The organism is Arthrobacter sp. 05T47 (assembly GCF_056395825.1).
This window is the reverse complement of the sequence record NZ_JBFTKG010000002.1, coordinates 171,062-285,645: the sequence shown is the minus strand read 5'-3', so window position 1 is coordinate 285,645 and position 114,584 is coordinate 171,062. Positions and strand designations below refer to the sequence as shown.

Sequence of the window (114,584 nt, the reverse complement as noted above, 5' to 3'; positions counted from 1 at the left end):
GATCAGCGTGGTCGTCGCGACTCCGGTGGGGCTCCTGCTGGCGCAGGTGGCCCCGCTCCGGCGCGCCTTCGGTCCGCTGATCTCCGGGCTGCAGGTCCTGCCGTCCGTGGCCTGGGTGCCCGCGGCCATTCTCTGGTTCGGCCTGACCGACGCCACAGTGTATTTCGTGGTGTTCATGGGCGCCATCCCCTCCATCATCAACGGGCTCATCTCCGGCGTGGACCAGATCCCGCCGCAGTACCGCAGCGTCGGCAAGGTCCTCGGGGCGTCCCGGCTGCAGCTGGCCCTGCAGATCATCCTCCCGGCGGCCCTGCCCGGATACCTCAGCGGCCTCAAGCAGGGCTGGGCGTTCTCCTGGCGCTCGCTCATGGCAGCGGAGATCATCGCCGTCGGCGGCACCATCGGCTTTGGCCTGGGCTCCATGCTGGACCRGGGCCGTGCCCTGTCCGACATGACCGTCGTGATGTCCGCGATCCTGCTGATCCTCGGCGTCGGCATCCTGATCGAACTGCTCGTGTTCGCCCCGATCGAAAAGCGGCTCCTCCGCCGCCGGGGCCTCCTGGCGGGCAGCACCCGCTAAGGCACACCACACCACCAGCAGGGCCCGACGGCGACCACCGCCGTCGGGCCCTGCTGCGTTCCCGGGAGGCATCCGGGACCTCCCTGTCGGGACCTCCTTGTCGGGGTTCCGGCAGGGGCCTACACTCACGCCTATGGGCCGGGTTGTGCCCATTCCACGACTGACTCCAAGGAGGTCGCTGTGGCAGCAAAATTTGGCGTGCTGGCCCTGCTCGAAGCCAAGGCGGGGAAGGAACAGGACGTCTGGGACTTCCTCAACGGGGGCCGCGAGATCGTGCTCAACGAGCCGGGAACCCGTACCTGGTACGCCTTCCGGGTCAATGAGAACACCTTCGGCATCTTCGACACCTTCGATACCGAGGAGGACCGTCAGGCCCACCTCACCGGCGCCATCCCCGCCGCCCTCGGCGAGCACGGTCCTGCCCTGCTCGCCAAGGACCCGGACATCAAACTGATCGAACTCATCGCAGTGAAATAATCGCAGTGAAATAATCCCAGTGAAATAGCAGTGACATCACCGTGAAATAGCGGCGCAGGGTCCSGGAATGGCCCGGTCCCCAATGTGACGTGGCGTTACCTTGCGTGAACTGGTGTTTCCGCACCGTTGTTCCGCAATGTGACGCCGCCCTATCGTCGATGCATGGCAATTCAGGACATTTACCCCACGGCGCTGCGCCTCCTCGGCCGTCCCGTGCTGGTGGTCGGGGCAGGACCGGTGGCCGCCCGGCGCACCAAGGGGCTGCTCGACGCCGGAGCCCGCGTCACCGTTGTGGCCCCGGTTGCCTGCCCGGCCCTGGCTGAACTTGCCGACGCCGGCCTCGTGAACTGGGAGCCCCGCCACTACCGCCCCTCCGACGTCGACGGCGTCTGGTTCGTCCAGACCGCCACCGGCGACGCCGCCGTGGATGCGCAGGTTTCGGCCGACGCCGAGGCGCAGCGCATCTGGTGCGTCAACGCCTCCGACCACGAAGCGTCCGCGGCCTGGACGCCCGCCGTCGCCGTGGTGGACGACGTGAAGATCGCCGTCAACGCCGGCGGGGACCCGCGCCGCGCCATGGCCCTGCGCGACGCCGTCGCCACCGCACTGGACACCGGGGACCTGCCGCTGCGCAGGCGCCGTGTCTCCGGCGCAGGCGCCACCGGATCTGTTGCCCTCGTGGGCGGCGGTCCCGGCGACACCGGACTGATCACCGTGCGCGGCCGCCGGCTCCTGGGCCAGGCCGACGTCGTGGTTGCGGACCGGCTCGGCCCCCGCGAACTGCTCAACGAACTCGCCCCCGACGTCCGCGTGATCGAGGTCGGCAAGAATCCGGGCCACCATCCCGTCCCGCAGGCGGAAATCAACCGGATCCTGGTCGATGAGGCCCTGCAGGGCCACCGCGTGGTCCGGCTCAAGGGCGGCGACCCGTACGTTTTGGGCCGCGGCGGCGAGGAAGCCGAATTCTGCCGGCAGCACGGCGTCGAGGTGGAAGTGGTTTCCGGCGTCACGTCGGCCATCTCCGTCCCGGCCGCCGCGGGCATCCCCGTCACGCACCGCGGGCTCGCCAAGGGCTTCAGCGTGGTCACCGGCCACGAGGAACTCTCCGAGGTCCCGGCCCGCGCCGACCACACTGTGATCCTGCTCATGGGCGTGGGCCAGTTGCGCGATTCCGCAGCCTCCTTGGCCCGCGCCGGTTTGCCTCCGGAGACGCCTGTTGGCATCGTAGAGAATGGATACCTGCCCAACCAGCGGGTGACCATTGGAACTCTCGGGACCATCGCGGATCAGGCGGAGGCCGCCGGCGTCGCGAACCCCGCCGTGATCGTGATCGGCGACGTGGTCCGCGTCAGCCCGTTCGCGCCGTCGCACTTCAGGACCGCGGACTACAGCACCACCTCCCCGAACGCTCCCCGCACCACCAAGACCCGCGTACTGACCCCGTAAAGTCCGTCGATTGCTCCATAACTGCCGTTATCAAGCCTCAAAAGGGCGTTTGTGGAGCAACGGATGCAGAAGAAAAAGGAACACAGCCGTGTCAACGAACACCCCTGTAGGAACTGCCGCCCGCCCGCTGCGCGTCGCCGTCGTCGGCTCCGGTCCCGCCGGCGTCTACGCCGCGGACATCCTGACCAAGAGCGAGGCCGTCAAGAGCGGCGAGCTCACCGTCAGCATCGACCTCTTCGACCGCTACCCGGCACCCTACGGCCTGATCCGCTACGGCGTTGCCCCGGACCACCCCCGCATCAAGGGCATCGTCAACGCGCTGCACAAGGTCCTGGACCGCGGCGACATCCGCTTCTTCGGCAACGTGGACTACGGCACCGACCTGTCCATCGATGACCTCCGCACCCACTACGACGCCGTCATCTTCGCCACCGGCGCCATCAAGGACGCGGACCTGAACATCCCCGGCATCGAACTCGAGGGCTCCTACGGCGGCGCAGACTTCGTCTCCTGGTACGACGGCCACCCCGATGTGTCCCGCGAATGGCCGCTGGACGCCAAGGAAATCGCCGTGATCGGCAACGGCAACGTGGCCCTGGACGTGGCCCGCATGCTCTCCAAGCACGCCGACGACCTCCTGGTCTCCGAAATCCCGGACAACGTCTACGCCGGCCTGAAGTCCTCGCCCGTCACGGACGTGCACGTCTTCGGCCGCCGCGGCCCGGCCCAGGTCAAGTTCACGCCCCTGGAACTGCGCGAACTCTCGCACTCCAAGGACGTCGACATCATTCTCTACGCCGAGGACTTCGAGTTCGACGCCGAGTCCGACCGGCAGATCCAGAGCAACAACCAGACCAAGACCATGGTGGGCACCCTCACCAACTGGATCGCCGAGCAGCCCGAGGACCTCTCCGAGCTCAAGGCCTCCCGCCGGCTGCACCTGCACTTCCTGCACAGCCCGGTGGAGGTGTACGACGGCGCCGAGACTCCCGGCCGCGTCGCAGGCATCAAGTTCGAGCGCACCGAACTGGACGGCACCGGCAACGCCCGCGGCACCGGCGAGTTTGTCGACTACCCGGTCCAGGCCGTGTACCGCGCCATCGGCTACTTTGGCTCCGCACTGCCCGAGGTCGAGTTCGACCACAGCAAGGGCGTTGTCCCGAACGACGGCGGCCGCGTCCTGGATGCCGCCGGCACCCACGTCCCGGGGATCTACGCGACCGGCTGGATCAAGCGCGGGCCGGTGGGACTGATCGGCCACACCAAGGGCGACGCCCTCGAAACCGTGACCTACCTGCTCGAGGACCGCGCCAACCTGCCGCTGGCCGCGGCGCCCGCCCCGGAGAAGATTGTCGAACTCCTGGAGGGCCGCGGCATCCAGTACACCAGCTGGGAAGGCTGGCTGGCGCTCGACGCCCACGAGCGCGGCCTCGGCGAGACGGCGACGGCGGCCGGCCCGTCCTTCGGGGTCGAGGTCACCCGTGAGCGCATCAAGGTGGTCCCGCGCGAGGAAATGGTGGCGATCTCCCGCGGCGGAGTGGCCGCGGAGGTCTAGCCTCAACAGCACAGCGCCCGAAGCGCACCAGCACAGAGCAACGCGGGGTCACTCCGCGCCCTTCCCGGACGGGATTATGGGCGCGGAATGACCCCGCGTTGTTTGTTGTGCGTGGAAACCCGGGTGATAGTCAGTAGGCTTACCGTCATGAGGCTCCGTCACAGCAACGCGTCCGGCCGCGGGTACCGCCGGGTACCCGCCGGGACCGGCTTCAGCTACAAGGATTTGGACGGGTCCACCCTGCCGCCGGGTCCCGTGCGGGACCGGCTTGAGGGCATCGGGATCCCGCCGGCCTGGACCGACGTCTGGATTGCCCCGTACGACAACGGGCACATCCAGGCCACGGGACTCGACGCGGTGGGCCGGCGGCAGTACATCTACCATCCGGGCTGGCGGGAGCGGAAGGACCGGCTGAAGTTCGACCGTTCGCTCCAGCTGGCCGAGACCCTGCCGGCCGCACGCCGCCTGGTGACCATGGACCTGCGCTCCGAGGGGCTGACCCGGGAACGCGTGCTGGCCGCCGCCTTTCGGATGCTCGACAGCGGGTCGCTTCGGGTCGGCTCCGAGCGCTACACCAACGAAAACGGCAGCCGTGGCCTCGCCACCCTGCTCTGCGCCCACGTCACGGTCCACAAGGACGAACTCCGGCTCAGTTTCCCGGCCAAGAGCGGCAAGACCTGGGAGTCGCGGATCGACGACGCCGACCTCGCCGCCGTCGTGCGCCAGCTCAAGCGGCGCGGCGGCAAGGCACGGCTGCTCGCCTACAAGGCCGGCCGCCGCTGGCATCCGGTGTCCAGCGCGGACATCAACGAGTACGTCAAGGAGCGCACGGGGGAGGACTTCACGGCCAAGGACTTCCGCACCCTGCGCGGGACGGCGACGGCGGCCGTCAGCCTGGCGCGCAGCGGCCCGCAGGCGAAGAAATCGACCCGGAAGAGGGCGGTCAGCCGCGCCATGGTTGACGCGTCCGCGGTCCTTGGCAACACACCGTCGATCGCCCGGAAAAGCTACGTGGATCCGCGGCTGCTGGACCACTTCGCCGCAGGGGAGACGATCGATGCCAGGCGGCTGGATTCCGCCGAATCCGAAATCCGGGCCCTGCTCTACCAGGAAGGCGACGTGGTTCCGCTGCGGAAGGCCGCAGGCTAGCCGCACCTGAAGAGGCTACATCCGGCCGAAGCGCGCCCGCACCAGGGCGAACGCGCCGTAGGCAATGAAGCCCGTGCCGATCGCCAGGAGCAGGTACGGGCCGAACGGGTGGTCCCGCAGTGCCTTGAGGCTGCCGTCCAGGCCGGTGGACGAACCGGGGTTGTTGGTGGCCGCGGCGATCACGAACAGCAGCCCGGTCAGGATCAGCGCCAGCCCTTTCGCGACGTGCCCGGCGACGCCGAGCATACTGATCAGCCTGCCGCGGCGGGTGCCCTCGAAATGGTGCAGCTCCTCCTTGAACTTCTTCCCGAGGCCCTTGGCGATGAAGTACACGCCGATCCCGATGATGACCAGGCCCAGGCCGACCAGGGCCGGAACCCCGAACGGGGACCGGACCAGCGCCGTGCTGAAGTCCCGCGTGGAGTCGCCGGAATCGCCGCGCTGGCCGAGCGCGAAGCCGGCGAAGCTCAACCCAACGCTGCCGTACGCGACGGCCAGGAAACCGGAGGAAATGAGCTTGCCCAGCCGCTCGCCGCGCGGCAGGTGCCGGGCCCGCAGGGTGGCCTCGCTCAGCTGCCAGAGCGAAAGCCCGGCGCAGGCCGCGCAGGAAGCCCACATGACGGCAGGACCCCAGGGGTTGGCCGCGAGTTGTTCGATAGCGCCGGTGGGGTCGGCCTGTCCGGGGACCCCCAACACCAGGGCGATGGCGATGGCCCCGATCACGATGTGAAGCAGCGCCATCACTGCGAAACCCGACCGTGCGGCGACGTCGAGCCAGATGCTGTTCGACGCCGCCTCGGCGGCGTCCGCGGCGCCGTCGATGACGGAATCGCTTCCTGACTTTTCCTCTGCCGTAGCGATGCCGCTTAACCTCATCCGGTCCGGTGAAACTCTCTTGTGCCCACGGCGCTGCCCACGGCGTTGCCTGTGGCCCTGATTCTACGCGCGGAGGCTCACAGCGTCAGGCAGGAACGGCCGGCGCCAGGACCTTGGCCCTGTCAGCACTATGCCGGGCCCGCAGGATCACCTTGAACAGTTCGCCCAGGAGCAGCAGCACCACGGCCGGCACCAGACAGATCAGCCACTGCGCCCCGTTGAGCTGCACGGTGGCGAACAGGTCCTGCAGCACGCGCATCTGGGTGATCAGCATCGAGCCGACCACTGCCCAGCCGAACGCCCAAAGCAGCTTCGGGTTGGACACGGTGGACGGGCCGAACGCGCTCTCCTCGGGGAATCGCAGGTTGAGGGCCACGGTAATGTTCATCAGCCCTAGGCCAACTATGGCCATGGTCTGCCCTACCTCCAGCGAACCGTAGCTGGCCTTGCCGATCTGCACGAGGACCAGGGTGGCGGCCGCCATGAACAGCCCGACGACGAACAGGCGCACCATCATCGACCGGACGATGATCGGCTGATTGAACGGACGGGGCTTCCGGTCCATGATGCCCGGCGTCGCGAGGTCCAGGCCCATCACGGCGCCGATGGGGGCGACGATCGCCATGTGGATCCACAGCACCTGGGCCGGGCTGAGCAGCGCGGTGCCGGCGATCGCGAACGCCGACGAGCCGATGAAGGCCAGGATGAACATGAACAGGTTGGCGACCTGGATACGGATGAACTTCTGCAGGTTGTCGTACACGAGCCGGCCCTGCTCGACCGCGGTCACGATCGTGGCGAAGTTGTCGTCGGCGAGGATCATTTTGGCCGCACCCTTGGCGACGTCGGTGCCGGTGATGCCCATCGCGATCCCGATGTCGGCCGCCGCGATGGCCGGCGCGTCGTTGACGCCGTCGCCGGTCATGGCGACGACGTTGCCCTTGCGCTTGAGCACTTCGACCAGCCGGACCTTGTGCTCGGGCGCCACCCGGGCGATCACGCCGATCCCATCCACCTGGCTGTCGGCCTCGGAATCGCTCATGGCCGCGAACTCGGCGCCGGTGACCGCGCGCCCCCGGATGCCGAGCTCGTCGGCGATCGCGGCCGCGGTGATGGCGTGGTCGCCGGTAATCATCCGGACCCGGATGCCGGCGTGTTTGGCCTTGGCGATGGCGGCCACGGCTTCGGCGCGCGGCGGGTCCACCTCGCCGATCAGCGCCGAAATCTCCAGGTCCTGCATCAGCGCCATGAGGTCGCCCGAGGGCTGGAACGTGGCCGGGTCGAATTCGCGCTGGGCCAGGGCGAGCACCCGCCGGCCCTGGCTGGCGATCCGTTCATTGGCGGCCAGCACCTTCCCGCGCATTTCCTCGGTGAGGGTCTCCGCCCGTCCGCCCGGCATCCGCCCGGACGAGGACCTGTTGAGGACGACGTCGGGTGCCCCCTTCACGTACGCCCGGATCACGGGCTTGCCGTCGGCGCCCGGCATCAGGTGGAACGTGGCCATGAACTTGTAGTCGGAGTCAAAGGGCACGGACGCCACCCGCGGGTTGTTCCTGCGGAACTCCCGGACGTCCACGCCGCCCTTCTGCGCGAGCACGTACAGCGCCGCCTCGGTGGGATCGCCGATGACCTCGCCGTTTTCGATATCGGAGTCGTTGCACAGCGCACACGGGAACATCACGTAATCCAGGTCGCGTTCGGCGTCGCCGGTGGTCCGCTGGATCTGGCCCTCGAAGCTGTAGCCCTCGCCGCTGACCGTGTAATGGTGCTGGACGGTCACGACTTCCCGCACCGTCATCTGGTTCAGGGTCAGGGTGCCGGTCTTATCGGAGTTGATGGCCGACGTGGAGCCGAGGGTCTCCACCGCGGGCAGGACCTTCATGATGGCGTTCTTCTTGGCCATGTTGACCGAGCCCACGGACAGGATTGTGGTGACGACGGCGGGAAGCGCATCCGGGATCGAGCCGACCGCCAGGGCCACGCCGATCCCGAACAGCACCGCGAAGCTTTCGCCCTGGGCCAGGCCCATCACCACGATCGCGACGAAGGCGAAGAGGGCCGCGATGATGATGAAGATCGTGAGCCGGTCCACCTGCTTGGTGAGCGGGGTCTTCTCCTCCTTCTGGCCAGAGAGCATGTGGGCGATGTGGCCGACTTCCGAGCCCATGCCCGTGGTGGTCACGAGGATCTCGCCGTGGCCCCGGGTGACGTTGGTGTTCATGAATGCCATGTTCACCCGGTCGCCGATGCCGACGTCGTGCCGGCTGATGGCCCCGACTTCCTTCTCGACGGCGACGCTTTCGCCCGTCAGCGCGCCCTCTTCGATCTGGAGGGTCGCGGCCAGAATCACCCTGCCGTCGGCGGGGACGCGGTCACCGGCGTCGACCACCACGATGTCGCCGGGCACAATCTGCTCGGAGGGGATCTCCGCCATGTCACCGTCGCGGCGCACCTTGGCCATGGACTTCATCATCTGCCCCAGGGAAGCGGCGGCCGCCTCGGCCTTGCCTTCCTGGTGGTAGCCCAGCCACGCGTTGAACAGCGTCAGCAGGGCAAGCCCGATCGCGGTCCCGTACTCCTCGATCAGCAGGCTCACCAGGGCGGCGACGACGAGCACGATCTGCATGTAGTCCCGGTAGTGCTTGAAGAACCGCTTCCAGACCGGCTCCTGCTTCGCGGCGGCCAGGGCGTTGGGGCCGTACTCCTGCAGCCGCTGCTCGGCCTCTGCCGCGCTCAGCCCGCTGGCCGGGTCCACCCTCAGCTCGGACGCCACGTCCGCTGGTGCCATGGAGTACCAGGTTGCGTCCGCTTCGGCCGCGGCCAAGTCTGCTGCTGCTCCGGGATTGTCGGTCATGACTTTCCTCCTCGTGGCCGGGACGGTGCTCAGAAAGGTGTCGGGATGTGCCGGACGGCCAGCGTGGGTTCGCGGTAGTCGCCGGCCTTCTGGCGCTTGGGGAGCTCGACGTCGAGGCCCGGGAACGGCTCATAGGGCACCTGGCTGAGCAAGTGGCTGATGATGTTGAGCCGGCCCCGCTTCTTGACGTCGTTGTGCACGACGTACCACGGCGCCCAGGCGGTGTCGGTCGCTTCGAACATGGCGTCCCTGGCCCGGGAGTAGTCGTACCAACGTTTGTACGACTTCAGATCCATGGGGGAGAGTTTCCAGGTCTTGCGGGGATCATCTATCCGGCTCTCCAGGCGCCGGGTCTGCTCGTCGGCGCTGACCTCGAGCCAGTACTTGATCAGGATGATTCCAGCATCGACCATCGCCTTCTCGAAGATCGGCGTCATGTTCAGGAACCTTTCGGTCTCCTCCGGGGTGCAGAAGTTCATCACGCGCTCCACACCGGCACGGTTGTACCAGCTGCGATCAAAGATGACCACCTCGCCGCCCGCCGGAAAGTGGGACATGTAGCGCTGGAGGTACATCTGGGATTTCTCCCGCTCCGTCGGGGTGGGGAGCGCCACCACCCGGAACACCCGGGGGCTCACCCGCTCGACGATGCGCTTGATCGTGCCGCCCTTGCCGGCCGTGTCGCGGCCTTCGAAGACGATGCAGACCTTGGCTCCCGTGGACTTCACCCACTCCTGCATGGCGACCAGCTCGCCTTGCAGGACGGCCATCTCCGCCTCGTACTCCTTGCGGGGCATTTTCTTCCGGGCCCGCTCGTCCTGTCCTTCGGCGCGCCTGGCCTTTTTCTTCTTCTTGCCCACCTTCGACCTCCTCGCGGCGTACTTGCTGAGGCAAAGCACAGCAGGCACCGCCGCACGCGGCGAGGCTGTCATCCGGCCGGACTGTCATCCGGCGAGACTGGCACCTTTGTCCGGGGACTGGGGTGCAAGCAGGTGACCCTTTTTCGGGCACCCTCGTGCAGCGTCCTACCACTCTTAGTGTTGACCGTGGCCGGGGCCCGGTCTACGGCACTAAGACCCTATTGACGGGCCGCTGAGCCCCCGCCGAAGTCGAGCCGGCCCCTGCTGCTGGGCGCAGGGACCGGCCGTCCGGACTCGGCGTTGAGGCCGACGGTGACGCGAATCCGCGTGCCCGCGGGCCAGGCTGTGAGGCCGGTGCGCGAGTGGCGGGCGCCACTGAGACAGAGCATCTTCCGGCCACCTTGGGAAAACCCTCGGCAACTACTCCTGCAGCCATTCGGCGCAGGAATTCAGGTTCCGCGTGACGCTCTCGACGGCGGCCGCCTCGTCGCCGGCGGCAATCGCGGCCACGAGTTCGTCGTGGCCCTCAAGCGGGAGGCCGTTGAATCCTGCTCGCCGCTGCTGGCGGAGCAGGTCATTGTGGAAAACTCCGCCGAAGCTGACATACAGCTCATGGAGCAGCGGGTTGGCGGACGCCTGCGCCACCCGCGCATGGAAGTCCCAGTCGGCGCGGGCCCAGGCTGCGTAGTCTCCGGCCAGCCAGGCGTCCCGGCGTGCCGTGAGCAAATCGCGCAGGGCACTGACGTCCTCGGCCGTCGCGTGGCGGGCGGCAAGGCGGGCGGCCTGGGTGTCCAGTCCGACCCGGACCTCGAGGATGTGCTCCTGGGAGTGGTCCTGGTACATCCGCTGCGTGGCGCCGGCGATCTCGCTGGTGGCGCGGACGTACGTGCCGTCCCCGCGCCGGACCTCAAGCATGCCGCTGTGCGCGAGCGCCTTGATGGCCTCGCGCAGGGTGCCGCGGGAAACCCCGAACGCGGCCATCAATTCCGGTTCGGCCGGAATGCGCTGCTGCAGTGGCCACTCGCCCGAGTGGATCAGTTCCCGGAGCTTGGCGGTGATTTCCTCCGCCAGCGGGGGCCGGTGCGAGGCGGTAAGAGTCATGGCCGGGTCCTTGCCTCGGAGCGCAGTTCGGCGGAGCGCCGTTCGGCGGCCCGCCGTTCCTTCTCGCGCATCTCTTTCGGCCCGGCCGACAGGAGATGGCCCACCACGATCTGGCCGAGGGCCACGGCCAGCAGCAGCGCCAGGGGCAGGGTCCAGGAGTTGGTGGCGCTGTGCAGCAGGCCCATGCCGAACGGCCCCAGCGTCGCCAGCAGATAGCCGGCGGACTGGGCCACGGTGGACAGCGCGGTGGTCTCGGCCGTGGTGCGGCCGCTGCGGCTGATCATCACCATGACCAGCGGGAAGATGCCGAGCCCGAAGCCCAGCAGCACCGCGGTCAGCGGAGCCCAGGTAGCCGGCAGGACCAGCATGGCCAGGACGCCGAGGGCCATGGTGACGGTGGCCAGGTAGAACGCTGTGCGAAGCATCCGGGGGCGCGAGCCGATGGCCACCAGCACCATGCCGGCGGGGACGGAGACGAGCTGCATGAGTCCGAACATGAGCCCGCTGTCAGAGGCGGTGAGGCCCATCGTGGCCAGCATGTAGGGGAACCAGCTGAGCACGGCGTAGGCCAGGAGCGCCTGCACGGTGAATCCGAGGGTAATCAGCGCGCCGGTGCGGGTCCGCAGCAGGGGCCACGGGGAAACCCTGGCGGCCTTGCCGGCGGTTGCGTTGCGGTGGGCGTGGACCGCGATCGGCACGAAGCCGAGGCAGGCGCCCAGGGCAAGGAGGCCGATTGCGCCGACGCCCGCCGATGGAGAGCCCAGGGCGGTGGCCATCGGAACGATYAGCACGGCGGTGACCGTGGCACCGGTGGTCATGGTCAACGTGTAGACGGCGGTCATGAGGGAGGTGCGGTCCGCGAAGTGCACCCTGATGAAGGACGGCATGGCCACGTTGCAGATAGCGAGCCCGGACATCCCCGCCACGGTCCCGGCCAGGAGCATTCCGGTGGACGGAACGCCGCGGAGCAGCAGACCCGCGGCCAGCATCACGAGGGAGAGCAGGATGGCTTTTTCCAGCCCCAGCTGCCGGGTGAGCCAGGACGTGGCAGCCCCGGCCACCGCGAAGCACAGCGTGGGGATCGAGGGGAGCAGGGCCGCGATGAAAGGCCCGTAGCCCAGGACGGCCTGCAGGTCGTGGAAGAGGGCGGCTGCGCCGGTGATCCCTGCGCGCAGGTTGAGCCCGATGAGCACGAGCGCCACGACGCCGGCCACGATCACCCCGCGCGGACGGCCGGCACCGGGTGGAGCTGTCTGGGAAAGTGCGGAAACCGCCGTGCTGCTAGCCATATCTAAAGGTTAGACGTTTGATGTTTGAGCGTCAGCCTTTAGTGGCGAATATCTCTGCGAGTGACAGCGGCTTGGGGGCCGGGGTCGAGCGGGGCGGTGTGCGTCAGCGCGGCTGCCGGGCGCTGAGCCGCTGCACCGCCAGCGCGAGCCAGAGCTGCACCCGGTCCGGTGTCTGGGCCGGGTCGTAGCCGGTGAGTTCGGTGATCTGCGCCAGCCGGTAGCGGACCGTATTACGGTGCAGGGTGAGTTCCTCGGCGACAGCCGCCACCGAGCCGTTGTTGACGAGGTAGCTCTCCAGCGTGGCCATGAGTTCGGCGCCGTGGGCTGCGTCAAAGGCCCGCAGCGGGTTCAGCGATTCGTTGGCCATGTCCGCCAGCGGGACGTCTTCACTGGCCAGCAGCAGCGAAGTCAGGCTCAGCCGCTCCGGCTCGTTGACCGGCAGGCCGTGGCTGGACGCGTCGCGGGCCTCGAAATAGCTCCAGCGCAGGCCGTTGGGTTTCGTGTAGGCCCCGCCAATGCCGATCGTGGCGTGGATCCCGGCTTCGGCCAGATGGTCGCTGAGGCTGCGGGCCAGGGCGCTGGCGCCGCTGCCGTCGTCGGGGATCACCACCACGAGGTCCTTCCCGACGGCGGCGCTGACCGCCGCCTCGAGCGGCTGGGGCAGGGAGGAACTCCCCAGCTGTTTCTGGTGGGCGGCCGACTCGGCGAGCAGGACCACGTTCTTGCGGGTGCTGTTGATCCCGACGCCGGCGAGGCGCCGGGTGGCTTCGCTGGACTCCAGCGTGCCGTGGATGACGTCGTCGAGGACCTGTCCGGCCAGGGCCCGCTGCGCCTGCCGCTGCTTGACCATGTTGTTCAGTTCAACGCTGATCAGGTTTTGGGCGTAGCCCACGATGCCCGAGTCCTCAAAGGGCTGCTTTACCCACAGCGTGCAGGCGTCGCGGCGGCCCGTGGGGATGGGGTAGGATGCCCAGCCCTCGGCCTTGGGCGCCGGGTGGCCGGGCACGCTGTTGTACAGCTGGGCGGTGAACTGGGTCAGGACGATCTCGGTCCGCAGCATCGAGCCCAGGTGCTTCAGGAGTTCGGCGAGGCCGCCACCGGTCAGCAGGGCCCGGGCCAGGATCTGGTGCCCGGCGATGAGCCGCTCAAGCTTCACCAGGTGGTCCGCGGACTGGGCGTCGGCCACGAGCTTACCGATCGCGATGAACGGCGTCTCGTAGGGCACTTCCACCACCGGCAGCCCCCACCGGTTGGCCTCGGCGATAAGGGCCGGAGGTACGGCGTCGTGCGTCAGTCCTACCCCGAACCCGATTCCCACGGCCCCGGCCCGCTGGACCTGCCGCACGAAGCGGCGCTGTTCGGCGGCGCTCTTGAGCCGCATTCCGGTGGTCAGGATCAGTTCGCCGCCGTTGAGGAACCGCTGCGGGTCCTCCTGTTCGGTGACGGCCACCCAGAGGATGTCCTGGTGCCAGGTGGTTTCGGCGAGGCCGGCCTTGGTGAGATTCAGGGAGGGAACTCCCAGCAGGGCAGCGAGTGAAATGGCCATGGATTCAGGATAGCCGGGTGCTGGTCAAGCGCACTAAACTCTTGCTGGCAAGGTGTGCAGGTGCCTATTCCCTGGCTTGCCCGGCTGGCATAGGCTCGTGACCAGTCACACACATCCGTCATTGGCAGTAAGAAAGAGGTTGTACACCGTGGTCCAAACCTTGCAGAACTTCATCAACGGCGAGTTCGTCACCCCCGCCGGCACAGGGATGCTGCCCATCGTCAACCCCACCAACGGCGACGTGGTGGCACAGTCGCCGATCTCGGTGCAGGCCGACGTCGACGCCGCCATGACGGCAGCCAGGAACGCCTTCAAGACCTGGAAGCACACCACGCCGGGGCAGCGGCAGCTCATGCTGCTCAAGCTCGCGGATGCCGTCGAGGCCAACAGCGACGAGCTCGTGGACGCCCAGCACCGCAACACCGGCCAGGTCCGCTCCCTGATCGCCTCCGAGGAAGTCGCCGCGGGCGCCGACCAGCTGCGCTTCTTCGCCGGCGCGGCCCGCATCATGGAAGGCAAATCCGCCGGCGAGTACTTCGAAGGCCACACCTCCTACGTGCGCCGCGAGCCGATCGGCGTCGTGGCCCAGGTGGCCCCGTGGAACTACCCGTTCCTCATGGCCATCTGGAAGATCGGGCCCGCCCTGGCCGCCGGCAACACCGTGGTCCTCAAGCCCTCGGACACCACCCCGGAGTCCACCCTGGTGCTGGCCCGGCTCGCCGGCGAGATCTTCCCGGCCGGCGTCCTGAACGTTGTCCTGGGCACCGGCGAGACCGGCGCCATGATGGTCGAGCACAAGGTCCCCGGCCTGGTCTCCATCACCGGTTCCGTCCGCGCCGGCATCGCCGTCGCCTCGGGCGCCGCCAAGGGACTCAAGCGCGCCCACCTGGAACTCGGCGGCAAGGCCCCGGCCATTGTGTTCGCCGACGCCGACATCAAGAAGAGCGCCGCGGCGATCGCCGAGTTCGCCTTCTTCAACGCCGGCCAGGACTGCACGGCGATTACCCGCGTCCTGGTCCAGGATTCGGTGCACGACGACGTCGTCGCCGCCATGGTCGAGCACACCAGGACCCTGCACACGGGCTCGCAGAACGATGAAGACAACTACTTCGGTCCGCTGAACAACGTCAACCACTTCAACGCGGTCACCTCCGTCGTGGAGCACCTGCCGGCGAACTGCAAGATCGAGACCGGCGGCCACCGCGCGGGCGAGAAGGGCTTCTTCTTCGAACCCACCATCGTCACGGGCGCCAAGCAGACCGATGACATCGTCCAGAAGGAAACGTTCGGCCCCGTCATCACGGTGCAGAAGTTCAGCACCGAGGACGAGGCAGTGGAACTGGCCAACGACGTCGAGTACGCCCTGGCGTCCAGCGTCTGGACGACCAACCACGGCACCGCCATGCGCCTGAGCCGTGACCTCGACTTCGGCGCCGTCTGGATCAACACCCACATTCTCCTCACCGCCGAAATGCCGCACGGTGGCTTCAAGCAGTCCGGCTACGGCAAGGACCTGTCCATGTACGGCGTGGAGGACTACACCCGCATCAAGCACGTCATGAGTGCGCTCGACGCATAACGCCGTCGCATAAACGCGGATGCAGAACACAGCAGCCGCATAACTCAACCTGACGCATAACTCGCGCGCCTCAACCGCACGCTTAGGAAGGCCTTCCCATGACCACCACCGCACATGACATCACCTACCGGCTCGAGCAGAAGCGCCGCGTCCAGGCCGACTTCCCGGGCCCCAAGTCCGTTGCCCTGACCGAGCGCCGCAAGGCGGTCGTCGCGGCTGGTGTCGCGTCCAGCGTCCCGGTCTTCGTGGCCGACGCCGACGGCGGCATCATCCACGACGTCGACGGCAACTCCTTCATCGACCTCGGCTCCGGCATCGCGGTGACCAGCGTCGGCGCCTCGGACCCCGCCGTCGTCGGTGCCGTGAAGGAAGCCGTGGAGCACTTCACCCACACCTGCTTCATGGTCACGCCCTACGAAGGCTATGTCGCCGTCGCCGAGCAGCTGAACCGCCTCACCCCGGGTGACCACGAAAAGCGCACGGTGCTGTTCAACTCCGGCGCCGAGGCTGTCGAAAACGCCGTCAAGGTTGCCCGCCTGGCCACGGGTCGGGACGCCGTCGTCGCGTTCGACCACGCCTACCACGGCCGTACCAACCTGACCATGGCGCTGACCGCCAAGGCCATGCCGTACAAGACCAACTTCGGCCCGTTCGCGCCCGAGGTCTACCGCATGCCGATGAGCTACCCGTTCCGCGAGGAAAACCCGGAGATCACCGGTGCCGAGGCCGCCAAGCGCGCCATCACCATGATCGAGAAGCAGATCGGCGGCGAGCAGGTTGCCGCGATCATCATCGAGCCCATCCAGGGTGAGGGCGGCTTCATTGTCCCCGCCGATGGCTTCCTGCCCGCCCTGGCTGCCTGGGCCAAGGACAAGGGCATCGTTTTCATCGCCGACGAGGTCCAGTCCGGCTTCTGCCGCACCGGCGAATGGTTCGCCGTGAACCACGAGGGTGTTGTCCCGGACATCATCACCATGGCCAAGGGCATCGCCGGCGGCATGCCGCTCTCCGCCATCACCGGCCGCGCCGACCTCCTCGACGCCGTCCACCCGGGCGGCCTCGGCGGCACCTACGGCGGCAACCCGGTAGCCTGTGCAGCCGCGCTGGCCTCGATCGGCTCGATGGAGCAGTACGACCTCAACGCCCGTGCCAAGCACATCGAGGAGATCGCCCTCGGCAAGCTCCGCGAACTTGCCAACGAGCAGTCCGTGATCGGTGACGTCCGCGGCCGCGGCGCCATGCTGGCCATTGAACTCGTCCAGGCCGGTTCCAAAGAGCCGAACCCGGAGCTGACCAAGGCCGTCGCCGCAGCCTGCCTCAAGGAGGGTGTCATCATCCTCACCTGCGGCACCTACGGCAACGTCATCCGGCTGCTGCCGCCGCTGGTGATCAGCGACGAGCTGCTGCTGGACGGCCTTGCGGTCCTGGCCGCGGCCATCAAGGCCAACGCCTGATCCACCCCTGAAACAAGCCGCCGGGAGGGCGATCCCTTCCCGGAGGCCGGCCTTCCGGTAGACAACGCAGGAGCCGCGGACACACCGTCCGCGGCTCCTGCGTTGTCTTATTTGGTCCCGCGTCTTCCGGCCCTGGCCCCGGGCTGGAATCTGCGGCGCTATTTCCAGGCCGACGAGTCCAGCTGGATCGCCACCACGTACAGGTGCTGGCCCTGCTCGATCTTTTCCACCTCAGAGACGCGAACCTTCGTCTCCGGGACCGTGTTCATCTGACGGCCGACGCCGATTCCGTAGCTCAGCACGCCCTCGAAGTCCCCGGCCGGCGCGTAGCTGGTGAGCGCCTGGTATCCGATTGCCGGTGGCGGCGCGCTGGTCACGGTGCTGGCCGTGCCGTCCGCAGTGTGCGACTGGGCGCCCCGGAACGTTACCTCCAGGATGGTGCCCGTACCGGGCATCGGAATGGGCAGGCCGCTGCCGTCGGCGACGAGTTCGGGGACCACTTCGAGGTCGTAGCTGGGGAATCCGCCGGAGAACCGGAAGCTCAGCTGGTCATACGGCGGGGTGTCGGAGGGGTGCTGGCCCGCGCCGATCGCGTAGAGGGCTGGCAACGGGGACGCCGGCGGAGGCGCGATAGGCACCGGGTTCTGGTGGTCCGTGTGGATCGGTGTGGTCGGCCCGGGCACCGACCAGTCGTGGGCGACCGTCGAGGAAATCACCTTGTCGCCAGGTTGCGGCGGTGCCGTTTCGTCAGCGTCGCCGGTCGGCAACGGCCTCGCGGTGGCCGTGGTTGTCGGGGACTGCGACGGCGGCGGGCTGCCGGCCGCGGGCTGCGGGGCCGGCGTCGTGCAGGCGGTCAGGACCACCAGGAGCGCCAGGGTTCCCAGCCCCGCTGTCCGCGACCCGGTCCTGCGGTTGCGGATGGCGTTCATGGTCCTCTCCCCTCGACCATCCCAGCGTAGGCGCGGAAGATTGTGCTGCTCAGGGCCATTGGTCACCACCTTTCGGGGGGCTGCTGGACTAGAGTCATCCATATCCACTGCAGGAACGCAGACCGGCCGACGTCGCCCGGAACCCCCGGGGCGCAGCTGGCATCTGCCACAGACCCATAAGGGGTTCATACATGCGATACGTAGTCGGCTATACCCCCACCGAACGCGGCGCGGACGCCGTTGCCCTGGCGTCGGCCATGGCCCGGGCGCAGGGAGCGCATCTTGACCTGGTCTATGTGGTGGACCGGCACACGCCCTATGTGGCGATGAATCCGGAAGGCAGCCGGGTCAGCACCGCCGAGCAGCAGGTTATCTCCGCGGAACGCCAGGGAATGGAACTGGTCCCCGAGGGACTGGAGGCACACTTCCACGTCCGCCAGGCGGAATCCTTCGCCGCAGGCCTTATCGACGCCGCCCTCGAATACCGGGCCGGCCTGATCGTGGTGGGGGCAGCAAGCAACGGGCTCTTCAAGCGGCACACCGTGGGCAGCGTGGCCAGCGCCCTCCTGCACGCCGCCCCGGTCCCGGTGGCACTGGCGCCGCGCGGTTACCGCCGGACCGAGGCCGTCACGCGGCTGACCCTCGCCGTGGGCCAACGCGTCGGAGCGGAGGCAGCGATCGACGTCGCGATTGAATCCGCCCAACGCCGCGGAGTGCCGCTTCGGCTGGTTTCCCTGGTGGAACTCGACGTGGAGGGCGACGGCGGGGAAAACGTCAACGCCGCCCACATCCACGCCAACACCGTCCTGGCAGCGGCCGCTCAGCGTCTGCCCGAAGGCCACCACGCCAGCGTGGAGGTGGCCCACGGCCGCTCGATCGAGGAAGCAATCGACGACCTGGAATGGGACGACGGCGAGGTCATGATCGTGGGGTCCTCCCGCCTGGCGGAGAAGTACAAGCTGTTCATCGGCAGCACTGCCAACAAGGTGCTGCGGGCACTCCCCGTCCCGATGGTCGTGGTTCCGCGCGACTACCAGCGGGTGGACACCTTCCCGGAGGTCTAGGTCCCGGAGGCCTGGGGCCGCGGCGCAAGGACCGCCCAGTACGCCGGAATGCTGCCGGGCGGTCCGCCGGGTTCCATCGGCACTGTCCTCAGGACGGTGGAGCCCTCAGCGATGAGGCTCCACCGGTCAGCGGGGAACACCCGCGCGCGCTGCCCGGCGCCGAAATGGCCCGGTTTTGGCAGGGCGGAAATGGCTTGGCGGAGAGGTCCCGGGATCTGCCCGCCCGTGGCGCCGAGGCCCCTGAGGTAACTTAGCGCGCCGCCCGGGACGTTCGTCTCGACGAGGTAGACCCGTCCCCGGGCGCCGAGGAGGGCTTCGATGGAGCCCGCCAGGCGGGCCTGCCGTCGCCGGCCCAGGACGTGGAACACACCGCGCACAAAGACGTTGGCGTCGCCGAGTTCGCGGGCCAGCGCCGCCGCTGCGGCCGGCCGCGTGGCATCCAGGCTCCGAAAACTGAGGCCGGGGATGTCCGGGTGCGCGGATTGTGCTGCCGCCACGGCCCCGGGGGAGACGTCCACGCCCAGGACCGCGGGGAAGATTTCGGTGAGCCGCCGGGTGATGGCGCCGTTCCCGCAGCCGAGATCGATCACCGGAAGGCCGGTGTCCATTGTGCCGGCCATCGTCTGCAGATGGTGCCGGACCTCCTCGTTGCCGTCGCCGGGGGCCGCATCCCAGATGATCGCTTCCGTGAGGGATCCCTGAGACACGCCGTGCCAGAAGGCGTCCCAGCGCCGGTCCGGGCGCCGCGGACTGTGCAGGGACAGGGCGGCGACCCTGGCCGCGAGCCGGATTGTGTCCGCAGCCCTGCCTATGGCGTTCCCGGTTATGCCCGTCCCGTGCGCGCCCGACCCGTGCGCGCCTGACTTCTCGGTGCCTGACTTCTGGACGCCCGTCTTCTCGGTTCCGCTCACGCGACGGCGCCGTCCCGGTGCGCCAGCAGATCCGTCATACCCTCGACGGGCAGCGGACGGCTGAAGAAGTATCCCTGGCCGAATTCGCAGTTCAGCTGCCGGAGCCTGTTCGCCTGCTCACTGTCCTCGATGCCCTCGGCGACGGCACCGAGGCCGGCCGAATGGATCAGTTGCAGGATGGCCGCGACGAAGGTCTCCTGTTGCCGGTCGGTGGTCAGCCCGTCGAGCAGGGACTTGTCGATTTTGGCCTGCGTGACAGGCAGCGTGCGCAGGTAGCTGATGGACGAATAGCCTGTGCCGAAGTCGTCAATCTCGATCCGGACGCCGAGGTCATTGAGCGATTTCATCGTGGCTGCCACTTCCGGACCGCCGCGCATGATCGCGGTTTCGGTGATTTCGATGGAGACATTGCGGGGTTCGACGCCGTGCCGGGCCAACAGGGTTTCGACGTAGGGGGCCAGGTCGACGTGGTGCAGGTCCGCCGGTGAGAGGTTGATGTGCGTGCTGAAGCCCGCCGGAAGCCCGGGTTCGGACTTCCATCTGCCGGTTTGGGCGATGGCGTTCCGGAGCACCCAGTGCCCGATTTCCACCGTGAGCCCAGCCTCGTCGGCGGCGTCGAGGAAGGTATCGGGCGCCAGCAGGCCCAGGGCGGGGTGCCGCCAGCGGATCAGGGCCTCGGCGCCGGCGATGGTGCCGGTGCGCAGATCCATGATGGGCTGGTATTCCAGTTCGAGCTGGTCCGTAGCGAGCGCTGTCCGCAGTTCCGCCACCTGGTGGACCCGCTGCTTGGCGGCCTCGTGCATCGCCGCGGAAAACACCAGAAGGGTGTCGCGGCCACGTTTCTTGGCCTCGTGCATGGCGATGTCGGCATCCCGGATAAACTCCTCGCTGCGCAGGCCAGGTTCCCCCAGCCGGACCCCGGTGCCGGCCGTGAGGGCGATCGCGACGCCGCCGGCGACGATTCTGGCCTTCAGCGATTCGCCGAGCCGGGCCGCGATCTGCAGCACGGCCTCCGGATCCTGGTCCGCCACGAGCACGGCGAACTCATCGCCGCTCAGGCGTGCGATCAGGTGGCCGGGCCCGGCCGCAGCGCTCAACCGCAGCGCCGCCTCCCGCAGCACGGCGTCCCCCGCGCCGTGGCCGAGGCTGTCGTTGATGAGCCGGAAGGAGTCGAGGTCCAGCAGGATGAGGGCCGGCTGGTGTCCGGCGCCGGTCTGGGCTCCGGCTACGGCCTCGGCCGCTTTTTCCTGCAGCAGCGAGCGGCTGGCCAGTCCGGTCAGCTCATCGGTATTGATGACGCGCCGGAGTTCGGCCTTGGCCGCTTCCAGCAGCGCGGTCCGTTCGGCGACCCGGACCTCCAGGTCTTCGTACATGCTTTGGAGTTCTTCGGCCAGCAGGTTGATGCCGGTCGTTACGGCGTCAATGCCGTCCCGTGCCGGGGACACCGGCAGGCGGTTCGACAGATCGCCCGAGGACAGTACGACGATGCCGTCCACGAGTTCCTCGAGGCGGCGGTCATCATCATTCCCCGTCATGGCCCTGCGAGGTCAGCCAGCGGACCGCCTCATCGCCGTTGGTGAAAAAGCGTGTCGGAACCGGCGCGGAATTGACGCCCAGGAAGAAGTTGGCCAGCACCCGGTCCACGGCGGAGGAGCCAAGGAGCGCGATGGCCGAGGCGTCGCAGCGCTTGGCGAACACGGCCCGGGCGGCCCGGCTGACGGACTGCGTGGTGGCCATGTCGATCAGCAGCGGCGTGGGCCGGCCGCCGCACAGTTCATTGACCCGGTCCATGGCCAGCTGTGCGTTGGGCGCATCAATCACGACGTCCCGGGCCCACTCCAGGCGCAAGATGCCGCTGTTGTCGAAGTCCAGGGACGAGATATCCCGTCCGCCTGGAGTTCCACGATCCTCTACTGGCACCAGCAATCCTCAATTCCGCCCCAAAGTGTCCATTCATGATGACACTAGTGCACGGCGGGCGTGGTGTGCAGGACGCCGGCCGGCGGAGTTGGGTACCGCCTACGCGGCGGCGCGGGCCCGTTTCCGGGTCACGGAGTTCTTCCGGGCAGTGAGCAGCATGTCCACGGTCAAGATCAGCAGGGCCAGCCAGACCACGCCGAAGCCGATCCAGCGGTCAAGTGTCATAGCTTCCTTGAACACGACGAGCGCCACGATGAACTGCAGGACGGGTGCGAAGTACTGCAGCAGGCCAATCGTGGTCATCGGCAGCCGGCGGGCGGAGGCGCCGAAGAACAGCAGCGGCACTGCGGTGATGACGCCCGATGCCACCAAGAGCCAAAAATGCCCGGCACCGTTGGAGGCCAGGCTTGCCGCCCCGCTGACCGCGAGGACGATCATGGTGGCCGCAGCCACCGGGGCCAGCACGATCGTCTCCACCGTGAGGCTGGTGATGGCGTCCGCTCGCGGGCCAACGCGTTTCTTGACGAATCCGTACAGGCCGAAGCTGAACGCCAGCGTCAGGGCGATCCAGGGGAGCTTGCCGTAGGAGACTGTCAGCACTCCCACGGCGATGAAGCCGATTGCGACGGCGGCCCACTGCAGCGGCCGCAGCTTCTCCTTCAGGACAAAGACCCCCAGCAGGACCGAGACCAGCGGGTTGATGAAGTAGCCCAGGGAAGCCTCGACGGCCTGGCCGGTGGTCACGCCGTAGGTATACGTCAGCCAGTTCACCGCGATCAGCGCCGCGGCGATGGCCAGCGGGCCGATCACCGTCCGGTTCCGGAACGCGGCGCCGAGCACCCGCCAGGACCGGGTGACGGTGATCAGCAGGATGCAGAAAATCAGCGACCAGACCACCCGGTTCGCCACGATTTCGACCGCGCCGGCCGGATGCAGGACGTAGAAGTACAGGGGCAGCAGCCCCCAGAGCCCGTAGGCGCCGATGCCGAACAGGATCCCCGCCGTCGTGTCCTTGTCTACCGGTGCCGGTCCCGCCGGCCGGACGGGGCCGGGGCCTGCGGCAGCGGCGGGGACGGGCGGCGCCGTCAGCGGGGCGGGGGAGAAGGATCCTTCGGGATTAGGCACAAGACCAATAACACCATCTGCGCTGCGCCTATTCCTGCCAATTGGGCGCAGGCGAGCCGGCGACATTTAGAATAGGGGCCTGTGCGCTGTATCTACTGGCGCTGTCCCTAAGGATCAGAAGGGCTCCCGGTGTCCAACTCGGCCGAATCCACATCCACCCGTCCCCTCCGCGTCGCGATTGTTGGCGCCGGTCCGGCCGGCGTCTACGCCGCGGACATCCTGACGAAGTCCAATGAGGTCAAGGACGGCGACTTCCAGGTCAGCATCGATCTCTTCGAGGCCTACCCGGCCCCGTACGGCCTGATCCGCTACGGCGTGGCCCCCGACCATCCGCGGATCAAGGGAATCGTCAACGCGCTGCACAAGGTCCTGGACCGCGGCGACATCCGGTTCCTCGGCAACGTCACGTACGGCCGGGACCTGACGCTCCATGACTTCCGCGCCTTCTACGACGCCGTCATCTTCTCCACCGGAGCCATCAAGGACGCGGACCTGGACATTCCCGGGATCGGCCTGGAGGGTTCCTTCGGCGGGGCAGACTTCGTCTCCTGGTACGACGGCCACCCGGACGTGCCGCGGGAGTGGCCGCTGGAGGCCAAGGAGATTGCCGTGATCGGCAACGGCAACGTGGCCCTGGATGTGGCCCGCATGCTGGTCAAGCACGCCGATGAACTCCTGGTCACCGAAATCCCGGACAACGTCTACCGGGCGCTGAAGGATTCCCCGGTCACCGACGTCCACGTCTTTGGCCGCCGCGGTCCGGCCCAGGTGAAGTTCACGCCGCTGGAGCTGCGCGAACTCAGCCACGCCAAGGACGTGGACATCGTCCTGTATCCGGAGGACTTCGAGTTCGACGAGGCCTCGGACGAGGCGATCCGCAGCAACAACCAGATCCGGACCATGGTCAACACCCTGACCAACTGGCTCGTCGAGGAGCACGCCGAGGCGGAGGAACCGTCCTCGCGCCGGCTGCACCTGCATTTCCTGCACAGCCCGGTGGAGGTATACGACGACGCCGCGAACCCCGGCAAGGTCGCGGGCGTCAAGTTCGAACGCATGCAGCTGGATGGCACCGGAAACGTCAAGGGCAGCGGAGAGTTCCTGGACTACCCCGTCCAGGCCGTCTACCGTGCGATCGGCTACCACGGCTCGCCGCTGGATGAGCTGGAATACGATGCCCGCCGCGGCGTTGTCCCCAACGAAGGCGGCCGCGTGCTCGACGCCGAGGGAAACGCCGTCCCCGGGATCTACGCGACCGGCTGGATCAAGCGCGGGCCCGTCGGGCTGATCGGCCACACCAAGGGCGACGCCCTGGAGACCATCGGCTTCCTGCTGGAGGACCGGCTGACGCTGCCCCCGGCGCAGAACCCGGACCCGCAGGCCATCATCGACCTGCTTCAGGAGCGCGGCATCGAGTACACCACGTGGGAAGGGTGGATCAAGCTCGATGCCCACGAGCTCGCCCTCGGCGCAGAGTGGTCCGCGGCGGAGTCCGCGAAGGGGATCGAACGGGAGCGCATCAAGGTGGTGCCGCGCGAGGACATGATCGAGATTTCCCGAGGCTAGGCATGCCGCCACCTTCCGCCGTGTGATGGCTGGAAAAAAGTGTCGGCACACAGACGCCTGCGTGCCAGAATCCTCACATGACCAAGGAACGCAGTGAACTGAAGAGCACCGGATACGAGATCTTCATCGGTATCCTCTCGATCCTGTCGATCGTCAACCTCGTGCTCCTGTATGTCGTGCAGGACGCGTCGCTCGATACCGTGCTCACCGTGATGAACGCCATCTTCAGCGTGATCTTCCTCGCCGACTTCCTCTACCGGATCTTCACAGCGCCCTCGGCGGGTGCCTATTTCTTCAAGCACTTCGGCTGGGCCGACCTGTTGGCCAGCGTGCCGGTTGCCCAATTCAAGATCCTGCGGATCTTCCGGCTGATCCGGGTGTACCGCCTGCTCCGCGAGGTCGGCGTCGGGACGATCCGCCGCGCGCTGATGAAAGACCGGGCCGGCAGCTCCCTGTACGTCCTGCTGCTCATGGGCATTTTGGTCCTGGAATTCGGAAGCTTTACGATGCTCCGCGTCGAGCAATACGCCCCAGGGGCCAACATCACCAGCGCCTCGGACGCCATCTGGTACACGATCGTCACGATCTCGACAGTTGGCTACGGCGACCAGTACCCGGTCACCGATCTGGGCCGTGCCATCGGGTCGGGCATCATCGTCCTCGGCGTCGGTATCTTCGGCACGTTCACTGGTTACCTGGCCAACTTCTTCCTGGCGCCCAAGGCTCCCGCGCCGCCCGTCGATGCGGCCGACACAGGTACGGCGACGGTGGAGGGACTCCGCCTGCGCCTGGATGCATCCGAAGCCAAGCTCACCGAAATCAGAAAGCTGCTCGTCGAGCCGATGTAGTGGCCGAACCAACCCAGTGAACGCCTGGTCCCTCCGGGATCCTGCCGCGGGCTCGATCCCTTCGAGGCACCTGAGGGGTCCCGAAGGGACCCGGCAAGGCCTGTCCCCGCCAGGGGTCCGGACGTAGAATCTTCACGGACACCGACGCTCGCGGCGGGCACCGGGCCGCCGCGATTCCCGCGCATAGTCCCGCGCCGTTCATGCCGTGCCGTTGGTCCCGCCCAGTTAGTCGCTTCGGGAGGTTGCCGTGGACGAACAACTCCGCTGGATGGATGCCACCGAACAGGCGAACCTGGTCCGCTCCGGCCAGGTCAGCGCCGCCGAACTCCTCGCTGAGGCGCGGGAGCGCGTCAGGGAAATCAACCCCGCCGTGAACGCGGTGATTGCCGAGCTGGACGGCAACTCCCCGGTTACCGGCAGTCCGGACGACGGCGCAGCGGCCGTGGCGGCCGATGACCTCCCTTTTCCCGGCGTGCCGTTCCTCGTCAAGGACCTTGCCCTGGAAATCGCCGGGACACCGTTCTCCGAAGGCTCCCGCTGGCTCGCCGGCAACGTCTCACAGCGCGAYCAGGAGCTCGCGAGCCGCTTCCGCCGGGCCGGGCTGGCCATCATCGGCAAGACCAATACGTGCGAGTTCGGCCTCAGCCCCCACTGCGAACCGCTGCTGTACGGAGCCACGCGCAACCCCTGGGACCTGTCCCGGTCCACGAGCGGATCGAGCGGCGGGTCGGCCGCCGCCGTGGCAGCCGGGATCGTCCCGATGGCCCATGGCAACGACTTCGGCGGGTCGCTGCGCTATCCGGCGGCATGGTGCGGGCTTTTCGCCCTCAAACCGACCCGGGGACGGGTGCCAATGGGTCCGGAATACGGTGATGTGGTCGGCGGCCTCGCGGCCGAATTTGCCCTGACCCGGACAGTGCGCGACGCCGCGGCGCTGCTGGACGCCGTCGCCGGCCCGGCTCGCGGGGACCCCTACTGGGCACCGCCGCAGCAGCGCCCGTACGTGGCCGAAACCGCGACGCCGCCGGGACGGCTGCGGATCGCCGCCACGGCCACGCCCAACAGCGGCCAGAGCGTCCATCCCGACTACCTTCGGACCTTCGACGCCACCGTGGAGTTGCTGGGCAGCTTGGGCCACGACGTCGAAGAGGCGCACCCCGAGCCCCTTGACCAGGCCGGGCACCGGGCCATCCGTGCGGTCTACGCCGCCGCAGCCGCCTGGATCGAGGGGTACTGGACACGGCGGTTGGGCCGCGGGCCGGATCCTGGCGAGCTGGAACCGCACACGGAGGTCCTGTTCGGGCGCGGCCGGAAGGTCAGTGCCGGAGACTACCTTCAGGGCGTGGARGAACTGCAGCGGTTCAGCCGCCGGGTAGCCGGCTTTTTTCGGGTCTACGATCTCTGGCTGACGCCGACGGTGGGTTGGCCGCCGGTGCCGCTGGGCACCCTGACGCCGACGGCGGAGGACCCCGTCCGCGGGGAACGGGAGGCCGGCCGCTTCCTGATGTTCGACGGCGAGTACGCCAACATCACGGGCGGCCCGGCCATGTCCGTCCCCCTGGGCGCCGATTCGGCGGGACTTCCCGTGGGCATGTCCTTCCTCGCCGGCTTCGGCGCCGAAGCGACCCTCTTCCGGCTCGCCGCCCAGCTGGAACAGGCCAGGCCGTGGGCCGGACGGCATCCCGTGGTGCCTGTATAGCGATATCGCGCAGCGTAGTCGATGTGAAGGAGAGCGATGATGTATTTGGGAATGTACAGCTTCCGCGGTGACCCGGCAGAGCTTCTGGCCGGCCACGACCGCATGCTGGCCCTCTTGCCGGCCGGCCAGTTGGACGTACACCTGTGCGTGCAAACGGAGGCGGGCATCGCCGTCCTGGACACTTGCCCTAACCGGGAGATCTTTGACCGGTTCAGCAGCGGCCGGGAATTCCAGGAGCTGCTCACGGCCGCCGGCCTGCCGCATCCCGATATCCGGCACCTGGGCGAGGTCAAGAGCTACGTCCTGCCGCCGGGAGCCGGCGCCTGAGCCGCCCGCAGGCTTGTACAGGCCGGTGCGTTTCCAAACTCCCCGGGCGGAACTAGACTGGGCCGGACGAGGCGGCCTTCGGCACGCCGTCGAGCCCGTCCGGTGGGAGTTCAATGAGGAATCTGGTCCATCCGGCAGCGCTGTTCCCGCCAGCTGGCGGGGTCACAGCAGCGCTGCGGCAGCAGCATGCCAGCGCCGGGCACGAGGAACTGGACTCGCGTGGACTCGTTTCCCCGGAGGCGCTCCAACTGCCCGGACTCAGCAGCCTGATCCAGGAGTCGTGGCGGCGGTCAGCCCAACTGCACGCCAACCCTGACAACCCCGAGGCGCCGCTGGCCCTGGACCGCGAAGAACTCGAAGAATACCGCCGGCAGCACCCGCTGGCCGCCATCATGCCCGTGATCCATAAGCTCCTGGTCCTGCCCAGCCATGACAGCGGCATGCTGGTAGCCGTGGGGGACGAGGTCGGCAGGCTGCTCTGGGTGGAAGGCGACGCCGAACTGCAGCGCCGGGCGGAAGGCATGATGTTCGTCCCCGGCGCCGACTGGTCCGAGGCGACAGTCGGCACAAGCGCCCCCGGCACCGCCCTGGCCCTAGGCCGGGGAATCCAGATCTCCGGCGCCGAGCACTACAAGCGCTCGGTGCATCCGTGGAGCTGCACGGCTGTGCCCTTCCACGATCCCGATTCCGGCGCGCTGCTGGGGGTCGTGGACATCACCGGCACCGAGTCGGCCGTGGCCCCGCACACGCTGTCGCTCGTTGAGGCCACAGTCGCCGCGGCCCAGGCCCACCTGCGGGTGGAACGGCTGCAGCTGGCCGCCGCCCGCGAGTCCTCGCCGTCCCGGCGGCGCAGCTCGGCGCCCAGACCGTCCGGGGCGCCGGCCGCCAACAGCCTCTACCGCGACAGCCTCCAGCTGCTCGGCCGCGACCAGGCCCTGCTCAGCATCGACGGCCGCACCGTTGCACTGTCCGCCCGGCACAGCGAGATCCTGGCGCTGCTCAGCACGCACCCCGCAGGGCTGAACGCAGAGGAACTCTGCGCCCTCCTGTACCCGGGGGACGCCTCCACCATGACGCTGCGCGCGGAGATGGTGCGGCTGCGCAAGGTACTCCACCAGCTCAACCCCGGCGCCGTCCCGGAGTCACGCCCCTACCGCCTGCCGCTGGACCTCGTTCCCGACGCCGGACAGGTGCTGGACTGCCTGCAGCGCGGCGCCCACCGGATAGCGCTGGAACTCTACCGCGGCGCCGTGCTGCCACGCTCCGAAGCGCCCGGCATCGTGGAGTTGCGGGGCAGGGTCTCCGCGCTGATGCGCGAGGCCCTGCTGACGGACGGCAGCGCCGAATCGCTCCTGAAGTACGCTGCGCTGCCCGAGGCAAAGGACGACGTCGAGGTCCGGATCGCCGCGCTGAAGCTGCTGGCGCCCCGCTCGCCCAAGCGCGCCGCCGTCGTCGCCGATCTGGAACGGCTGGACAAGGAACTGAGCGCCTGACCCCGGCGCGGGAAGCCAGGACGCCCGACAGGTGACCTGGCTCACTTAGGTTGCAACCTGATTGCAACCTATGCGCGCCTACGCTGGGTGCAACGGGGGCCGGAAGCGCCTTGCTGCCCCCCTCTTGCACAGCAAAGGAGCTAGCAATGACTGTTTACGCCCAGCCCGGTACCGAGGGCTCGAAGGTCACCTTCAAGGACCGCTACGAAAACTGGATCGGCGGCGAATGGGTTGCCCCGGTCAAGGGACAGTACTTCGAGAACATCACCCCGGTGACCGGCAAGGCGTTCTGCGAGGTGGCCCGCGGCACCGCCGAGGACATCGAGCTGGCACTGGACGCCGCCCACAAGATCGCACCGTCCTGGGGCAAGACCTCCGTGGCCGAGCGCGCCGCGATCCTGAACAAAATCGCCGACCGGATCGATGAGAACACCGAGATGCTAGCCGTCGCCGAGTCCTGGGACAACGGCAAGCCGATCCGCGAAACCCTCAACGCCGATATTCCGCTCGCCGCCGACCACTTCCGCTACTTCGCCTCCGCAGTGCGCGCCCAGGAGGGCCGGCTGTCCCAGCTCGACGACGACACCACCGCCTACCACTACCACGAGCCCCTCGGCGTCGTGGGCCAGATCATCCCCTGGAACTTCCCGATCCTCATGGCCGTCTGGAAGCTCGCCCCGGCCCTGGCCGCCGGCAACGCCGTCGTCCTCAAGCCGGCCGAGCAGACGCCGTCCTCGATTCTGGTGCTGATGGAACTCATCGGAGACCTCCTGCCCGCCGGCGTGGTCAACGTGGTCAACGGCTTCGGCGTCGAGGCCGGCAAGCCGCTGGCCTCCAGCTCACGGATCCGCAAGATCGCGTTCACCGGTGAAACCACCACAGGACGGCTGATCAGCCAGTACGCCAGCCAGAACCTGATTCCGGTCACCCTGGAACTCGGCGGCAAGAGCCCGAACATCTTCTTCAACGACGTCGCCGACACCAGCGACGCGTTCTACGACAAGGCCCAGGAGGGCTTCACGCTCTTCGCCTTCAACCAGGGCGAGGTCTGCACCTGCCCGTCCCGGGCCCTGGTCCAGGACGGCATCTACGATTCCTTCATGGCCGACGCCATCGCCCGGGTGGAGAAGATCATCCAGGGCAACCCGCTGGATACTGAGACACAGCTCGGCGCCCAGGCCTCCAACGACCAGCTGGAGAAGATCCTCTCCTACATCGACATCGGCAAGCAGGAGGGCGCCAAGCTGCTCACCGGCGGCGCGCGCGCCGAACTGCCCGGTGACCTTGCCGGCGGCTACTACGTGCAGCCCACCGTGTTCGAGGGCCACAACAAGATGCGGATCTTCCAGGAGGAGATCTTCGGCCCCGTGGTGTCCGTGACCCGCTTCAGTGACTACAACGACGCCATGGGGATCGCCAACGACACCCTGTACGGCCTCGGCGCCGGCGTCTGGTCCCGCAACGGCAACGTCGCCTACCGTGCCGGCCGCGAGATCCAGGCCGGCCGCGTGTGGGTCAACAACTACCACGCCTACCCGGCCGGCGCGGCGTTCGGCGGGTACAAGTCCTCCGGCATCGGCCGCGAGAACCACTCGATGATGCTGGACCACTACCAGCAGACCAAGAACCTCCTGGTCAGCTACAACGAGAACAAGCTCGGCTTCTTTTAAGCCGCATTGACCCGGGCGGGGCGGATCGGCAGTGATCCGCCCCGCCCGCACCATTTCCCGCCAGCCCCGATTTCCGCCCGCCCCGACTTCCGCCAGCCCCGACTTCCGCCCCACCGACTTCTGAGGGAGTACTTCCCATGTCCCAGGCCAGGCTCGACGCCGCCATCACCCGCAACGGCGAGGACTTCTCCCGCGTGGCGCTCACCCCCGAGTCCGTCGAGTTGCTGCGAAAGCTCTGGGCACTGCACGGTCCACTGATGTTTCACCAGTCAGGTGGCTGCTGCGACGGCTCCTCGCCGATGTGCTACCCGGCAGGGGAGTTCATCACGGGGGACTCCGACGTCCAGCTGGGCCTGTTCGACATCTCCGACGGGTTGCAGCCCCAACCGCTGGAATTCTGGATGTCGCGGGAGCAGTTCAACTATTGGAGCCACACTCACCTGACCGTCGACGTCGTTCCTGGCCGGGGGAGCGGGTTCTCGGTGGAAGCGCCGGAAGGCAAGCGATTCCTGATCCGCTCGACGCTGATGGACTGGCCCGTCTAAGGCTCATCCGTGGCCCGTCTGAGGCTGATCAGGGTGGGATTTGAGGCTGCTCCGCGGCCGCTCCCACTCGCTGCAGCGTCTCACTATGTGGGACAAATCTGGCCGTCCAGTGGATGGACACTACGATAGATAGGTCTGTTTCCAAACCTGTTATCGAGATTGCGGACTTTCCTAATGAATCTTTTCCGGACCAAATCCATCGAGCAGTCCATGTCTGACGCCGATGAACCCGGACGTAAGCTGAAACGCTCGCTCAGCACGTGGGACCTCATGATCATGGGGGTCGCCGTTGCCGTGGGCGCCGGGATCTTTTCGGTCGGCGCCAAGGCCGCCGCGAATTTCGCCGGCCCCGCCGTGACCATCTCCTTCCTCGTGGCCGCCGTCACCTGCGCGCTCGCCATCATGTGCTACGCCGAGTTCGCGACAGCCATCCCTGTGGCAGGCTCCGCCTACGTCTTCACCTACGCCACCATGGGCGAGATCCTGGCGTGGATCATCGGCTGGAACCTGATCCTCGAACTCTTCACGGCCGGCGCCGTGATCGCGAAGTACTGGGGCATCTACCTCAGCAAGGTCTTCGCGCTCATGGGCGTGGACATTCCGCCGTCGATCTCCCTGGGCGGCATCGACCTCTACTGGGGCGCCTTCCTGATCGTTGCGATCTTCACCGTGCTGCTGGTCCTCGGAACCAAGCTCTCTGCCCGCGTGGGCAACATCTTCACGCTCATCAAGATTGCCGTGGTCCTGTTCGTGATCGTGGTCGGCTTCACGTACATGAAGGTCGAGAACTACGCCCCGTTCGTCCCGGCGTCCGAGCCGACCGGAGGCACCGGAACCGCGGATGTCCTCAAGCAGTCCTTCTTTGGCTTCCTGACCGGTGCGGCCCCCGCCCAGTACGGAACCCTCGGAATCTTCGCCGGCGCGGCCCTGGTCTTCTTCGCCTTCATCGGCTTCGACGTCGTCGCCACTTCGGCCGAAGAGGTCAAGAACCCGCAGAAGACGCTGCCCCGCGGCATCTTCGGTGGCCTGGCGATCGTCACGGTGCTGTACATCCTGGTGTCGCTGGCACTGACCGGCATGGTTTCCTACACGCAGCTGGCCGAGGCCAAGAACCCGACGCTCACCACCGCGTTCGAGGCCGTCGGCAATACCGACGCCGCCAAGATCATTGCCTTTGGCTCCCTTGTGGGCCTCACCACCGTCATCATGGTGCTGCTCATGGGCCTCTCGCGCGTGGTCCTGGCCATGAGCCGCGACGGCCTGCTTCCGCGTTCGCTGTCCAAGACCAGCACGGTGCGTGCGACGCCGGCCCGCCTCCAGATCATTTGCGGCGCCGCAGTGGCCCTCGTGGCCGGACTGACCAACGTGGACCTGCTGGAGGAAATGATCAACATCGGCACGCTCTCCGCCTTCGTGATGGTGAGCCTGGGCATCCTGGTGCTCCGCAAGAAGCGCCCCGACCTGAAGCCGGCCTTCCGCGTCCCGTTCGGCAAGGTGCTCCCTGTCGTCTCGGCTGTGCTGTGCCTGTACCTGATGACCAACCTCGCCGTGGAAACCTGGATCTTCTTCGCGATCTGGCTGGTTATCGGCATCGCGATCTACTTCGCCTACGGCCAGCGTCACTCCCGGCTGAACGAAAAGTTCGCGGAGGCACGGGCCTCAGTGAATGGCCCCGGTCAGGGAAGCGCCGCCACGACGGCCGGACCGGCTGCCATGGATGACGAGGACGCGCTCACCCGCTGACCGCACTGCCGGTTCCCGATCGGGACCGTCGGGTTCTGGGATGTCCAAGTCGCCGGAGCCGTGCGAAGTCGCTGGAAATTTCCGGGGGCCTGGCACGGCTCCGGCGATTTCGGCGTTGTCCGGGAAGGAGCCGGCGCGGGTTGGCCTCCGGCTGCGGACGCGGGAGGGGCGGGCTGCTCCCTAAGATGGAGGCATGGCCCGCCCCGCACGACCGGAACGCAAAACAGAGTTGTTGTCCGCGATTCTCGATTACCTGATGGACAAGTCGCTGGCGGAGCTCACGTTCCGGAGCCTCGCCGACGGGCTGGGCGTCAGCAGTTACGTCCTGGTGTACCACTTCGGCCACCGGGAACAGCTGATCAACGAGATCATCCGCGGTATCGAATCCCGGCTGGACAGCATTCGTGCCACGGACGTCCGGGACATCGACAGGGACGCGTGGCGTGCCTTCCTCCTTGAGTCCTGGCAGTGGACCATGGCGCAGCGCAACCGGCACCTGGCCCGGCTTGAATTTGAGGCCACAGCGCAGGACGTGGTGGCGGCGGKACCGCGCGGCACCGCCCAGGAGCACTTCCGGATGCTGCACGAGAAGTCCCGGGACTGGCTCGTCCTCCAGGGCATCCAGCCCGAGTTTGCCGACACGGACGCCCGCCTGTTCACCGCCGCCTTCTATGGGCTGCAGTTCGATTTCGTCGTCAACAACCAGCCCGAGGAAGCCAGCGAGGCCTTTGAGCTGATGATGCTGGTCTTCTTCAACAACCTCGACAGGCGCCTGGCCACCGACGGCCAGCACATCTGATTCGCAGGAAGCGGCTGATGCCTAGGGAGCGGCGCAGCTGACCCTTCAGGGAGCGGCGTAGCGGCCCTCCCATTCCACAAGGGGACGCAATTCCTCCCAGCGCTGTGCCACTTCCTCCACCGCGCCGGGGCCGGCAAGCCAGTCCGGCTGGCCCACGTTGACCCCGGCCGTGAGCGATTTGTGCTTGAGCAGCTCCGCCCTGGGATGGTCCTTGTCGAAGCCCCGCGGCACCGTCTTGAGGCGTTCGCCCTCCACCGCGAACCCTGCTGCCTCGACTTTGCGCACGATCTCCCTCAGGGCCTCGCCGCTGGCGGGATCATCCACCGCACCGCGAAAGCGCGCCAGCTGGGCCGGGGTGTAGGTGTGGCAGCCGCCGCCGATGAGCAGGCCGTCGGCGCTGAGCTGGATATAGAAGCCCAAGCCCTCTTCCAGCTCGGCGAAGGCGCCCTGGGCGGTCTTGTAGGGCGACTTGTCCGGCGAGAACCGGACGTCCCGGTTGGGGCGGAAGATCTTGGCCGGGCCGAAGCGTGGCTCCAGCTCGGCCAGCAGCTGGGTGAGCGGGCCTTTCACGGCAGCGTCGTAGACCGGCTTGTGCTCCAGCCACCAGTCGCGGTTGTTGTTCTGTTCAAGATCTGCGTAGAACCGGAAGGCGTCATCCGGAATGCCTGCAAATGCGGTCATGCCCAAATCCTACGGATCCGCTGTCCGTGGAGGCGAGGGGCACGCGCACGCATGTGGATAACGCACAACGCCCCGCCACGGAGATCCGTGGCGGGGCGTTCACCGTCGAGCTGACGGCGCAGGTCGACTCAACCGGGACTAGACCTTGTTGGCGGCCTCGGCGTCGGACTCAAACTGCCCGGCACCCAGGTTGGCGCGCAGCTTGGCGCCGAAGTCGGCGTCGACGTTGGTCCAGTACGCGATGGCGCGTTCCTTGATGTCGGCGCTCTTCACGCCGCCGACGGCGCCGGTGACGGTCTCCAGCAGGCGGGCCTTCTCGCCGTCGTTGTAGACCTCGCGGTACAGCGCGCCGGCCTGGCCGAAGTCGCTGTCCTCGGCGTGCAGGGAGTGCGCGGAGAGCGTGAGCTCGCCGTCGTTCTCCCAGCCGCCGCCGGCAACGGCGGGCTCCACGGCAGCGGGGCCGGCGACGGAGTTCGGTGCGTAGACCGGAACGGACGGAGCGTTGAAGTGGAAGCGTCCGGCGCCGTCCTGGCTGTAGTTGTTGACCTGGCTCTGCGGTGCATTCACCGGGAGCTGGGCGTGGTTGGTGCCAACGCGGTAGCGGTGTGCGTCCGCGTAGGAGAAGATGCGGGCCTGCAGCATCTTGTCCGGGGAAGCGGCGATGCCCGGCACGAAGTTCGACGGCGCGAAGGTGGCCTGTTCGATCTGCGCGAAGTAGTTCTCCGGGTTCTTGTTCAGCTCCATGGTGCCGACCTTGATCAGCGGGTAGTCCGCGTGCGGCCACACCTTGGTCAGGTCGAAGGGGTTGAAGCGGTAGGTCTTGGCGTCCTCGTACGGCATGACCTGCACGTGCAGGTCCCAGGACGGGAAGTTACCGGCGGCGATGTTCTCCTGCAGGTCGCGGATGTAGAAGTCCGCGTCCGAGCCGGCCAGTGCCTCGGCCTCATCGCCCGTCATGGACTTGACGCCCTGGTTGGACTTGAAGTGGTACTTGACCCAGAAGCGCTCGCCCTCGGCGTTGATCCACTGGTACGTGTGCGAGCCGTAGCCCTGCATCTCACGCCAGGAGGCCGGCAGGCCGCGGTCGCCCATGAGCCAGGTGACCTGGTGGGCGGACTCGGGGGAGAGGGTCCAGAAGTCCCACTGCATGTCGGCGTCGCGCAGGTGGGTGCCCGGGAGGCGCTTCTGGGAGTGGATGAAGTCCGGGAACTTGATGCCGTCGCGGATGAAGAAGACCGGGGTGTTGTTGCCGACGAGGTCGTAGTTGCCCTCGGTGGTGTAGAACTTCACGGCGAAACCGCGGGGGTCGCGCCAGGTATCGGGGGAACCGTTCTCGCCGGCGACCGAGGAGAAACGGATGAGCATGTCCGTCTCAGCACCGGGCTGCAGGAACGCGGCCTTGGTGTACTTCGAGACGTCCTCGGTGGCCTTGAAGGTGCCGAATGCGCCGCCGCCCTTGGCGTGCACGACGCGCTCCGGGACGCGCTCGCGGTTGAACTGCGCGAGCTTCTCGATCAGGTAGTGATCGGTCAGGATGATCGCGCCGTCGGCACCGACGGACTTGGAGTGGGCGTCGGAAGTGACGGGAGCGCCGGACTGTGTCGTGGACACTGCGGGCGCAGAGATGTTCTCGGTCATCGTTCTCCTTTGGTTGGATTTCTTAGTTTCGTTCGGAAGGAAGCTGTTGGGTGCGCTGACAGTCCTGGCAGATGCCCTGGTACAGCACATCCGCGATCTGGATGGTCATCGGCTTGGCGTCCGCGTCCCAGTGCGGGGTCAGGCAGGGCGCATGGCCCACGGCGCATTCGACGTCCTCCACGCGGCCGCAGCTGATGCACACTGCGTGGTGGTGGTTGTCTCCGACCCGGGTCTCGTACAGCGCGGGGGAGTGCGGGGGTTCGAACCGGCGCAGCATGTGCAGGTCGGTGAGGTCCCCCAGGACCACATAGACGGACTGGGCGGTCAGGTCCGGCAATTCCTGCCGGGCGGCGGCAAGGATTGCCTCGGCGGGGGAATGCGGGTGATGTTCGACGGCGGCCAGCACGGCCAGGCGCTGCTTGGTCACCCGGCGGCCGTGGGCACGCAGGGCGGCTGCCCATGCATCGTGGGTGCCCGAGGAATCCGTCATACCCTCATTGAAGCACTTATTATGACTGTCTCACAATAAGGCAGGGCTAAGAATGTCCGTCCGTGTCACAGCCCGTCCCCGGCCGCCGCTAGAGTTGCCCGGTGGAGAATCTTCTGGCGGACATCACCCCCGTGCGCGAAAGTCCCGCCTTCCGCCGCCTGTGGCTGGGCTCAGCCGTCTCCGCGCTCGGCAGCCAGCTAACACTGGTGGCCGTCAGCCTCGAGGTCTACCGGCTGACCCAGGACAGCCTCTACGTCGGGCTGCTGAGCATCTTCGCCCTCGTCCCCCTGATCTTCGGCGGCCTCCTGGGCGGCTCGATCGCGGACGCCCACGACCGCCGCACCGTGGCCCTGCTGGCCTCGTCCGTGCTGTGGCTGAGCACCGCCGCGCTGGCCCTCCAGGCATGGCTGCAGGTGGGCAATGTGTGGCTGCTGTACGCGATCGTGGCGGTGCAGAGTGGAGCCCAGGCCATCAACCAGCCGGCCCGCAGCGCTATCATCCCCGCCCTGGTGCGCAAGGAACTGCTTCCGGCCGCCAACGCCCTGAGCATGATGACCTTCGGCCTGACCATGACGGCCGGTCCGCTGCTGGCCGGCGTGCTCGTGGCGTGGATCGGATTCGGCTGGACCTACACGATCGACCTCGTCACCTTCGCCTTCGCTTTCTGGGCGCTACTCAAGCTGCCGCCCATGCCTCCCGGGCAGCATGCCAAGCCGGCCGGACTGCGTTCGGTGCTCGAGGGCTTCCGATTCCTTGGCACCCGGCCCAACGTCCGCATGACCTTCGTGATCGACCTCGTGGCCATGATCTTTGCCCAGCCGCGGGCCTTGCTGCCCGCCATCGCTGCACTCATGATCGGCGGCGGCGAGGCAACCGTTGGCATCCTGCTGGCCTCCACGGCCGTGGGTGCCTTCCTGGCCGGATTGTTCTCCGGGCCGCTGGGCGGTGTCCGCCGCCAGGGGACCGCCGTCGTGTGGTCCGTGATGGGCTGGGGCGCCTCAATCGCGGCGCTCGGCCTGGTGGTGGTCCTCGCCGGTCAGTCCGGCGGCGGTGGCGCGACGGTGTGGCTGCTGCCCGCGGCCCTGTGCTGTGCACTCGCCGGGATCGCGGATTCCGTCAGCGCCGTCTTCCGGACCACCATCCTGCAGGCCTCCACCCCGGACCACCTGCGCGGGCGCCTGCAGGGCGTGTTCGTGGTGGTCGTCGCGGGCGGGCCCCGGATCGGAGACATGCTGGCCGGCGGCGCGACTAAACTTTTGAACGAGGGATGGGTCCTGCTGCTCGGCGGGGTGTTGTGCATTGCCGTGGCCTGGACGCTGGCCCGCCGACAGTCCGGATTCCTGCAGTATGACGCGCGGAACCCGGTACCGTAGCGGTTCGTTTTTATGGGTACGTATCGAGGTTCGCGACATCCGGAAATACAGGGCATATAGGAGGACCAGTGCACCAGCATCACAACGGACTGAAAACCGCGGCCCTGTTCGGAGTCCTGTGGGCAGTCCTGCTGGGCCTCGGGGTGTTCATCGCCGCCGGGACGCGCAGTGCCGCGCCCATCGTGATCATGGCCCTGATCGGCGTCGCCACCACGGCCTACGGCTACTGGAACAGCGACAAGATCGCCATCCGGTCCATGCAGGCCTACCCCGTCACGGAGGCCGAGGCGCCCCAGCTGTACCAGATCGTCCGCGAGCTCTCCGCCCGGGCCAACCAGCCGATGCCACGGATCTACGTCTCGCCCACCATGGCGCCCAACGCCTTCGCCACCGGCCGGAGCCCGAAGACCGCGGCAGTGTGCTGCACCGAGGGCATCCTGAGGCTTCTGGACGCCCGCGAACTGCGCGGCGTGCTTGGCCATGAGCTGATGCACGTCTACAACCGGGACATCCTGACCGCGTCGGTGGCCGCCGCCGTCGCCGGCGTCATCACCTCGGTGGGGCAGATGATGCTGCTGTTCGGCGGCGGGGACCGCCGCAACGGCAACCCGTTCGCCGCGATCGCCATGGCCCTGCTGGCCCCGTTCGCCGCCTCCCTGATCCAGATGGCCATCTCGCGCACACGGGAGTACGACGCCGACGAGGACGGATCCTCGCTCACCGGCGATCCGCTGGCGCTCGCCTCCGCCCTGCGCAAGATCGAGCAGGGTGTCCAGCTGGAGCCGCTGCCCCAGGACCAGCGGCTCGTCAACGCCTCGCACCTGATGATCGCCAACCCCTTCCGCGGGGCGGGCGTGGCCAAGCTGTTCTCCACCCACCCGCCGATGGCCGAGCGGATCGGCCGGCTGGAGCGGATGGCGGGCCGTCCGCTCAGCTAGAACGCTCACGGCTTGGCTGGCGCCGGGCGGCTTGGCTGGCGACGCGGCATTTGCTCCGCGACACGCAAAAGGGACGGCGACACCGGAATTCCGGTGTCGCCGTCCCTTTTGCGCGTCGCGAGGAAGCGTCCGCAGCGGACGGGCCGCTAGCTGCGGAAGTTCACAAACTGCAGGTCGGCCTCGTCGAAGCCCTTGAGCAGGTTCATGGTCTCCTGGAGGTCATCGCGGGATTTTGACGTCACCCGGAGTTCGTCCCCCTGGATCTGGGACTTGACGGACTTGGGGGCCTCGTCCCGGATCAGCTTGTTGATCTTCTTGGCAAGGTCCTGGGCAATGCCCTCCTTGATGGAGGCCTCGAGCCGGAACTCCTTGCCGGAGGCGTAGGGCTCGCCGGTGTCGAGGGACTTCAGCGAGATGCCGCGGCGGATGAGCTTGGACTGCAGCACGTCMAGSACSGCCAGSACSCGCTCCTCGGAGTTGGCCTTCATGAGGATCTTCTCGCCGCTGAAATCAACCTCGGCGCCGACGCCCTTGAAATCGTAGCGCTGCGCAATTTCCTTCTGCGCCTGGTTCAGCGCGTTGGCGACTTCCTGCTTGTCTACCTTGCTGACGACGTCGAACGTGGATTCGCCTGCCATGACTGTCCTCCTGGTGGTTGCCGGGGGCCTCAGGTGAGGCCGGGATCTCTGCATTCCAGCCTAGTACGGATGCCCCGGATGTGGCGGCCGGCAGGTGCGGCTACGTTTCACAGTCCGCTCATAGCTCAATCATGGCGGGAACGAAGCCGGGGCGCCCAGAGTTGCAAGGGTTGGAACCCCCGCTGAAAGGCAAGAACATGCACCACAAGGCCGTCCGCTACGTCACCCGCACCACCGCCGCCGCTGCCAGCACCCTGGCGACGACGGCGAGCTCCGTTGCCGCCGCTGCCCTGGCGGCCTCCATCATCCTGAGCCCGACCGCCGATGCGTCAGCCCGCATGGACGGTGTCCACGCCGACCTGGCCCGCGCCGTCCAGCTGAACCAGGTCACCGCGGAGCAGGCAGCACGATTCGAGGAACGCCTGGCCGGACGCATTCTCGGAGAGGCCTGATTTTCCGGGGATTTCGGCCCTCTCCGGCGCCGATTCGATTCTTCGGCAGAAGTTCTGTAAAGTTGTCTTGCCCGCGGGTGCTGGAAGCGGAACGGACTGGAAACAGGCGTTCTGGGACTGGAAACCGCGAGTGATCTTCTTTTGAAGTTCGGCAGATTACCCGAGCGGCCAAAGGGGGCTGACTGTAAATCAGCTGGCAACGCCTACGGGGGTTCGAATCCCTCATCTGCCACCCTTGCAAAGGGCTCTATTTCCTAGCAGTAGCTAAGGAAATAGAGCCCTTTGTTGTTTTCTCGAGAATCCTGTCTGGGCACATTTTGAACACACTTGAGTGTGAAACGGCTCGATCCAGTGTGCGGCCGCCCCGTCCAGATGCTCATCCACCAGGACCGCGTGGATGTCCAGAGCGAGGCTCCCGTGTTTGCGCGCAATGGTGCCAGCCATATCAGGGCCCCGTGAGCACCGTTCTGCGTGCCGCAACAACCAGGCCGCGCCGTCGACCGCGTTTCGTGCTGCCTCGCCCGCCCCGCGCGCGTATAGTTCCCGCGTGTCGGGCAACGCCTCTACCTAACGTCCTCGATCCTGGCCCAAGTGCCCAAGGCCCCGAGATTCTCGCCAACGAGCATTGCGGAGCCTTTGAGTAGCGCCGGGCGACGGATCTGGCCGTCCCAAGGGCAGGCACAACCGACGACGCCTACACCGACGAGCCATGAATCACGCAAAGGACTTCCATTGGGGACAGAGACAACACTGCGCGGCCTTAAGACGCCTGACGAGAACGAACTGCTTCGCGGCGGCAGTCACGTCATCCCGGCTAACGCCCAGAAGGCCCAGCAGGAGAACAACCTCGCCCAACTATTGGACCCACTGCGACACAACCTGCTGGCACGCACCCGCCCCATGCCCTCCGGCAAGTGCTTCCTCCGCCGCACGTCAAAGTACAAGTACTGGATGGGCTACCAACTGGATTCGCTGCGGTGGATGGTTCACACCTTCAGTAACTCCCCAAACACTGACGGCGGCGCCGAGGCCAGGCAACTCGTGCAGTTGAACAATTTCGCCGCCTACCGCGCCGGCCTGTACACGAACTGGGACGCGGCGGACTGGACGTGGAAGGGGGCGAGCTGGGAGGACTCCACCCCGTTAGCCGGGCGTCGGGCAAGGACCCGCAGGGAATACGCCCGGTTCACCTTGCCGGTGGGCAGCCGCGCGGCCCTAATGCGCTATACCGCGCACTCGTCCAACGGGATTGCCGAAGTCCGCATGACGGATGATCTGGGCATGACACACACGCCGTCTGATCTGCTGTCGGGCCGGGAGATGCTGGAAGCCGGACTGGTCACGCAGTGCGATATCGATGCGGGGAACATCAGTACCAGCGCCTACTACATCAGCCAGCACACGTATGGGGTGAGCTGCCTCGCGGACCGTGTCCTGTCCACGAACCTCGACACGCAACGGACCTACACCGTGACCGTTCTGGGGACAGGCGTGCAGAGAGCCGGTTCCATCCCGGTCCACCTGGTTGGCAATCCGTCGGCCGAAGTGGAATTTTCGGAGGGCGAAGCAACAGGCGCCTCACTGTCGAGGGTGGCAGGCGCCGCTCCGGCCCAGGGCGGTGCATACTACCGACTGACCGTCACGGACAACACTGCTGGTACCCACAACCAGCAGGTGGATATTTCGCCTCGCGTTACAGTTGTCCCCGGTCTGCCACACACCATGTCTGCCTACGTTCGGGCGTCTGGAAATGTAGGCGTATCCCTGCAGATGTCCTTTTACGATTCTGCCGGGGCCGCAATCGGCAACAGTTCCTCATCGCCCACCATCACCGGCGCTACTTTTGCCTGGACTTCCGTAACTGCAACAGCCCCAGCCGGGACAGTAAGCATGCTTCTTCGGATCGGCAATGCTGACGCTGCTGCCGTCGGCGACACGATTGACTTTGACGGCGTGGTGCTCGAGCAGTCGGACATGCCAGGCCCCTGCGCCGAAGGGGTGCCGGCGCCGTACGTGACGGTGGCCGCCATCGGCCGCGACCACCCGACCCCGAATAGTCAGACGACGTGGGTCCTTGATGAGCAGTTGGGCGGCGCTGGACGGAGCGACCCGTCGGCGTGGGAATACGCCTTGGGTGTTGCCATCGGCGGCACTGACGCGTTCATCGGCAACCAGCACGGTTACGACCGCCCTGCGTCTTGGAAGGTTTACGCCGAGGGCAAGACTCTCACTCCGCCAGTGGACTCCATCTACACCTCGAACGGGTTCACGATCGAGCGGCTGTCGGATCTTTACCACCCTGGCAGCGAGAGCAAGGTGGGGACCGCGCGGGTCGTGTACAGCATGACTGCAGCGGGAGGATTGCACGTTCACCGAAAAATCACGTGGGCGACAGACGGCTGGTACTACTGCCCCTACATGGTGATGTGGCCGACCACGCTGCAGCGAGTGTCGTGGGTCGGGGCCAACCAGACCTGGACCGCGGACCAGAATCTCGGCAAGGCGCCTGGCGGCCAACTCGGCAAACTCCCGTACCAGTTGTGCTATGCCTGGAACCCGGACGGGAACTATGTTGCCCTGTGCGACTCCGGAATTGAGGGCTTCCGCTCCTTCGCATCGGGGGCAGCCTACGCGTACTACGAGGACCGCAGTGCCACCCTGAAGAAGCTCTACGTCGCCCCGATCACGGACGGTGCACGGCACCAGTTCATCGCCGGCGACACCTGGGGAGCTGCCAGCACGTATTCGGCCGGCAGGGTATCCAGCCCGGAGGTAACGCTGAAACGCTAGCATCCGCTTCGGAGACGGGCTCCGAAGCCTCCTGAAGGACCGTGCGTGCCTTTCGTCCGGTTACTCCCTCGGGGGGCCTCCGGAACCAATCAGTTCCGGAGGCCTTTTCTTTCCCCGCCGTTCTGTAGTCCCCAAGAACGCCGCGGCTCAGTTGGTCGTTGGACTCGGGATGGTGACCGTGGTGCCGGCGGGCGGTATCCACTCGTGGCCGGTCAACAGGTTCAGGTTGGCTATCCGCAACGCATAGAGCGGGACTCCGTAGCGGCTCGCGATCCCAGAAGGGGTGTCTCCTGCGATCGTCTCGTACAGGAGCCGCCCCTGCCCGTCCTGGCCGGTCACGCTTCCGCCGGCCCCCAGCTGCGGCACGGCCACGCCTCTGAGGTCGATGACTTCTCCCGCGGTAATGGACACCGCTTCGTTGAAACTCCTGAGGATCTCGGGAGTCATCCTGAAGTGGGCGGCGATGCCCTCCCAGGTGTCTCCGTCGACAGCCGTGTAGCGCATCGGCTGGAAGAACCCGTTCGTTTCGGTCGTCCCCTGCAGGCCCCCGGCCGCCGGGGTCGTTGCAGGGGCAGCGGCCGCGGGGGATTCGCCCTGGGCTGCCGCGCCTGATTCGCAGGCTGCCAGCAGGACGGCGAGGACTGCAGCCAGAAGAACCACGGCCAGAAGAACTGCGGCGGCTGGCGGGACGCGCTTTACACCGGAACTGTGACTCACGTTGGGTGTCCTGTCAGTCGGGGCCTCCCCCCGAGGCCCGTTGCCGCTGATTATTCCATACGTTTTATGAAACCGAGATTTCCGCAGGCCGCAGCCCGGGGGTTCGGTATAGTGCCGGTCATGGATGAAAAGGCGATCTTGCACACCTACCTGCGCACCCGAAGGGCCAGCCTGCTGGCAAAGCTCGACGGGCTCAGCGAGTACGACGCGCGCCGGCCCCTCACGGCCACGGGCACCAACCTGCTGGGCCTGGTCAAGCATGTGGCCAGCGTAGAGCTCGGTTACTTCGGCGAGGTCTTTGGCCGGCCCAGCGACCTGGAACTGCCATGGTTGGCCGAGAATGCGGAGCCCGACGCTGACATGTGGGCTGCCCCCGGCGAGACGCGGGAGCAGATCGCAGAGCTCCACCGCGTCTCTGCCGCGCACAGCGACGCCACCATCGAGGAGCTCGCCCTGGACGCGCCCGGCGTGGTGCCTTGGTGGCCGGACGAGCGCAAGCACGTGACCCTGCACCAGATTCTTGTGCACATGTGCGTGGAAACAGCCCATCACCTCGGCCACGCGGACATCCTGCGCGAGCTCATCGACGGCAGCGCTGGCCAGCGCCCGGGGGATCCGAACTTGTCGGTGCGTACGCCCGAAGAGTGGGCTGTCCACCGGGCCCGGATCGAGGCGGCCGCCGTCGCCGCCGAAGCGGGGGCACCGGCTGCCGGCCGCTAGGAGTCCGAAGGCGACCCGGAGAGGCGGAATGATCCTTCCGTCCGGGAGATAGCTCAACTAGCATGGCGGCATGAGTCGGTTGCGCCGAAGCGGTCTGCTGGTTGTTGCCATGCTGGTTGCCGGCATGGCGCTGGCGGCACTCACGGGGTGCTCCGGTCCGGCCCTGAAATCGTTCGCCGGAAGTTGGGGGCAGACCGTCAAAGGTCAGCCCAACCTCACGATCACCGACGACGGCTCCTTCCAGGGAACGGACGGCTGCAATCGTTTGACGGGCAAAGGATCGATTTCGGCCGATTCCTTCGACTTCGGCCCGATCGCATCCACCATGATGGCCTGCAGCGACGTCGACACGTGGCTGTCGCAGGCGCACACCGCCAAGGTGGACGGGACTGTGCTTGTCGTCTACGGCAACAGCGGTAGCAAGATCGGGACCCTGGCCAAGCAGTGACATTGCCGGCTTCGCGCTCTGTTGGCGTTCGTGTTCCGGCAACACCCCGCTTTTCTGCGAGCAAAATCTCAGTTTTCGAGGCACCGCCATCGTACTGTTGTCCGGTCCGCTGTCGAAGAAGTAAAGGGAGAATTCGTGAAGTCGTTTGCCTGTGGTGATGTGGTTCCCGGTTGTGAAGCACGCTGGGTGTGCAGTACGGAAGATGAAATTCTGGTCAATGTCGCCGCTCACGCTGCGTCTTCGCATGGGCTGGAGGAGCTGCCGGCCGACGTCGTGCAGGCCGTCCACAGAGCCATCGTTCCCGTTAGTTGATTCACGAGGCAGGCGGCCTCCGGCCCCACGCCGGGGCCGTTCCCGGCCCGGACTGGAACGAGCAGCTGGCGGCCGCCTGCCGGGGTGTCGGCCTTTCCGCGGCCTACCAACCCATCGTTGATACTGCCCGCGGAACGGTGGTGGGCTACGAGGCCCTGGCGCGATTTCCGGGGTTCGCCGAAAAGAACCCCGAAGTGTGGTTTGCCGCAGCGCGCACTCATGGCCTGGCGGCCGAGCTTGAGGCTGCTGCCTTGCGGGTTGCCCTCGCGGCACGTCCCACCCTGCCTGCGAACTGCTTCCTGACCCTCAACGTCTCGCCGGAGCTGCTGCTCACGGACGATATYCGGGAGATCTGGCGCCGCCAGGGAAACCTTGGCGGACTGGTGGTTGAGCTGACGGAGCAAACCCCGATCGACTCCTATCTGGAGCTCGAGCCCGACCTCAACCAGCTGCGCGCCGCCGGCGCGCTGATCGCCGTCGACGACGCCGGAGCCGGCTATGCGGGGCTCCGCCACCTCCTGGCGCTGCGGCCCTCGCTGATCAAGATCGATCGCGAACTCGTCCAGGACCTCGACCGTGACGAGGCCAAACGGGCCCTGATCTCCATGCTCGGAACCTTTGCCAGTCGGGTCGACGCCTGGATCCTGGCCGAGGGAGTGGAACGGGTGGAGGAACTGGACGCCCTGGTGGCCCTCGGCGTGCCGCTTGTCCAGGGGTATTGCCTGGCCCGGCCGGGACCGGCCTGGGTGCAGATCGATCTTGACGTCGCCCACCGCCTGGCGTCCAAACCCCCGGTGACGCAGCGGAGCACTATTCGGGACATCGCGGAACCCGCGACAACGGCCACCACGACGGCGACGGCGGCTGCCGCCTTTGATGCCAACCCCGCCCTTCAGTCCGTGGTGCTGATGGAGGAACACCTGCGGCCGGTCGCGGTGCTCGATCCCGTCGCGGCGGCCATGGGCATGGTGAGCCCGGGAATGCGGGTCAACCTGGACACGCCGATCGGCGAGGCGCTGGCGCGTTGCATGACGCGGACTCAGGGCAACAGGTTTGACCCCCTTCTGGTGACGGACAACGCCGGCCGCTTTGCCGGCGTCGCGCGCATGGAGCGGATGATCACCGCCCTGGCTGCGCCGGACAGCTAACCGTCCGCCCGGACGGCTAACCGTCCGGATCGCCTGGCTGGTCCGCGTCGCCGGACTGCCCCGCCGGCAGCTGTCCATCCAACAACTGTCCCGTGCCGGGGTCCTCCCTGCCCTCGAAGTAGCGGTCCAGGACATCGCGGAACACGGATTCACCCGGGTCTGCAAGCCGGAACAGCGTCATGGACGAGTGCAGCTTCCGCGCGTCGATGCTGCCAAAAATCTGCACCGCAGACCGGCCCTCCAGGGAGGCCACTGTGGCGGCAACTTCCCGCAGGCGGGGACCAAGGAGGTCGTGCCGAATGTAGGCCCGGGCCTCGTCCAGGGAGGAGATGGCATATTTGCGGGCGGTTTCGCTGTGGCCCAGGCCTGCGAGCTGGGGGAAAACGAACCACATCCAGTGGCTCCGCTTCATGCCCGACCTCACCTCCGCCAGGGCGTGCCCATAGGTTCCGCCTGCATCTTGGGCGACCACGAACCGTTCAAGATCGTAGGGGTCTTCCATGTTCGTTAGGCTACGTCGCCGGATCGCGAAGCGACAGGTCCGTGGAAGCGACAGGGCCGTGACAGGGCAAAGGCAGCGTGCCCTGAGGTGACAGGCCTTTCGGCTGGGATCAAATTGTCGGTCTCAGGCGTATTGTGTCCCCCATGGCGAGCGTGGTGGAGATGGCCGGGGTTGTAAAGCGCTTCGGGCCGGTGGTTGCCCTGAACGGGTTGGACTTTTCAGTTGAGGCCGGCGAGGTGCACGGGTTCCTAGGCCCGAACGGTGCGGGCAAATCGACAACGATCCGCCTGCTGCTGGGCATGCTCCGGGCCAACGCGGGTTCCATCCGGGTGCTGGGCCTGGACCCGTGGCGCGACGTCGCGAGCCTGCACCGGCGCCTGGCCTATGTTCCAGGGGACGTGGCGCTCTGGCCCAACCTGACCGGCGGCGAGGTGATCGACCTCCTCGGCCGGCTCCAGGGCGGCCAGGACGTGGACCGGCGGGACCGGCTCCTTGAGGCATTCGACCTCGACCCCACAAAGAAGTCCCGGGCGTACTCCAAAGGGAACCGGCAGAAAGTTGCCCTGATCGCGGCACTGTCCACCGACGCTGAGCTGTTCTTGCTGGACGAGCCCACCAGTGGCCTGGACCCGCTCATGGAGGACGTTTTTCGCGGCTGTATCCGGGACCTGCGGAACCAAGGCCGCACGGTGCTGCTGAGCAGCCACATCCTCAGCGAGGCCGAGGCGTTGTCCGACCGCGTCAGCATCATCCGGGCGGGCCAAGTGGTGGACTCCGGGCGGCTTGAGGAGCTCAGGCACTTGACCAGGACCACCGTCACGGCCGACGTCTCAGCGGTGCCGCCGGGTTTGGACATCCTGCCGGGGGTCCACGACGTCGTCATAACAAACCACCGCGTCAGCGCGCAGGTGGAACCGTCCGGCCTGGCCCCGCTCATGCGTGCGCTGACCGACGCGGGCCTCCTCGCGCTGACCAGCCAACCGCCAACCCTCGAGGACCTCTTCCTCCGCCACTATGGCTCAGCGGTCCCCGCGGCCGCGGCAGTGTCCGCAGCCGAGTCCGGCAATGGGCGGTCCGGTGATGCGTGAAACGTTGGCGGGTACAACGGTCCTGGTCCGGCTCGGACTCCGGCGCGACCGCTGGCTGCTGCCGGCATGGATCGCAGGATTCGCCCTAACGACCTATTCCACCGCCGCAGCCGGCGCCGAACTGTACCCCGACGTCGGGAGCCGGGTCGAAGCCGCGACGGCCCTGAACGCCACGGCCTCGCTCGTGGCGCTATTCGGCCGGGTCTATGACCCCACATCCCTGGGAGCGCTGTCCCTCATCAAGTACACAGCCTTCATGGCAGCCATCCTCGCCGTCCTGATGGTGAGCATCACCGTCCGGCACACCCGCAGCGACGAAGAGTCGGGGCGGCTGGAGTTGCTCGGGGGAGGGCGGCTGGGTCGCGACGCCCCACTCGCAGCCGCCCTCGCCATCAGCTTCGGATCGAGCCTGGTCCTCGGACTGGTAACGGCGTTGTCCCTGGCCGCCGGCGGACTTCCTGCCGCCGGGTCACTGGCGTTCGGACTCGGCTGGGCCGCGACCGGCATGGCGTACAGCGCCGTGGCCGGGGTCACCGCCCAGGTCACCGCCAGTGCGCGGGCCGCCACCGGAATGGGCGTCGGCGTCGTGGCAGTGACCTATGCGCTGCGGGCCGTGGGGGACCTCGCCGAACCCGGGCCGTCCGCCATGTCCTGGCTTTCACCGATTGGCTGGAACCAGCAGATCCGGGCCTTTGCCGGGGACCAATGGTGGGTGATCGCCCTGCCGCTGTCACTGTGCGTTGTCCTGGTGCCAGTGGCCGTCGGCCTCCGCGCCCGCCGTGACCTTGGCTCGGGTCTGCGGGAGGAGCGCCCCGGCCCGGCGCGAGGTTCCCTCCGCGGTGTCTGGGACCTCGCCGTGCGGCTCCAACTAAGAATGCTTGCAGCGTGGGCGGTGGCGTTCGTGGTGTTCGGCGTGGTGATCGGATCGCTGGTCGGCAACGTCACGGACTTGCTGAGTTCCCCAAACGCCCAGGACCTGATCAAGATGCTGGGCGGAACCCAGGCCATGACGGACGCCTTCATTGCCGCGGAGATCAGCATTATGGGGCTGCTGGCCGCCGCCTACGGGCTCTCGGCGGCCAGCCGGCTCCGCGACGAGGAGACAGACGGCCACGTCGAGGCTCTGCTGGGCACGGCCACCACCCGGCCGCGCTGGGCCACCAGCCATTTCGCCCTGGCGCTCGCCGGCGTCGCCGTGCTCATGCTGCTGGCCGGGTTGTCGGTCGGAGCCGGCGCAGCGGCGGTGCTGGCCGACGGAAACCAGCTTGGACGCGTCACCGTGGCCGCCGCCGCCCAGATCCCCGCGGCCTGGGTCATGACATCAGCGGTACTGGCCGTGTTCGGCTGGGCACCCCGGCTCACCGGGGCTGTCTGGGCCCTGCTGCTGTTGTTCGTGGCCCTGGGCGAGTTCGGCGTACTGTGGAACGCCCCGGAGTGGCTGATGGAACTCTCCCCGTTCCGGCATTCGCCGCTGCTTCCGTTGGATTCCGGCGCCGTGGGGCCGTTGCTGGGACTCACCGTGACGGCTTCTGCGCTCGCCGTAGTGGGCTACTCCGGCTGGCGCCGCCGCGATCTCGCGGCCTGAGCGGAACAGACCCGCCCCTGTTCGCCGCCCCCTACTCCCAGCAAGGGGGCGGCGGTACGATCAACATCAAGGGAGTCGTTGGCGTACCTCAGAGTTGGCCGGAGCCGCCGGCGTCCGGAACGGGGCGCCACTCTYGGGCCGGGCCGGAGAGCGGGATGCAGGACGCATATGGGATATATACCCCAACCACACTGGTGGAAATCGGGCTGCTGCTGGCGACATTTGTCCTCTGTTCCCTGATTGGTACCGAGCGGCAGGTCCGGCAAAAGGTCGCGGGCTACCGCACCCACGTACTCGTCGGTCTGGGATCGTGCACCTTTACTCTGATCTCCGCCTACGGTTTCGCCGCCGCTCAGCCCCCCGGGGGCACCATGGACCCGGCCCGCATTGCGGCCCAAATTGTCAGCGGCATCGGCTTCCTCGGAGCCGGCGTGATTTTCAAGGGGCGGAACGTTGTCCGGGGCCTGACGACGGCCGCGAGCATTTGGGTTTCGGCCGCCGTCGGCATGGCGTGCGGGGCCGGAATGCTGTCCCTGGCCGTTTCACTGACTGTTTTCCACCTCATCACGTTGTACGTCGTCTCTCCCTTCATCAGGAAGATACCGACCCCGGACGCCCACCGGGTCCTGCATCTGGGCTACGACGACAACCAGGGCGTGCTGCGGCAAGTGTTGGAGATCGCCACCAATATGGGCTTCAGCTCGTCGATCCTGAGCACCAACAAATCGGGAACCGAGCAAAAACCGATCGTCCTCATGGACATCCGCTTCCACGGGCATCTTCCGCTGCGGGACCTCGTCCCCTACCTTCTGGATGTGCCCGGCGTGAAGAGTGTCACCGTTCGCGGCGCCGACCCGAACGAGGAGGACGATGACTCCAGTTCCTGAAAACCCGCAACGGGACCCCCGAGTGGACGCCTTCATCGCGGCGCTGCCGGAATGGCAGCAGGATGTCTGCGCCCAGGTGCGTGAACTGGTCCATGCCGCCGACCCGGCGGTTACCGAGACCATCAAGCGCACCACGCAGCCCTATTTTGTCCTTGACGGCAACATCTGCGCGTTCCTGGCGGCCAAGGACCACGTCAACGTCTTCCTGTACGACGGCGGAATAGTCCCGGATCCGGAGGGCATCATCACGGGCGGGCACGACAACAAGACCGCGCGCACCGTCGCCTTCACCCAGGGAGAAGCCATCCCCGCCCTGGCCCTCACGGCGATGTTCCGGCAGATCATTGCGGACAACCGGGCCGGTGGCTGGCGGAAACTCAAGCCGCTCCGATTGAGTCAGGCCGCTCAAGCCGGGCCGATCGATCCAGGCCCCTGAAGCTGGCCTCTGATTGAAGCCGTTCCGGATGACCGTTAGAGTCTGCGGATGACCGAGAACAGCGCCGCCTTGACGGATACTGTGCGGGTGCGGGTGCTGCGCAGGCCCGACGCCAGCGCCCTGGCCGATGCCTACCTGCGGAACCGGGAGCACCTGGCGCCCTGGGAGCCCCTGCGGTCCGAGGATTTCTTCACCGTCAACGGACAGTCCGCCAGCATTGAGTCCAAGCTCGGGCTGTTCATCGCGGGATCGGACGTGCCATGGGTTCTTGTGGAGGGCTCCCGCATCGTCGGGGTGATGAACCTCAGCGGGATTGTCCGGGGGCCCTTCCTCAGTGCCCACCTCGGCTACTGGGTGGATAAGGACATGACCGGGCGGGGGATTGGCTCGGCAGCGCTGGAGTTCGCAGTCCAAGCCGCGCGGTCCGAGCTGGGCCTGCACCGGTTGCAGGCCGCCACCCTCCCGCACAATACCGCGTCACAGCGGATCCTGAAGCGGGCGGCTTTTGAGGAGATCGGCCTGGCGCCACGGTACCTTCAGATCGCCGGTTCATGGCAGGACCACGTCCTTTTCCAGCGGATCCTCTTCTGATGGCAGCTGTTCCGGATACGCCTGCGGACTTTGGTGCGCTGCACCATGTTGAACTCTGGGTGCCGGACCTGCAACGCGCCAGGGACCAGTGGGGCTGGCTGCTGGGCCGGCTGGGCTACGAGCCTTACCAGGACTGGGCCCACGGATGCAGCTGGCGTCGCGGGCCAACCTATATCGTCGTCGAGCAGTCCCCGGCCCTCAGCGGAACCGAACACCAGCGCACGGCTCCCGGCCTGAACCATCTGGCCTTCAGCGCGGGGACCCGGGAGCACGTGGACGCCATGGCGGCCGAGAGTCTGAGCCACGGCTGGGCCGAGCTGTTCCCGGAGAAATACCCGCACGCGGGCGGTCCAGGCCACTTCGCCGCCTACCTTGTCAACACGGACGGCTACGAAGTGGAGCTGATCGCTGCGGACTGAGCGCCCGGCGGCCTACGGATTGCTTGCCGGAGGTGCTTGTTCAGCCTTCAATTCCTCGCCGTGGGCGATGATCGCGTAGATGATCAGCACGTTCATGGCGATGACGATGAAGGCCCACCACGGCTGCTGCGGGATGAGCATCAGCTGCACCACCGCGCTGATGCCGGCCAGGACGACGCCAACCACCCGGGCCCACATTGCGCCTGAGAAGAGCGCGACGCCGGTGAGAATCAAGAGCACTCCGATCGCCAGATTCCACCAGCCCCACCCCTTCGCATCGAAGAGGAACAGGCTTCCCGGCGTCGATAGGTAGTAGGTGTCCGGTCCGGTGAGCGCGACGAGTCCTTGAAGACCACTGAAGACGCCGTTGATGATCAGAATGACTCCGGCGAAGCGGACCCAACCGGTCCAGCCAGTCGAAGCGACAGGATGATGGACAGTGCTCATAATGCCGACCGCTTTCCGTTTGAATGCTCTGCCGTCGGCCTCATGGTCGGCGCAGTCGTGTCACGAAGCTAGTACCGATTCCGATTATGTTCCTCACGCTCAGCGCCGGTCAATCGCTGCGGGTACTTTGAAGCATGACCATCTTGCTTGTCGGCGGAGGCCCGGACACCGTCACCACTCCCGTCGTCTTCGACCGGTTCGTCAGGGAACTCCGGTTCCGGGCCCCTGGGAGGGTTCCGCGCGTCGCCGTGGTTCTCTTTGACCATGAGGGCAGCTCGGAATATTTCCTGCCCGCCTATCTGGAGCCGCTGGAATCCCGAATCGCCTGCGAGGTGGTCCCGGTCCTTCTCCGCTTTGACAAGGGCGCGGCTGGTGCCGCGTTCGACGACGTCGATGGGATCGTGGTGGGCGGCGGCCCGACGCCGGGCTACCTGGAAGGTCTCCTGTCGTCCGCGGAGGCCATCCGCCGGGCAGTCTCCGATGGTGTGCCGTATATGGGGTTCTCTGCCGGGGCGATGGTGGCGCCGGCGAGGTCGATCGTGGGAGGCTACCGCATCCGCGGCACCGAGGTATGCCCGGTGGATTGGTCGGAGGGTCTCGAGGAAGTGGAGATCCGCGACGGGCTCGGATTGGTGCCCTTCGCTGTCGACGTCCACGCCGCGCAGGCCGGGACGCTCAGCCGGGCCGTCGCCGCGGTGGCGAAGGGCCTCGTGGACCGCGCGGCTGCCGTGGATGAGAACACTGCCCTGGTCCTGCACCACACGGACCTGGACTCCGTGGAGGTGATCGGCATTGGGAACTGCTGGACGATTCGCGGCACCGGCCCCAAGGCCACGGTCTCGGTCCTGTCGGCGCATGGCTAGCCCGCCCCCCTTGGCACGAGTTGTTACTCGCGAGTAACATTGCCTTATGCACCTTCTGTTCCGCACCCTCCTGCTGCTGTTCACGTCCTCGCGCCGCTCGCCGCTGAGCATTTGGGACAACTCATCGCTGCCCTTGCGGGTCCTGCCCACTGACATTGACATCGCCATGCACGTCAACAACGGCATGTACTTCTCGCTCATGGACCTGGGCCGCTTCGACCTCATGGCCCGCAGCGGAACGTGGAAGAAGATGCGCCGCCGGGGCTGGACCCCGGTGGCGGCGGGGGAGACCATCGCCTTCCGCCGCTCGCTGCAGCTTTGGCAGCGGTACACCATCGAATCGAGGATCATCGGGCTCGACTCGAAAGCAATCTACTTCGAGCAGCGGATGGTGGTGGACGGCGAGGTCTATGCGCGTGCGTACATCGCCACCCGGCTGGTCAGCAAAGGCAAGCCCGTCAGCCAGGAGGAAATCATCCGCGAGTTCGGCGCCCCGCCGGCGGATCTGGAACTGCCCGGGTGGATCCATGAATGGCGCGAAACCAACGCCCTGCCCGGCGCCAGGCGCCCGGCTCCGCACGCCTGGGCGTGACCTCCGTACCCGCCTGCCCGGATGTGCCAACAGCGTAATGCCGGGGACAATCCGCGCCTGCTCCCGTACCGTTGACTCATGGCTACCGTAGACATCACAGGTGAACAGTTCGCATCGACAGTCGAGGATAACGACATTGTCCTCGTCGATTTCTGGGCCGAATGGTGCGGCCCGTGCAAGCAGTTTGGCCCCACGTACTCCGCGATCTCAGAGAAGCACCCGGACGTCGTCTTCTCCAAGGTGGACACCGAGGCTGAGCAGCAGCTCGCCGCCGAGGCCGGCATCACCTCGATCCCCACGCTGATGGCCTTCCGCGAAAAGGTCCTGGTGTTCTCCCAGCCCGGCGCCCTGAATGCCCAGCAGCTGGAGCAGGTGGTCGACGCCGTCAAGGCCCTGGACATGGAGGAAGTCCACGCCCATGTGGCCCGGTCCCAGGCCGAGGCCGCCGCAGCGGCGGCCAAGCAGGACGGGACCCAGATTCCGGAAGCCTGAGGCTCCACGGCCTCCTCGGAAACTTAAAGTAACGCGGGGTCACTCCGCGCCCATGAATCCCTCGCAGGATGGGCGCAGAGTGACCCCGCGTTGTTGTGGCGTTCTTTGTGGCGTTGTGGAGGGCGGGGCGCCTAGAGCGTTTCCAGTTTGACCGGCTCGGCCAGCAGTGCGCTGAGGGATTCGTTCAGGTCCTGGACGGCCGTGCCCTTGGAGTGCTTGTCCAGGTCTGCCTGGCTGGCCCAGCGTTCGGTCAGGACGAGCTTGTCCTCGCTGGCCTCCGTGAGCTCGTAGCGGATACAGCCGGGCTCGTTGACTACCTCGTCAATCGCGATATCCAGGGCGAGCTTCACGCGGAAGAATTCGCCGTCGTTGGGGATGAATATGGCCTGAAGGTCAACGGGTGCAGTCATGGCAATTACCCTACCGGGCCGCTGCGCAGCGGCCGGAAGATGACCCAAGATTTCATAGGACTTCCAAGCTTTGCTCTTCTTTTGCCCCCGGTCAGTTGGTAGCGTCACTTCATGCGTGCTTACACAGCCGGGGACACTGACGTCCCGCTGCTCGAGGAAACCATTGGTGCGAACTTCGAACGGATCGCGGCGCGGTTCCCGTACCAGGACGCCCTGATCGAGGCGGCCGCGGTGCCCGGCGAAGAGGCCCGGCGGTGGAGCTACACCAAGCTGAACGACGACGTCGACCGCCTCGCGCGTGCGCTCCTCGCCTTGGGCGTTGCGAAGGGCGAGAGGATCGGCATCTGGAGCCCCAACTGCGCCGAATGGACCATCCTGCAGTACGCCACCGCGAAGATCGGGGCGATCCTGGTCAACGTCAACCCTGCCTACCGCAGCCACGAGCTCGAGTTCGTGGTCCAGCAGAACGGCATGCGCATGCTGGTCACCGCGCCCTCGGACCGGAACAGCGACTACACCGGGATGGCGCGGCAGGCATTGGCGGCGTGTCCGGAGCTGCGCGAGCTGGTCTTCCTCCCCGATGCCGGTCTGGCCGGGCTGAGAGCCGGCGACCCCGGCAACGAGTCGGAGCGCACGTACGCCGAGCTGCTCAAGCGGGCTGACGACGTCGCACATTCCGCCCTGAAGGCGCGCATGGCGGACCTGGACGCGCACGATCCCATCAACCTGCAGTACACCTCGGGCACCACGGGTTTCCCCAAGGGCGCCACGCTGACGCACCACAACATCCTGAACAACGGCTACTCGATCGGCGAGCAGCTGGGGTATACCGAACACGACCGCGTGGTCATCCCGGTGCCGTTCTATCACTGCTTCGGCATGGTGATCGGAAACCTGGCGGCCCTTAGCCACGGCGCCGCCACCATCATCCCCGGCCGGGCGTTCTCACCGGCCGCGGCGCTGGAGGCCGTGCAGGACTTCGGCGGGACCTCGCTGTACGGCGTGCCGACCATGTTCATCGCCGAGCTCGCCCTGCCGGACTTCGCCTCCTACGACCTCTCGACACTGCGCACAGGCGTCATGGCCGGATCGCTGTGCCCGATCGAGGTGATGAACCGGGTCATCGGCGAGATGAACATGAACGACGTCGCCATTTGCTACGGAATGACCGAGACCTCGCCGGTGTCCACCATGACCCGGAGCGTGGACCCCATGGCCCAGCGGACCGAGACTGTCGGCCGGAGCATGCCCAACCTGGAGAGCCGGATCGTGGACCCGGTGACCGGGGATGAGCTGGAACGCGGCGGGATCGGTGAACTGTGCACGCGCGGCTACGCCGTGATGCGGGGGTACTGGAACCAGCCGGACAAGACCGCCGAGGCGATCGACGACGACGGCTGGATGCACACCGGGGACCTCGCCCGGATGGACGCGGACGGCTACATCGTGATCGAGGGCAGGATCAAGGACATGGTGATCCGTGGCGGCGAGAACATCTATCCGCGGGAGATCGAGGAATTCCTCTACACCCACCCGGACATCCAGGACGTCCAGGTGATCGGCGTCCCGGACGCCAAGTACGGCGAGGAACTGATGGCCTGCGTCATCCTCAAACCCGGCGCCGCGCCGCTGGACGCCGCCGGCCTGGCCGAGTTCTGCCGCGGCAAGCTGGCGCACTACAAGATCCCGCGCTACGTGGACGTCCGAGAAAGCTTCCCGATGACCGTCTCCGGCAAGATCCGCAAGGTGGACATGCGCCAGGAGGCCGCGGCCCGGCTGGGCCTCTAAAAAACCGACGCCTGACGGCAACGCGGGCAGGGCGGGTCAGTGGCGGCGGTGGTCCTGGATGGTCATGCGCGGGCCGAAGGTCGGTTTGCGGAAGCCGCTCAGGCCGATCATCCGGACCACCCGCTGCCGGTGCCCTGCCCAGGGGGCCAGCAGGGAGAGCATGCCGGCGTCGTCGGTCCGGCGGCCGGTCAGTGCCGCGCCCACGTAGGCCGCAAGGTGGTAATCGCCCACGGCGATCGAGTCCGGGCAGCCGTGCGTGCGTTGGACCACCTCCGCCGCCGTCCACACCCCGATCCCGGGAAGGGTCTGCAGCTTGGCCCCCGCCTCCACTGCGGGGAGGGCGGCGAGCCGTTCGAGTGCGACGGCGGACCGCAGGGCCCGCATGACGGTTGCCGAGCGCTGCGGGCCCACGCCGGCCTGGTGCCATTCCCAGGACGGAATGTGCAGCCACTGCGCGGCCGTCGGCTGGACCAGCAGATTGGCGGGAGCGACCGTGCCGGCCCCCGGCGCCGGCGTCCCGAAGCGGTACATCAGGTAACGGTAGCCGCGGCGGGCCTCGATGACGGTGACCTTCTGCTCCAGGATGGTCGGCACCAGTGAGTCGATGATCCGGYCGGTGGCGGGCAGGCGCAGCGCGAGGTTCCGGTGTCGGGCTTCAACCACCATGCGCGGGAGCGTGGCATGGAACGCGGGCTCATCGAACCCGGACCAGTCGTCCTCGCTGCCGAGCATGCGCGGGACGGAATCGATGGCGTCCACTGCCCCGGGCCCCCAGGCCTGTGCGTCCACTGCCGGGTCCGCCCGCGGCCCCGCCGTCGCAAGGCGCAAAGTGGCCGGGCCGTGCGGTGTTGTAAACGCGAGCCAGACCCCGTCCGGGGCGGTGCGGATGGCCGGGTCGCCGTGGCCGCGCAGGAGCGGGCCGATGGTCTGCATCAGGTCGAACGGACCACCCGGGTGCCACCGCAGTGAGGCGTCCGCCGCGGCGGCAAGGCCTGCGGGGACGTCGGCAACGGTCATTCAAACATGTTCCCACGGCCCCCTGACGGCGGCCGCATCAGCCGGCGCGGAGCATGGGCCATAGGGCCCTTAACCTCCCGGGCTGCGGGGGCTAGACTCCGGCTGGGGCGTGGCGCGCCGGCGCCCGGATCGTGGCCCGAATCCTTGTTCTTGGGAGAGTGTGATGGCTGGTGGAGTTGTACATTTTGAAATCCCCGCGGACGACGAGAGCCGCGCACGGGAGTTCTACAGTTCGGCGTTTGGCTGGCAGGTCAGCGTCATGCCGGAGATGAGTTACTCCATGATCAAGACGACGCCGACGGATGCGACGGGCATGCCCTCCGTTGCGGGCTCCATCAACGGCGGCATGTTCCACCGCGAAGGAGACCTCACGTCCCCGGTGGTCACCGTGGATGTCGATGACATTGACGCGGCGCTGGAGAAGATCAACTCCTTGGGCGGCACCACGGTCCTGGCGCGGCAGGAGGTCGGCACCATGGGCTGGGCCGCCTACTTCAGGGACACCGAAGGCAATGTGGTCGGTCTCTGGCAGAGCGCCCCGCGTGAGGGTGGCGCCGACGCATCGGCGGATGACATCGGCGCCTGAGGAGCTGCCTGGGACCGGCGCCCGACACCTGCGTCGTCCCCCTTCCACGCACCAGGAATCAGGGCATCCCCGTGGTGAGCCACAGTGCCACCACCGCCAGCGGGACCGTGAGGACGACGGCGACTACGCCGGCCAGGGCGAAGCCTCCCCAGCGGATCTCCACGTTGAGGGCGCGGAGCCGTTCGTGCCACAGAAGCGTGGCCAGGGACGCCCACGGCGTCACCAGCGGGCCCAGGTTTACGCCGATCAGCAGGGCGGCCAGCCGGGCCGGGGAGCCGGCCACCGGTTCCAGGGCCAAATAGGCCGGCAGGTTGTTGACGGCGTTGGCTGCCCCTGCGCCCAGGCCGGCCAGCTGAAGGAGCGCCGGAAGGCTCTCGCCCGTGCCGGCGATCCCGGACAGGAACCCGGCGAGGCCATTGGCGTGCAGGGCCTCCACCACCATGAAGAGCCCGGACGTAAGCATGAGCGGGCGCCAAGGAATCATGGAGCATCGCAGCACGGAGCGCCGCCGCCAGAGGAACAGCAGGAGCAGGGCCGCGGCCGCCGCGATCGCGGGGATCTGCACCGGAACTCCGGAGACCAGCGCCGGCAGCAGGACCACCATGACGCCGGATGCCGCGTAGAGCAGCACCCGGTCCCGCACCTTATGGACCGGCTGCGGGCCGTACTTGCCCCGCAGATCCTTCCGAAACGCCAACCACAGGAGCACCAGCGGCACCAGGATCCCCACCAGGGCAGGCGCCCACACCAGGGCGGCGAACGCGGCGGGGCTGAGCTTGAGCCGGTCCTGTGCCAGCAGGTTGGTCAGGTTGGAGACCGGCAGCAGCAGCGAGGCCGTGTTCGCCAGCCACACCGTGGTCAGCGCGAACGGCAGCGGCGGGATGCGGGCGTGAATGGCCAGCAGCACCACGACGGGAGTCACCAGCACCGCCGTCGTATCCAGTGACAGGAACACCGTGGAAACGGTAGCGAGGGCGATCACGAGGAACCACAGGAGCAGGACCCGGCCGCGGCCCAGGGCGGCCAGCCGCTCGGTGACCACCCGGAAGAGCCCGGCCTCATCCACGAGCTCGGTGACCAGGGACATCGCCACCACGAACGCCAGCACCGGCACTGTCCGTGCCGCGAGTTCCTGGAAAGCCGGCACGGGCAGGAGCCCGGTCGCCAGGGCCACGCATCCGGCCAGCAGCATGCCCCCGGGCAGAGCATAACTCTTGAGCTTCTTGAGCCGGGCGATCCACTTCACCGGCTAATCCTCGCACCCGCCGGAGCGGAACGAGGAGCCGTGGCCCCGTCGACATGGCTGCCGCGCCGGAGACGGTAACTTAGTACCCATGAAGTACGCCCAGTCCATCCTGGACCTCATCGGCCATACGCCGCTCGTCAAACTCAACCACGTGACCGACGGCATCGCAGCCACCGTCCTCGTGAAACTCGAATACCTGAACCCCGGCGGTTCGATCAAGGACCGCATTGCGGCCAAGATGATCGAGGAGGCCGAACGCACCGGCAAGCTCCTGCCCGGCGGCACGATCGTGGAACCGACCTCGGGCAACACCGGCGTGGGCCTGGCGCTCGTGGCGCAGCAGAAGGGCTACCGCTGCATCTTCGTGGTTCCGGACAAGGTCGGCGAGGACAAGCGGGCCGTGCTCCAGGCCTACGGCGCCGAAGTGGTGGTCACACCCACCGCCGTCCCGCCGGACAGCCCGCAAAGCTACTACGGCGTCTCCGACCGGCTCGTCACCGAGATCCCGGGCGCGTACAAGCCAGACCAGTTCTCCAACCCTGCAGCCCCGGCGAGCCACTACGAATCCACCGGTCCCGAGATCTGGAACGACACCGACGGGCTCATCACGCACTGCGTGATCGGCGCCGGGACCGGCGGCACGATCACCGGCACCGGCCGGTTCCTCAAGGAAGTTTCCGCCAAGCGGCCCCAGGCCGAGGGCGGCGTCGTGAAGATCATCGGCGCGGACCCCGCGGGCTCGGTGTACTCCGGCGGGACGGGCCGGCCCTACTTTGTCGAGGGCGTCGGCGAGGACATGTGGCCGGCCAACTATGACAAGTCCGTCCCGGACGACGTCATTGCCGTCAGCGACGCCGATTCCTTCGCGATGACGCGCCGGCTGGCCCGCGAGGAAGGCCTGCTGGTGGGCGGGTCCTCGGGCATGGCCGTCGTGGCCGCACTGGAGGTCGCCAAAGACCTCCCGGCGGACGCCGTCGTCGTGGTCATCCTGCCGGACTCCGGCCGCGGCTACCTCGCGAAGATCTTCAACGACCAGTGGATGCGCTCCTACGGCTTCCTGGCCAGCGGAGACGAGGCGTCGGTCGGCGAGGTCCTCAAGGCCAAGACCGGCGAACTCCCGGACCTCGTGCACATCCACCCCAACGAGTCCGTCCGCGATGTCATCAACATCATGAACGAGTACGGCGTCTCGCACATCCCCGTCCTGTCCCAGGAACCGCCCGTGGTCATGGGCGAGGTGCTGGGCGCCGTGGACGAACGCACCCTCACGGCCAAGCTCTTCCGCGGCGAGGCCAAGCTCTCGGACAAGATCTCCGAACACATGGAGGCACGCCTCCCCGTGATCGGCTCGCTCGAATCGATCTCGACCGCCCGCGAACTCCTCTCCGAGACCGACACCCTCATGGTGACCTTTGTCGGCGCTCCGGTGGGGATTCTGACCCGCCACGACCTCCTCGCCTACCTCAGCAACTGACCAGTTCAAGGAGTCCCATGTCCCAGCCAGAAAACTCTTCCTCGTCCAGCCAGGGGTTCAACACCCGCGCCATCCACGCCGGCCAGGCCTTTGAGCCCCGCACCGGCGCGGTGGTGCCGCCCGTGCACTTCTCCTCGACCTATGCCCAGGACGGCATCGGCGGGCTGCGCGCCGGGTACGAATACGGCCGGGGCACCAACCCCACGCGCGACTCGCTGCAAGAGCAGCTGGCAGCACTGGAAGGCGGGACCGCCGCGTTCTCCTTCGGCTCCGGCCTGGCCGCCGAGGACTCCATGATCCGCGCCCTCACCCGCCCCGGGGACCACATTGTGCTCGGCAACGACGCCTACGGCGGAACGTACCGGCTCATCAGCCGGGTTCTGGGGGAGTGGGGCATCGGCAACACCCCGGTGGACATGTCCGACCTCGACGCCGTCGCGGCAGCCGTCGCGGCAGGCGGCGCGTCCGACGGCGGCGGCAAGACCCGCCTCGTGTGGGTCGAGACGCCGTCGAACCCGATGATGAAGATCACCGACATCGAGGCACTCGCCAAGGTGGCGCACGACGCCGGTGCGCTCCTGGTGGTGGACAACACCTTCGCCTCGCCGTACCTGCAGACCCCGCTGGCACTCGGCGCCGACGTCGTGGTGCACTCCACCACCAAGTACATCGGCGGCCACTCCGACGTCGTCGGCGGCGCGATCGTCGTCAACGACCCGGAGCTGGCGGAGAAGATCGGCTTCGTCCAGTTTGCCGTCGGCGCCGTGTCCGGGCCGATGGACGCCTTCCTGACCACCCGCGGCCTGAAGACCCTCGGCGTGCGCATGGACCGGCACAGCGACAACGCCCAGGCTGTGGCCGAATGGCTGCTGGAGCGCCCCGAGGTCGAGGCCGTGCTGTACCCGGGCCTGCCTTCCCACCCGGGCCATGAGCTGGCCAAGAAGCAGATGAAGAAGTTCGGCGGCATGATCTCCGTGCAGTTCAAGGGCGGCGAGGCCGCGGCGCGCAAGGTGGCCGAATCGACCTCCGTCTTCACSCTGGCCGAGTCCCTSGGCGGSATCGARTCGCTGATGAACTACCCCTCSGARATGACGCACGCCTCGGTCAARGGCACCGAACTGGCCGTCCCGGWCAACCTGATCCGGCTCTCCTGCGGCATCGAGGACGTCGAGGACCTGATCGCGGACCTCGACGCCGCGATCTCCTCCCTGGATGCCGGCAGCTAAGCGGCAGCCAGCTTTACCCGGCGCAGGCGTCATCTGCGCTGCATTCATCCGGCCACCCTAGCTTTCTCTAAGAGAGTCAGCTAGGGTGGCCGCATGGCACTCCGATCAGACTGGTCCCAACGGACCTGCAGCATGGCCCGCGGCCTCGACATCCTSGGCGAYCCSTGGRGCATGCTSGTCCTGCGCGARRTSTTCTTCGGCAACGGCCGCTTCGASGCCATGAAACAGAGGCTGGGGGCGGCCGATTCCGTGCTCACCAAACGGCTCGCCGCGCTCCTGGACGCCGGTCTCCTCACCCGGCGGCCCTACGACGACGGCGGCCGCACCCGCCAGGAATACGTCCTCACCGCCAAAGGCGAGGATGCCCTCCCTGTGCTCAACGCCGTCGTGATCTGGGCCGAAAAGCACCTCCCGGCTCCTTCCGGGCAGGCGCACATGTTCGTCATTCACAGCGGCTGCGGGGAAAGGACCTCCTCGGCCGACACCTGCACGGCCTGCGGGGAACCGCTGACGGCTTCGAACACGAGCTGGCACAGCCTCACCCGCACCGCGGACCCCGTGCCCCTGGCCTCCGCCGGCACGGAAGCCCCTGCCCACCCCCAGAACGGAACCGCCGCATGAGCGCCCCCAAAACCACCATGACCCCCGCGCCCGTCCGCCGCCGGATCCACCCGGCATGGATCGTCGCCGCCGTGGCCTTCCTCGCGCTGGTCGGCGCTGCCGGGTTCCGCGCCGCGCCGGGCGTGCTGATGGTGCCGCTGCAGAACGAGTTCGGCTGGTCCACCACCGTGCTCTCCGCCGCGGTCAGCATCAACCTCGTGCTTTTCGGGCTCACGGCACCGTTCGCGGCAGCCCTCATGGAACGCTTCGGCATCCGCGCCGTCACGGCCGTGGCCCTCGTGCTGATCGGCGCGGGCAGCGCCCTGACAGTCTTCGTGACCCAGTCCTGGCAGATCCTGCTGACCTGGGGACTGCTGATCGGGCTCGGTACCGGATCCATGGCGCTGGTCTTCGCCGCTACGGTCGCCAACACGTGGTTCGCCAAGAGCCGGGGCCTGGTGATCGGCATCCTCACCGCCGGCAGCGCCGCCGGGCAGCTCGTGTTCCTGCCGTTCATCGCCGTCCTGGCCCAGGACGCGGGCTGGCGGCAGGCCTCGCTCCTCATCGCCGCCGGCGCCCTGGCCGTGGTGCCGATGGTGCTGATGTTCCTGAAGAACTCACCGGCCGACGTCGGTGTGCTGCCGTACGGGGCGACGCCGCTGGCCGCGGAAGCGGTCACGGAAGCAGCCACGGAAGCGGCCCCCGGGGCGGCCGCCGGGGCAGCGGCCACCGGGCCGGCAACAACCGGGCCGGCAACGGCGGAGCCGCGCCGGAATGCTGCCGTCCGGGCCCTGCAGGTCCTCAAGCGGGCCAGCAAGGTCCGTACCTTCTGGGCCCTCGTGGCCGGTTTCGCGATCTGCGGCGCGACGACCAACGGGCTGATCGGCACGCACTTCATTCCCTCCGCCCATGACCACGGCATGCCGGAAACCACCGCGGCGGGCCTGCTCGCCGTCGTCGGCCTGTTCGACATCGTCGGCACCATCGCCTCCGGCTGGCTGACGGACCGCTTCAACCCGCGGATCCTGCTTGCCGTCTACTACCAGTTCCGCGGGATCGGGCTGCTGGTCCTGCCGCTGCTGCTCAGCGCCACCGTCCAGCCCAGCATGATCGTGTTCGTGGTCATCTACGGACTGGACTGGGTGGCCACGGTGCCGCCGACCGCCGCGATCTGCCGTCAGGTGTTCGGCGCCGACGGGTCCGTCGTGTTTGGCTGGGTCTTCGCGGCCCACCAGCTCGGCGCGGCCGCCGCGGCACTGGCAGCCGGGGCTGTCCGCGACGCCACCGGCCAGTACACCTACGCCTGGTTTGCTGCCGCCGCCATGTGCACCATCGCCGCCGTCATCAGCGCCACGATCCGCAAAGACGCCCGGAAGCCGGAGTCCATCCCGGTCCCGGCCTAGCTGTTCGGTAGACTGACCCGACAGCGAGGGCGCGTTTCCGCCGCCCCGGACGGAACCGACCAAACGGCCAGCGTCTCACCAGCAGCCCGATTGGGGAATTCATGTCAGTGCTCGATTCCGACCGCAGCCCGGCGCGCCCGTCACCCCTCCCGCAGCTGATCCGGCTCTCCGCGCTCCTGGCTATCGCCGGAGTGGGCTACTTCCTCTGGGTCTCGCTCGGCGTCTGGGCCAAACAGGGCCTGGACTTCAGCGTCTACTGGTACGGCGGGAAGATCCTCAATGACGCCGGCGCGGCGCCGTCCCAGCTGTACGCGGGTAATGTCGACTGGGCCGGCGGGCCGAAGCTGATGTTCACCTACCCGCCGTTCGCCGCCATGGTCTTTGGCCTGTTGGCGCGGCTGCCCCAGACTGCGGCGCTGACCCTGTTCAACGCGGCCGGAGCCGGCGTGGCGGTCCTGACCACGGTCCGCGCGGTCCGGTACTGGAACTCCAAGACCAGTTGGCGCGCCACCTTCCGGGCTCCCGGCAACGTCTGGGCCGCCGCCGTCCTGGTCCTGGCGGTGCTCAACCTCGGCCCGTGGCGCGAGACCCTCGTGTTTGGCCAGATCAACGCCCTGCTGATGGGCCTGATCGCCGTGGACCTGCTGGCCCGCAACCCGCGCTGGACCCGCGGATTCCCCGGCAGCGGCTTCCTGGTGGGCGTCGCGGCCGGCATCAAGCTGACGCCACTGGTGTTCGGACTGTACTTCCTGGTCCGCAAGGACTGGCGTGGACTGGGCAACATGGCTGCCGGCTTCACCGCCACCGTGGTGGTCGGCTGGCTGCTGCGCCCCGCCGAATCCCTGCAGTTCTGGCTCGAGATGCTGCCGGACACCTCCCGGATGGGGGGAGCCGGCTATGTGGACAACCTGTCGCTGAAGGGCGCCCTGCTGCACTTCGGCGTCCCGGAGGCGCACGTCACCGTGCCGTGGCTGGTGCTGAGCCTGGCGGTGGTGGCCCTGGGCGCCGGCGTAATCAAGGCCGCCAGCGATCAGGGCGCGCGCGTGGTCGCGGTGTCGGCGACGGCGCTCACCATGCTGTTGATCAGCCCGGTCTCCTGGTCCCACCACTGGGTGTGGGTCGCGGCCGTCTTCCCGGCCTTCGCCTGGACCTTGCGGGAAGCCCCGCGCCGCTACGCCGGGATGCGCTGGACCATGGGTGCGGTGCTGGGCATCTCGATCCTGGTGTTCTTGTTCTCGCCGAAGACCATCGGCACGGCCCTGGGCGCGGAAAACCTCGATATCCAGACGCCCGGCCTCTGGATCATGGCCTCCAGCGCCGGCGTCTTCTGCGCCCTGGCCCTGCTGGTGTGCTGGCTGGTGGCCCTGCGGCGGGACTCGCTGGCGCCGGGGCTCGACCTCACGTCCGGGCCGGTAGCCGCACAGGACGCCCGGGCCGCCGTCTCCGCTACCTCTTCCTAGGCGCCTCTTCCCGGGTGCGGCTTCTCAGATGCCGTGACGGCCGCCACCGCTAGGCTGGTCGGCATGACTTCCTCAACTCCGCGCAAAACCGCCCTCGTCACAGGTGTCGGCCGGCTCGCCGGAATCGGCGCCGGCATCGCGCGCCGCCTCGCCGCCGACGGCTGGGACCTCGTCCTGACGTACTGGCAGGACTACGACGCGAGGATGCCGTGGGGAGTCCAGCCCGACGACGTCGAACGCCTCACCGCCGAGCTGCAGGCGATCGGCGCCGCCGTCGTGGCCCTGCCGGCGGATTTCGAAGATCCGCAGGCCGTGGACCGGCTGATGGCCGCCGCCGCGGCGGAAGCCGGACCCCTGCAGGGCCTGGTGCTCAGCCATTGCGAATCCGCGGACTCCGGCATCCTGGACACGACCCTGGAAAGCTTCGACCGGCACTTCGCGGTCAACACCCGTGCCAGCTGGCAGCTGATTGCCGCCTTCGCCCGGCAGGCAGGTCCCGACGGCGGGGCCATCGTGGCCCTCACCAGCGACCACACCGCCTTCAACCTGCCCTACGGCGCATCCAAGGGCGCCCTGGACCGGATCGTGATCGCCGCGGCCCGGGAACTCGGCCCGCTCGGGATCAGCTCCAACGTCCTGAACCCGGGACCGGTGGACACCGGCTGGATGGACGGGCCGCTCCGGGACGATCTGGCCCGTCGGCACCCCGGCGGCCGGCTGGGCACCCCGGCGGACGTGTCCGGCACGGTCGCGTTCCTGCTCTCGCCCGAGGGCCGCTGGATGTCCGGCCAGCTGGTCAAGGCCGACGGCGGCTTCTCCGCCTGAGCCGGAACTTCCACCCGGAACCCCGTCGAGAAGGCACATCACGGCAGTGTCGGCGGCAAACACTGCCGCGACGTGACATCTCGCGCCGCTAGCGGAAGGCGGGGAGTCCCGTGATGTGCTGGCCCAGGATCAGGGTGTGGACCTCGTCGGTGCCCTCGTAGGTCCGGACGGATTCCAGGTTGGCGGCGTGCCGCAGCGGGGAGTAGTCCAGCGTGATGCCGTTGCCGCCCAGGATGGTGCGGGCCTCCCGGGCAATCCCGATCGCCTCCCGCACGTTGTTGAGCTTGCCGAGCGAGATCTGCTCCGGACGCAGCCTGCCGGCGTCTTTGAGCCGGCCCAGGTGCAGTGCCAGCAGGGTGCCCTTCTGGATTTCCAGGAGCATGTTCACGAGTTTCTCCTGCGTCAGCTGGTATCCGGCCAGCGGCTTGCCGAACTGCAGCCGTTCCTGGGCATAGGCCAGGGCAGCCTCGTAGGAATCCCGGGCGGCGCCCATCGCGCCCCAGGCGATCCCGTAGCGGGCCTCGTTGAGGCAGGAGAAGGGTCCGCGCAGCCCCTGAGCCGCGGGCAGCAGCGCCTCCGGGCCCAGCCGGACGGCGTCGAACGTGATATCGCACTGGATCGAGGCGCGCATTGAGAGCTTCTGCCCGATCGGCGTCGCGGTGACCCCCGCGGTGCCGGCCGGGACCAGGAATCCGCGCACGCCGTCCTCGGTCATGGCCCACACCACCAGCACATCCGCCACGGACGCGAGCCCGATCCAGCGTTTGGCGCCGTCCAGGATCCAGCCGGCGTTGGCGCCCGTTCCGTCGGGGCGGGCAAAGGTTTTCATGGACGCCGGATCGGATCCGGCGGTCGGCTCGGTCAGCGCGAACGCGCCGATCAGCTCGCCGGCGGCCATCCGGGGGAGCCACTCCTGCTTCTGGTCCTCGGAGCCCCACTTGTGGATGGCCGTCATGGCGAGGGAGCCCTGCACGGAGACGAACGTGCGGACGCCCGAATCGCCGGCCTCCAGTTCCATGGCGGCGAGGCCATATTCGACGGCGGAGCGGCCGGGGCACCCGTAGCCCTCCAGGTGCATGCCGAGCACGCCGAGCTCGCCAAGTTCCGGGGCAAGGTCCAGGGGGAACACGGCGTCCTCGTACCAGCCGGCGATCCCGGGCCTGATCCGCTGGTTGGTGAAGTCGCGGACACGCTCGCGCACGGCCAGCTCCTCCGCGCTCAGCAGCGAATCGATCGCCAGGACATCGGAAACGTCGGAAACATCGGACAGGCCGGCCTCATTGCTCATGCCAGCATCCTACGGCCGCACCCGCAGTGCCGCGCCCCGTGCCGGGTGCGGTGCCGCGGCCCGTGGCCGCCCTGCGCAGGGTGGCCGCGCCTGGTCCGGTGCCCGGCGGGCGGCAGGCCTACACTGGTGCCATGGAAACCGCATCTGTCCTTGCTGTCTGCAGGGTTCACCAGCTGCTCGAGGATCCCGGCAGCGTTGGGGTCACTGCGATCGACAAGCGCGCCGTGGACGGACCGGTCCGGGTCCACAAACTCGGCCTGCGCGGTGATGTCCAGGCCAGCAGGATCGACCACGGCGGCGAGGACCAGGCCCTCTACGCTTACTCGCAGGACGACGCCGACTACTGGGCCGGTGAGCTCGGACGGGACATGCCGCCGGGCATCTTCGGCGAAAACCTGCGGATCACTGGCCTCAACGCCTCCACCGCCGTGATCGGCGAACGCTGGAAGATCGGACTGGACGTGGAGGTCGAAGTCACCTCCCCGCGCGTGCCGTGCGCCACGTTCCAGCGGCGGATGGGGGAGCCGCACTGGGTCAAGAGGTTCACCGAGGCGGGCAGGGTGGGCACTTACCTCCGGGTGGTCCGGACCGGCAGCATCGAGGCCGGCGACCACATCCACCTGCTCTTTGTCCCCGCCCACGGCGTGACGATTGCCAAGTGGTTCGCTGATCCCTCGCTGGAGGACATAGAGGCCCTGCGCGACGCCGACGCCGACGGCCAGATCCGCCTCCAGCCCGAGTACCACCAGCGATTCGAGCAGCTGGAGCGCCGCCTCGGCGTCTAGCCGTACGGCGTCGGAATGCACCGTCCGGTGCGCCGGTGTGCGCAAGCTCACCGGCCGCCGTCGGCCTCTCAACTACCACTGTTCTGTTCCATGCCCTACACTTGAAATATCCCCCACTCCGGAAATCCCTTATTCCTGCCCAATTCTTGAGGCAGGACTGGTAAGTGTTGGGGCCCGCAAATGTGATGCGGGCATTTTCATAGGGAGAGCCGGCAAAAGAAAACGCTGTACAGACTGCTGGGATAGCAGCCAAGAGATGCAGCGGGAAGTCCTGCCACGGGATTGCGAAAGCGCCGGACTTCTGTGACCSGCCGGTCAACCGTACGCCCGGCRYYTMSTGTCACGCGTACTGCGGCTCCGCTCACCTCGGGTTGTGCCGCTTGGCCCCTATGGATGAGGAAATTTCACCTATGCCCGAAAATCAGAACAACTCCGTCGACACCGAACTCGCCACCGAGCACAGCCAGGCCGACGTCGAGACTTCTGAAACGGCTGCCCCCGCAGCCGGCTCCGCCCCGGAATTCACCGAGGCTCCTGCGGACTTCGTAGCACCGGCGGCTGTTGAAGCCGCTGCCGAGGCTGCCCCGCAGGCCGACACCAAGACCGAGGCGACTTCCGCCCCGGCCAAGGACGACGACGCCGAGGAAGAAGGCGTGAAGTTCGCCGATCTCGGCATCGATGGCCGTGTCCTCGCCGCACTGCAGGACGTCGGCTACGAGAAGCCGTCCCCGATCCAGGCAGCAACCATCCCGCTGCTGCTCGAAGGCCGCGACGTCGTGGGCCTGGCCCAGACGGGCACCGGTAAGACTGCAGCATTCGCAGTACCGGCGCTGTCCCGCCTGGCCGAGCTCCACGACCTAAACGGCCCGTCCCGCAAGACCCAGGCCCTGGTTCTCGCCCCGACCCGCGAGCTTGCGCTCCAGGTTGCCGAGGCCTTCACCTCCTACGCCAAGCACATCGACGACTTCACGGTCCTCCCGGTGTACGGCGGCTCCGCCTACGGCCCGCAGCTCGCCGGCCTGCGCCGCGGCGCCCAGGTTGTTGTCGGTACCCCCGGCCGTGTGATCGACCACATCGCCAAGGGTTCCCTGGACCTCTCCGAACTTCAGTACCTGGTGCTGGACGAGGCCGACGAAATGCTSCGCATGGGCTTCGCCGAMGACGTGGAGCAGATCTTCCAGCAGACCCCGTCGGACCGCCAGGTCGCGCTGTTCTCGGCCACCATGCCGAGCCAGATCCGCCGCATGTCCAAGCAGTACCTGAACAACCCGGCCGAGATCTCGGTGAAGTCCAAGACCACCACCGGCGCCAACACCCGCCAGCGGTACCTGCAGGTCATGGGCCCGCACAAGCTGGACGCGCTGACCCGCATCCTCGAGGTCGAAGAGTTCGACGGCGTCATCGCCTTCGTGCGCACCAAGATGGCTACCGAGGACCTGGCTGACAAGCTGAAGTCCCGCGGCTTCCAGGCCGCCGCCATCAACGGTGACATCCCGCAGCAGCAGCGCGAGCGCACTGTCGATGCACTGAAGGAAGGCCGCATCGATATCCTCGTGGCCACCGACGTGGCGGCCCGCGGCCTGGACGTTGAGCGCATCAGCCACGTGGTCAACTACGACATCCCGCACGACACCGAGTCCTACGTGCACCGCATCGGCCGCACCGGCCGTGCAGGCCGTTCCGGCGACGCGATCCTGTTCATGACGCCGCGGGAGAAGTACCTGCTGCGTTCCATCGAGAAGGCGACCCGCCAGCCGGTGGAGCAGATGCACCTGCCCACGGCCGAGACCGTCAACACGCTGCGCCTGGGCAAGTTCGCCGAGCGCATCACCGAGACCCTCGAGTCCGAGGACGTCGCCGCGTTCCGCGACCTCATCTCCTCCTACGAGGAAGAGCACAACGTCCCGGCCTCGGAGATCGCCGCAGCACTGGCCGTCATGGCCCAGGGCGGACAGCCGCTCCTGGTCAAGGAACTGCCGGCCGCTCCCGAATTCCAGAAGCGCGAGCGCTCCAAGGACGGCTTCGGCTCACGCGGCCCGACCCGCACCCTGACCGAGGGCAACGCCACCTACCGGATCGCCGTCGGACGCCGCCAGCGCGTCATGCCCGGTTCGATCGTYGGCGCCATCGCCAACGAAGGCGGCATCTCCTCGGCCCAGATCGGCGGCATCGACATCCGCTCGGACCACTCCCTCGTGGAGCTCCCGGCGGACCTGAGCCCCGATCAGCTGAAGGCCCTGTCCCGCACCCGGATCGGCGGCGAGCTGATCCACCTCGAGCTGGACAACGGCCGCAAGCCCTCGGGCGAGCGCGGCGCGTACCAGGGCAACCGCGGCGGCGACCGCGGTGGGGACCGTGGCGGCTACTCCGGCGGCAGCGGCAACTTCAAGGGCAACGGCGGCTTCAAGCGCGAATTCCGCAAGGGCGACGGCGAGCGGTCTTCCGCTGACCGTGGCGGCCGCTCCTTCAGCGAGCGCTCCGAGCAGCGGACCTTCGGCGCGGACACCCGCAAGCCGCGCCACGAAGGCGGCTTCAAGCCCCGCAACAAGTGGTAACCACTAGCATTTCCTGAGAACGGGCCGGCTCTTGAGCCGGCCCGTTCTTGCCTAAGCATTTCGCCAGCGTGTTCCCTTCGTCACAGCGGCGGCGGGCGGGCCTCCCCGGGGAGCCTGTTTTGGCATCCCGGACCCTGCTGGGAGCCCGGATTTGCGCTGCTTTTGGCGGGTCCGGCGTCGTCCGGCCGCCGATTTGTTGGTGGGCGAATCTTCCGGTAGAGTATTTACTCGTTGCCCCCCTAGCTCAGTGGTAGAGCGCGTTCTTGGTAAGAACGAGGTCACCGGATCGATTCCGGTGGGGGGCTCTGAATGAGGGCCTGTGTCAAGGCGGTTTTTGACCGGCTTAGCGCAGGTTTTCCTCATTTATGGCGGTGTAGCTCAGTTGGTTAGAGCGCACGACTCATAATCGTGAGGTCGGGAGATCGAGCCTCCCCACCGCTACAGGCAAGACCCCCGGAATCCGCAAGGTTCCGGGGGTCTTTCTGTTTCTCCCCTCATCTGGATTCCCAGCCACCGGACCACCCGTTGCCCTGTCACTTATGGTCCTCATCGAGGCCTGATGGCAACCAAGAGTGATAGCGCAACCGGGTGCGGGGCGCGCTGCAGGCCGMGCCCGTGACAAGCGGCCCGTTTCGCCGTAGTTTTGCCTCACCTGACAGATGGGGATATCAGTGGACTTCTTGGGCACCATCATGGCCCCSTTCAARTGGYTGGTCTCGGCCATCATGGTGGGCTTCCACGACGGACTCAGCGCCCTCGGCATGCCKCCGGCCAGCGGCTGGACCTGGACCCTGTCCATCATCGGGCTGGTGCTCGTGATCCGTGCCGCCCTGATCCCGGTKTACCTGAAGCAGGTCAACGCCCAGCATCGYATGGGGCTCYTGCAGCCGGACCTGAAGAAGCTCCAGGACAAATACCGGGGCAAGACCGATCCGCTGTCCCGCCAGGCCATGGCCCAGGAACAGATGGCGCTGTACAAGGCGCACGGCACCAACCCGTTCTCGGCCTGCCTGCCYMTGCTGATCCAGACGCCCTTCTTCTTCGCCCTGTTCCAGGTGCTCTCCGGCATYAGCGCGGCGGCCRGCCAGGACCAGGGCGTCGGCGCCATGAGCGCCGAACAGGTCCGGCAGTTCGACGAATCCACCATTTTCGGCGCCCCGCTYTCGGCRTCGCTGCTGCACGGCGGGGGCAACCAAACGKCCGTSTGGATCCTGTCCATCACGATGATCCTGGCCATGACGGCCGCACAGTTCATGACGCAGCGGCTCATCATGCAGCGGCAGATCACGGCCATGAACACCTCCGAAGAGGCCCTGGCGAACCCTTTCATGCGCCAGCAGAAGATGATGCTCTACATCCTGCCGGTCGTGTTCGGTGTGGGCGGCATCGTCTTCCCCATCGGCGTCCTGATCTACTGGACCACCACCAACTTCTGGACCCTGGGGCAGCAGTACGTCATCCAGTGGGACAGAATGGGTCCATGACGCGAATCGCAATCATCGGCGGCCACGGCAAGGTGGCTTTGGAACTGTCCAGGATCCTCGCRGCGGACGGGCAGGACGTCACGTCCTTCATCCGCAACCCGGRGCAAGCGGCCGACGTCGCGGCCRCYGGAGCCACGCCGTCGCTGCTGGACGTGGAGAACGCCACGACGGCGCAGATCGCCGATGCCCTGCGGAACCACGACGCYGTGGTGTTCTCTGCCGGGGCCGGCGGCGGCAGCCCCGAGCGCACCTACGCCGTGGACCGGGACGCGGCCATCCGTTCGATGGACGCCGCGGCTGAAGCCGGCGTGGGCCGCTACATCATGGTGTCCTACTTCGGCGCGGGCCCCGACCACGGGGTCCCCGCGGACAACGGCTTCTTCGCCTACGCCGAGGCCAAGGCCGCGGCGGACGCGTACCTGCGCGGCTCGGGCCTTGACTGGACCATCCTGGGGCCCGGCACGCTGACGTCCGGYCCGGGCAACGGGATGATCGACGTCGACCMCGCCGACACGTCGGAGGGCACCGCTACCGCCCGCGCCAACGTCGCCCTGGTGGCGGCCGCGGTSCTCGGCCTGCCCGCCACGATCGGGCGCACCATCGAGTTCCGGGACGGCACACTGCCGCTCGCCGCGGCCCTGCAGCCATAGACCCAGGTCCCTAAGCCCAGGCCCGGGCCTCAGTCCCGCAGCCCAGTCCCGCAGCCCAGGCACCGGGCCGATAGGGTGGTGGGGGGCGGTCCGTGCAYCCACCCGGGATGCAACAGGTCCGCCTCCGGGGAAAGCAGGCACATGGACCAGTTGGCGCTCATCGTTGGACTCCTGCTGGCCACTGTGGTGGCCGTGGGCCTGGGYGACCGGCTGAGGCTGCCGTACCCGGTGCTGATGCTGCTGCTGGCCGTSGCAYTGACGTTCATCCCGGGCTTCCCGGAGGTCCAGATCGCGCCYGAGCTGATCCTGCCCATCTTCYTGCCGCCKCTGCTCTTCGCCACGGCCCAGCGCAGCTCGTGGGCCGTTTTCCGGGTCCGCTGGCGMACGCTGCTCATGCTGGCCGTYGCGCTCGTGGTGGTCTCSACRGCCGTGGTCGCCGGCGCGGCCTGGCTCATGATTCCGGGCATCGGMATTCCGGCCGCGATCGCCCTGGGCGCCATGGTGGCCCCGCCGGATCCCGTGGCGGTGGACTCGATCGCCAGCCGGGTCCACATGCCGCGGCGGCTCATCAACGTGCTCCAGAGCGAAGGCCTCTTCAACGACGCCGCCGCCATYGTCATCTTCCAGGCGGCSGTGGCGGCCGCCGTCGCCGGCACCAAGATCGCCTCCGACGTCGTCCTCCAGTTYGTCCTSGGAGCCGCGATCGCGGTGGTCGTGGGCATCGGCATGGGCTGGCTGACCAGCCTGATCACCCGCCTCGTGAGCTCCATGGTGGCCCGCAGTGCCGTCACCCTCGTGGTGCCGTTTGCCGCCTACATCCTGGCCGAGGAAGTGCACGCCTCCGGGGTGATCGCCGTCGTGGTCACCGCCCTGGAAATACAGCGCCACTCCCGGCCCGAGGACGCCGCCGAGCGAGTCACCCGCACCGCCTTCTGGGACGTCGTGGAGCTGCTGATCACCGGCCTGGCGTTCGGGCTGGTGGGGCTGGAAGTCCGGCAGGTCATCCATGACGAAGGCACCGGCGTGTTCGGCATGATCGGGACGGCCGCCGTGGTCTGCGTGCTCGTCTTCGCGGCACGYTTTGCCTGGCTGGCCATGATGTCCGGCCTGTCCCGGGCCAGGAAGGACGTCCTGCGCCCTACCTCGGCCAAGGACGTGCTGATCCTTACCTGGTGCGGCATGCGCGGCCTGGCCACCCTGGCATTGGCGCTGGCCCTTCCGCTGACCATCGCGGACGGCACKCCGTTCCCTGCCCGGAGCGAACTGCTGGTGATCGCCTGCGCCGTCCTGCTGGCCACCCTGGTGCTGCCCGGGCTGACGCTGCCGTGGCTGATGCGGGTCCTGAAAGCGTCCGAGGACGGCACCGAAGAACGCGACGCCGCCCGCGTGCTGGCCCGCCGTGCCCAACAGGCAGCGATTGCCGCGCTCAAGGACAACGAGCTGATGAAGGAACTCCCGGCCGAGAAGGTGGCGCTGGTGAAGGAGAAAATGACCCGGCTGCACGCCGAACTGCTGGACGGGAGCCTGCGGAACGAGAGYCCSGGGGAGAARCGCCAGCGCGGCCGCGARCTGGCSATCGCGGTGCAGACGATCGCCCTCGACGCCGCCCGCCAGGAAGTCGTGGCSGCCCGGAAYGAGCCGGGCATGGACCCGGAAGTCGCGGACCGGGTGCTGCGGCAGCTGGACCTGCGCACCATGATCATGCCGGAATAGGGACCACRTAGCSGGTRGGCCCGAATTTCACGYAGCGGKTAGGCCCGAATTGRGGTCAGGCCGGCGCGGGCAGGACCAGCTCCAGGGCATTCGCCTCGACGTAGTCCAGGGCGTGCCGGACCGCGCCGGCCGTGACGATTCCGTCGCCCAGGGGCGAGACCGTCACCCGCGGGGGAGTCGCGGTGAAKCGGGGGAGCAGCGCCGTGATGCCTGGCAGGAGCGCCCCGGCGGACTCGGCGACGGCGCCGCCGATCACCACCTGTTCGGGGTTGATCAGGCTCGCGATCGAGGCGATGACGCGGGCCATGCGCTCCGAAATCCGGTCCAGGATTGCCAGAGCCGTCGCGTCTCCGGCCTCSGCATCCGCAAAGACCCGCGGCGCACTGGCAGGTCCGCCCGCGGACGGCCCGCCTTCTGCCGCGGACCACTGCCGCACCAGGGCCGCGATGCCGTCGCTGGAGCCGACGCCYTCCAYCATGTCCAGGTAGCCCATCTCGCCGGCGGCGCCGCCGCGGCCGTGCAGGAGGCGCCCGGAYTCCATCACCCCCGCGCCSAGGCGTTCGCCGGCCAGSAGCACCACGAGGTCGTCSACGCCCGTTCCGGAGCCGCGCCAGCGCTCACCGAGCGCGGCCAGGTTGGCGTCGTTTTCCAGGAGCACGGTCCAGCCGTGCAGCTCCTTCAGCGCGGAGCGGAGCCCGACGTCGAACAGGCTCCAGAACCGCTGGGTCACGAGGACGTTGCCCTCCCGGTCCACGGGGGCGGCGATCCCGGCGCCGACGGCCAGGACCTTGCCYGGGTCCGTGCCCGCGGCGTCCAGTGCCTGGCGGCAGGCGAGATCGATGACGGCGATCCGCTCCTGCGCCGGGATGTCCGCCGCGCGGAAGCTYTCGCTGGACCGGCCGATGACGGTGCCGCGGAGGTCGGCGACGGCGGCGRTGGTGGTCGCGGCGCCGATGTCCAGGCCCAGCACGACGCCGGCCKCCCGGTTGAAGGCGAAGCGCCGGGCCGGGCGGCCCTTSCGCGGACTGGCGGGGTCCGCAACGGGCTGGTCCGGCTCCACGATCCAGCCCCKGCCGATCAGGTCCTCGCAGACGGCRATCACCGAGGCCCGGGTGAGCCCGGTCAGGGCCATCAGCTCGGTTCCGGTGGCGACGTCGGCGTCGCGGACATGGCGCAGCACGGCCTGGGCGTTGACGCGGCGCAGCAGCTGCGGCGTGGCGGCGGCTGCGTGCTGCATCACTTCTTGACCTCTTCTGTCCTGCGGACCCATAATTGTTCAGGCAATATATTTAGCTTGTATCTAAAATACCAGAAGCCCTCCCAGACCCGAAGGAATCTCCTTTGACCAACACCGCCACKCTGGCAACCCTGTCCGGTTCCGACCTCGCCGCCGACCCCAACTGGTGGCGCCAGGCATCGGTGTACCAGATCTACCCGCGGAGCTTTTCCGACTCCAACGCGGACGGCCTGGGCGACRTCAAGGGCATCACSGCCAAGGTCCCGTACCTGAAGGAACTSGGSATCGACGCCGTCTGGCTCTCCCCGTTCTACCCCTCGGCGCTGGCTGACGGCGGCTACGACGTCGACGACTACCGCGACGTGGACCCCAAGCTGGGCACCCTGGCKGACTTCGAYGAGATGTCCGCCGCGCTGCACGCCGCCGGCATCAAGCTCATCGCCGACATCGTCCCCAACCACTCCTCGAACCGGCACGCCTGGTTCCAGGAAGCCCTGGCCGCCCCGCGCGGCTCCGCCGCCCGCGAGCGCTACATCTTCCGCGACGGCCTTGGCGACAACGGCGAGATCCCGCCGTCGGACTGGGAGTCCGTCTTCGGCGGCCCGGCCTGGGAGCGCATCACCGAGCCCGACGGCACGCCCGGCCAGTGGTACATGCACATCTTCGCGAAGGAGCAGCCGGACCTGAACTGGGCCAACCGSGAAATCCGCGACGACTTCCTCAAGACSCTSCGCTTCTGGTCSGACCGCGGCGTKGACGGCTTCCGCGTYGAYGTSGCGCACGCSCTGACCAAGGACCTSACCGAGCCSCTGMTCTCCAAGGTGGAGCTCAGCGYSGCSAACWCSGGSACCGACGGMTTCSMKGACGGCTCGCACCCGTTCTGGGACCGCGACGAAGTMCACGAGATCTACGCCGAATGGCGCGAGGTGTTCAACGAGTACAACCCGCCGCGCACCGCCGTCGCCGAAGCCTGGGTGCACGCCACCCGCCGCGCCCGSTACGCCAGCCCGGCGGGCCTGGGCCAGGCGTTCAACTTCGACCTCCTKCAGGCCGACTTCAACGCCGTCGAGTTCCGCGAAATCATCACCMGGAACCTCGCCGAGGCCACGGAATCCGGCGCCTCCTCCACCTGGGTCTTCTCCAACCACGACGTCGTCCGCCACGCCACCCGCTACGGCCTGCCCCAGGGCGGTGGCAAGCACGCCAGCGGCCAGGACGGCAAGGGCTGGCTACTGGCCGGGGCGCCGGCCGAGGAACTCGACGCCGAACTCGGCCTGAGCCGGGCCCGCGCGGCGACGCTCCTGATGCTGGCCCTGCCGGGATCCGCGTACCTGTACCAGGGCGAGGAACTGGGCCTGCAGGAAGTCACGGAAATCCCCGACGCCGAGCGYCAGGACCCCACCTTCTTCCGCAACAAGGGCGTGGAGATCGGCCGCGAYGGCTGCCGCGTGCCSCTGCCGTGGGCCCCGGAGGGCACCTCCTTSGGCTTCGGCGMCGGCGGGGCACACCTGCCGCAGCCGGCATGGTTCAGCCGCTTCGCYGTGGCAGCCCAGGACGGCGTGGAGGGCTCCACCCTGGAGCTCTACCGCACGGCCCTGAAGCTGCGCCGCGAACTGCAGACCTCGGAGGAACTGCAGTGGCACGAATCCGGCAGCGCCGATGTCCTGCACTTCAGCCGCCCCGGTGGCTGGCAGACGGTGACCAACTTCGGCGACGCACCGGTTGACCTGCCCGCCGGCGAGGTGCTGGTCAGCAGTGGCCCGCTGGTTGGCGGACTGCTGCCCGCCAACACCACCGTCTGGCTGCGGTGAGCCCCGCCTTGAAGGATCTGTCCGGAACGCCCGCCCCCGACGTGAACAACGGCGTGAGCCCCAACGGCGCCGGCCTGGCCCAGGAACTCGTCTACGGCTGCATGGGCCTGGGCGGCGGCTGGACGGCGGAGCCGTACTCGTCCGCGCATGTGGACGAGGCGGCCGCCGCCGTCGACGCKGCCCTCCAAGCCGGCATCACGCTCTTTGACCACGCGGACATCTAYACCAACGGCAAAGCCGAGGCCGTCTTCGGCGAGGTCCTGGCCCGGACACCGGGGCTGCGGGAGAARATCCGGYTGCAGACCAARTGCGGCATCCGGCTSAACGAGCAGGGCCTGGAGGCGTACTACGACCTCAGCCGGGACGGCATCCTGGAGCGCGTCAACGAAAGCCTGGCCCGGCTCCGGACCGACTACGTGGACGTGCTCATGCTGCACCGCCCCGACCCCCTGATGGACCCGGCGGAGGTGGCGTCCGCCGTCGGGCAGCTCATGGCCGAGGGCAAGGTGCGCGCCGTGGGCGTGTCCAACATGTCCGGCCCGCAGATCGAGCTGCTGCAGGACCGGCTYGAGGCGCCYGTGGTGGCCAACCAGCTCGAAATGAGCCTGYTGAAGCGTGCCTGGCTCGAAAGCACGGTGCTGGTCAACCATGCCGAGGGCACGGACTACAGCTTCCCGCACGGCACCGTGGAGCATTGCGTCCGGAACGGCATCCGGCTGCAGGCGTACGGGTCGCTGGCCCGYGGCCTGTACACCGGGGCGCCGGCCGCCGCGCCGACGCCGGCTGAGGARGCCACCGCCGCCCTCGTCGCCGGCCTGGCCGCCGCGAAGGGSRCYACGGGGGAGGCGATCGTGCTCGGCTGGCTCATGAAGCACCCGGCCGGGATTGCGCCCGTGATCGGCACCGCCAACCCGGACAGGATCCTCGCCTGCGCCGGCGCCGCCGAGGTCGCCGCGGCGATGACCCGCGCCGAGTGGTACGGCCTCTGGGTCGCGGCCAGGGGAAGCAACATCCCCTAGCCGYTCCCRCCGCCCCACCCAGCTGGCTGGCAGCTGAGGCCGTTTTGAGCGCTGAGAACGGCTTCTGCTGCCAGTTAGTTGGGTGCGGAGGTGATTTTGGTCGTAATGGTCACCCCTGAGGGCCSRATCGCTTAGCGGCAAGTGCCTCCGGGCGGCTAGCGTAGATGYATGACCTCTACAACCACCACCGCCGAATCACTTCGGCCCCAGCGCAAAATCCCGGCCGACATCGCCCGCTCCTGGCTGCTGGTCAAYGCGATGAAGACCGACCTCTTCGACCAGTCCGCCGTCTCCCGGGCCGATGCGATCATCCTCGACATCGARGACGCGGTGGACCCYTCCCAAAAGGACAAGGCCCGCGGCAACGTCGTGAACTGGCTGACCGCCGGCGGCAGCGCGTGGGTGCGCATCAACGATGCCACCAGCCCGTTCTGGGCCGACGACCTCGCCGGCCTGCGCGGCACCCCSGGACTGCTCGGCGTCATGCTCGCCAAGACCGAGTCCGCSGACCAGGTCACGGAGAGCTTCCACCGGATGGACGGCAAGACCCCGGTGATCCCCCTGGTCGAGTCCGCCGTCGGCATCGAGGAAGCCAACAACATCGCCAAGGCMCAGGGCGCCTTCCGCCTGGCCTTCGGCTCGGGCGACTTCCGCCGCGACACCGGCATGGCKGCCACCGCCGAGGCYATGGCCTACCCGCGCGCCAAGCTGGTGGTGGCCAGCCGCGTCGGCAACCTGCCCGGCCCCATCGACGGCCCCACGGTCGGCACGAACCACCCSATCCTGCGCGAACAGACCGGCATCACCGTGATGATGGGGATGACCGGCAAGCTCTGCCTGGCGATCGACCAGACRCCGGTCATCAACGAGGTCATCAGYCCCACGCCGTCCGACGTCGCCTGGGCCACGGACTTCATGGCMGAYTTCGAGGCCAGCGGCCGCGTCATCCGGGACGGCTCSGACCTGCCGCGCCTGGGCCGCGCCGAGAAGATCATGAAGCTCGCGGTAGCCTTTGGGGTGCAGCCGGCCCTGTAGCCACACCCGTACCAGACCAGGAGACCCCGTGACCGATACCCGCTATMTGGTCCACGGGGTCTTTTGGGATGGTCCGGCGCCCGCTCCCGACACCGCATCTGGACAGGGCGGGCTCCCCGTGATGCGCCTCCAGGACCCTGACGGCACGCTCACCGAACTAGCGCTCGACGCCGGAACCCGGCTCGGATTCCGGCTCGCTGCCGAGGGGAAGTCCTGCCTCGGCCACCACAGGGTCCACGGGCCCGCCGACCGAGACCACGTCCTGTGTCCGGCGCTGGCACCGGCCGTGAAGGGCAGCCAGTGCGAGCGGTGCTTCGTGCTGGACGATTCCCGGCTCATCCACGACTTCCACCGCGGCGGCCGGGTYCCGCCGGGCCTGCGCGCCTACCTTATGCAGCCGCACTGGCTCTATGTGGCCACATTCGCGGGCGGAGCCAGCAAGGTYGGAACCGCGTCCCACCTGCGCAAATGGAACCGGCTCGCCGAGCAGGGCGCCGTCGTCGCCCGGTACGTCGCCCGCGCGGGGGACGGCCGGGTGGTCCGGATCCTTGAAGACATGCTCACCCGCGACKCCGGTCTGCCGCAGCAGGTCCGTGCGGCCGCCAAGGCGGCCGCGCTCGTGGCTCCGGCAGCCGCCGTCGAACTCGATGCCCTGAACGCACAGCTGGCCGAACACGCCCGGACCCTTCTGGCCGGTGCCGGCGGGGAGGGGTTCGAAATCGTGGACGAGCGGTGGGCCCGGCCGCAGCTCTCCGCCGGCGCCTGCGCACAGGCCACCCGGCACGCCTACCCGCACGACCTCGGTACCGGAACGCACGGGTTCCGGATCGACTSGCTGAGCGGCAGCATTGCGCTCGCGGCACTGGACGGCAGCGACCTGGAATTCGTGGTGAACCTCGGACAGCTCAAGGCCCGCGTGATCGAACTCGGTGACCACGGCTCGGAGGTCCCGGCGGTGCAGGAATCCCTGTTCTGACGCTGGAAAAGCCCCGCGACGCGGAAAATACCGGACGCGCCCGTATTCCGGTAGCGCCAGGTAGTTAGCGTGTCGCCAGGGATTTAGCGGCTCGCAGCGTTGCCGGCGCGCCCCGGTAGACTGGCACGGTGCTGAATGAATTCTGGGCCACCGCGTCAACCACCTACAAGGTGCTCGTCTTCAGTGCCATGGGCCTGATCGCCCTCGGGATCGTCCTCAACGTGGTGGGCAACACCACCGGCAACCAGGCACTGGCGCTCGCCTCGCTGCCGGTGATCGGGCTCGGCCTGATCCTGCACATCGCCGGGCTTGTGGTCCGCGGCCAGACGATCCGGAAGAACCTCAAGCGCTAGCGGTSGCGTTCCGCRGCACATGGCTSCGGGCATGTTCCACGGCGTCCGGGAGGGACGTGAACAGGTGCTTGTGATGCCGCAATGAGCGGATAACCCCCACGTTGGTCACGAGCTSCAGATGCTGCGGCTGGACCCCTTTCAACAGGACCGTGACGCCGCGCAGCTCCAGCGCGGAGATCACCTCGACGAGCATATGGGCGCCCGTAGCGTCCAGCATCCGCAGCTGGGAMAGCCGGATGATGGCCACCTGGACRTCCTTGACCTGGCTGATCTCCTGCAGGACCCGCTCCGCGGCGCCGAAGAACATGGCACCGTCCAGCCGGAAAATGGCTATGTGCTCGTCTCCCGGAACCGGCGCCCCGGGGATGTGCTCGCGCCGGACTCCGCTCAGGGACGCGAACGTCCGCAGCGYGAACACGGCAGCCGCGGCGAGTCCGATCTGGATGGCCACAATGAGGTCGAAGGTGACCGTGATGAGGGCCGTGATCACGAACACCGCGGCGTCCGCCCGGGTGGACCGGAGGATCGCCGTCACCGTGTGCCGCGAGACCATGCGGGTGGCCGTGACCATGAGGATGCCGGCCAGCGCCGCCAGGGGAATTCTGCCGACGAGTCCCGCCGCCAAGTAGATGATGGCCAGCAGCACGAGGGCGTGCACCACCGCGGAGAGTCGGGTCTTGGCCCCTGAACGGACGTTCACGGCGGTCCGGGCAATCGCGCCCGTGGCGGGCATGCCGCCGAAGAAGCCGGCAGCGATCGAAGCCAGTCCCTGGCCGGTGAGCTCCCGGTCCGGGCTGTACGGGCCGGACGGACGGCCGTCGGGACCGACCATGCCGGCGGCCACCCGGGCCGAGAGCAGGGATTCGATGGCGGCGAGCGTCGCGATGGAGATGGCGGGCATCAGCAGGCCGCCCAGTGCAGCCGGATCCACAGAAGGCATGGCGGGGGCCGGCAGGGAGTGCGGAAGTGCGCCGATCCGGGGTATGTCCAGCGCCAGCAGCTCTGCCGCCACGGTAGTGAGCAACACGGCGAWGAGGCTCGCGGGCAGGGACTTATTGAGCCTGGGCAGCACATACATCAGGGCCGCGACGGCCGCCACCACCGCGAGGGTCTGCAGCACGGTGGGCACGGTTGCCTGCGATGCGCTCTCGACGGCGGCCAGGAGTGTGTTGTGGCCCGGTATTCCCGCGGTACCGGTGGCCAGGGGAACCTGCTGGAGGAAGATGATGGCGGCAATGCCGAGCGTGAAACCCTCCACGACCGGCCAAGGGATGAACGCGACGGCSCGGCCCAGCCCGCTAGCTCCCAGAACCATGACGAGCAGCCCGGCCAGGACCGAGACCWGGGCWAKGCTGGCGACGCCGTGGGTGGCCACCACGGGGGCCAGKACCACCACCATGGCGCCTGTCGGGCCGGAAACCTGGACGTTGGATCCGCCCATGACGGCGGCGACCAATCCTGCCACCACCGCGGTGATGAGTCCGGCCTCCGCCCCGACACCGGAGCTGACCCCGAAGGCCAGCGCCAGGGGGAGCGCCACGATGCCGACCGTGATGCCGGCGAACAGGTCAGTCTTCCAGGCGGACCGCAAGAGCTCGTAATCGCGGCGGGACGGCACGAACCSKGCGAGGCGTGTCCGGAGCGTGTCAGGCGCCCCGGCCGGACTTAATGCCTGGGCCGCGCTCACGGCGCAGTGTTGTCGAGRTGGCCAGTGTTGTCGAGGTGGCCGGTGCCCTCGAGGTGGCCCTCGAGGTGGCCGGCCGGCAGCTCCTGCGCTGTCCGGAGCTGTTCGCTGGAACCGGCCAGCGTGTCCAGCAGGAAGGTCCGGGCGATCGCGAGAAGCTCTTTGATCTTGGGATGAGCCAGCCGGTAGGTCACCACATTCGCAGTCCGGACCGACGTCACCACTCCGTGCCGGCGCAGCGTCGCCAGATGCTGGGACAGATGCGAGGGCTCCAGCCCCGTCTCGGCGAGCAGGTAACTGACCGGGGCTTGCGTGTCCGGCGCGGCGGCCAGAAGCTCGAGGATCCGGATTCGGGCCGGGTGGGCCAGGGCCTTGAACAGGTTGGCCTTGATTTCGTACAGGGGGGTCTGCGCGGCGGAGATCATGGCAGGAGGACACTTTCTCGYATCCGCTCGCGGTGCGGCCCGGCGGGACAGCGCCGCMCTGCGGATTRATGAATTGATGTTTTCATCATATCGCGCGAGTCAAKRCCAGTACATCAAGACCGGCCCGGGCCCGGTGCGAGTTGTCACGAAGCCGGACGGCCCGGGGCGTGGCGATAGGCTGGAACCATGACTATCAATCCGGACCTGCAGGGGCGCAGCTACCCTGCCGCAGAGGTGTATGACGTCGGCCGCGAGAAGATCCGCGAGTTCGCGCGCGCGGTCAAGGCCACCCACCCCGCCCACTTCGATGTCGCCGCCGCCGAGTCGCTCGGCCACAGCGACCTCGTGGCGCCGCCGACCTTCGCCATCATCGTCGCCCAGCGCGCCGACGCGCAGCTGATCGAGGATCCGGATTCCGGCATCGACTTCTCCCGCGTGGTCCACGCCGACCAGCGGTTCACCCACCACCGCCCCATCGTCGCCGGCGACCGGCTGGTCGCCGAGCTGCACGTCGACGGCGTCCGCGCCATGGGCGGGGGAGCCATGATCACCACCCGCTCGGAAATCTTCGCGCTTGCCCCCGGCGYCGCCMMCGGCGCTGCCGGTGAYCCAGCCGGTGTCCGCGAACCCGTCGCCACCGCCACGTCGTCCATCCTGGTCCGCGGAGAGGGACAGTAGCCATGAGCACTGCATCTTTTGCTCCCAAGTTCGCGGATCTCGCGGTGGGCCAGGACATCGGCAGCCGCAGCATCACCGTCACCCGCACCGACCTCGTCAAGTACGCGGGCGCCTCCGGTGACTTCAACCCGATCCACTGGAACGAGGCGTTCGCCACCGGCGTCGGCCTGCCGGGCGTGATCGCCCACGGCATGTTCACCATGGGCGCCGCCGTCCAGCTGGTGACCGACTGGGCTGGTGACCCCTCCGCCGTCGTGGACTTCCAGACCCGCTTCACCAAGCCGGTGCCGGTCGCTGACACCACGGGCACACCCGAGTCCGGGGCCGTGATCGAGGTCAGCGGCGCCATCGGAGCGCTCGACGCCGACGCCGGCACCGCCCGCGTGGACCTCACGGTCGTCTCGGCCGGCCAGAAGGTCCTCGTCAAGGCCCAGGCCGTCGTCAGGCTGGCCTAGCCCCATGGCGCTGCAGTGAGRCGAACGGCTGCGMGGCGARCGGCTGWGAGCAGGGATGTCTTCGTCCCGGCCGCCGAGATCACGCACTGGCGGAACGCGGTGGTGGTGGCCTACGCCGCCAGCGGCATCGCGTTTTCTACGTGGGTGTCCCGGCTGCCCGCCATACGCGACGGCCTGGACCTGACCCCGGGCACCATCGGGGTGCTCCTGCTCTGCCTGACGGCGGGGTCSTTCGTGTCCGTGTCCGCCTCGGGCCTGATTGTCCTGCGGCTMGGCTCCAAGCGCACCATCCGGATCGGCGCCATCATGGTCGGGTTCGGCCTGGTCCTGGCMGGCTTCGGCACCTCCGTGCTCGCCAACCCGGTGGCGGTCGCCGCGGGAATGGCGATCATCGGGCTGGGCACGGCCAGCTGGAACACCGCGTCCAATGTTGAGGGCGCCGCCGTGGAACGCGCCGTCCGGCGGCACATCATGCCCCGGCTGCACGGCTCCTTCAGCCTGGGAACGGTGGCAGGRGCCGGGCTGGGCGCCTGGGCTGCCGGCGCCGGAATCCCGGTCCTCTGGCACTTCGCCGCCGCCGGCCTRCTGGTGGCCGGCTCGGTGACCATCGCTGCGGCGTGGTTCCGCGCCGACATCACGCCGGTCGAGGGCGAACGGCCCTTCAAGGCATCCGGGACCGATACCTTCGAAGATCCCTCCACCGGGCCCATCCCCATCGTCCGGCAGACGGACGCGGTCCCCGAACAGCCGCTGGACAACAAACGCCAGATCGCCCAGGCCTGGCGSGACCGGCGCACRCTGCTCCTGGGCGTGCTGGTCCTCGGACTCGCCCTCGCCGAAGGCGCCGCGGGGGACTGGGTAGCCCTSGCCCTGGCGGACGGCCACGGCCARACCGACGCGGCCGGAGCCGCCGGGTACGGGCTGTTCGTCACCTTYATGACCATTGGCCGCTTCGCCGGCACCCTGGTCCTGGACCGTTAYGGCCGCGTCCCGGTGATGCGCTGGTGCGCCGCACTGGCTGTTGTGGGYCTGGGCCTGTTCGTCTTCGCYCCGGTCCCGTGGCTGGCCTACGTTGCCCTGGCCATCTGGGGRCTCGGCGCCTCGCTCGGTTTTCCGGTGGGCATGTCCGCCGCGGCCGACGATCCCGTCAAGGCCGCCGCCCGGGTCTCCGTGGTGTCCACGATCGGGTACGGAGCGTTCCTGTGCGGGCCGCCGCTGCTGGGCCTGCTGGCCGAGCACGTCGGCATCCTCCACTCGCTGCTGGCCGTCATGGTGATGCTGATCGCCAGCTTCCTGCTCTCCCCGGTGGCACGCAAACTCCCCYCGCCCGTCCGGGCGAGCTAGAGGMGTGCAGGTAGTCCCGGCTTAGCCGGGCCGATGATCCCGGCTAGGCTGGTCAGGTGACCCAGATTCAGCTCTCCGCCCTGACCACCTCCGCTGTCGGCGGGCCCGCCGGCAGCYACATCGAGGCCAACAGCGAGGCCGGGATCATCGACGCCGTGCGCACGGCGGACGCCGCCGGCCAGCCCCTGCTGATCATCGGCGGAGGCTCCAACCTRCTGGTCTCCGACGACGGGTTCCCCGGTACAGTGTTGAAGATCGCCTCGGARGGGTTCACAGTCAACGCCGAGGACTCCTGCGGCGGCGTGGCGGTGGTGGTCCAGGCCGGCCACAACTGGGACGCCTTCGTCGATCACGCCGTGAAGCACGCCTGGTCCGGCGTCGAGGCGCTCTCCGGGATCCCCGGCGCCACGGGCGCCACTCCCGTGCAGAATGTCGGCGCCTACGGAGCCGACGTGTCGCAGACCATCGCCGCGGTGCGCACCTGGGACCGGGAACGCAATGCGGTGAAAACCTTCACGAATTCCGAACTCGGGTTCGGCTACCGCGACTCCATCCTGAAGCAGACCACCGTCAACGGCTCGCCGCGCTACGTGGTGCTCACGGTGGAATTCCAGCTCCCGCTCGGCCGGATGAGCGCCCCGATCCGCTACGCCGAGCTCGCCCGGTCSCTCGGCGTCGAGCAGGGCCGGCGGGCCTACTCCAACGACGTCCGGCGCGAAGTGCTCCGGCTGAGGGCGTCCAAGGGCATGGTCTGGGATGCGAAGGACCGTGACACCTACTCCACGGGATCGTTCTTCACGAACCCGATCGTGTCCCAGGACGTCGCCGCACGGCTGCCGCAGGAGGCCCCCCGCTACCCGGGTGGGGCGGATGGGCTGACCAAGCTCTCGGCGGCCTGGCTGATCGACCAGGCCGGGTTCGCCAAGGGCTTCGGGCTGGAGCCGGGCAGCGTCTCGGGCGGCCGGGCATCGCTTTCCACCAAGCACACGCTCGCCATCACCAACCGSGGAGGGGCMAGCACCGCGGACATGCTGGCCGTCGCGCGCGAGGTGCGCCACGGCGTCGTCGAACGTTTCGGCATTGAACTGCACCCGGAACCGTTGCTGATCGGCGTCGCCCTCTAAGGGGAGCCTTCTCGGAAGGCTAGTTCTCCAGGAAAAGCGGTCCGTCAGCGGGGCCTAGCTGCCGTGGCGGGGGGTCACCTTGCTGAAAAGCATGAAGGTGAAACCGGACGCGGCGGCCCCGAGCAGGAAGACCTGGCAGAACGCCACGGACTGGACGCTGGGACCGCTCTGCAGGACCAGTCCGGCGCACGCAAACGCTATGGCGCCGGCGAGCAACACCAGCGAGCCGAGCAGGAAYGCCTGTACGGTGGCCGGAAATTCGCCCGCGTAATCGAAGTGGAGGTCCCGGCCSCGSGGGGCACCGCTTCCGCGGTTCACGTTCTCCTGCGYCAGTGTTTGAGASCGTGTTTGAGAATGTGCCTGGGACCGTGCGCGCGGCTGCAGCGCCGCGGCCATGACAAAGCTGGCCACAGACACTGCCATGCACAAGCCGGCCACCAGCTGCAGGGTACTCATCATCGGCGAAAGCCGGGTCCCGCTGGCGATGGCGACGGCGAGACCGGCAGCCATGCCGGCGGCGCTGGAGGCCCAGCCCAGCAGGGCCAGCTTCCGGCACAGGGGCCGCAGCTGCGGCCACACCTCACTCATCGTCATGCTTCAAGGGTAGGCAGGCCCGCTGGAAGACGGCTGGGAACAGCCGGGCAACAGCCCGACAACTGGCGCGCCGCCCGCCATGTGCCTCTTGCTGTGGGCGTCYTACCATGGGTCCATGGCAACAACGTCAGGCATCCGGCTGAGTCCCGGGATCATCGGCAGGCTGCGGCTGGCCTCGCAGGGGCTGCTGGGAGACGGGTTTGAGTCCGTCCCCGAAGCGGTCCGCACCATGACGGCGATGCAGGCCCAGGACCTGCAGGCCGCCCTCTGGGCTGTCGGCCAGCGCGTGCCCGGTGCCCGGGTTGGCGATGTCCGCGGGGCGCTGGACCGGGCCGAGATCGTCCGCTCGTGGCCCATGCGCGGCACCCTGCACGTGCTGGCCCCSGAAGATTTGAARTGGATGCTGTCGATTACCTCTGATCGGCTGATCCGYGGCATGGCCGGGCGCCACCGGGAGCTGGGCATTGCTGCCCGGGAYGTCGAAGCAAGCCGTGACGCGGCCCTGGAACTCGTCCARGGTGGCCGGTCGGCGACRCGCCAGCAGCTTTTCGCGGCCTTYGAGGCCGCGGGGCAATCGACGGCGGGCCAGCGCGGCATCCACCTGCTGGGGATGCTGTGCCAGCGGGCCTGGCTGGTCCAGGGACCGCTCGAGGGGAACCAGCAGCTCATCAAAGCGTTCGACGAATGGATTCCGAAATCGCGCGAACTGGACCGTGCCGAAGGCATCGCSGAACTGCTGCTGCGGTACATGCTCAGCCACGGCCCCGCCACGGAGCGGGACTTCGCCTGGTGGTCGAACACGCCGCTGACGGAGGTCCGSACCGCCCTGGCCCGGGTGAGGGACCAGCTGGTGGGGCTGGAGTTCGGGGGAGCCACCTACTGGYTGTCGCCGTCCACCGCGGCGCTGCTCGAGGACGSGGTGCCCGGGCAGCGGACCGTGCTTGCCCTGCCKGGGTTCGACGAGTTCCTGCTCGGTTACRCGGACCGGTCCCTCGTGCTGCCGCCCGAGCACGCCGAGAAGATCGTCCCGGGCGGCAACGGCATGTTYAAGAAGACCATCGTCTCCGGCGGCCAGGTGGTTGGCACCTGGGCGCGGGCGGGCRCCGGSCGGGCTGCCGCCGTCGTGCCTGAACCGTTTGACACGGTTAACGGGCTGCGGCCTGCCGCCCAAAAGTCCTTTGAGCTGCAGGCCGCGAAGTACCTAAAATTCTTAGGCGGCTGAGGATCCCGGTAATCCTAGAGATTGCCCGTGGCGATGCGGAGCATGCGCCGCAGCGGCTCGGCGGCGCCCCACAGCAGCTGGTCGCCCACCGTGAACGCGCTGATGTACTCSGGACCCATCTCCAGCTTGCGGATGCGGCCCACCGGAATGTCCAGGGTGCCGGACGCCGCCACGGGCGTGAGCTCAGCCATCGAGGCTTCCTTGGTGTTCGGCACCACACGGGCCCACTCGTTGTCCGTGGCGAGGAGCTTCTCGATCTCGGCCACCGAGAGGTCYTCGCGCAGCTTCAGCGTCAGGGCYTGGGAGTGTGAGCGCATGGCACCGATCCGGACGCACAGGCCGTCCATGATGACCCGGTTCCCSGCCGAAGTGCCRAGGATCTTGTTGGTCTCYACSCCKGCCTTCCATTCYTCCTTGGACTGGCCGTTGCCGAGGTCCGCGTCGATCCAGGGGATCAGCGAACCGGCCAGCGGAACGCCGAACTGCGTGGCGTCGACTCCGGTGCGCTGGTGCGCCAGGACCTTCCGGTCGATCTCCAGGATCGCCGACGCCGGGTCGTCCAGTTCGCTGCTGACCTCGGCGTTGAGGCTSCCGAACTGGTTCAGCAGTTCACGCATGTGGCGCGCGCCGCCGCCGGACGCCGCCTGGTAGGTCATGGAGGTGCCCCACTCGACGAGGTCGTTCTTGAACAGCCCGCCGAGTCCCATCAGCATGCAGGACACGGTGCAGTTGCCGCCGATGTAGTCCTTCACGCCGCCGGAGAGCCCGGCGTCGATGACGTCMCGGTTGATGGGGTCCAGCACGATGATGGAGTCATCATTCATGCGCAGCGTGGAGGCGGCATCGATCCAGAGGCCGTCCCAGCCGCGGCYGCGCAGTTCGCCGTGGACCTGCTTGGTGTAGTCGCCGCCCTGGGCGGTGACAATAATGGGCAGCTTCGCCAGGGTCTCGAGGTCAAAYGCGTCCTCGAGCTTGCCGGCGGCGCCCGCGGCAGCRCCGGCAACGGCGGGGGCGGCACCGCCCGCGTTCGAGGTGGAGAAGAAGACCGGGTTGATGTTGGCGAAGTCGCCCTCGTCCTGCATGCGCTGCATCAGGACGGAACCGACCATGCCGCGCCAACCGACGAGGCCGACAGACGGGGTAGCTGCTGTAGTCATGGGCCCAGTTTAGACTTCACGGGCCGYCTGRCGCAGTCGGTTACGTCACTTGCGCTAGTCGCCGCGYGGCTCTTCCAGCAGCGCGGACTTCCGCCGGCGCAGCGCGAAGACCGCCCCGAAGGTGAAGACCTGGGTCACYACCACCAGCACAATCGCGCCGATGATCTTGTTGCCGCCCAGGATCATGGTCAGTCCYACGATGGCCGAGAGCAGGGCGAGCAGGGGCAGGAGCATGTACCCCARSACAAAGAGAGTCTCGGGCTTGCGCAGCATTACTTGGCCTCCGTCCGGCGCCACATGGTGAACCGGTAGCGCGTTCCGCTGGCGGACGTGAGCCAGCCGGTGGCCGGCTCACTGGCWGCCAGCTTCCATTCGTAGGTCAGTTCGGGCGCGTAGGTGTCGCCGTCTGTTTCGGAATCGATGAACGTCACCACCGCGACGTCGGCGATGTCCAGGGTCTGCGCAAAGATTTCCCCGCCGCCGAGCACCCACACGGTCTCGTGGCCGGGAGCGAACTGGGACTCCAGCAGCGCGTCGTCGAGCGACTTCACTGCCAGYGCTCCCTCCGCCTCGGAGGTATCGCCCCAGCCTTCCTGCCTGGTGACCACAATGTTGGTGCGCTCCGGCAGCGGACGGTAYTTGTCCGGGAAGGASAGCCAGGTCTTGCGGCCCATGATCACCGGATGCCCGGTGGTCAGCCKGGTGAAGTGCTTCATGTCTTCGGGAAGGTGCCACGGCATGTCGCCGTCCTTGCCGATCACCCCGGCCGTGGTCTGCGCCCAGACCAGGCCAAGGCCGGTGGTGCCGGCAGCGATTTTCTCGGTGAAGGCCATGGGATCCATGGCGTCGTCGGTGCTCATACGGCTATCGGGGCCTTAATCGTSGGRTGGTGCTGGTAGCCGACCACYTCGAAGTCCTCGAGGGTGTAGTCGAAGATGGAGTCCGGCTTGCGGGTGATSTTCAGCTGSGGGTAYTCGTAGGGTTCGCGGGCGAGCTGCTTGAGGACCTGGTCCATGTGGTTGTCATAGATGTGGACATCCCCGCCKGTCCAGACGAATTCGCCCGGTTCCAGCCCGGTCTGCTGCGCGATCATGCGCGTCAGCAGGGCGTAGGAGGCGATGTTGAACGGCACTCCCAGAAAGGTGTCCGCCGAGCGCTGGTACAGCTGGCAGGAGAGTTTGCCGTCCGCCACGTAGAACTGGAAGAACGCRTGGCACGGGGGCAGCGCCATGTCCTTGAGCTCGGAGACGTTCCAGGCCGAGACGATGTGCCGGCGCGAGTCCGGGTTGGACTTCAGGTTCTCGATGAGTTCGGCGATCTGGTCGATGTGGCCGCCGTCGGGCGTGGGCCAGGAACGCCACTGCACCCCGTACACGGGACCGAGYTCGCCGTCGGCGTCGGCCCATTCGTCCCAGATCGTSACGCCTTGGTCCTGCATCCAYTTGACGTTCGTGTCGCCMCGCAGGAACCACAGCAGCTCCACGGCCACGGACTTGAAGTGCACCCGCTTRGTGGTGATCAGCGGGAAGCTTTTGCTCAGGTCGAAACGGAGCTGGCGGCCGAAAACGCTGATGGTGCCGGTGCCGGTGCGGTCCGATTTGTGCGTGCCGTGTTCAAGGACGTCGCGCAGGAGGTCTTCATAGGGCGTAGGAATGCTCACGGTTCCAGTCTACTGAGTAGTCGCTGGCTCTCCCTTATCCGTCTTGCTGGCTGAGCTGAGCGCGCAGGACCGCCAGCAGGGCAGCGTCGTCCAGTCCTGCTGCGCGGCCGWCMGCAATGTAGCGGTCGACGGCGGCGATCACCTCCGCGGGAGCCGCCTGTGCGTCCGCTTGCCCCGCCGGGGTTTCCGGGACTGCCGCGGTTGCGGGGACTGGCCGGGCAGTTGTCCCCGCGACCACTGTGCCGTTGCGCCGCCGGGTCTCGACCAGTCCCGCCAGTTCGAGCTCCTTGTAGGCCCGGGCCACGGTCCCGGCCGCCAAACCCAAGTCCGAGGCCAGGCTGCGGACGGTCGGCAGCCTGGTTCCCGGTGCCAGCGTCCCGGCSGTGATCAGGGAAGCGATCTGCGCCCGGATCTGCTCGAAGGGCGGAACGGGGGAGCGCAGGTCGACGGAGAGCCCCGCCGTCACGTGGCGGGTTCCTTGTCCGGCCGCGGAGCTGGCGTGGGCCGGTCCCGGGCCAGCATGCGGACGGGRATCACGGCGATGACCACGGCRACGCCGCCCAGGACGGAGCCGGCCAGGGTCGCCGGCCACCAGAATCCGGCGGCCGGCGGGACGCCAGCACCGAAGGCGTCCGGCCCCAGCACCGCCGCCCACACCTGGCTTTGGGTGAGCAGCAGGACCGCGGCCTGGGCGGTGAGGGCAGCCGCGAGGGTCCGCACCACCCTGTGGACAGTGATGGCGCGCAGGGCCGTGTCCACCCCCGCGGGAAGGCCGGGCACCCCCTGCCGGCGCCGGGCAACAAGGAGTGCAGGCACCGAAGCGGCCGCTGTGCCGGCCATGAACAGGGCGGCCGGAACCCAGTCCCGCTCCTCGGCCGGGAGTGCGGACCCCGCGGCGGTGACACCTAGGACGGCCAGGAAGACCAGCAGGGCCAGGACAGCCGTGGTCAGCAGGGCGGGGCTCACCGCTTGCCGGGGCCAGCGGCGCGGCGCTTCCGGACTTCCGTAGTTGCGCTGCAGGAGCAGCTCACCGCCGGTGATGGCCAACAGCACCGCGCTGGCCATCAGGGCCACGACTACCGCGAGGCCCAGGCTGGCGGGCGCCATGACCACAGGGGTGAGGAAGATGCCGGCCACGAGCGGCAGGGCAGCCGCGAGGCCAAGGAGTGCTCCGAGCGAGGCGATCAGCCGTACCGCCGGGTGCCGGGGKCCGGCGGCGAGCCCGGCTTCGGGCCKGTTCCGCACGCCCAGGCCGGCAGCCGCGAGCCGAGGGGGCCGCCACCACCACATGACCAGGAGGACCGCGGTTGCCGCGATGCCGGCGTAGTTCGTCCACGACGTCAGCCCCTGGGACGGATCGGGACGGGCGGCGAAGTTCCCCGCGATGACGGCAAGCCCGGCAGCCACTGTGGACACCGTGCGCAGCAGCCGGTTCATCGCGATGCTCCGCAGCACKGCGTTGTCGGCGGCGTCGAGGGACTCCAGCTGGCGGCGGCGGGCAATCAGCCACAAGACCAGCCACGTGCCGACGGCCAGCACCARCAGGGCGCCCCCGAGCCAGGCGGCCTCTTCCGGTCCGGGGATGCGGCCCTCACCGCCGCCGCTGTTGTAGCTGTAATCACCGTGGTTGATGGTCGAGGGGGCGACGGCCGCGAATCCGGGCAGCGTGGCGGCCCGGGCGATGGCCGCCGCGGCCGAGACGAAGATCGCAGCCGTGGTCACTGCCAGCCGGCGGGGAAGGAAATCCCGGATCCGCCGCACCGACAGCACGGCCTGGCGCCGCATTCGCCGCGGACCCGGGTAACTGACCTGGCCCAGGGCGTGCACGGCCAGGCAGCCCAGGACCGGCCATCCCAGTGCGGGGATAATCGCCTCGGCGCTCACGACGGCGCTCACCCCAGCACTGCTGGCCGACGGGTTGGCCGGGATGATGCCCAGGGTCATGGCGCCCTGGAGGGAGCTCGCCAGCCAGCCGATCACGCCTACCCACAGCCCGTGCTCGGACACGCTCTGTGCCGTCGTTCCCGTCCCGGGGGCCCAGATCACCCACCGCAGCACGGCATAGACCAGCAGYGCCGCGATCGCCGGACCCAGCAGCAGCATGGGCGGAACGTAGAACTGGACCGGCATGAAATCCCCCAAGATTCAGCAGTTATGTATCAAGCTTTTGATACAAACTAGTGGCTTGGGACTTCGAGGGTCAAGGTGTCAGTCGTCGAAGGGCTTGAACCGCTCCACGGCAACCACCTTGTTCTTGKTGCCGCGCGCCACATGGCAGACCACGATCTCGCCAGGCGCGAGATAGGGGTCCGAGGAYGGCAGCAGATCCCGCAGGCGGGAGCTCATGTGCTTGCCCAGCTGCTTCAGCACGGTGGGCAGTGCCGGGCGGTGCGTGCACACGGCCACGGCCCGCTGCTTGTCGAACAACGCCTCGACGACGGCSGCCGTCTTGTGCGGGCTGCGGCCGTGCCGGTGCTCGGTCAGGGCCTCGTTGAGCTTCACCTTCGCGTCGGCCGCCTTGGCGTACGGTGCGATGGTGGCCACGCACCGCAGCCACGGGCTTGAAACGATCCGCGCGGGCTTCCACGCCTGCAGGAGCCGCCCCACCGCCTGGGCCTGCCGGGCTCCGGTGGCCGCGAGTGGGCGGTCACCTTCGGCCTTCGTCCACGAGGAGCGCGGTTTGGCCTTCGCATGGCGCACGATCAGCAGCGGCCAGGTTGCCAGTTCGCCGCGGTCGTGGGCGTTCACCAGGTGCTGCAGCGGTTCGATGTCGCCGGGGTTGCTCAGGAGGCGGGCGGCCTTCTCGGGCGGGCACCACATGACGCTGTCGACTTCCGTGCCGTCCGGCACCAAGGCGGCGCCATCGACGTCGACCGCCCAGTAGTGGACCACCTTCARACCAGCCGGCACGTGGTAATGGATGGGCGGAAGCGGGATYCCCAAGGGAGCGGTGAGGCCGATCTCCTCCTCCACCTCGCGGACGGCGCACTCCGGGATGGTYTCGCCGGCGTCGATTTTTCCCTTCGGCCAGGACCAGTCGTCATACCGCGGGCGGTGGATCAGCAGGACCTCGAGCTGGTCCTTGTTGGCCGAATTGAGCCGCCAAGGGATGGCGCCCGCTGCCGTAACGGCAATYTCTTCGTCCGGACGGTCGGTCTGATCCTCTACCAGTGCATCGCTGCTCACACTCACGGTCCCTACCGCAGGGTGGTCGAGCGCTGACGCGAACGGGAGGCGAGCAGCCAGGACTGGACGTCCTGGAGGTTCCCGCCATCTTCTGCCAGGTGATGGCGGGTCCATTCGCCCTGCTTGTCCAGGTGCCAGCTGGCGGTTTCCGGAACCATGTAGCGGTCCARCAARTCCAGGACATAGCTMGTGTCATTGCCRCTCGCCAGCTGCACCAGGGCCTCCACCCGGCGGTCGAGGTTGCGGTGCATCATGTCGGCCGAGCCGATGTACACCACCGGGTCGCCGGCGTTGGCGAAGGCGAACACGCGCGAGTGCTCMAGGAAGCGGCCCAGCACGGAGCGGACCGTGATGTTCTCGCTGAGGCCGGGAACWCCGGGRCGCAGGGAGCAGATGCCGCGGACAATGACGTCCACCCGCACTCCGGCCTGGGACGCACGGTACAGGGAATCGATGATGGCCTCGTCCACCATGGAATTGACCTTGATCTGGACGCGGGCGGCGATGCCGGCCTTGGCGTTCCGGATCTCGGTTTCGATCCTGTCGATCAGYCCGGACCGGACCGAGCGCGGCGCCACGAGCAGCCTCTTGAACGTGGACTTCGGCGCGTAGCCGGAGAGCTGGTTGAACAGCTTGGAGAGGTCCTCGCCCACTTGCTCGTTKGCGGTCAGCAGGCCCAGGTCCTCGTAGTAGCGGGCCGTGCGGGGGTGGTAGTTGCCGGTGCCGATGTGGCAGTAGCGGCGCAGGCCRTCCACTTCCTGGCGGACCACGAGGGAGAGCTTGCAGTGGGTCTTCAGGCCCACGATGCCGTACACCACGTGKACGCCGGCCTGTTCCAGTTTCCGGGCCCAGGAGATGTTGGCCTGCTCGTCGAAGCGGGCCTTGATCTCCACGAGGGCCAGGACCTGCTTGCCGGCCTCGGCGGCGTCGATCAGCGCATCGACAATCGGGGAATCCCCGGACGTGCGGTAGAGGGTCTGCTTGATGGCCTGGACCTTCGGGTCCGCGGCCGCCTGTTCCAGGAACGCCTGGACGGAGGTGGAGAAGGAGTCATACGGGTGGTGCAGGAGGATGTCCCGGCGCCGCATGGCGGCAAAGACGTTGGCCGCCTTGGAGGTTTCCGATTCGTTSAGGTACCGGGAGGTGTGCGGGACGTGCTTCGGGTAGTGCAGGTCTGCCCGGTCGATCCCGGCAATCACCGACAGGCCGCGCAGGTCCAGCGGRGCCGGAACGGAGTAGACCTCGGATTCCTCGACGCCGAGCTCGCGGATCAGCAGGGCGCGGATGTTCGGGTTGATGTCGTTGGTGACCTCAAGCCGGACGGGCGGGCCGAACCGGCGGCGCAGGAGTTCCTTCTCCAGYGCCTGCAGGAGGTTCTCGGCGTCGTCCTCTTCGACCTCGACGTCCTCGTTGCGGGTCACGCGGAAAATGTGGTGCTCCAGGACCTCCATGCCGGCGAACAGCTGGTCCAGGTGCACGGCGATCACTTCTTCGAGCGCGATGAACCGTGCCACCCGTCCGGCGACGGAGCCGGCGCGGGCGCCGTCGATGGAGATCAGGCGCGGCAGCTGGTCCGGGACCTTGACRCGGGCGAAGAGCTCCTTGTCGCTGACCGGGTTGCGGACCACCACGGCCAGGTTCAGGGACAGCCCCGAAATGTAGGGGAACGGGTGGGCCGGGTCCACCGCCAGCGGGGTCAGGATCGGGAAGACCTTCTCCGCGAACATGGCGCTGAGCTGGTCCTTGGCCTGCGAGTCCAGCTCCTCCCAGTGCATGAGGTGGATGTGCTCGTAGGCCAGCGCCGGGCGGATCTGCTCGGCGTAGACCCGGGCGTGGCGCTGCTGGAGCCGGTGGGCCTCCTCGCCGATYTGCTCCAAAACCTGCATGGGGCTCAGCCCGGCSGGGGAGGGSACCGCGAGGCCGGTGGCGATGCGCCGCTTCAGCCCGGCCACCCGGACCATGAAGAACTCATCCAGGTTGGAAGCGAAGATGGACAGGAAGCTGACGCGCTCCAACAGGTACAGGTTGGGGTCCTCGGCSAGTTCCAGGACCCGGGCGTTGAAGGAAAGCCAGCTGAGCTCCCGGTCCAGGAACCGGTCGGGGCTGATGTCGCCTTCCGGTTCCAGGTTCGGCGCGAACTCCGGAATGTCGATCCGGTCCTGGGTGGCGCGTGAGGCCGGCACYTCGGAGGAGCCAAAGCGGGCTCGTACCGGACGCGCCCCCTTTTCCGACGTAGCTGGTTCAGACGTGGATGTCCGGGCAGTATCCCGTGGCATGGTGTCTCCTCAATGCTGGCGCGATGTAGGTTCAACCTTACAAGCAATCGTGGCCAGATGACCCCAGATTGCGGCCCGGGCRGGACGGTCATCCGCCGACTTGACTAACGGCCGTCGAAGGGGTCCCGCGGCGGCYGGTCAGTGCTGCTGCGGCAGCGGCGCGTACATCACGTCGACATCCCAGCGGGTGAATCCGAGCCGSCGGTAGAGGGCCACWGCGGGGGCGTTGTCRGCATCGACGTARAGCATGACGGCGCGSAGGCCGAGGCCYTGRAGGTGCGTKATTCCGGCGACGGTGAGCGCCTTGCCCAGCCCGGAGCCCTGGGCCTCCGGGGTTACGCCCACCACATAGACCTCGCCGATCGCGGGGTGATCGCCRTGCCGGGGGTGCACCTTGGTCCAGTGGAACCCCAGGAGCCGGTCCGCCRSGTCCACGGCCAGCAGGAARCCTGCCGGATCAAACCAYGCTTCGGCCATCCGGGCGTCCAGGTCGGCGCGCGTCATGTTGCCCTGCTCCGGGTGGTGGGCGAAGGCGGCCCTGTTGGCGGCCAGCCAGGCGTCCTCGTCCCGGCCGGGCTCGAAGGCGCGGAGCCGCACGCCCTCCGGGAGCCGGACCTCCGGCAACGCCGCCGCGGCCGTCATCAGCCGCATCTTCCAGAGTTCGCGGACGGCKCCGTAGCCGTAGCGGGCCGCRAGGTCYGCGGCGGCCTCATGGTTTCCGTGGGACCAGGCCTTCAGGCCGGCGAAGCCGCGGACGCTCTGCAGTTCGCCCACCAGGCGGTCGCCSACGCCCTGGTTGCGGTAGCTGGGGTGGACGGCGACTTCCAGGACGCCYGTGCCGTCGGGTTCTTCGATCACGACGGCGACGCCGGCCAGGTCCTGCGCGGTCGCCGGATCCRGCTGGTCGTCSGGGGCGTACAGGGCGAGGGCCAGCACCGAATGCTCGCCCGCGTCGGCGGCGCGCAAYGTGACAAGGGTTTGTTCGGACAGCGGCGGATTGCCGTCGGACTCTTCTGCCGCAGCCACAAGGGCGGCGACGTCCCGCAGCAGCCTGCTGTCCACGGTTCCTTTGACGGCGAGTACGGGCCAGTTTTCCGGGTGCGCAGGGCTCATGGTGCAAGGGTATCGGGTTGGGGCAAGGCTATCCGGTGCCCGGGTGTCAGCGGCCGATTTTGTTGAACTCCGGGCGTCGGCGTATAGTCGATATCTCGTCCGGCGTTGAGCCAGATGCGAGGGGGATCCACCACTGGGGTGGCCTCGATACGTTCGACCCGTATGTCCTCCACCAATAAACAGCAGCACTGAATACCGCAGCATGAAGGCCCCGGACTCTGGATTCCAGAGTCCGGGGCCTTCCGCGTTTGGTGCAAATGTCGTTCGGTACCCAAGTGCCCGTTTGCCCGGACGCTTCTGTCTCGGGCGCGCCGGTCAGGCCTCGGTGAGTTCGTCCTCGGGCTGGCGGACCAGGGTCAGGCGGTAGCCCACGTTGCGGACCGTGCTGATCAGGTTCTCGTGGTCGGCGCCCAGTTTGGCGCGGAGCCGCCGGACGTGGACGTCCACGGTGCGGGTGCCGCCGTAGTAGTCATAGCCCCAGACTTCGGTCAGCAGCTGCTGGCGGGTGAACACCCGTCCGGGGTGCTGAGCCAGGTATTTCAGCAGTTCAAATTCCTTGAAGGTCAGGTTCAGCGCGGCGCCGTTGACCCGTGCGGTGTAGCTGGCCTCGTCAATCACGACGCCGGCGGCCCGGATTTCGGTCGGGACATCCTCCTGCTCGGGAACGGCGCGCGCCACACCGAGGCGGATCCGGGCTTCGACTTCTGCCGGGCCGGCGGATTCGAGGAGGATGTCGTCCACGGCCCACGCCGAGGACACGGCAGCCATTCCGCCTTCGGTCAGGATGAGCATCAGGGGAGCGCTGAGGCCGGTGGCCTTGAGCAGTTGGGTGAGGGAACGTGCGCCCACCAGGTCCTTGCGGGCATCCAAAAGGACAATGTCGCAGGGGTCGGTTTCGAGCAGGGCCGTGGGCTCGGCCGGAAGAATGTGCACCCGGTGGTTCAACAGTTCCAGAGCAGGCAGGACGTCCACGGATGTTCCGGTGCTGTTCGTCAAGAGCAGGATGTGCGACATTGTTCCTCCAAGGGGTGTCCGCGCATCATTGGGCGTCTGTGTTGCTGATCATGAGTATACCTAAAGGCCCCTTTCCGGCCATGGTCCCGTCACCTCCGGCCGGTCCATTTGCGACACATACCGTTCATATAGGGCAGGATTGAACAGTCAGGGCCCGCGGCCCGTCGAAATTGAGCCGAGTCGAATTGGGGTCCGCAGTGAGCGAAGGTACGACCATGGCGGGTCTGCCGATGGCGAGCCAACGGTGAAGCCGTGGAGCGTCGGGATCATTGGCCTGGCCGGTCTGGTGGCCATCGTTGCCGGTGCCTATGTCTCTCCTGAGGCCCTCCTTGCCGTCGGGGCCCTCAGCGCCGCCGGCATCGGCATTGGCTGGCCCTATTTCCTTGGCATCCCCGCCAAGAAGACCCTCGCGGTCCTGATTGGCCTGCCCGGCGTCGGGTCGGCGGTGGCGGCGACCTATCTTCCGGCTCCCGGTTTCCTGGACTGGACGCCGTCGTTCATGGCAGTCGGGGTCATGGCCATCTTCGTCATGCAGCTGATCCGGGGCACCGGCCAGGCCCAGCGCCTCGAATCCACCCTGGGCTCGTGCTCGGGGGTCCTGCTGTCCTGCCTGGGTGCCGGCTGGATTGCGAGTTCTCGCCTCAACGGGGTCCGCGAAATGATCCTCGTGGCCGCCATCAGCGCGGCGATCGCCCTGATGGCGGGGCTGATCCGCTGGCCCGACCGGATCGTGGCGCCGCTGGGCATCGTGGCCGCGGGGCTCGCCGGGCCGCTGGCCGGCCTGGTGTTCTCCGACATCGCCGTGATCCCGGCCGCCCTCGTCGGCGTCGTGGTAGGCGCGGTGCTGGTGAGCTTCCGCCGCCTGGTCATTCTCAATGGCGAGGGTCTGACCGTTTGGGCGGCCGTGGGCATGGGCATTGGCCCGGTGTCGGCCGTCGGTTCCCTGGCCTACTTCATAGACAAACTACTCATCTACTAGGCGTTAGGATGGCATCATGTCCGTACTTGCATATGAGATTTTCTTCCTTGTCCTGCTCGGCGTGGCCAGCCTGTCCATGGCGTGGTTTGCCGGCTTTGTCGTGTACCGCCTCTTCAAAGGCCAGAAGTAACACGTTCCAGAACCCGTAGCTTCCAGAGGTAGATGCTGTGCCGATTGAAATCCCTACTGATCTGACCCCCGAAATCGTTCCGCTGTCCTGGCTCATCGGTGAGTGGGAGGGCAGCGGCCGGCTGGGAGCCGGGGACGAGGACTCCGAGCACTTCGTGCAGCACGTCTCGTTCACGCACAATGGCCTGCCGTACCTGCAGTACCGCGCCGAGAGCTGGCTGACCGACGACGAGGGCACCAAGCTGCGTCCCCTGACGGTCGAGACCGGCTTCTGGGCGCTGGAGCGCAAGCAGCGCGAGGAAGACGGCGGCCCCGGCCTGATCCCGGCCGACATCGTCCCCGTGCTCAAGAGCGCCGACGAGGTCGAGGCCCTGCGCAACAGCGACGGCGGCTTCGACATCTCCGTCTCCATCGCCCACCCCGGCGGGATTTCGGAGCTGTATTACGGCCAGATCAAGGGTCCCCAGATTCAGCTCAGCACCGACATGGTGATGCGCGGCAGCCACTCCAAGGAGTACACCGCGGCCACCCGGATCTTCGGGCTTGTCGAAGGGAACCTGCTGTGGCGTTGGGATGTGGCCACGGGCAAGGGTTCGACGGCGGGCGGCGGCTTGGAAGCCCATGCGTCGGCCATCCTCGCCAAAGTAGGCTAACCACACGGTCTCACTGATTTTTCCGTTGTCTGCATCGACCAAGGAGAAACCCCGTGAATGACTCAGCCACCGGTACGGGCGCCGGCACCGACGCCAGCAACGACGCCGGCAAGACCAGCTACGCCGACCTCAAGGCCGTGTACTTCAACGGCACCCTCAAGAAGTCCCCGGATGTCTCCAACACCGAAGGCCTGATCGAGGTCAGCCGCCGGATCATGGAGAAGCAGGGTGTCACCACCCGCGTGATCCGCACCGTGGACCATGACATCGCCAGCGGCGTCTACCCGGACATGCGCGAACACGGCTGGGCCACGGATGAATGGCCGGAACTTTACCCGGCCGTCCAGGACGCGGATATCGTGGTCGTCGCCGGGCCGATCTGGCTGGGGGACAACTCCTCCCAGACCAAGAAACTCATCGAGCGCCTCTACGCCCACTCCGGGCAGCTGAACGCGAAGGGCCAGTGGGCCTACTATCCGAAGGTGGGCGGCTGCCTGATCACCGGCAATGAGGACGGGATCAAGCATTGCGCCATGAACGTCCTGTACAGCCTCCAGCATGTCGGCTTCACCATCCCGCCGCAGGCCGATGCCGGCTGGATTGGCCCCGTCGGGCCGGGGCCGAGCTACCTTGACGAGGGGTCCGGGGGCCCCGAGAGCGATTTCACCAACCGCAACACCACCTTCATGACCTGGAACCTGCTGCACCTGGCMMGGATACTCAAGGACGCMGGYGGCATTCCGTCCTACGGAAATCTCCCCGAGGCCTGGAAGGCCGGCACCCGCTTCGACTTCGAAAATCCGGAATACCGCTAAAGCTAAGGACGTTCCCTTCAGTATGACTATCACTAGCCCCCTGTTGTCGCGCCCGGCCGCCGTTGAAGCCGGCGGCGCCGACGCCGGCGTCGCCGCCCACTACGGCGAGCCGCTCCGGGAGCAGCGGGCGCTGGCCGCCGGCACCGCCGTCGTCGATCTCTCCTGCCGCGGCGTGGTCACGGTCAGCGGACCTGACCGCCTGAGCTGGCTCAACACCCTGTCCTCCCAGCAGCTCACTTCCCTGGCCCCCGGCCAGTCCACCGAGCTGCTGTTGCTGAGCGTCCAGGGCCGGATCGAGTTTGATGCACGCGTGGTGGACGACGGCGCCACCACCTGGCTGATCGTCGAAGGAGCCGAGGCGGCACCCCTGGCCGAATGGCTGAACAAGATGAAGTTCATGCTGCGGGTCGAGATCGCCGACGTCTCCGCCGACTGGGCCGTCCTCGGTTCCACCCGGCGGATCCCGGAATGGACCGGGCTGCAGGTCTGGGAAGATCCCTGGCCGCACGTCGGCGCCGGCGGCTACTCCTATGCGGTAGTGGGCGAGGACGCCCACCCCGGACTGGAGCGGCCGTGGTTCGAGTACCTTGTCCCCGCGGCTGAGCTGGTCGCGACGGTGGGGGACCGTGCCCTCGCCGGCACCCTGGCGTCCGAAGCGCTGCGGATCGCCGCATGGCGGCCCCGGTGGGGCGCGGAAACCGACGACAAGACCATCCCGCACGAGCTCGACCTCCTCCGCACCGCCGTGCATCTGGCCAAGGGCTGCTACAAGGGCCAGGAGACGATCGCGCGGGTCCACAACCTGGGCCACCCGCCGCGGCGGCTCGTGTTCCTCCAGCTCGACGGTTCCCAGCACACCCTGCCGGCGGCCGGCAGCGAGGTGCGCGCAGGCGACCGCAAGGTGGGCTCGGTGACCTCCGTGGCGCAGCACTACGAAATGGGCCCCGTGGCCCTGGCAGTGATCAAGCGTTCGGTCGCCCCGGAGGACGTCCTGACCGTTGTTGACGGCGACGAGCCCTATGCCGCGGCCCAGGAGGTCATTGTGGCCCCCGACGCCGGCCAGGTAGTGGGCCGCCAGACCGGCTTCCTGCGGGGGACCCGATGACCGGTTCTTCCCCGCTGGGTTCTTCGGCACCGGATTCATCGGCACAACAATCTTCCGCCGAGGATTCCTCCGCGCCTGACAACGCGGGAGCGGCGCCCCACGACGAGACGCTGGCGCTGGCCCACGTGCTGTTCGGCGCGGCCCGCGAGGGCAACTCCGAACTGCTGGGCGGCTACCTTGCCGCCGGCGCCCCGGCCACGCTGACCAATGCCTCCGGCGACTCGCTGGTCATGTTGGCGGCCTATCACGGCCACGCCGCCACAGTCCGGCTGATCCTCACGCACGGCGGCGACGCCAACATGCCTAATGACCGCGGTCAGACGCCGCTGGCCGGCGCCGTCTTCAAGGGTTACACGGACGTCGCCCGGGAACTGCTGGCAGCCGGGGCCGACCCCGACGCCGGCACCCCCTCCGCGCGGGCCGCCGCCGAAATGTTCGCCCGCACGGACATCCTGGCGCTCCTCGGCTGACCCGGCCTGCCGTCGGCCGGCGCAGGATTCGGGAACAATTGCGGCCAAATACTCCACGTGGAATAATCGGTGTGGAGTAAGAGCAATTTAGACCGCAGAGGACAGCACCATGGCCCGGGCAACCGCATTGACACCGCTGGGTGTCGCCGCACTTTCCCTGCTCGTGGAGGAACCCATGCATCCCTACGAGATGTACCAGCTCCTGATCGCCCGGCACGAGGACCGGCTGGTCAAGGTCCGGCCGGGAACGCTCTATCACGCCGTCGGGAGGCTCGAAGAGCAGGGTCTCGTCGCGGCAACGGGAACCGACCGGGGAGGCAACCGTCCGGAGCGCACCACGTACACGATCTCGGCAGCCGGCCGCGAGGCGTTCACGACGTGGCTCCAGGACGTGCTCGCCACCCCCGTCAATGAATACCCGTCCTTCCCGCTGGCCATCTCCGAGGCCTACAACCTGCCCGCCGACCTCGTCGTCGAACTCCTGGACCGGCGCCTCCAGGCATTGCGTGAACAGCTCGCCTTCCTGCTCTCCGGTGAGGAACTGCTCAAGACCAAGGGCGTGGACCGCAAGTACTGGGTTGATGTCCTGTACCAGCAGAGCATGATGCAGGCCGAAATCGCCTGGATCGACGGCCTGCAGGACCAGCTCCGCTCCGGCGAACTGCCGTGGTGACGCCCAAGCACAACCGGCGGCCGGACCCTGGCCGCCAACGAAACATCGACCATCCAGCATTCACGCACCAGACCCTAAGGAACCCCATGGAAAACGTAGCCCGGCCATGGCCGGCACTCTGGTCCCTGGTGATCGGCTTCTTCATGATCCTGATCGACACCACCATCGTCTCGGTGGCCAACCCGAGCATCATGAAGGGCCTCAACACTGACATCAACGCGGTCATCTGGGTSACCAGCGCCTACCTGCTGGCCTAYGCCGTSCCGCTGCTCATCACSGGCCGGCTCGGKGACCGCTTCGGSCCGAAGAAGCTCTACCTSKCCGGCCTGGTGGTCTTCACCCTGGCCTCGCTGTGGTGCGGGCTCTCCGGCAACGTCGAGACCCTGATTGCGGCCCGCGTGGTCCAGGGCCTGGGCGCGGCCATGATGACGCCGCAGACCATGGCCGTCATCACCCGGATCTTCCCGCCGGACCGGCGTGGAGCGGCCATGGGCATCTGGGGCGCCACGGCCGGCGTCGCCACCCTGGTCGGACCGATCCTCGGCGGTGTGCTGGTGGACGGCCTCGGTTGGGAATGGATCTTCTTCATCAACGTCCCGGTCGGCATTGCCGGCTTCATCCTCGCGATGCGGTTCGTCCCGACACTGAGCACTCACCCGCACAAGTTCGATATCCCCGGCGTGCTGCTCAGCGCCCTTGGCCTCTTTCTGCTGGTCTTCGGCATCCAGGAGGGTGAGACCTACGACTGGGGCACCATCGTCGGCCCCATCACCGTTTGGGGCCTGATTATCAGCGGCATCGCCGTGCTGGTTGTCTTCGTCCTGTGGCAGAAGTTCAACAAGGGTGAACCGCTGCTGCCCCTGTCCCTGTTCAACGACCGGAACTTCTCGCTCGCCAACATCGCGATCACCACCGTCGGCTTCACCGTCACGGCGTTCACCCTGCCGCTGATCTTCTACTACCAGATCGTCCGCGGCCTGACCCCCACCGAGTCCGCGCTCATGATGGTGCCGATGGCGCTGATCTCGGGCGGCCTGGCCCCCGTCGTCGGCCGGATCATCGACAGAGTCAACCCGAAATTCATCACCGCGACGGGACTGGTCCTGATGTCCGTGGCGTTGTTCTGGAACTCGCTGCTCATGCACCCGGACACACCCATCTGGCTGTTCCTGCTCCCGAGCGCGGTGCTGGGCTTCGCCAACGCGGGCATCTGGGCCCCGCTGAGCTCCACGGTCACGCGTAACCTGCCGCCGCGGCAGGCCGGCGCCGGCTCGGGCGTCTACAACACCACCCGCCAGATCGGCGCGGTGCTCGGCAGCGCCGCGATCGCCGTTCTCATCCAGTCGCGGCTGGCGGCCGAGCTTCCCGCCCGTCCCGGGGCAGGCGGAGATGCCAGCCCCATGGGCTTCGGCGGAGCGCTGCCCGAGGCACTGCGTGAGGGGTTCTCGACGGCGATGGGCCAGTCCATCCTGCTGCCGGCGGCCGTCATCCTGCTCGGCGCCGCCGTGGCGCTCTTCTTCGCCAAACCCAAGCCGGTCCAGGGCTGGGGCGCACCGGACGACGTTGCCGCGTCAGAGGCGGCGGAAGCCGCAGGCATGTCCGGCACGGCTGCCGGCACGGACCAGGCCATCGGCCGAACGGACAACGCTGCCGCGGAGCGGCGCTAGACCGGCCGGCATCCGGGTCAGCCCAGCAGCACGCTGGTCTGGATGCCGCCGGCGGAGAAACCGAGGCTGCGGGCCAGCGCCAGCGACCCCTTGTTGCTGACTTCGGAACGCCACTGCAGCGTCAGCCCGGCGGCTAGGGCCTCGTGGGCGGCTATTGAGGCGGCCAGCTTGCCCAGCCCGCGGCGCCGCCACTCCGGCGCAACCAGCACGCCCAGATGCGCCAGGAGCCCCTCCCATTCGGCGTAGGCCCCGCAGGCCACGGGCGTCCGGCGTCCGTCTTCCACATGCAGGACAGTGAAACGGTGCTCGAGGTCCGCGAGGCCCACCTCGTTGACGTCATCGGGCGGGCAGAACGACTCCAGCTCGATTGCTTCCGGATTCCCGTGCGAGACGGTCAGCTCCTCGGAAGGCTGCTGCAGGGGAAGGTCGTCGGCGAAGAAAAGTGCGGCGGCGCCTAGCCCGTGGCCACCGTGCGCGCGGGTGATGGTCAGAAGCGTCACGTGCTGGGCCAGTTCCTCGTCGGCGAGGCCTTCGGCGGCGTCGAGCGCCCATTGCGGGCCCACCAAGGCGGAGTTGCCGAACAGGCGGACAAACTGCACGGCCCGGGCCGTCTCGTCGGCCCGGGTGAGCCGTACCCCTGCCGCGGCCGCGAAGGCGCCGTCGTCGAACCCCAAGCGGCGCGCCCACGCGAGCTGGACAATTTCAGCGGAACCGGGCTCAAGAGTCATGAAACAACCCTACCCACCGCCGGACCGCGGTTCCGGTCACAGCCAGCAGGCGCAGCCGGCAGACACAGCCTGTGGGCACCGCCCGCGGGCGGTGCGCACGTTGCCCAGGAGACCTCATTAGCCGAAGAGGACTGCGGCCTCGTCATAGCGGCTCTGCGGTACGGACTTGAGGTTGCCCAGGGCGGCGTCGAAGCCCACATGCACAATGTCCGTGCCGTGCAGCGACACCATCGTGCCCCAGCGCTTCTCCACCACCGAATCGATGGCCGCCATGCCCAGCCGGGTGGCCAGGACGCGGTCGAACGCTGTCGGGACACCGCCGCGCTGGATGTGGCCAAGGACCGTCGCGCGGGTCTCGATGCCGGTGCGTGCTTCGAGCTCGGGCGCCAGCATTTCTGCGATGCCGCCGAGGCGGGGGCGGCCAAACGTGTCCAGTCCGCGCTCCGAGTGCGGGGACTCCTGGCCCTCGGGCACGAACCCCTCGGCGACCACAAGCAGCGGGGCACGGCCACGGTCATGGGCGGAGACAACCCACTCGGCGATCTGTTCCATGGAGGCCTTTTGCTCCGGGATCAGGATGGCGTGGGCGCCCGAGGCCATGCCGGCGTGCAAGGCGATCCAGCCCACATGCCGTCCCATGACCTCGGCGATCATGCAGCGGTGGTGGGACTCCCCGGTGGTGCGCAGCCGGTCAATTGCCTCGGTGGCGATTTCCACGGCAGTGTCGAATCCGAAGGTGTAGTCCGTGGCGTCGAGGTCGTTGTCGACCGTCTTGGGCACGCCCACGATCTTCAGGCCGGCGTCGGTGAGGCGCTTGGCGGCGGCCAGGGTGCCCTCGCCGCCGATGGCGATGATGGCGTCGATCCCGAGCCGGTCCATGTTGGCCTTGATGACCTCGGGGCCGCCGCCGTTCTCAAAGGGGTTGGTGCGGGACGTGCCGAGGATGGTGCCGCCCTGCTTGGCGATGCCGCGGACCATGGTGCGGGGGATCTCCACGATGTCACCCTCGACAACGCCGCGCCAGCCATCCTTGAACCCTACGAACTGCTGGCCGTGGACCGCGATTCCCTTGAGGACGGCGCCACGGATGACGGCGTTCAGTCCGGGGCAGTCTCCGCCGCTGGTGAGGATTCCAATTTTCATATCTTGGCTCAAATCCTGGTTTGAAGGGGTACAGGCAGAGCGCCACGCTGAGCTCACCTAGAGTCTAGTGGCGGGTGTGGGGCAGGACACAAACGGTTACAAAAATGCCCCCGCCGTGAAGGCAGGGGCATTTTTGCGTGATGTTGGGCGGGGCCTGTGGCCAGCGTCAGGGTCGGAATCAGGGCCGGGAAGAACGCTTCGAGAGGAAGCTCTGGAGGACGATTGCGTTGCGCTGGTCCGGGAGGAGCAGCCACGCGGCAAGGTAGACCACGAACGCCGGTCCCGGGAGCAGGCTCAAAAGCAGGTAGGCGATCCGGACATAGGCCACATCAACATTGAGTTTGGCGGCGATTCCTCCGCAGACCCCGCCAAGCCAGCGCTGCGGACCACGTTTCAGGCCGAAGCCCCGGATGGTGTCGAAGAATTTATCCATGGTTCAAGACTTCCCTGTTGTGGGGTTCTTGTCACGCCTGCGGGCCGAGACCAGCCCGCCGATGATCAGGGCGGCACCCGCCCCGATCATCAGGAMAATCAGCACGTACGTGCCGTTGAGGGCCACGATGCCGAGGCGGGAAATGATGAGCAGCGCGGCCAGGGCCACCACTATCAGCCCCCAGACCACCGTGCCTACCCGGGCCGGGGAACCGGCCTGTTCAAGGTCCTGCCCAGCGTCGGGCCGGGAGTCGTCATAGCTGCTCATGTCAGTTTCCTTCCTTGATGGTCACGTTGCTCACGGTGCCGGAGACCTGCAGGACCAGCCGGGCGCCCGGCTTCGAGGTGTTGTAATCGCTTTGCTGCTTCGTGATGCCGCCGCGGTCCTGATTGCCGTCGTGGAGGCTCCCCATGGTCATGTCCGCCTGGACCTGCACGGGGACGGTAGTGGGGATGACGACAGTGAGGTTGCTGGCCGTCGCGTCGATCGGCACAACGACGTCGGAGCCCAGCGGCGGATTCAGCGCCAGCTTGGTCAGGTCCACAGTTCCGGCGCCGCCGGTGATCTCGAAGCCGCCGCGGGCCTGTTCAATGCTGGCCGGTGTCCAGTCCGCGTTCTGGAAACGGAACCGGTCCCCGTGCGGAACCACACTGAAGATTCCACCGATCAGCAGCGCCACGACCGCGAAGAAGCTCAGGATCCCGGAGGTCCGGCCCCGCAGCCCTGCAAAGAGGATTCCCAGGCCCAGGATGGCCGCGCCAATAGCCCAGACCAGGGCATTGCCGGCGTCGCCGAGGTCGATCACGTGGGCGGCGTCGAGGGCCTTGATGCCGCCGCCCACCAGGAGGGCGGAACCGACTGTCACGGCAACTGCCGGAGCGCCGGGACCAAGATTACGGGGCGCAGCCGGTGGAGGGGGTGTTGCACCGGGCCCATAGCCGCCGGGGGGAATGGGGCCGGTGGGGCCGGGCGGGATGGAGCCCGACGGCGGAGGCGGACCCCAGACGGGGCCGGCGCCGGAGACTCCCGAGCCGCTGACGGGCTGGCCATAGGCCGGGCCGCCGGACTGGGCGAATCCTCCGGTGGCGAAGCCTGCATCGGATTGCTGACCGGCGTCAGTGCGGGAGGTGCCCGCAAAGGCCGCCGTGCCGGCCGGACTGCTGTAGTCGTAGCGCGTTGGCATGGGAGTGGCTCCGTTCCGGGTCTTGTTGCGTTGGGTCAGGTAGTAGACGAGGTAGATTGCGCCGCCCACCCAGAACACCGTCCAGAGGAAGGCGCCAAAGCCGTAACGGTCCCAGCCCCAGACGCCGGTGCCGAGGCTGGGGAAACCGATGACCGTGGCGATGAGGGAGCCGGTCATGCCGGCCGTCCACCGGCCGGCGGCAGCCTCCTGGACGTGAATGCGGCCGTCAGGCTCTGGCAGCAGTGCCCAGGCCAGACCGTAGGCGAGCACGCCGATTCCGGCGAAGACAGCCAGGACGATCAGGACACCGCGAATGATGAGGGGGTCGACGCCGAGCCGGTGGGCGATGCCGCTGGCCACGCCGCCGACCCACCGGTCCCGTCCCCGGTAGATGCGATGGCCCCGGATCCAGTCGAAGAAGTTCTGGGACTGGGGCGCGGGGAGCGGTCCGTCCGGGGCCGGGTAGAGCCGCGGCGGCTCCGGCTGCTGCCCGCCGGCCGGTCCGGCGTTGACCGGCTCGGAACCGGCCGGCAGGGCGTTGAAAGGCTCGGAGCCGGCCGCAGCGGAGGCAGGCTGGCCCGTGCCGGAAACGTCGGTGTCAGGGTTTTCTGTGCCGGGACGTTCCGTGTCTGGATTGTCCGTGGCCGGCCGGACTGCGGAGGCCGGGCCTTCATCGGGGTGCGGAGTGTGCGGATTCATACTTCGATCCTTCCCGTTCCCGGCGCCGGGCTCTACTGGGGAACACCCTGAATGGTCCCTGAGTGTCCCCCGGCCGGGCCCCGAAACGCGTCCGGGGAACCCCGATCCATGCTTGGATTGATGCATGAGTACCCCGCCCGCCCGCCCGCCGCTGGTCCGCAGCAGCGACCGCGTGATTGCCGGCGTCTGCGCGGGCCTCGCCAACCACCTGGGCTGGCCGGTGCGCATGGTCAGGATCGGCATGGTGGTGGCTGCGCTCGCAGGCGGCGCGGGGGTGGCCTTTTACGCCTGGCTCTGGATCATGGTCCCCACGGCGGACGAAAGCGCCCGGCGCAACGCCCGCCGCCCGGCGTCGCCGATCGCCCCGGCGGTAAGCCTCCCGGACGCCCCCGGAGCCACGGGCACCGCGCGGGCTCCCGGCACGCCCGGAACCCCGGGCAGGCCGGGATCCCGAGGCGCGCGCGGCATGGCACCGCAGGGGTCCTGGTGGTCCAAGGTGCCCGGCATGCCGTTCGGCAAGGAGATCCTGCTGGGCGCCGGCTTGTTGCTGGCGGCCGGGATCCTGATCGCCCGGCTCCTCGGTGTTGACGTCCCGCTGGGCACCCTGATTCCCGTGGCGGCGATCCTGGGCGGTGCCGCGATCGCCTGGATGCAACTGGACGAGACCCGCCGGGCCGGGCTCGTGGACAAGACCAAGGCGGACCAGGCCGGCGGCTGGGCGCGGCTCGCGGCCGGGCTTGCCCTCGTGGTGGCCGGCGTGCTGGTCATGGTGTCCGGCTCGGGGTCCTGGGAACAGACCTGGCTGGCCCTGCTGGCCTCGGTGGCGGTGCTCGGCGGCGTGGCCCTGGTGCTGTTGCCCTGGGGGCTGAAGTTCTGGCGTGACCTGGAGACCGAACGCGCGGGACGGGTGCGCGCCACCGAGCGCGCCGAGATCGCAGCCCACCTCCACGATTCCGTGCTGCAGACGCTCGCCCTGATCCAGCGCCGTGCCGGCAACGAGCACGACGTCATCCGGCTTGCCCGCGCACAGGAGCGCGAACTGCGGGGCTGGCTGTACCGGGATGCCGGCAAGGAGTCCGGCCAGCTGTCTGAGGGCATCATGGCCGCCGCCGCAGAGGTCGAAGACTCATTGGGGCACGCGGTTGAAGTGGTCAGCGTCGGGGACTGCGCCATGACCCAACGCCATGAGGCCCTCGTCCAGGCGGCCCGCGAAGCCATGCTCAACGCCGCCCGGCACGGAGGCGGAGCCGTGTCCGTGTATCTGGAAGTCACCGACGCCGCCGCAGAGGTTTTCATCAAGGACCGGGGCCAGGGCTTCGACCCGGAGTCGGTTCCGCCGGACCGGCTCGGTGTCCGGGAATCGATCATCGGGCGGATGAACCGCCACGGAGGCACCGCCGCCATCATCAGCAGCCCGGACGGCACCGAGGTGCGGCTGCGGCTGCCCGCCGTCGCCACGCCCGCATCTGGCGGACCCGCGGCGGCTGCCGCCAACAACGTCAACGGAGAGGCCAAGCAGTGACCAGCCCAGCACCAGGAACCCCGGCGCACGACAACCAGTCACCAGGAAATGCGGCCCACGTTCGGGTGGTGATCGTCGACGACCACGCCATCTTCCGTTCCGGGCTGAAAGCGGACCTGGACCCGGACATCGTCGTCGCGGGGGAGGCCGGAACCGTGGAAGAGGCGATCGCCGTCATCGCAACGCAGCGCCCCGACGTCGTGCTGCTGGACGTCCATCTCCCGGGCGGCCGGGGTGGCGGCGGGCGCGAAGTCCTGGCCGGCTCGGCGCCGCTGCTGGGCACCACCCGGTTCCTGGCGCTGAGCGTCTCCGACGCAGCGGAGGATGTGGTCTCCGTGATCCGGGCGGGTGCGCGCGGCTATGTCACCAAGACAATCTCCGGCGCGGAAATCAGCGGCGCCGTCCGCCGCGTGGCCGGCGGCGACGCCGTCTTCTCGCCCCGGCTGGCGGGCTTCGTGCTCGACGCGTTCGGCACGGCCCCGGCGGACATCGCCGATGACGAACTGGACAAGCTCTCGGCGCGCGAACTCGAGGTGATGCGCCTCATCGCCCGCGGCTACAGCTACAAGGAAGTGGCCAAGGAATTGTTCATCTCGATCAAGACCGTTGAAACCCATGTCTCGGCCGTGCTGCGCAAGCTCCAGCTCTCCAGCCGCCACGAGCTGACCCGCTGGGCCGCCGAGCGCCGCCTGCTTTAACCCAGCGATGCGCTATCACTTGGGGTCCTCTTGCCGGGGGCAAAGCAACCACAAGTGATAGCGCATCGGGGGTTTGGGGCGGGCTACTTCGCCTTGCCGAGGAAGTCCTGGAGGCGGGCGACGCCTGTGGCCAGGTCCTCGTCGCCGAGGGCATAGGACAGGCGCAGGTACCCGGACGGGCCGAACGCCTCGCCGGGAACCACTGCGACCTCCACCTCATCCAGGATGAGCGCCGCAAGTTCGGCGGAGGTGGCCGGCCGCACCGGACCGTTCGCGGACGGGAATTCCTTGCCCAGCAGCGCGCGGACGTCCGCGTAGACGTAGAACGCGCCCTTCGGCGTCGGGCAGTCAACGCCGTCAATCGCGTTCAGGCCGGCGACGATCGCCTTGCGGCGGCGGTCAAAGGCCACCTTCATCTCGTCGACGGCGGTCAGCGGCCCGGAAACGGCGGCGAGAGCGGCCATTTGGGGAATATTGGAGACGTTCGACGTCGCGTGGGACTGCAGGTTGGTGGCGGCCTTGATGACGTCCGCCGGTCCGATCATCCAGCCCACCCGCCAGCCGGTCATGGCATAGGTCTTGGCGACACCGTTGAGGATGACCACCTTGTCGCCCAGTTCCGGTGCTGCGGTGGCGATCGAGGTGAAGGGCGCGCCGTCGTAGGTCAGGTGCTCATAGATCTCGTCGGTGACCACCCATAGGCCCTTGGACGCCGCCCACTGGCCGATCTCCTTGACCTGCTCCGGGGAGTACACGGCGCCCGTGGGGTTGGAGGGGGAGACGAACAGGAGGATCTTGGTGCGCTCCGTGAGCGCGGCTTCCAGCTGCTCCACTGTGACCAGGTAGCCCTGCTCCGGGCCTGCGAAAACCTCCACGGGCACGCCGCCGCTCAGCCGGATGGCCTCGGGGTACGTGGTCCAGAAGGGGGTGGGAACAATGACCTCGTCGCCCGGATCCAGGAGCGTCGCGAAGGTGTTGTAGACGGCCTGCTTTCCGCCGTTGGTCACCAGCACCTGCGCTGCCGTGGCCTTGTATCCGGAATCGCGGAAGGTCTTGTCCGCGATGGCCTGCTTCAGTTCGGGAAGGCCGCCAGCGGGGGAGTAGCGGTGGTACTTCGGCTGGCTGGCGGCCTCGATGGCTGCCTGCACGATGTAGTCGGGAGTCGGGAAATCGGGTTCCCCGGCGCCGAAGCCAATGACCGGCCGGCCGGCTGCCTTCAGCGCCTTCGCCTTGGCATCGACGGCCAGAGTGGCGGATTCGGCTATGGCGGAAATGCGCCGGGAAATGCGGGCAGAAGACATGGGCGGGTCCGTTCTTCGCTTGCAGCTGGAAGGCTGAATATGGGAATCGACGAAATCTACTCTATGCTGTTCACCGGATCCTCCGGGGTGCCTGAACGCAAATGTGACTGACTGCTGTCAGCCCGTTTGCGCAGGTCCGCAGGGGTCCGGAAGAGGGCCGGTTCGACGTAGGCGCAGTTGTTGCGTAGACTGGTTCTCCGGTGTTGAAAACACGATGATGGTCTGCGCCTCAGGGAAGCCTGGGGAAAAACGTCGGCCGGAGCGGATTTTCGCCCCGAAGGGTAGTGGCGCAATTGGTAGCGCAGCGGTCTCCAAAACCGCAGGTTGCAGGTTCGAGTCCTGTCTGCCCTGCGCATGCTGTTCCGGGAATTCCGGGACCAGCGCAGCAACCATGGTTCAGTTCAGAGCCGGGTATCCGATCATTGCGAGGATGAGTGAGGACCAGGTGACCGAAACAGCTGCCAGCAGCTCCAAAGGCCGCCCCGCCAAGAATGCCGTCAAGCCCGGCTTCTTCGCTCGCATCGCGATCTTCATTCGCCAGGTCATTGGCGAACTGAAGAAGGTCGTCGCACCGACCCGTAAAGAACTGATCAACTACACGCTCGTGGTGCTGGTGTTCGTGACCATCATGATGGTGATCGTCACCCTGCTCGACTTGGCCTTTGGGACCGCGGTCGGCTGGGTCTTCGGCGGCAGCGGCCCCACGGACCGCTAAGGGGACCGGTCCGCAGACTGCGTGGATGCCCCGGGAAACCGGAGGTTCCGCGGAGTGTGCGGAATTGAGTCATTTAAATAGGCATGTTAGGCAATGAGGAAGCAGGAGACCAAGTGTCTGAGCAGGAGCTCGAGGTAACTGAGACTGAGCTGGATAAGCGCCAGGACGCCGCGGTGGAAGCCACGGAAGAGTCCGAGGCCGCGTCTGCTGCGCCCGAATCCGACGTCGCTGACGAGGCCGTAGTCGCGGAAGAAGACGCCGAAGCCGGCGACGCTGAAGATACCGACGCTGAAGATACCGACGTTGAAGACGCCGAAGAATCCGACGAAGATACCGACGCGCTGGCAGCCGCGGCCGCCAAGGCCGAGGTCGACCCTGCCGAGGAATTCAAGGGCAAGCTGCGCCGCCAGGAGGGTGACTGGTACGTCATCCACTCCTACGCAGGCTACGAGAACCGCGTCAAGGCCAACCTTGAGACCCGCATCCAGACCCTGGACATGGAAGATTACATCTTCGAAATCCAGGTTCCGATGGAGGAAGTCGTKGAGATCAAGAACGCTCAGCGCAAGGTCATCAACCGCGTCCGCATCCCCGGTTACGTCCTGGTCCGCATGGACCTGACGGACGCCTCCTGGGGCGCCGTCCGCCACACCCCCGGYGTCACCGGCTTCGTGGGCAACGCCCACAACCCGGTCCCGCTGCGCCTCGATGAGGTCTTCTCCATGCTCGCCCCGGTCTTCGAGGAAGAGCAGGCCGAGAAGGGCAAGCCCGTCAAGCACGCCGCCGCCCAGGTCGACGTCGACTTCGAGGTTGGCGAGTCGGTCATCGTCAAGGAAGGCCCGTTCGAGACCCTCCCCGCCACGATCTCCGAGATCAAGATCGATTCCCAGACCCTCGTGGTGCTGGTATCCATCTTCGAGCGCGAGACTCCGGTCACCCTGGCGTTCAACCAGGTCAGCAAGATCTAGCTGTTCCCACAGAATTCGCCCCGGACTGCCCGCTTAGCAGTCACGGAGCGGCCGGCCGCCTTGCCATGGCGGCCACCAACCTGAGGCACGCTCCTGTGCCCCAGGACGTATTTGAGAGAAGGACCTACATTGGCTCCCAAGAAGAAGGTCACCGGCCTCATCAAGCTGCAGATCCAGG

The 114,584-nt window shown here is 67.9% G+C and carries 110 protein-coding genes, 4 tRNA genes and 1 pseudogene (2 of these 115 running past the window's edge); 73 read left to right on the top strand and 42 right to left on the bottom strand.

Annotated features, from left to right (window positions below):
- The 5 genes from AC1DEY_RS03450 to AC1DEY_RS03430 all read left to right on the top strand — a co-directional run.
- A protein-coding gene (locus AC1DEY_RS03450; RefSeq protein WP_476866758.1) for an ABC transporter permease crosses the window boundary here: on the top strand, positions 1–580 show its 3' portion. 371 nt of this gene lie to the left of the window's left edge; 580 of the gene's 951 nt are visible here — the last part of the coding sequence; the start codon falls outside the window, past its left edge; its stop codon occupies positions 578–580.
- Positions 581–760: 180 nt separating this feature from the next.
- The gene (locus tag AC1DEY_RS03445; protein WP_476866757.1) at positions 761–1,057 is read left to right on the top strand and encodes a putative quinol monooxygenase; all 297 of its coding nucleotides are present in this window, start codon (positions 761–763) and stop codon (positions 1,055–1,057) included.
- Between the two features lie 162 nt (positions 1,058–1,219).
- Entirely contained in the window at positions 1,220–2,503 is a 1,284-nt protein-coding gene (gene cobA / locus AC1DEY_RS03440; protein WP_476866756.1) for a uroporphyrinogen-III C-methyltransferase, read from the top strand.
- Between the two features lie 88 nt (positions 2,504–2,591).
- Positions 2,592–4,058, top strand: a complete 1,467-nt coding sequence (locus AC1DEY_RS03435) for an FAD-dependent oxidoreductase (protein WP_476866755.1) — start codon at positions 2,592–2,594, stop codon at positions 4,056–4,058.
- Positions 4,059–4,205: 147 nt separating this feature from the next.
- Positions 4,206–5,207: a DNA topoisomerase IB gene (locus AC1DEY_RS03430; protein WP_476866754.1), complete on the top strand. Its 1,002-nt coding sequence runs from the start codon at positions 4,206–4,208 to the stop codon at positions 5,205–5,207.
- 15 nt (positions 5,208–5,222) lie between these two features.
- On the opposite strand, the gene AC1DEY_RS03425 is transcribed toward AC1DEY_RS03430, so the two are convergent.
- The 6 genes from AC1DEY_RS03425 to AC1DEY_RS03400 all read right to left on the bottom strand — a co-directional run bounded on the left by AC1DEY_RS03425 (position 5,223) and on the right by AC1DEY_RS03400 (position 13,733).
- Positions 5,223–6,083, bottom strand: a complete 861-nt coding sequence (locus AC1DEY_RS03425; RefSeq protein WP_476866753.1) for a DUF1206 domain-containing protein — start codon at positions 6,081–6,083, stop codon at positions 5,223–5,225.
- 85 nt (positions 6,084–6,168) lie between these two features.
- A complete protein-coding gene (locus AC1DEY_RS03420; protein ID WP_476866752.1) occupies positions 6,169–8,937 on the bottom strand; it encodes a cation-translocating P-type ATPase in 2,769 nt (922 codons plus the stop codon).
- Positions 8,938–8,966: 29 nt separating this feature from the next.
- Positions 8,967–9,797 carry a polyphosphate kinase 2 gene (gene ppk2 / locus AC1DEY_RS03415; protein WP_476866751.1) on the bottom strand — a complete coding sequence of 277 codons (831 nt, stop codon included), beginning with the start codon at positions 9,795–9,797 and terminating at the stop codon, positions 8,967–8,969.
- 420 nt (positions 9,798–10,217) lie between these two features.
- Positions 10,218–10,898 carry a FadR/GntR family transcriptional regulator gene (locus AC1DEY_RS03410; RefSeq protein WP_476866750.1) on the bottom strand — a complete coding sequence of 227 codons (681 nt, stop codon included), beginning with the start codon at positions 10,896–10,898 and terminating at the stop codon, positions 10,218–10,220.
- Positions 10,895–12,187, bottom strand: a complete 1,293-nt coding sequence (locus AC1DEY_RS03405; protein ID WP_476866749.1) for an MFS transporter — start codon at positions 12,185–12,187, stop codon at positions 10,895–10,897. Before AC1DEY_RS03405 ends, AC1DEY_RS03410 begins: the two co-directional genes overlap by 4 nt.
- A gap of 103 nt (positions 12,188–12,290) precedes the next feature.
- Entirely contained in the window at positions 12,291–13,733 is a 1,443-nt protein-coding gene (locus AC1DEY_RS03400; RefSeq protein WP_476866748.1) for a PucR family transcriptional regulator, read from the bottom strand.
- Positions 13,734–13,881: 148 nt separating this feature from the next.
- Here AC1DEY_RS03400 and AC1DEY_RS03395 point away from each other — a divergent pair, with 148 nt between their 5' ends.
- Positions 13,882–15,312, top strand: coding sequence for a gamma-aminobutyraldehyde dehydrogenase (locus AC1DEY_RS03395; RefSeq protein ID WP_476866747.1), 1,431 nt, complete (start codon positions 13,882–13,884; stop codon positions 15,310–15,312).
- 98 nt (positions 15,313–15,410) lie between these two features.
- Positions 15,411–16,766, top strand: coding sequence for a 4-aminobutyrate--2-oxoglutarate transaminase (gene gabT / locus AC1DEY_RS03390; protein ID WP_441407742.1), 1,356 nt, complete (start codon positions 15,411–15,413; stop codon positions 16,764–16,766).
- A gap of 158 nt (positions 16,767–16,924) precedes the next feature.
- Here the strand turns inward: gabT and AC1DEY_RS03385 are convergent, their stop codons facing one another.
- On the bottom strand, positions 16,925–17,695 hold the full coding sequence (locus AC1DEY_RS03385; RefSeq protein ID WP_476866746.1) for an AMIN-like domain-containing (lipo)protein: 771 nt from the start codon (positions 17,693–17,695) through the stop codon (positions 16,925–16,927).
- A 191-nt stretch (positions 17,696–17,886) separates the two neighbouring features.
- Between AC1DEY_RS03385 and AC1DEY_RS03380 the strand changes: the two genes are divergently transcribed.
- Positions 17,887–18,759 carry a universal stress protein gene (locus AC1DEY_RS03380; protein ID WP_441407744.1) on the top strand — a complete coding sequence of 291 codons (873 nt, stop codon included), beginning with the start codon at positions 17,887–17,889 and terminating at the stop codon, positions 18,757–18,759.
- Here the strand turns inward: AC1DEY_RS03380 and AC1DEY_RS03375 are convergent.
- The 4 genes from AC1DEY_RS03375 to rarD all read right to left on the bottom strand — a co-directional run bounded on the left by AC1DEY_RS03375 (position 18,756) and on the right by rarD (position 22,724).
- Positions 18,756–19,670: a class I SAM-dependent methyltransferase gene (locus AC1DEY_RS03375; RefSeq protein WP_476866745.1), complete on the bottom strand. Its 915-nt coding sequence runs from the start codon at positions 19,668–19,670 to the stop codon at positions 18,756–18,758. The two genes, AC1DEY_RS03380 and AC1DEY_RS03375, sit on opposite strands and share 4 nt — an antisense overlap.
- Positions 19,667–21,205, bottom strand: a complete 1,539-nt coding sequence (locus AC1DEY_RS03370) for a putative bifunctional diguanylate cyclase/phosphodiesterase (RefSeq protein WP_476866744.1) — start codon at positions 21,203–21,205, stop codon at positions 19,667–19,669. The genes AC1DEY_RS03375 and AC1DEY_RS03370 overlap by 4 nt, the downstream gene beginning before the upstream one ends.
- Positions 21,192–21,596: a DUF7793 family protein gene (locus AC1DEY_RS03365; protein ID WP_476866743.1), complete on the bottom strand. Its 405-nt coding sequence runs from the start codon at positions 21,594–21,596 to the stop codon at positions 21,192–21,194. Before AC1DEY_RS03365 ends, AC1DEY_RS03370 begins: the two co-directional genes overlap by 14 nt.
- A gap of 93 nt (positions 21,597–21,689) precedes the next feature.
- Positions 21,690–22,724 carry an EamA family transporter RarD gene (rarD, locus tag AC1DEY_RS03360; RefSeq protein ID WP_476866821.1) on the bottom strand — a complete coding sequence of 345 codons (1,035 nt, stop codon included), beginning with the start codon at positions 22,722–22,724 and terminating at the stop codon, positions 21,690–21,692.
- Between the two features lie 120 nt (positions 22,725–22,844).
- On the opposite strand from rarD, the gene AC1DEY_RS03355 reads away from it, so the two are divergent.
- The 9 genes from AC1DEY_RS03355 to AC1DEY_RS03315 all read left to right on the top strand — a co-directional run bounded on the left by AC1DEY_RS03355 (position 22,845) and on the right by AC1DEY_RS03315 (position 33,405).
- Complete coding sequence (locus AC1DEY_RS03355; RefSeq protein ID WP_476866742.1) at positions 22,845–24,281, top strand: FAD-dependent oxidoreductase; 1,437 nt, start codon at positions 22,845–22,847, stop codon at positions 24,279–24,281.
- Positions 24,282–24,358: 77 nt separating this feature from the next.
- Complete coding sequence (locus tag AC1DEY_RS03350; protein ID WP_476866741.1) at positions 24,359–25,129, top strand: ion transporter; 771 nt, start codon at positions 24,359–24,361, stop codon at positions 25,127–25,129.
- Positions 25,130–25,376: 247 nt separating this feature from the next.
- Positions 25,377–26,828, top strand: a complete 1,452-nt coding sequence (locus AC1DEY_RS03345) for an amidase (RefSeq protein WP_476866740.1) — start codon at positions 25,377–25,379, stop codon at positions 26,826–26,828.
- Positions 26,829–26,864: 36 nt separating this feature from the next.
- Complete coding sequence (locus tag AC1DEY_RS03340) at positions 26,865–27,155, top strand: hypothetical protein (RefSeq protein WP_476866739.1); 291 nt, start codon at positions 26,865–26,867, stop codon at positions 27,153–27,155.
- 113 nt (positions 27,156–27,268) lie between these two features.
- Entirely contained in the window at positions 27,269–28,648 is a 1,380-nt protein-coding gene (locus tag AC1DEY_RS03335) for a GAF domain-containing protein (protein WP_476866738.1), read from the top strand.
- 146 nt (positions 28,649–28,794) lie between these two features.
- Complete coding sequence (gene exaC / locus AC1DEY_RS03330; protein WP_441407754.1) at positions 28,795–30,318, top strand: acetaldehyde dehydrogenase ExaC; 1,524 nt, start codon at positions 28,795–28,797, stop codon at positions 30,316–30,318.
- Positions 30,319–30,455: 137 nt separating this feature from the next.
- Entirely contained in the window at positions 30,456–30,863 is a 408-nt protein-coding gene (locus AC1DEY_RS03325) for a DUF779 domain-containing protein (RefSeq protein WP_476866737.1), read from the top strand.
- A 174-nt stretch (positions 30,864–31,037) separates the two neighbouring features.
- Positions 31,038–32,606, top strand: coding sequence for an amino acid permease (locus tag AC1DEY_RS03320; RefSeq protein ID WP_476866736.1), 1,569 nt, complete (start codon positions 31,038–31,040; stop codon positions 32,604–32,606).
- Positions 32,607–32,799: 193 nt separating this feature from the next.
- Positions 32,800–33,405 carry a TetR/AcrR family transcriptional regulator gene (locus AC1DEY_RS03315; RefSeq protein WP_476866735.1) on the top strand — a complete coding sequence of 202 codons (606 nt, stop codon included), beginning with the start codon at positions 32,800–32,802 and terminating at the stop codon, positions 33,403–33,405.
- A gap of 45 nt (positions 33,406–33,450) precedes the next feature.
- On the opposite strand, the gene AC1DEY_RS03310 is transcribed toward AC1DEY_RS03315, so the two are convergent.
- From AC1DEY_RS03310 to AC1DEY_RS03300, 3 genes are all read right to left on the bottom strand, one after another.
- On the bottom strand, positions 33,451–34,086 hold the full coding sequence (locus AC1DEY_RS03310) for a DUF2461 domain-containing protein (protein WP_476866734.1): 636 nt from the start codon (positions 34,084–34,086) through the stop codon (positions 33,451–33,453).
- Between the two features lie 138 nt (positions 34,087–34,224).
- The gene (locus AC1DEY_RS03305) at positions 34,225–35,724 is read right to left on the bottom strand and encodes a catalase (protein WP_476866733.1); all 1,500 of its coding nucleotides are present in this window, start codon (positions 35,722–35,724) and stop codon (positions 34,225–34,227) included.
- 22 nt (positions 35,725–35,746) lie between these two features.
- Positions 35,747–36,214, bottom strand: a complete 468-nt coding sequence (locus AC1DEY_RS03300; RefSeq protein ID WP_441407760.1) for a Fur family transcriptional regulator — start codon at positions 36,212–36,214, stop codon at positions 35,747–35,749.
- A gap of 101 nt (positions 36,215–36,315) precedes the next feature.
- Between AC1DEY_RS03300 and AC1DEY_RS03295 the strand changes: the two genes are divergently transcribed.
- Positions 36,316–37,587: an MFS transporter gene (locus tag AC1DEY_RS03295; protein WP_476866732.1), complete on the top strand. Its 1,272-nt coding sequence runs from the start codon at positions 36,316–36,318 to the stop codon at positions 37,585–37,587.
- Between the two features lie 68 nt (positions 37,588–37,655).
- Entirely contained in the window at positions 37,656–38,525 is an 870-nt protein-coding gene (htpX, locus tag AC1DEY_RS03290; RefSeq protein WP_476866731.1) for a zinc metalloprotease HtpX, read from the top strand.
- A 146-nt stretch (positions 38,526–38,671) separates the two neighbouring features.
- Here the strand turns inward: htpX and AC1DEY_RS03285 are convergent, their stop codons facing one another.
- Positions 38,672–39,163 carry a YajQ family cyclic di-GMP-binding protein gene (locus tag AC1DEY_RS03285; protein ID WP_018773569.1) on the bottom strand — a complete coding sequence of 164 codons (492 nt, stop codon included), beginning with the start codon at positions 39,161–39,163 and terminating at the stop codon, positions 38,672–38,674.
- 197 nt (positions 39,164–39,360) lie between these two features.
- Between AC1DEY_RS03285 and AC1DEY_RS03280 the strand changes: the two genes are divergently transcribed.
- From AC1DEY_RS03280 to AC1DEY_RS03270, 3 genes are all read left to right on the top strand, one after another.
- Positions 39,361–39,615, top strand: a complete 255-nt coding sequence (locus AC1DEY_RS03280) for a hypothetical protein (protein WP_476866730.1) — start codon at positions 39,361–39,363, stop codon at positions 39,613–39,615.
- Between the two features lie 150 nt (positions 39,616–39,765).
- Positions 39,766–39,847, top strand: a tRNA-Tyr gene (locus AC1DEY_RS03275).
- Between the two features lie 500 nt (positions 39,848–40,347).
- Complete coding sequence (locus tag AC1DEY_RS03270; protein WP_476866729.1) at positions 40,348–42,405, top strand: hypothetical protein; 2,058 nt, start codon at positions 40,348–40,350, stop codon at positions 42,403–42,405.
- Positions 42,406–42,552: 147 nt separating this feature from the next.
- On the opposite strand, the gene AC1DEY_RS03265 is transcribed toward AC1DEY_RS03270, so the two are convergent.
- Positions 42,553–43,122 (bottom strand): LysM peptidoglycan-binding domain-containing protein, encoded by a 570-nt coding sequence (locus AC1DEY_RS03265; protein ID WP_476866728.1) that lies wholly within the window; start codon positions 43,120–43,122, stop codon positions 42,553–42,555.
- A gap of 120 nt (positions 43,123–43,242) precedes the next feature.
- On the opposite strand from AC1DEY_RS03265, the gene AC1DEY_RS03260 reads away from it, so the two are divergent.
- The 4 genes from AC1DEY_RS03260 (at position 43,243) to AC1DEY_RS03245 (ending at position 45,750) form a co-directional block, all read left to right on the top strand.
- Positions 43,243–43,842, top strand: a complete 600-nt coding sequence (locus tag AC1DEY_RS03260; protein ID WP_476866727.1) for a DinB family protein — start codon at positions 43,243–43,245, stop codon at positions 43,840–43,842.
- Positions 43,843–43,912: 70 nt separating this feature from the next.
- A complete protein-coding gene (locus AC1DEY_RS03255) occupies positions 43,913–44,290 on the top strand; it encodes an META domain-containing protein (protein WP_476866726.1) in 378 nt (125 codons plus the stop codon).
- Between the two features lie 30 nt (positions 44,291–44,320).
- The gene (locus AC1DEY_RS03250; protein WP_476866820.1) at positions 44,321–44,602 is read left to right on the top strand and encodes a DUF1059 domain-containing protein; all 282 of its coding nucleotides are present in this window, start codon (positions 44,321–44,323) and stop codon (positions 44,600–44,602) included.
- Entirely contained in the window at positions 44,599–45,750 is a 1,152-nt protein-coding gene (locus AC1DEY_RS03245) for an EAL domain-containing protein (RefSeq protein ID WP_476866725.1), read from the top strand. The genes AC1DEY_RS03250 and AC1DEY_RS03245 overlap by 4 nt, the downstream gene beginning before the upstream one ends.
- Positions 45,751–45,766: 16 nt before the next feature.
- Here AC1DEY_RS03245 and AC1DEY_RS03240 read toward each other — a convergent pair whose 3' ends face one another.
- Entirely contained in the window at positions 45,767–46,252 is a 486-nt protein-coding gene (locus AC1DEY_RS03240) for a DUF1810 domain-containing protein (RefSeq protein ID WP_476866724.1), read from the bottom strand.
- 143 nt (positions 46,253–46,395) lie between these two features.
- Between AC1DEY_RS03240 and AC1DEY_RS03235 the strand changes: the two genes are divergently transcribed.
- The 6 genes from AC1DEY_RS03235 to AC1DEY_RS03210 all read left to right on the top strand — a co-directional run bounded on the left by AC1DEY_RS03235 (position 46,396) and on the right by AC1DEY_RS03210 (position 51,258).
- Entirely contained in the window at positions 46,396–47,340 is a 945-nt protein-coding gene (locus AC1DEY_RS03235) for an ABC transporter ATP-binding protein (protein ID WP_476866723.1), read from the top strand.
- Positions 47,333–48,925 carry an ABC transporter permease gene (locus AC1DEY_RS03230; protein WP_476866722.1) on the top strand — a complete coding sequence of 531 codons (1,593 nt, stop codon included), beginning with the start codon at positions 47,333–47,335 and terminating at the stop codon, positions 48,923–48,925. Before AC1DEY_RS03235 ends, AC1DEY_RS03230 begins: the two co-directional genes overlap by 8 nt.
- Positions 48,926–49,080: 155 nt before the next feature.
- Positions 49,081–49,812, top strand: a complete 732-nt coding sequence (locus AC1DEY_RS03225; protein WP_476866721.1) for an MgtC/SapB family protein — start codon at positions 49,081–49,083, stop codon at positions 49,810–49,812.
- Positions 49,796–50,248, top strand: coding sequence for a DUF1801 domain-containing protein (locus tag AC1DEY_RS03220; protein ID WP_476866720.1), 453 nt, complete (start codon positions 49,796–49,798; stop codon positions 50,246–50,248). The genes AC1DEY_RS03225 and AC1DEY_RS03220 overlap by 17 nt, the downstream gene beginning before the upstream one ends.
- Before the next feature lie 48 nt (positions 50,249–50,296).
- The gene (locus AC1DEY_RS03215; RefSeq protein ID WP_476866719.1) at positions 50,297–50,839 is read left to right on the top strand and encodes a GNAT family N-acetyltransferase; all 543 of its coding nucleotides are present in this window, start codon (positions 50,297–50,299) and stop codon (positions 50,837–50,839) included.
- Positions 50,839–51,258 (top strand): VOC family protein, encoded by a 420-nt coding sequence (locus AC1DEY_RS03210; protein WP_476866718.1) that lies wholly within the window; start codon positions 50,839–50,841, stop codon positions 51,256–51,258. Before AC1DEY_RS03215 ends, AC1DEY_RS03210 begins: the two co-directional genes overlap by 1 nt.
- A 12-nt stretch (positions 51,259–51,270) precedes the next feature.
- Here AC1DEY_RS03210 and AC1DEY_RS03205 read toward each other — a convergent pair whose 3' ends face one another.
- Entirely contained in the window at positions 51,271–51,705 is a 435-nt protein-coding gene (locus AC1DEY_RS03205; protein ID WP_441407776.1) for a DUF7144 family membrane protein, read from the bottom strand.
- A 134-nt stretch (positions 51,706–51,839) separates the two neighbouring features.
- Here AC1DEY_RS03205 and AC1DEY_RS03200 point away from each other — a divergent pair, with 134 nt between their 5' ends.
- The 3 genes from AC1DEY_RS03200 to trxA all read left to right on the top strand — a co-directional run bounded on the left by AC1DEY_RS03200 (position 51,840) and on the right by trxA (position 53,652).
- On the top strand, positions 51,840–52,568 hold the full coding sequence (locus tag AC1DEY_RS03200; protein ID WP_476866717.1) for a Type 1 glutamine amidotransferase-like domain-containing protein: 729 nt from the start codon (positions 51,840–51,842) through the stop codon (positions 52,566–52,568).
- Positions 52,569–52,614: 46 nt separating this feature from the next.
- Positions 52,615–53,160, top strand: coding sequence for an acyl-CoA thioesterase (locus AC1DEY_RS03195; protein ID WP_441407778.1), 546 nt, complete (start codon positions 52,615–52,617; stop codon positions 53,158–53,160).
- Between the two features lie 78 nt (positions 53,161–53,238).
- Positions 53,239–53,652 carry a thioredoxin gene (gene trxA / locus AC1DEY_RS03190; protein ID WP_018773584.1) on the top strand — a complete coding sequence of 138 codons (414 nt, stop codon included), beginning with the start codon at positions 53,239–53,241 and terminating at the stop codon, positions 53,650–53,652.
- 131 nt (positions 53,653–53,783) lie between these two features.
- On the opposite strand, the gene AC1DEY_RS03185 is transcribed toward trxA, so the two are convergent.
- Positions 53,784–54,062 (bottom strand): putative quinol monooxygenase, encoded by a 279-nt coding sequence (locus AC1DEY_RS03185; protein ID WP_390203660.1) that lies wholly within the window; start codon positions 54,060–54,062, stop codon positions 53,784–53,786.
- 111 nt (positions 54,063–54,173) lie between these two features.
- On the opposite strand from AC1DEY_RS03185, the gene AC1DEY_RS03180 reads away from it, so the two are divergent.
- Entirely contained in the window at positions 54,174–55,850 is a 1,677-nt protein-coding gene (locus tag AC1DEY_RS03180; protein ID WP_476866716.1) for an AMP-binding protein, read from the top strand.
- A 36-nt stretch (positions 55,851–55,886) separates the two neighbouring features.
- Here AC1DEY_RS03180 and AC1DEY_RS03175 read toward each other — a convergent pair whose 3' ends face one another.
- Positions 55,887–56,867, bottom strand: a complete 981-nt coding sequence (locus AC1DEY_RS03175) for a DNA-3-methyladenine glycosylase family protein (protein WP_476866715.1) — start codon at positions 56,865–56,867, stop codon at positions 55,887–55,889.
- 163 nt (positions 56,868–57,030) lie between these two features.
- Between AC1DEY_RS03175 and AC1DEY_RS03170 the strand changes: the two genes are divergently transcribed.
- Positions 57,031–57,453, top strand: a complete 423-nt coding sequence (locus tag AC1DEY_RS03170) for a VOC family protein (RefSeq protein ID WP_476866714.1) — start codon at positions 57,031–57,033, stop codon at positions 57,451–57,453.
- Positions 57,454–57,511: 58 nt separating this feature from the next.
- Here AC1DEY_RS03170 and AC1DEY_RS03165 read toward each other — a convergent pair whose 3' ends face one another.
- The gene (locus AC1DEY_RS03165; RefSeq protein WP_476866819.1) at positions 57,512–58,645 is read right to left on the bottom strand and encodes an SLC13 family permease; all 1,134 of its coding nucleotides are present in this window, start codon (positions 58,643–58,645) and stop codon (positions 57,512–57,514) included.
- Between the two features lie 142 nt (positions 58,646–58,787).
- Between AC1DEY_RS03165 and AC1DEY_RS03160 the strand changes: the two genes are divergently transcribed.
- The 6 genes from AC1DEY_RS03160 to AC1DEY_RS03135 all read left to right on the top strand — a co-directional run bounded on the left by AC1DEY_RS03160 (position 58,788) and on the right by AC1DEY_RS03135 (position 65,687).
- Positions 58,788–60,173: a cystathionine beta-synthase gene (locus tag AC1DEY_RS03160; RefSeq protein ID WP_476866713.1), complete on the top strand. Its 1,386-nt coding sequence runs from the start codon at positions 58,788–58,790 to the stop codon at positions 60,171–60,173.
- 17 nt (positions 60,174–60,190) lie between these two features.
- Complete coding sequence (locus tag AC1DEY_RS03155) at positions 60,191–61,399, top strand: cystathionine gamma-synthase (RefSeq protein WP_476866712.1); 1,209 nt, start codon at positions 60,191–60,193, stop codon at positions 61,397–61,399.
- 93 nt (positions 61,400–61,492) lie between these two features.
- Positions 61,493–62,020 (top strand): winged helix-turn-helix transcriptional regulator, encoded by a 528-nt coding sequence (locus AC1DEY_RS03150; protein WP_476866711.1) that lies wholly within the window; start codon positions 61,493–61,495, stop codon positions 62,018–62,020.
- Complete coding sequence (locus AC1DEY_RS03145; protein WP_476866710.1) at positions 62,017–63,402, top strand: MFS transporter; 1,386 nt, start codon at positions 62,017–62,019, stop codon at positions 63,400–63,402. The genes AC1DEY_RS03150 and AC1DEY_RS03145 overlap by 4 nt, the downstream gene beginning before the upstream one ends.
- Positions 63,403–63,503: 101 nt before the next feature.
- Positions 63,504–64,862, top strand: a complete 1,359-nt coding sequence (locus tag AC1DEY_RS03140) for a glycosyltransferase 87 family protein (protein ID WP_476866709.1) — start codon at positions 63,504–63,506, stop codon at positions 64,860–64,862.
- Positions 64,863–64,925: 63 nt separating this feature from the next.
- On the top strand, positions 64,926–65,687 hold the full coding sequence (locus tag AC1DEY_RS03135) for an SDR family oxidoreductase (RefSeq protein WP_476866708.1): 762 nt from the start codon (positions 64,926–64,928) through the stop codon (positions 65,685–65,687).
- A gap of 88 nt (positions 65,688–65,775) precedes the next feature.
- Here AC1DEY_RS03135 and AC1DEY_RS03130 read toward each other — a convergent pair whose 3' ends face one another.
- A complete protein-coding gene (locus AC1DEY_RS03130; RefSeq protein WP_476866707.1) occupies positions 65,776–66,975 on the bottom strand; it encodes an acyl-CoA dehydrogenase family protein in 1,200 nt (399 codons plus the stop codon).
- Positions 66,976–67,106: 131 nt separating this feature from the next.
- On the opposite strand from AC1DEY_RS03130, the gene AC1DEY_RS03125 reads away from it, so the two are divergent.
- The 7 genes and pseudogenes from AC1DEY_RS03125 (at position 67,107) to AC1DEY_RS03095 (ending at position 74,162) form a co-directional block, all read left to right on the top strand.
- A complete protein-coding gene (locus AC1DEY_RS03125; RefSeq protein WP_476866706.1) occupies positions 67,107–67,760 on the top strand; it encodes an MOSC domain-containing protein in 654 nt (217 codons plus the stop codon).
- A 410-nt stretch (positions 67,761–68,170) separates the two neighbouring features.
- Complete coding sequence (locus AC1DEY_RS03120; RefSeq protein ID WP_476866705.1) at positions 68,171–70,315, top strand: DEAD/DEAH box helicase; 2,145 nt, start codon at positions 68,171–68,173, stop codon at positions 70,313–70,315.
- Positions 70,316–70,548: 233 nt separating this feature from the next.
- Positions 70,549–70,620 (top strand) — tRNA-Thr (locus AC1DEY_RS03115).
- A gap of 62 nt (positions 70,621–70,682) precedes the next feature.
- Positions 70,683–70,756 (top strand) — tRNA-Met (locus AC1DEY_RS03110).
- 230 nt (positions 70,757–70,986) lie between these two features.
- A pseudogene (gene yidC, locus AC1DEY_RS03105) lies at positions 70,987–71,775 on the top strand (membrane protein insertase YidC); the annotation flags it as partial.
- 20 nt (positions 71,776–71,795) lie between these two features.
- A complete protein-coding gene (locus AC1DEY_RS03100; RefSeq protein ID WP_476866704.1) occupies positions 71,796–72,449 on the top strand; it encodes an NAD(P)H-binding protein in 654 nt (217 codons plus the stop codon).
- A 141-nt stretch (positions 72,450–72,590) separates the two neighbouring features.
- A complete protein-coding gene (locus tag AC1DEY_RS03095) occupies positions 72,591–74,162 on the top strand; it encodes a Na+/H+ antiporter (protein WP_476866703.1) in 1,572 nt (523 codons plus the stop codon).
- Between the two features lie 55 nt (positions 74,163–74,217).
- Here AC1DEY_RS03095 and AC1DEY_RS03090 read toward each other — a convergent pair whose 3' ends face one another.
- Positions 74,218–75,399, bottom strand: coding sequence for an ROK family protein (locus tag AC1DEY_RS03090; protein ID WP_476866818.1), 1,182 nt, complete (start codon positions 75,397–75,399; stop codon positions 74,218–74,220).
- 104 nt (positions 75,400–75,503) lie between these two features.
- Between AC1DEY_RS03090 and AC1DEY_RS03085 the strand changes: the two genes are divergently transcribed.
- The 5 genes from AC1DEY_RS03085 to AC1DEY_RS03065 all read left to right on the top strand — a co-directional run bounded on the left by AC1DEY_RS03085 (position 75,504) and on the right by AC1DEY_RS03065 (position 80,593).
- The gene (locus tag AC1DEY_RS03085) at positions 75,504–77,210 is read left to right on the top strand and encodes a glycoside hydrolase family 13 protein (RefSeq protein WP_476866702.1); all 1,707 of its coding nucleotides are present in this window, start codon (positions 75,504–75,506) and stop codon (positions 77,208–77,210) included.
- A 74-nt stretch (positions 77,211–77,284) separates the two neighbouring features.
- Positions 77,285–78,229 (top strand): aldo/keto reductase, encoded by a 945-nt coding sequence (locus tag AC1DEY_RS03080; RefSeq protein ID WP_476866817.1) that lies wholly within the window; start codon positions 77,285–77,287, stop codon positions 78,227–78,229.
- 168 nt (positions 78,230–78,397) lie between these two features.
- A complete protein-coding gene (locus AC1DEY_RS03075; RefSeq protein WP_441407794.1) occupies positions 78,398–79,264 on the top strand; it encodes an HpcH/HpaI aldolase/citrate lyase family protein in 867 nt (288 codons plus the stop codon).
- A gap of 28 nt (positions 79,265–79,292) precedes the next feature.
- Entirely contained in the window at positions 79,293–80,240 is a 948-nt protein-coding gene (locus AC1DEY_RS03070; RefSeq protein ID WP_476866701.1) for a DUF2797 domain-containing protein, read from the top strand.
- 128 nt (positions 80,241–80,368) lie between these two features.
- Positions 80,369–80,593: a DUF3188 domain-containing protein gene (locus tag AC1DEY_RS03065; RefSeq protein WP_476866700.1), complete on the top strand. Its 225-nt coding sequence runs from the start codon at positions 80,369–80,371 to the stop codon at positions 80,591–80,593.
- On the opposite strand, the gene AC1DEY_RS03060 is transcribed toward AC1DEY_RS03065, so the two are convergent.
- Together AC1DEY_RS03060 and AC1DEY_RS03055 are read right to left on the bottom strand one after the other, a co-directional pair.
- Positions 80,583–82,280 (bottom strand): SulP family inorganic anion transporter, encoded by a 1,698-nt coding sequence (locus AC1DEY_RS03060; RefSeq protein ID WP_476866699.1) that lies wholly within the window; start codon positions 82,278–82,280, stop codon positions 80,583–80,585. The two genes, AC1DEY_RS03065 and AC1DEY_RS03060, sit on opposite strands and share 11 nt — an antisense overlap.
- Positions 82,277–82,702 carry an ArsR/SmtB family transcription factor gene (locus AC1DEY_RS03055; protein WP_476866698.1) on the bottom strand — a complete coding sequence of 142 codons (426 nt, stop codon included), beginning with the start codon at positions 82,700–82,702 and terminating at the stop codon, positions 82,277–82,279. The genes AC1DEY_RS03060 and AC1DEY_RS03055 overlap by 4 nt, the downstream gene beginning before the upstream one ends.
- A gap of 186 nt (positions 82,703–82,888) precedes the next feature.
- Between AC1DEY_RS03055 and AC1DEY_RS03050 the strand changes: the two genes are divergently transcribed.
- From AC1DEY_RS03050 to AC1DEY_RS03035, 4 genes are read left to right on the top strand one after another with little or no spacing between them, the layout of a single operon-like run.
- A complete protein-coding gene (locus AC1DEY_RS03050) occupies positions 82,889–83,380 on the top strand; it encodes an FAS1-like dehydratase domain-containing protein (protein WP_476866697.1) in 492 nt (163 codons plus the stop codon).
- A 2-nt stretch (positions 83,381–83,382) separates the two neighbouring features.
- Positions 83,383–83,835 (top strand): MaoC family dehydratase, encoded by a 453-nt coding sequence (locus AC1DEY_RS03045; protein WP_441407800.1) that lies wholly within the window; start codon positions 83,383–83,385, stop codon positions 83,833–83,835.
- Between the two features lie 15 nt (positions 83,836–83,850).
- The gene (locus AC1DEY_RS03040) at positions 83,851–85,179 is read left to right on the top strand and encodes an MFS transporter (RefSeq protein WP_476866696.1); all 1,329 of its coding nucleotides are present in this window, start codon (positions 83,851–83,853) and stop codon (positions 85,177–85,179) included.
- A 56-nt stretch (positions 85,180–85,235) separates the two neighbouring features.
- Positions 85,236–86,303: a UDP-N-acetylmuramate dehydrogenase gene (locus tag AC1DEY_RS03035; RefSeq protein WP_476866695.1), complete on the top strand. Its 1,068-nt coding sequence runs from the start codon at positions 85,236–85,238 to the stop codon at positions 86,301–86,303.
- Positions 86,304–86,357: 54 nt separating this feature from the next.
- Here the strand turns inward: AC1DEY_RS03035 and AC1DEY_RS03030 are convergent, their stop codons facing one another.
- On the bottom strand, positions 86,358–86,897 hold the full coding sequence (locus AC1DEY_RS03030) for a hypothetical protein (protein WP_476866694.1): 540 nt from the start codon (positions 86,895–86,897) through the stop codon (positions 86,358–86,360).
- A gap of 115 nt (positions 86,898–87,012) precedes the next feature.
- Between AC1DEY_RS03030 and AC1DEY_RS03025 the strand changes: the two genes are divergently transcribed.
- The gene (locus AC1DEY_RS03025) at positions 87,013–88,119 is read left to right on the top strand and encodes a winged helix DNA-binding domain-containing protein (RefSeq protein ID WP_476866693.1); all 1,107 of its coding nucleotides are present in this window, start codon (positions 87,013–87,015) and stop codon (positions 88,117–88,119) included.
- Between the two features lie 14 nt (positions 88,120–88,133).
- Here AC1DEY_RS03025 and asd read toward each other — a convergent pair whose 3' ends face one another.
- From asd to AC1DEY_RS02975, 10 genes are all read right to left on the bottom strand, one after another.
- Positions 88,134–89,276, bottom strand: a complete 1,143-nt coding sequence (gene asd, locus AC1DEY_RS03020; protein ID WP_476866692.1) for an aspartate-semialdehyde dehydrogenase — start codon at positions 89,274–89,276, stop codon at positions 88,134–88,136.
- Positions 89,277–89,330: 54 nt separating this feature from the next.
- On the bottom strand, positions 89,331–89,549 hold the full coding sequence (locus AC1DEY_RS03015) for an NF038396 family protein (RefSeq protein ID WP_390203629.1): 219 nt from the start codon (positions 89,547–89,549) through the stop codon (positions 89,331–89,333).
- Positions 89,549–90,136 carry a dihydrofolate reductase gene (locus AC1DEY_RS03010; protein ID WP_476866691.1) on the bottom strand — a complete coding sequence of 196 codons (588 nt, stop codon included), beginning with the start codon at positions 90,134–90,136 and terminating at the stop codon, positions 89,549–89,551. Before AC1DEY_RS03010 ends, AC1DEY_RS03015 begins: the two co-directional genes overlap by 1 nt.
- Complete coding sequence (locus AC1DEY_RS03005) at positions 90,133–90,936, bottom strand: thymidylate synthase (protein WP_476866690.1); 804 nt, start codon at positions 90,934–90,936, stop codon at positions 90,133–90,135. The genes AC1DEY_RS03010 and AC1DEY_RS03005 overlap by 4 nt, the downstream gene beginning before the upstream one ends.
- A gap of 34 nt (positions 90,937–90,970) precedes the next feature.
- Positions 90,971–91,402: a GntR family transcriptional regulator gene (locus AC1DEY_RS03000; protein WP_476866689.1), complete on the bottom strand. Its 432-nt coding sequence runs from the start codon at positions 91,400–91,402 to the stop codon at positions 90,971–90,973.
- On the bottom strand, positions 91,399–93,066 hold the full coding sequence (locus tag AC1DEY_RS02995; protein WP_476866688.1) for a hypothetical protein: 1,668 nt from the start codon (positions 93,064–93,066) through the stop codon (positions 91,399–91,401). Before AC1DEY_RS02995 ends, AC1DEY_RS03000 begins: the two co-directional genes overlap by 4 nt.
- Positions 93,067–93,144: 78 nt before the next feature.
- On the bottom strand, positions 93,145–94,122 hold the full coding sequence (locus tag AC1DEY_RS02990; protein WP_476866687.1) for an NUDIX hydrolase: 978 nt from the start codon (positions 94,120–94,122) through the stop codon (positions 93,145–93,147).
- Positions 94,123–94,133: 11 nt separating this feature from the next.
- Positions 94,134–96,398, bottom strand: coding sequence for an RNA degradosome polyphosphate kinase (locus AC1DEY_RS02985; RefSeq protein ID WP_476866686.1), 2,265 nt, complete (start codon positions 96,396–96,398; stop codon positions 94,134–94,136).
- 138 nt (positions 96,399–96,536) lie between these two features.
- Complete coding sequence (mshD, locus tag AC1DEY_RS02980; protein ID WP_476866685.1) at positions 96,537–97,511, bottom strand: mycothiol synthase; 975 nt, start codon at positions 97,509–97,511, stop codon at positions 96,537–96,539.
- A 315-nt stretch (positions 97,512–97,826) separates the two neighbouring features.
- Complete coding sequence (locus tag AC1DEY_RS02975) at positions 97,827–98,525, bottom strand: winged helix-turn-helix transcriptional regulator (protein WP_390203621.1); 699 nt, start codon at positions 98,523–98,525, stop codon at positions 97,827–97,829.
- Between the two features lie 244 nt (positions 98,526–98,769).
- Here AC1DEY_RS02975 and AC1DEY_RS02970 point away from each other — a divergent pair, with 244 nt between their 5' ends.
- The 7 genes from AC1DEY_RS02970 (at position 98,770) to AC1DEY_RS02940 (ending at position 105,016) form a co-directional block, all read left to right on the top strand.
- Positions 98,770–99,504, top strand: coding sequence for a permease (locus AC1DEY_RS02970; RefSeq protein ID WP_476866684.1), 735 nt, complete (start codon positions 98,770–98,772; stop codon positions 99,502–99,504).
- A gap of 167 nt (positions 99,505–99,671) precedes the next feature.
- Positions 99,672–100,286, top strand: a complete 615-nt coding sequence (locus AC1DEY_RS02965) for a nitrobindin family protein (protein ID WP_441407814.1) — start codon at positions 99,672–99,674, stop codon at positions 100,284–100,286.
- Positions 100,287–100,423: 137 nt separating this feature from the next.
- On the top strand, positions 100,424–101,101 hold the full coding sequence (locus AC1DEY_RS02960; protein ID WP_476866816.1) for a flavodoxin family protein: 678 nt from the start codon (positions 100,424–100,426) through the stop codon (positions 101,099–101,101).
- 22 nt (positions 101,102–101,123) lie between these two features.
- A complete protein-coding gene (ygfZ, locus tag AC1DEY_RS02955) occupies positions 101,124–102,206 on the top strand; it encodes a CAF17-like 4Fe-4S cluster assembly/insertion protein YgfZ (protein WP_476866683.1) in 1,083 nt (360 codons plus the stop codon).
- A complete protein-coding gene (locus AC1DEY_RS02950; protein ID WP_476866682.1) occupies positions 102,203–102,676 on the top strand; it encodes an ankyrin repeat domain-containing protein in 474 nt (157 codons plus the stop codon). The genes ygfZ and AC1DEY_RS02950 overlap by 4 nt, the downstream gene beginning before the upstream one ends.
- Before the next feature lie 109 nt (positions 102,677–102,785).
- Positions 102,786–103,349, top strand: coding sequence for a PadR family transcriptional regulator (locus AC1DEY_RS02945; protein WP_476866681.1), 564 nt, complete (start codon positions 102,786–102,788; stop codon positions 103,347–103,349).
- An 86-nt stretch (positions 103,350–103,435) separates the two neighbouring features.
- A complete protein-coding gene (locus AC1DEY_RS02940) occupies positions 103,436–105,016 on the top strand; it encodes an MFS transporter (protein WP_476866680.1) in 1,581 nt (526 codons plus the stop codon).
- Between the two features lie 17 nt (positions 105,017–105,033).
- On the opposite strand, the gene AC1DEY_RS02935 is transcribed toward AC1DEY_RS02940, so the two are convergent.
- The 5 genes from AC1DEY_RS02935 to AC1DEY_RS02915 form a co-directional block, all read right to left on the bottom strand.
- Entirely contained in the window at positions 105,034–105,744 is a 711-nt protein-coding gene (locus AC1DEY_RS02935; protein WP_476866679.1) for a GNAT family N-acetyltransferase, read from the bottom strand.
- Between the two features lie 117 nt (positions 105,745–105,861).
- Complete coding sequence (locus tag AC1DEY_RS02930; RefSeq protein WP_018773638.1) at positions 105,862–106,887, bottom strand: 6-phosphofructokinase; 1,026 nt, start codon at positions 106,885–106,887, stop codon at positions 105,862–105,864.
- Between the two features lie 178 nt (positions 106,888–107,065).
- On the bottom strand, positions 107,066–107,320 hold the full coding sequence (locus AC1DEY_RS02925; RefSeq protein WP_390203610.1) for a PspC domain-containing protein: 255 nt from the start codon (positions 107,318–107,320) through the stop codon (positions 107,066–107,068).
- A 3-nt stretch (positions 107,321–107,323) separates the two neighbouring features.
- Positions 107,324–107,587 (bottom strand): hypothetical protein, encoded by a 264-nt coding sequence (locus AC1DEY_RS02920; RefSeq protein WP_476866678.1) that lies wholly within the window; start codon positions 107,585–107,587, stop codon positions 107,324–107,326.
- 1 nt (position 107,588) lies between these two features.
- Positions 107,589–109,202, bottom strand: coding sequence for a PspC domain-containing protein (locus AC1DEY_RS02915; RefSeq protein ID WP_476866677.1), 1,614 nt, complete (start codon positions 109,200–109,202; stop codon positions 107,589–107,591).
- 124 nt (positions 109,203–109,326) lie between these two features.
- Between AC1DEY_RS02915 and AC1DEY_RS02910 the strand changes: the two genes are divergently transcribed.
- Positions 109,327–110,724: an ATP-binding protein gene (locus tag AC1DEY_RS02910; RefSeq protein ID WP_476866676.1), complete on the top strand. Its 1,398-nt coding sequence runs from the start codon at positions 109,327–109,329 to the stop codon at positions 110,722–110,724.
- Positions 110,725–110,789: 65 nt separating this feature from the next.
- Entirely contained in the window at positions 110,790–111,422 is a 633-nt protein-coding gene (locus AC1DEY_RS02905; protein WP_390203688.1) for a LuxR C-terminal-related transcriptional regulator, read from the top strand.
- An 83-nt stretch (positions 111,423–111,505) separates the two neighbouring features.
- On the opposite strand, the gene AC1DEY_RS02900 is transcribed toward AC1DEY_RS02905, so the two are convergent.
- Positions 111,506–112,723, bottom strand: a complete 1,218-nt coding sequence (locus tag AC1DEY_RS02900; protein ID WP_476866675.1) for a pyridoxal phosphate-dependent aminotransferase — start codon at positions 112,721–112,723, stop codon at positions 111,506–111,508.
- A gap of 278 nt (positions 112,724–113,001) precedes the next feature.
- Between AC1DEY_RS02900 and AC1DEY_RS02895 the strand changes: the two genes are divergently transcribed.
- The 4 genes from AC1DEY_RS02895 to rplK form a co-directional block, all read left to right on the top strand.
- A tRNA-Trp gene (locus AC1DEY_RS02895) sits at positions 113,002–113,074 on the top strand.
- 79 nt (positions 113,075–113,153) lie between these two features.
- Positions 113,154–113,438: a preprotein translocase subunit SecE gene (gene secE / locus AC1DEY_RS02890; protein ID WP_441407825.1), complete on the top strand. Its 285-nt coding sequence runs from the start codon at positions 113,154–113,156 to the stop codon at positions 113,436–113,438.
- A gap of 113 nt (positions 113,439–113,551) precedes the next feature.
- Positions 113,552–114,406, top strand: coding sequence for a transcription termination/antitermination protein NusG (gene nusG / locus AC1DEY_RS02885; protein WP_476866674.1), 855 nt, complete (start codon positions 113,552–113,554; stop codon positions 114,404–114,406).
- Positions 114,407–114,535: 129 nt separating this feature from the next.
- A protein-coding gene (rplK, locus tag AC1DEY_RS02880; RefSeq protein WP_018773647.1) for a 50S ribosomal protein L11 crosses the window boundary here: on the top strand, positions 114,536–114,584 show its 5' end (the start). It continues 383 nt past the right edge of the window; 49 of the gene's 432 nt are visible here — the first part of the coding sequence; the start codon lies at positions 114,536–114,538; its stop codon lies off the right edge, out of view.

Bases quoted from the DNA above. Each gene is read 5' to 3' on its own strand.
- AC1DEY_RS03260 (WP_476866727.1), top strand. From the start codon at position 43,243: ATGGATGAAAAGGCGATCTTGCACACCTACCTGCGCACCCGAAGGGCC.
- AC1DEY_RS02930 (WP_018773638.1), bottom strand. From the start codon at position 106,887: ATGAAAATTGGAATCCTCACCAGCGGCGGAGACTGCCCCGGACTGAAC.
- AC1DEY_RS03385 (WP_476866746.1), bottom strand. From the start codon at position 17,695: ATGAACGCCATCCGCAACCGCAGGACCGGGTCGCGGACAGCGGGGCTG.
- AC1DEY_RS03305 (WP_476866733.1), bottom strand. From the start codon at position 35,724: ATGACCGAGAACATCTCTGCGCCCGCAGTGTCCACGACACAGTCCGGC.
- AC1DEY_RS03410 (WP_476866750.1), bottom strand. From the start codon at position 10,898: ATGACTCTTACCGCCTCGCACCGGCCCCCGCTGGCGGAGGAAATCACC.
- AC1DEY_RS03255 (WP_476866726.1), top strand. From the start codon at position 43,913: ATGAGTCGGTTGCGCCGAAGCGGTCTGCTGGTTGTTGCCATGCTGGTT.
- AC1DEY_RS03210 (WP_476866718.1), top strand. From the start codon at position 50,839: ATGGCAGCTGTTCCGGATACGCCTGCGGACTTTGGTGCGCTGCACCAT.
- AC1DEY_RS03425 (WP_476866753.1), bottom strand. From the start codon at position 6,083: ATGAGGTTAAGCGGCATCGCTACGGCAGAGGAAAAGTCAGGAAGCGAT.
- AC1DEY_RS03325 (WP_476866737.1), top strand. From the start codon at position 30,456: ATGTCCCAGGCCAGGCTCGACGCCGCCATCACCCGCAACGGCGAGGAC.
- trxA (WP_018773584.1), top strand. From the start codon at position 53,239: ATGGCTACCGTAGACATCACAGGTGAACAGTTCGCATCGACAGTCGAG.
- cobA (WP_476866756.1), top strand. From the start codon at position 1,220: ATGGCAATTCAGGACATTTACCCCACGGCGCTGCGCCTCCTCGGCCGT.
- AC1DEY_RS03165 (WP_476866819.1), bottom strand. From the start codon at position 58,645: ATGCTGCTGGCCGGATGCGTGGCCCTGGCGACCGGGCTCCTGCCCGTG.
- AC1DEY_RS02900 (WP_476866675.1), bottom strand. From the start codon at position 112,723: ATGTCTTCTGCCCGCATTTCCCGGCGCATTTCCGCCATAGCCGAATCC.
- AC1DEY_RS02935 (WP_476866679.1), bottom strand. From the start codon at position 105,744: ATGACTCTTGAGCCCGGTTCCGCTGAAATTGTCCAGCTCGCGTGGGCG.
- AC1DEY_RS03420 (WP_476866752.1), bottom strand. From the start codon at position 8,937: ATGACCGACAATCCCGGAGCAGCAGCAGACTTGGCCGCGGCCGAAGCG.
- AC1DEY_RS03160 (WP_476866713.1), top strand. From the start codon at position 58,788: ATGAAGTACGCCCAGTCCATCCTGGACCTCATCGGCCATACGCCGCTC.
- AC1DEY_RS03400 (WP_476866748.1), bottom strand. From the start codon at position 13,733: ATGGCCATTTCACTCGCTGCCCTGCTGGGAGTTCCCTCCCTGAATCTC.
- AC1DEY_RS03140 (WP_476866709.1), top strand. From the start codon at position 63,504: ATGTCAGTGCTCGATTCCGACCGCAGCCCGGCGCGCCCGTCACCCCTC.
- AC1DEY_RS02945 (WP_476866681.1), top strand. From the start codon at position 102,786: ATGGCCCGGGCAACCGCATTGACACCGCTGGGTGTCGCCGCACTTTCC.
- AC1DEY_RS03300 (WP_441407760.1), bottom strand. From the start codon at position 36,214: ATGACGGATTCCTCGGGCACCCACGATGCATGGGCAGCCGCCCTGCGT.
- AC1DEY_RS02925 (WP_390203610.1), bottom strand. From the start codon at position 107,320: ATGGATAAATTCTTCGACACCATCCGGGGCTTCGGCCTGAAACGTGGT.
- AC1DEY_RS03130 (WP_476866707.1), bottom strand. From the start codon at position 66,975: ATGAGCAATGAGGCCGGCCTGTCCGATGTTTCCGACGTTTCCGATGTC.
- AC1DEY_RS02950 (WP_476866682.1), top strand. From the start codon at position 102,203: ATGACCGGTTCTTCCCCGCTGGGTTCTTCGGCACCGGATTCATCGGCA.
- AC1DEY_RS03205 (WP_441407776.1), bottom strand. From the start codon at position 51,705: ATGAGCACTGTCCATCATCCTGTCGCTTCGACTGGCTGGACCGGTTGG.
- AC1DEY_RS02975 (WP_390203621.1), bottom strand. From the start codon at position 98,525: ATGTCGCACATCCTGCTCTTGACGAACAGCACCGGAACATCCGTGGAC.
- AC1DEY_RS03430 (WP_476866754.1), top strand. From the start codon at position 4,206: ATGAGGCTCCGTCACAGCAACGCGTCCGGCCGCGGGTACCGCCGGGTA.
- AC1DEY_RS02915 (WP_476866677.1), bottom strand. From the start codon at position 109,202: ATGAATCCGCACACTCCGCACCCCGATGAAGGCCCGGCCTCCGCAGTC.
- AC1DEY_RS03045 (WP_441407800.1), top strand. From the start codon at position 83,383: ATGAGCACTGCATCTTTTGCTCCCAAGTTCGCGGATCTCGCGGTGGGC.
- ygfZ (WP_476866683.1), top strand. From the start codon at position 101,124: ATGACTATCACTAGCCCCCTGTTGTCGCGCCCGGCCGCCGTTGAAGCC.
- AC1DEY_RS03185 (WP_390203660.1), bottom strand. From the start codon at position 54,062: ATGACTGCACCCGTTGACCTTCAGGCCATATTCATCCCCAACGACGGC.
- secE (WP_441407825.1), top strand. From the start codon at position 113,154: ATGAGTGAGGACCAGGTGACCGAAACAGCTGCCAGCAGCTCCAAAGGC.
- AC1DEY_RS03220 (WP_476866720.1), top strand. From the start codon at position 49,796: ATGACTCCAGTTCCTGAAAACCCGCAACGGGACCCCCGAGTGGACGCC.
- AC1DEY_RS03320 (WP_476866736.1), top strand. From the start codon at position 31,038: ATGAATCTTTTCCGGACCAAATCCATCGAGCAGTCCATGTCTGACGCC.
- AC1DEY_RS03230 (WP_476866722.1), top strand. From the start codon at position 47,333: ATGCGTGAAACGTTGGCGGGTACAACGGTCCTGGTCCGGCTCGGACTC.
- AC1DEY_RS03200 (WP_476866717.1), top strand. From the start codon at position 51,840: ATGACCATCTTGCTTGTCGGCGGAGGCCCGGACACCGTCACCACTCCC.
- gabT (WP_441407742.1), top strand. From the start codon at position 15,411: ATGACCACCACCGCACATGACATCACCTACCGGCTCGAGCAGAAGCGC.
- AC1DEY_RS03340 (WP_476866739.1), top strand. From the start codon at position 26,865: ATGATGTATTTGGGAATGTACAGCTTCCGCGGTGACCCGGCAGAGCTT.
- AC1DEY_RS03215 (WP_476866719.1), top strand. From the start codon at position 50,297: ATGACCGAGAACAGCGCCGCCTTGACGGATACTGTGCGGGTGCGGGTG.
- AC1DEY_RS03335 (WP_476866738.1), top strand. From the start codon at position 27,269: ATGAGGAATCTGGTCCATCCGGCAGCGCTGTTCCCGCCAGCTGGCGGG.
- AC1DEY_RS03125 (WP_476866706.1), top strand. From the start codon at position 67,107: ATGGAAACCGCATCTGTCCTTGCTGTCTGCAGGGTTCACCAGCTGCTC.
- AC1DEY_RS03145 (WP_476866710.1), top strand. From the start codon at position 62,017: ATGAGCGCCCCCAAAACCACCATGACCCCCGCGCCCGTCCGCCGCCGG.
- AC1DEY_RS03195 (WP_441407778.1), top strand. From the start codon at position 52,615: ATGCACCTTCTGTTCCGCACCCTCCTGCTGCTGTTCACGTCCTCGCGC.
- AC1DEY_RS03225 (WP_476866721.1), top strand. From the start codon at position 49,081: ATGCAGGACGCATATGGGATATATACCCCAACCACACTGGTGGAAATC.
- AC1DEY_RS03170 (WP_476866714.1), top strand. From the start codon at position 57,031: ATGGCTGGTGGAGTTGTACATTTTGAAATCCCCGCGGACGACGAGAGC.
- AC1DEY_RS03280 (WP_476866730.1), top strand. From the start codon at position 39,361: ATGCACCACAAGGCCGTCCGCTACGTCACCCGCACCACCGCCGCCGCT.
- AC1DEY_RS02910 (WP_476866676.1), top strand. From the start codon at position 109,327: ATGAGTACCCCGCCCGCCCGCCCGCCGCTGGTCCGCAGCAGCGACCGC.
- AC1DEY_RS03370 (WP_476866744.1), bottom strand. From the start codon at position 21,205: ATGACGGGGAATGATGATGACCGCCGCCTCGAGGAACTCGTGGACGGC.
- AC1DEY_RS03235 (WP_476866723.1), top strand. From the start codon at position 46,396: ATGGCGAGCGTGGTGGAGATGGCCGGGGTTGTAAAGCGCTTCGGGCCG.
- AC1DEY_RS03350 (WP_476866741.1), top strand. From the start codon at position 24,359: ATGACCAAGGAACGCAGTGAACTGAAGAGCACCGGATACGAGATCTTC.
- AC1DEY_RS03135 (WP_476866708.1), top strand. From the start codon at position 64,926: ATGACTTCCTCAACTCCGCGCAAAACCGCCCTCGTCACAGGTGTCGGC.
- AC1DEY_RS03380 (WP_441407744.1), top strand. From the start codon at position 17,887: ATGCGATACGTAGTCGGCTATACCCCCACCGAACGCGGCGCGGACGCC.
- AC1DEY_RS03240 (WP_476866724.1), bottom strand. From the start codon at position 46,252: ATGGAAGACCCCTACGATCTTGAACGGTTCGTGGTCGCCCAAGATGCA.
- AC1DEY_RS03180 (WP_476866716.1), top strand. From the start codon at position 54,174: ATGCGTGCTTACACAGCCGGGGACACTGACGTCCCGCTGCTCGAGGAA.
- AC1DEY_RS03310 (WP_476866734.1), bottom strand. From the start codon at position 34,086: ATGACCGCATTTGCAGGCATTCCGGATGACGCCTTCCGGTTCTACGCA.
- exaC (WP_441407754.1), top strand. From the start codon at position 28,795: ATGACTGTTTACGCCCAGCCCGGTACCGAGGGCTCGAAGGTCACCTTC.